90 protein-coding genes are annotated in these 100,334 nt (G+C 39.8%); 69 read left to right on the forward strand and 21 right to left on the reverse strand.

The features are described from left to right. Positions 1-18: 18 nt before the first annotated feature. Positions 19-567 (reverse strand): tyrosine-type DNA invertase, encoded by a 549-nt coding sequence (locus tag PSE72_RS12225; RefSeq protein WP_004907617.1) that lies wholly within the window; start codon positions 565-567, stop codon positions 19-21. Positions 568-997: 430 nt separating this feature from the next. Here PSE72_RS12225 and PSE72_RS12230 point away from each other — a divergent pair, with 430 nt between their 5' ends. From PSE72_RS12230 to PSE72_RS12370, 29 genes are all read left to right on the forward strand, one after another. Beyond that, the gene (locus PSE72_RS12230) at positions 998-1,669 is read left to right on the forward strand and encodes a heavy metal response regulator transcription factor (protein WP_198641707.1); all 672 of its coding nucleotides are present in this window, start codon (positions 998-1,000) and stop codon (positions 1,667-1,669) included. Continuing rightward, complete coding sequence (locus PSE72_RS12235; protein WP_217007825.1) at positions 1,666-3,030, forward strand: heavy metal sensor histidine kinase; 1,365 nt, start codon at positions 1,666-1,668, stop codon at positions 3,028-3,030. Before PSE72_RS12230 ends, PSE72_RS12235 begins: the two co-directional genes overlap by 4 nt. Positions 3,031-3,118: 88 nt before the next feature. Next, the gene (gene msrP / locus PSE72_RS12240; protein ID WP_115168056.1) at positions 3,119-4,126 is read left to right on the forward strand and encodes a protein-methionine-sulfoxide reductase catalytic subunit MsrP; all 1,008 of its coding nucleotides are present in this window, start codon (positions 3,119-3,121) and stop codon (positions 4,124-4,126) included. Then, positions 4,126-4,737 (forward strand): sulfite oxidase heme-binding subunit YedZ, encoded by a 612-nt coding sequence (locus PSE72_RS12245; protein WP_004907628.1) that lies wholly within the window; start codon positions 4,126-4,128, stop codon positions 4,735-4,737. Before msrP ends, PSE72_RS12245 begins: the two co-directional genes overlap by 1 nt. 866 nt (positions 4,738-5,603) lie before the next feature. Further along, on the forward strand, positions 5,604-5,924 hold the full coding sequence (locus PSE72_RS12250) for a helix-turn-helix domain-containing protein (protein WP_004907630.1): 321 nt from the start codon (positions 5,604-5,606) through the stop codon (positions 5,922-5,924). Positions 5,925-6,121: 197 nt separating this feature from the next. Further along, the gene (locus PSE72_RS12255; protein ID WP_004907632.1) at positions 6,122-6,664 is read left to right on the forward strand and encodes a fimbrial protein; all 543 of its coding nucleotides are present in this window, start codon (positions 6,122-6,124) and stop codon (positions 6,662-6,664) included. Between the two features lie 83 nt (positions 6,665-6,747). Beyond that, positions 6,748-7,287 carry a fimbrial protein gene (locus tag PSE72_RS12260; protein WP_004907638.1) on the forward strand — a complete coding sequence of 180 codons (540 nt, stop codon included), beginning with the start codon at positions 6,748-6,750 and terminating at the stop codon, positions 7,285-7,287. Positions 7,288-7,361: 74 nt separating this feature from the next. Beyond that, the gene (locus PSE72_RS12265) at positions 7,362-9,839 is read left to right on the forward strand and encodes a fimbria/pilus outer membrane usher protein (protein WP_110731616.1); all 2,478 of its coding nucleotides are present in this window, start codon (positions 7,362-7,364) and stop codon (positions 9,837-9,839) included. A gap of 41 nt (positions 9,840-9,880) precedes the next feature. After that, on the forward strand, positions 9,881-10,633 hold the full coding sequence (locus PSE72_RS12270) for a fimbrial biogenesis chaperone (protein WP_109912784.1): 753 nt from the start codon (positions 9,881-9,883) through the stop codon (positions 10,631-10,633). A gap of 10 nt (positions 10,634-10,643) precedes the next feature. Then, a complete protein-coding gene (locus tag PSE72_RS12275) occupies positions 10,644-11,258 on the forward strand; it encodes a fimbrial protein (protein ID WP_198641705.1) in 615 nt (204 codons plus the stop codon). Between the two features lie 2 nt (positions 11,259-11,260). Beyond that, the gene (locus PSE72_RS12280; protein ID WP_004907648.1) at positions 11,261-12,382 is read left to right on the forward strand and encodes a fimbrial protein; all 1,122 of its coding nucleotides are present in this window, start codon (positions 11,261-11,263) and stop codon (positions 12,380-12,382) included. 8 nt (positions 12,383-12,390) lie between these two features. Further along, on the forward strand, positions 12,391-12,954 hold the full coding sequence (locus tag PSE72_RS12285; protein WP_004907651.1) for a fimbrial protein: 564 nt from the start codon (positions 12,391-12,393) through the stop codon (positions 12,952-12,954). A gap of 13 nt (positions 12,955-12,967) precedes the next feature. Continuing rightward, positions 12,968-14,635 (forward strand): O-antigen ligase family protein, encoded by a 1,668-nt coding sequence (locus tag PSE72_RS12290; RefSeq protein ID WP_272690972.1) that lies wholly within the window; start codon positions 12,968-12,970, stop codon positions 14,633-14,635. 110 nt (positions 14,636-14,745) lie between these two features. Then, positions 14,746-14,943: a DUF4762 family protein gene (locus PSE72_RS12295; RefSeq protein ID WP_004907658.1), complete on the forward strand. Its 198-nt coding sequence runs from the start codon at positions 14,746-14,748 to the stop codon at positions 14,941-14,943. Between the two features lie 79 nt (positions 14,944-15,022). Continuing rightward, positions 15,023-15,709, forward strand: a complete 687-nt coding sequence (locus tag PSE72_RS12300; protein ID WP_231136532.1) for a thiol:disulfide interchange protein DsbA/DsbL — start codon at positions 15,023-15,025, stop codon at positions 15,707-15,709. Then, positions 15,709-16,662, forward strand: a complete 954-nt coding sequence (locus PSE72_RS12305; RefSeq protein ID WP_371021308.1) for an ABC transporter — start codon at positions 15,709-15,711, stop codon at positions 16,660-16,662. Before PSE72_RS12300 ends, PSE72_RS12305 begins: the two co-directional genes overlap by 1 nt. Positions 16,663-16,668: 6 nt before the next feature. Beyond that, entirely contained in the window at positions 16,669-18,873 is a 2,205-nt protein-coding gene (locus tag PSE72_RS12310) for a peptidase domain-containing ABC transporter (RefSeq protein ID WP_115168052.1), read from the forward strand. Further along, entirely contained in the window at positions 18,870-20,051 is a 1,182-nt protein-coding gene (locus tag PSE72_RS12315; RefSeq protein ID WP_232800920.1) for an efflux RND transporter periplasmic adaptor subunit, read from the forward strand. The genes PSE72_RS12310 and PSE72_RS12315 overlap by 4 nt, the downstream gene beginning before the upstream one ends. Beyond that, the gene (locus PSE72_RS12320; RefSeq protein WP_004907673.1) at positions 20,051-22,024 is read left to right on the forward strand and encodes an ABC transporter permease; all 1,974 of its coding nucleotides are present in this window, start codon (positions 20,051-20,053) and stop codon (positions 22,022-22,024) included. The genes PSE72_RS12315 and PSE72_RS12320 overlap by 1 nt, the downstream gene beginning before the upstream one ends. A 2-nt stretch (positions 22,025-22,026) precedes the next feature. Beyond that, positions 22,027-23,439, forward strand: coding sequence for an efflux transporter outer membrane subunit (locus PSE72_RS12325; RefSeq protein ID WP_115168326.1), 1,413 nt, complete (start codon positions 22,027-22,029; stop codon positions 23,437-23,439). Beyond that, positions 23,436-24,689 (forward strand): beta-ketoacyl-[acyl-carrier-protein] synthase family protein, encoded by a 1,254-nt coding sequence (locus PSE72_RS12330; RefSeq protein WP_109912777.1) that lies wholly within the window; start codon positions 23,436-23,438, stop codon positions 24,687-24,689. Before PSE72_RS12325 ends, PSE72_RS12330 begins: the two co-directional genes overlap by 4 nt. Then, a complete protein-coding gene (locus tag PSE72_RS12335; protein ID WP_217007824.1) occupies positions 24,686-25,495 on the forward strand; it encodes a MaoC family dehydratase in 810 nt (269 codons plus the stop codon). The genes PSE72_RS12330 and PSE72_RS12335 overlap by 4 nt, the downstream gene beginning before the upstream one ends. Positions 25,496-25,514: 19 nt before the next feature. Further along, a complete protein-coding gene (locus tag PSE72_RS12340) occupies positions 25,515-25,766 on the forward strand; it encodes an acyl carrier protein (RefSeq protein WP_004907686.1) in 252 nt (83 codons plus the stop codon). Between the two features lies 1 nt (position 25,767). Further along, positions 25,768-26,508, forward strand: coding sequence for an SDR family NAD(P)-dependent oxidoreductase (locus PSE72_RS12345; protein ID WP_115168050.1), 741 nt, complete (start codon positions 25,768-25,770; stop codon positions 26,506-26,508). A gap of 408 nt (positions 26,509-26,916) precedes the next feature. Further along, positions 26,917-29,361 (forward strand): DMSO/selenate family reductase complex A subunit, encoded by a 2,445-nt coding sequence (locus tag PSE72_RS12350; RefSeq protein WP_115168049.1) that lies wholly within the window; start codon positions 26,917-26,919, stop codon positions 29,359-29,361. Positions 29,362-29,372: 11 nt separating this feature from the next. Continuing rightward, the gene (locus PSE72_RS12355) at positions 29,373-29,990 is read left to right on the forward strand and encodes a DMSO/selenate family reductase complex B subunit (RefSeq protein WP_004907698.1); all 618 of its coding nucleotides are present in this window, start codon (positions 29,373-29,375) and stop codon (positions 29,988-29,990) included. Position 29,991: 1 nt separating this feature from the next. Beyond that, the gene (locus PSE72_RS12360; protein ID WP_115168048.1) at positions 29,992-30,843 is read left to right on the forward strand and encodes a DmsC/YnfH family molybdoenzyme membrane anchor subunit; all 852 of its coding nucleotides are present in this window, start codon (positions 29,992-29,994) and stop codon (positions 30,841-30,843) included. A gap of 61 nt (positions 30,844-30,904) precedes the next feature. Next, positions 30,905-31,543 (forward strand): Tat proofreading chaperone DmsD, encoded by a 639-nt coding sequence (gene dmsD / locus PSE72_RS12365; protein ID WP_115168047.1) that lies wholly within the window; start codon positions 30,905-30,907, stop codon positions 31,541-31,543. A gap of 109 nt (positions 31,544-31,652) precedes the next feature. Then, positions 31,653-32,399 (forward strand): GntR family transcriptional regulator, encoded by a 747-nt coding sequence (locus tag PSE72_RS12370; RefSeq protein ID WP_047757123.1) that lies wholly within the window; start codon positions 31,653-31,655, stop codon positions 32,397-32,399. Positions 32,400-32,432: 33 nt separating this feature from the next. Here PSE72_RS12370 and PSE72_RS12375 read toward each other — a convergent pair whose 3' ends face one another. From PSE72_RS12375 to PSE72_RS12390, 4 genes are all read right to left on the reverse strand, one after another. Further along, on the reverse strand, positions 32,433-33,416 hold the full coding sequence (locus PSE72_RS12375) for a PfkB family carbohydrate kinase (protein ID WP_115168046.1): 984 nt from the start codon (positions 33,414-33,416) through the stop codon (positions 32,433-32,435). After that, positions 33,403-34,422, reverse strand: a complete 1,020-nt coding sequence (locus tag PSE72_RS12380) for an ADP-ribosylglycohydrolase family protein (RefSeq protein WP_272690973.1) — start codon at positions 34,420-34,422, stop codon at positions 33,403-33,405. The genes PSE72_RS12375 and PSE72_RS12380 overlap by 14 nt, the downstream gene beginning before the upstream one ends. 85 nt (positions 34,423-34,507) lie before the next feature. Continuing rightward, complete coding sequence (locus tag PSE72_RS12385; protein ID WP_115168045.1) at positions 34,508-35,779, reverse strand: nucleoside permease; 1,272 nt, start codon at positions 35,777-35,779, stop codon at positions 34,508-34,510. Between the two features lie 309 nt (positions 35,780-36,088). Then, the gene (locus PSE72_RS12390; RefSeq protein ID WP_115168044.1) at positions 36,089-37,495 is read right to left on the reverse strand and encodes a cytochrome-c peroxidase; all 1,407 of its coding nucleotides are present in this window, start codon (positions 37,493-37,495) and stop codon (positions 36,089-36,091) included. Positions 37,496-38,075: 580 nt separating this feature from the next. Between PSE72_RS12390 and PSE72_RS12395 the strand changes: the two genes are divergently transcribed. Further along, a complete protein-coding gene (locus PSE72_RS12395; protein ID WP_115168043.1) occupies positions 38,076-39,818 on the forward strand; it encodes a lysophospholipid acyltransferase family protein in 1,743 nt (580 codons plus the stop codon). A 133-nt stretch (positions 39,819-39,951) separates the two neighbouring features. On the opposite strand, the gene PSE72_RS12400 is transcribed toward PSE72_RS12395, so the two are convergent. The 13 genes from PSE72_RS12400 to yghU form a co-directional block, all read right to left on the reverse strand. After that, positions 39,952-40,797, reverse strand: a complete 846-nt coding sequence (locus tag PSE72_RS12400) for a hypothetical protein (RefSeq protein ID WP_109912767.1) — start codon at positions 40,795-40,797, stop codon at positions 39,952-39,954. A gap of 38 nt (positions 40,798-40,835) precedes the next feature. Continuing rightward, positions 40,836-41,300, reverse strand: coding sequence for a fimbrial protein (locus PSE72_RS12405; RefSeq protein ID WP_227024194.1), 465 nt, complete (start codon positions 41,298-41,300; stop codon positions 40,836-40,838). A 77-nt stretch (positions 41,301-41,377) separates the two neighbouring features. Then, positions 41,378-41,893, reverse strand: a complete 516-nt coding sequence (locus tag PSE72_RS12410) for a fimbrial protein (protein WP_272690974.1) — start codon at positions 41,891-41,893, stop codon at positions 41,378-41,380. After that, positions 41,893-42,375 carry a fimbrial protein gene (locus tag PSE72_RS12415; RefSeq protein WP_227024195.1) on the reverse strand — a complete coding sequence of 161 codons (483 nt, stop codon included), beginning with the start codon at positions 42,373-42,375 and terminating at the stop codon, positions 41,893-41,895. Before PSE72_RS12415 ends, PSE72_RS12410 begins: the two co-directional genes overlap by 1 nt. Before the next feature lie 13 nt (positions 42,376-42,388). After that, positions 42,389-42,904 (reverse strand): fimbrial protein, encoded by a 516-nt coding sequence (locus PSE72_RS12420; RefSeq protein ID WP_228367291.1) that lies wholly within the window; start codon positions 42,902-42,904, stop codon positions 42,389-42,391. 9 nt (positions 42,905-42,913) lie between these two features. After that, positions 42,914-43,516: a fimbrial protein gene (locus PSE72_RS12425; protein ID WP_109912763.1), complete on the reverse strand. Its 603-nt coding sequence runs from the start codon at positions 43,514-43,516 to the stop codon at positions 42,914-42,916. 30 nt (positions 43,517-43,546) lie between these two features. Continuing rightward, on the reverse strand, positions 43,547-44,335 hold the full coding sequence (locus PSE72_RS12430; protein ID WP_109912762.1) for a fimbria/pilus periplasmic chaperone: 789 nt from the start codon (positions 44,333-44,335) through the stop codon (positions 43,547-43,549). Between the two features lie 105 nt (positions 44,336-44,440). Then, on the reverse strand, positions 44,441-46,963 hold the full coding sequence (locus PSE72_RS12435) for an outer membrane usher protein (RefSeq protein WP_272673124.1): 2,523 nt from the start codon (positions 46,961-46,963) through the stop codon (positions 44,441-44,443). Positions 46,964-47,052: 89 nt separating this feature from the next. Continuing rightward, positions 47,053-47,526 (reverse strand): fimbrial protein, encoded by a 474-nt coding sequence (locus PSE72_RS12440; protein WP_228367289.1) that lies wholly within the window; start codon positions 47,524-47,526, stop codon positions 47,053-47,055. A 131-nt stretch (positions 47,527-47,657) separates the two neighbouring features. Next, the gene (locus PSE72_RS12445; RefSeq protein WP_109912761.1) at positions 47,658-48,194 is read right to left on the reverse strand and encodes a fimbrial protein; all 537 of its coding nucleotides are present in this window, start codon (positions 48,192-48,194) and stop codon (positions 47,658-47,660) included. A 136-nt stretch (positions 48,195-48,330) separates the two neighbouring features. Then, positions 48,331-48,594, reverse strand: a complete 264-nt coding sequence (locus tag PSE72_RS12450) for a helix-turn-helix domain-containing protein (RefSeq protein ID WP_109912760.1) — start codon at positions 48,592-48,594, stop codon at positions 48,331-48,333. 38 nt (positions 48,595-48,632) lie between these two features. Continuing rightward, complete coding sequence (locus PSE72_RS12455) at positions 48,633-48,899, reverse strand: helix-turn-helix domain-containing protein (RefSeq protein WP_109912759.1); 267 nt, start codon at positions 48,897-48,899, stop codon at positions 48,633-48,635. Positions 48,900-49,485: 586 nt separating this feature from the next. Next, complete coding sequence (gene yghU, locus PSE72_RS12460; RefSeq protein ID WP_115168041.1) at positions 49,486-50,325, reverse strand: glutathione-dependent disulfide-bond oxidoreductase; 840 nt, start codon at positions 50,323-50,325, stop codon at positions 49,486-49,488. Positions 50,326-50,821: 496 nt separating this feature from the next. Between yghU and PSE72_RS12465 the strand changes: the two genes are divergently transcribed. The 7 genes from PSE72_RS12465 (at position 50,822) to PSE72_RS12495 (ending at position 59,763) form a co-directional block, all read left to right on the forward strand. Next, complete coding sequence (locus PSE72_RS12465) at positions 50,822-52,339, forward strand: class I adenylate-forming enzyme family protein (protein ID WP_115168040.1); 1,518 nt, start codon at positions 50,822-50,824, stop codon at positions 52,337-52,339. Between the two features lie 67 nt (positions 52,340-52,406). Beyond that, complete coding sequence (locus PSE72_RS12470) at positions 52,407-53,975, forward strand: acyl CoA:acetate/3-ketoacid CoA transferase (protein WP_198641699.1); 1,569 nt, start codon at positions 52,407-52,409, stop codon at positions 53,973-53,975. Positions 53,976-54,001: 26 nt separating this feature from the next. After that, on the forward strand, positions 54,002-54,739 hold the full coding sequence (gene fabG, locus PSE72_RS12475; protein ID WP_004907760.1) for a 3-oxoacyl-ACP reductase FabG: 738 nt from the start codon (positions 54,002-54,004) through the stop codon (positions 54,737-54,739). 9 nt (positions 54,740-54,748) lie between these two features. Next, positions 54,749-55,933 (forward strand): thiolase family protein, encoded by a 1,185-nt coding sequence (locus PSE72_RS12480; RefSeq protein ID WP_109912755.1) that lies wholly within the window; start codon positions 54,749-54,751, stop codon positions 55,931-55,933. A gap of 123 nt (positions 55,934-56,056) precedes the next feature. Continuing rightward, entirely contained in the window at positions 56,057-57,397 is a 1,341-nt protein-coding gene (locus tag PSE72_RS12485) for an MFS transporter (RefSeq protein ID WP_115168037.1), read from the forward strand. Positions 57,398-57,430: 33 nt separating this feature from the next. After that, positions 57,431-58,594, forward strand: a complete 1,164-nt coding sequence (locus tag PSE72_RS12490) for a glycerate kinase (RefSeq protein WP_115168036.1) — start codon at positions 57,431-57,433, stop codon at positions 58,592-58,594. 14 nt (positions 58,595-58,608) lie between these two features. After that, the gene (locus tag PSE72_RS12495; protein ID WP_004907773.1) at positions 58,609-59,763 is read left to right on the forward strand and encodes a CdaR family transcriptional regulator; all 1,155 of its coding nucleotides are present in this window, start codon (positions 58,609-58,611) and stop codon (positions 59,761-59,763) included. Positions 59,764-59,775: 12 nt separating this feature from the next. On the opposite strand, the gene narL is transcribed toward PSE72_RS12495, so the two are convergent. Next, entirely contained in the window at positions 59,776-60,432 is a 657-nt protein-coding gene (narL, locus tag PSE72_RS12500; RefSeq protein ID WP_004907776.1) for a two-component system response regulator NarL, read from the reverse strand. Positions 60,433-60,453: 21 nt separating this feature from the next. Beyond that, positions 60,454-62,196: a nitrate/nitrite two-component system sensor histidine kinase NarX gene (gene narX, locus PSE72_RS12505; protein WP_217007823.1), complete on the reverse strand. Its 1,743-nt coding sequence runs from the start codon at positions 62,194-62,196 to the stop codon at positions 60,454-60,456. A 331-nt stretch (positions 62,197-62,527) separates the two neighbouring features. Here narX and PSE72_RS12510 point away from each other — a divergent pair, with 331 nt between their 5' ends. The 5 genes from PSE72_RS12510 (at position 62,528) to narI (ending at position 70,694) form a co-directional block, all read left to right on the forward strand. Beyond that, entirely contained in the window at positions 62,528-63,928 is a 1,401-nt protein-coding gene (locus PSE72_RS12510) for a NarK family nitrate/nitrite MFS transporter (protein ID WP_102138107.1), read from the forward strand. 67 nt (positions 63,929-63,995) lie between these two features. Further along, on the forward strand, positions 63,996-67,757 hold the full coding sequence (locus tag PSE72_RS12515) for a nitrate reductase subunit alpha (protein ID WP_217007822.1): 3,762 nt from the start codon (positions 63,996-63,998) through the stop codon (positions 67,755-67,757). Beyond that, complete coding sequence (gene narH / locus PSE72_RS12520; protein ID WP_109912751.1) at positions 67,757-69,298, forward strand: nitrate reductase subunit beta; 1,542 nt, start codon at positions 67,757-67,759, stop codon at positions 69,296-69,298. The genes PSE72_RS12515 and narH overlap by 1 nt, the downstream gene beginning before the upstream one ends. Beyond that, on the forward strand, positions 69,295-70,020 hold the full coding sequence (gene narJ, locus PSE72_RS12525) for a nitrate reductase molybdenum cofactor assembly chaperone (protein ID WP_115168034.1): 726 nt from the start codon (positions 69,295-69,297) through the stop codon (positions 70,018-70,020). The genes narH and narJ overlap by 4 nt, the downstream gene beginning before the upstream one ends. Then, complete coding sequence (gene narI, locus PSE72_RS12530; RefSeq protein ID WP_004907792.1) at positions 70,017-70,694, forward strand: respiratory nitrate reductase subunit gamma; 678 nt, start codon at positions 70,017-70,019, stop codon at positions 70,692-70,694. The genes narJ and narI overlap by 4 nt, the downstream gene beginning before the upstream one ends. Before the next feature lie 115 nt (positions 70,695-70,809). Here narI and PSE72_RS12535 read toward each other — a convergent pair whose 3' ends face one another. Next, a complete protein-coding gene (locus PSE72_RS12535) occupies positions 70,810-71,592 on the reverse strand; it encodes an IclR family transcriptional regulator (protein ID WP_004907793.1) in 783 nt (260 codons plus the stop codon). A gap of 245 nt (positions 71,593-71,837) precedes the next feature. Between PSE72_RS12535 and PSE72_RS12540 the strand changes: the two genes are divergently transcribed. From PSE72_RS12540 to PSE72_RS12670, 27 genes are all read left to right on the forward strand, one after another. Then, positions 71,838-72,833, forward strand: a complete 996-nt coding sequence (locus PSE72_RS12540; protein WP_042851494.1) for a 2-dehydro-3-deoxygalactonokinase — start codon at positions 71,838-71,840, stop codon at positions 72,831-72,833. Positions 72,834-72,866: 33 nt separating this feature from the next. Continuing rightward, entirely contained in the window at positions 72,867-73,493 is a 627-nt protein-coding gene (locus PSE72_RS12545; RefSeq protein ID WP_115168032.1) for a 2-dehydro-3-deoxy-6-phosphogalactonate aldolase, read from the forward strand. Positions 73,494-73,511: 18 nt separating this feature from the next. After that, positions 73,512-74,948 (forward strand): N-acyl-D-amino-acid deacylase family protein, encoded by a 1,437-nt coding sequence (locus tag PSE72_RS12550; RefSeq protein WP_217007821.1) that lies wholly within the window; start codon positions 73,512-73,514, stop codon positions 74,946-74,948. A 13-nt stretch (positions 74,949-74,961) separates the two neighbouring features. Then, positions 74,962-75,354, forward strand: a complete 393-nt coding sequence (locus PSE72_RS12555) for a RidA family protein (protein WP_004259329.1) — start codon at positions 74,962-74,964, stop codon at positions 75,352-75,354. A gap of 24 nt (positions 75,355-75,378) precedes the next feature. Next, positions 75,379-76,830, forward strand: coding sequence for a sodium:solute symporter family protein (locus PSE72_RS12560; RefSeq protein WP_004907804.1), 1,452 nt, complete (start codon positions 75,379-75,381; stop codon positions 76,828-76,830). A gap of 21 nt (positions 76,831-76,851) precedes the next feature. Continuing rightward, on the forward strand, positions 76,852-78,105 hold the full coding sequence (locus PSE72_RS12565; protein ID WP_217007820.1) for an amino acid deaminase: 1,254 nt from the start codon (positions 76,852-76,854) through the stop codon (positions 78,103-78,105). A 244-nt stretch (positions 78,106-78,349) separates the two neighbouring features. Continuing rightward, on the forward strand, positions 78,350-79,309 hold the full coding sequence (locus PSE72_RS12570; RefSeq protein ID WP_115168031.1) for a D-2-hydroxyacid dehydrogenase: 960 nt from the start codon (positions 78,350-78,352) through the stop codon (positions 79,307-79,309). Between the two features lie 30 nt (positions 79,310-79,339). Next, a complete protein-coding gene (locus PSE72_RS12575) occupies positions 79,340-80,149 on the forward strand; it encodes a class I fructose-bisphosphate aldolase (protein WP_004259316.1) in 810 nt (269 codons plus the stop codon). A 36-nt stretch (positions 80,150-80,185) separates the two neighbouring features. Beyond that, positions 80,186-81,226 carry a zinc-dependent dehydrogenase gene (locus tag PSE72_RS12580; RefSeq protein ID WP_213942773.1) on the forward strand — a complete coding sequence of 347 codons (1,041 nt, stop codon included), beginning with the start codon at positions 80,186-80,188 and terminating at the stop codon, positions 81,224-81,226. A gap of 20 nt (positions 81,227-81,246) precedes the next feature. Next, entirely contained in the window at positions 81,247-82,749 is a 1,503-nt protein-coding gene (locus PSE72_RS12585; protein WP_109912745.1) for a xylulokinase, read from the forward strand. A 135-nt stretch (positions 82,750-82,884) separates the two neighbouring features. After that, positions 82,885-84,207: an MFS transporter gene (locus PSE72_RS12590; RefSeq protein WP_004907815.1), complete on the forward strand. Its 1,323-nt coding sequence runs from the start codon at positions 82,885-82,887 to the stop codon at positions 84,205-84,207. 80 nt (positions 84,208-84,287) lie between these two features. Then, the gene (locus PSE72_RS12595; RefSeq protein WP_004907817.1) at positions 84,288-85,433 is read left to right on the forward strand and encodes a glycerate kinase; all 1,146 of its coding nucleotides are present in this window, start codon (positions 84,288-84,290) and stop codon (positions 85,431-85,433) included. 175 nt (positions 85,434-85,608) lie between these two features. Further along, complete coding sequence (locus PSE72_RS12600; RefSeq protein ID WP_115168029.1) at positions 85,609-86,766, forward strand: sugar diacid recognition domain-containing protein; 1,158 nt, start codon at positions 85,609-85,611, stop codon at positions 86,764-86,766. A 1,485-nt stretch (positions 86,767-88,251) separates the two neighbouring features. Then, a complete protein-coding gene (locus tag PSE72_RS12605) occupies positions 88,252-88,782 on the forward strand; it encodes a fimbrial protein (protein ID WP_004907820.1) in 531 nt (176 codons plus the stop codon). A gap of 79 nt (positions 88,783-88,861) precedes the next feature. Beyond that, positions 88,862-89,413: a fimbrial protein gene (locus tag PSE72_RS12610; protein WP_109912690.1), complete on the forward strand. Its 552-nt coding sequence runs from the start codon at positions 88,862-88,864 to the stop codon at positions 89,411-89,413. A gap of 20 nt (positions 89,414-89,433) precedes the next feature. Next, on the forward strand, positions 89,434-92,124 hold the full coding sequence (locus tag PSE72_RS12615) for an outer membrane usher protein (protein WP_272690975.1): 2,691 nt from the start codon (positions 89,434-89,436) through the stop codon (positions 92,122-92,124). 35 nt (positions 92,125-92,159) lie between these two features. Then, a complete protein-coding gene (locus PSE72_RS12620) occupies positions 92,160-92,912 on the forward strand; it encodes a fimbria/pilus periplasmic chaperone (RefSeq protein WP_004907827.1) in 753 nt (250 codons plus the stop codon). 13 nt (positions 92,913-92,925) lie between these two features. Further along, positions 92,926-93,507, forward strand: a complete 582-nt coding sequence (locus PSE72_RS12625; protein ID WP_004907828.1) for a fimbrial protein — start codon at positions 92,926-92,928, stop codon at positions 93,505-93,507. Next, a complete protein-coding gene (locus PSE72_RS12630) occupies positions 93,500-94,054 on the forward strand; it encodes a fimbrial protein (protein ID WP_004907830.1) in 555 nt (184 codons plus the stop codon). Before PSE72_RS12625 ends, PSE72_RS12630 begins: the two co-directional genes overlap by 8 nt. A 10-nt stretch (positions 94,055-94,064) precedes the next feature. Beyond that, the gene (locus PSE72_RS12635) at positions 94,065-94,550 is read left to right on the forward strand and encodes a fimbrial protein (protein ID WP_232800916.1); all 486 of its coding nucleotides are present in this window, start codon (positions 94,065-94,067) and stop codon (positions 94,548-94,550) included. Then, complete coding sequence (locus tag PSE72_RS12640) at positions 94,550-95,080, forward strand: fimbrial protein (protein ID WP_004907834.1); 531 nt, start codon at positions 94,550-94,552, stop codon at positions 95,078-95,080. The genes PSE72_RS12635 and PSE72_RS12640 overlap by 1 nt, the downstream gene beginning before the upstream one ends. A gap of 17 nt (positions 95,081-95,097) precedes the next feature. Further along, complete coding sequence (locus PSE72_RS12645; RefSeq protein ID WP_004907835.1) at positions 95,098-95,940, forward strand: MrpH family fimbial adhesin; 843 nt, start codon at positions 95,098-95,100, stop codon at positions 95,938-95,940. Between the two features lie 14 nt (positions 95,941-95,954). Continuing rightward, positions 95,955-96,224: a helix-turn-helix domain-containing protein gene (locus tag PSE72_RS12650; protein ID WP_004907837.1), complete on the forward strand. Its 270-nt coding sequence runs from the start codon at positions 95,955-95,957 to the stop codon at positions 96,222-96,224. A gap of 368 nt (positions 96,225-96,592) precedes the next feature. Further along, positions 96,593-97,561 (forward strand): siderophore ABC transporter substrate-binding protein, encoded by a 969-nt coding sequence (locus tag PSE72_RS12655; RefSeq protein ID WP_004907838.1) that lies wholly within the window; start codon positions 96,593-96,595, stop codon positions 97,559-97,561. A 3-nt stretch (positions 97,562-97,564) separates the two neighbouring features. Further along, a complete protein-coding gene (locus tag PSE72_RS12660; protein ID WP_004907840.1) occupies positions 97,565-98,527 on the forward strand; it encodes an ABC transporter permease in 963 nt (320 codons plus the stop codon). Continuing rightward, positions 98,514-99,497, forward strand: coding sequence for an iron chelate uptake ABC transporter family permease subunit (locus PSE72_RS12665; protein WP_042851498.1), 984 nt, complete (start codon positions 98,514-98,516; stop codon positions 99,495-99,497). Before PSE72_RS12660 ends, PSE72_RS12665 begins: the two co-directional genes overlap by 14 nt. Before the next feature lies 1 nt (position 99,498). Then, positions 99,499-100,257, forward strand: coding sequence for an iron ABC transporter ATP-binding protein (locus tag PSE72_RS12670; RefSeq protein ID WP_004907844.1), 759 nt, complete (start codon positions 99,499-99,501; stop codon positions 100,255-100,257). Positions 100,258-100,334 lie beyond the last annotated feature (77 nt).

The raw sequence follows: 100,334 nt of genomic DNA on the forward strand, positions 1-100,334 counted from the left end.
TCTTTTAACGCCTTTATCTCACCATACTCCCCGAAATCTTGCTGGGTTACTTGCTGTGTATCGTACGGTATGTTGTATATTCGTGTGTCCCAAATAATCCTGAATTAGACGTGTATCGGCGCCTCTATCCGCCAATGCATAACCACATGCATGTCGTAACATGTGGGGATGAATACCTAGGGTTAGCTCAGCTAGCTCACCAAGTCGTGAAAAAAGTTGATAAAAGCGCTGACGAGTCATGGCAGTCCCTCTTTCAGATAAAAATAACCACTGACTTTCTTTCCCTTTCCATGTATTTCTAGTTTTTAGCCAAGCTTTAATGAGTGGGATCTCTTCATCAATCAGTGGGTGATTAACTGAAAAACCATTCTTTAAACGATGTACATAAAGCTCATTACTTTCTAAGTTAAGATCAGATAATTTTAGTGATAGGGCCTCGCTTGCCCTTAGACCATGTATAAAGCACATATAAATTAAGCAAGAATTACGTTCGGGATGTCGCGACAAATGACAAGCAGCTAAAAGTCGAGATATTTCCTGTTGAGTTAAATACTTACGAGTGGACATGAACGTTTCCCCATTTAGTCAAAAAAGGTCAATCATATCTAAATTAATCGGCCTAACATATTAGTTTTTTTAGATAAATATAATGCTTTTATTCTATAGGTAAAATAAAGAATTATTTATTATCCGTCAGGTCAGTAATCAAAGATTAATTAACTAAAATTTTATATTTTATTAAGCAGTTTTTATTCTGCTTTATAAATGTGAGAGAAAAGAGATTATTTACTTGTAAAACAATACGTACTCGTCGATGAAAGCAGCTAATTTCCATTTTTCGTACCGAGCTATTAATCATTCTACGAGTTATTTTTAAGGAGCTAGTGTCATGTTTTCTCTGAGTATTTTATGGTTAAATTCCTACCCATATCTTTAAATTGAAAATTTCTTTAAGATGAAATGAAATTAAGTCAAATAAAGTCACTGTTAGGTTCTCATGAGAATACTATTAATTGAAGATCACCTAAAAACCCAAGGGTGGGTCAAAAATGGGTTAGAAGAAGCAGGTTTTCTTGTGGATGTGGCTGATGATGGTCGCGACGGTCTCTATTTTGCTTTAGAAAACAGTTATCAGTTGGTGATCCTCGATATCATGCTGCCCGGTATGAATGGCTGGGAGATTTTAAAAATCTTACGCACAGCTAAAAATATTCCTGTTATCTGCCTCACTGCACGGGATGCCGTTGATGACAGAATTAAAGGCTTAGAGTTGGGTGCTAATGATTATCTCGTTAAGCCGTTTTCATTTTCTGAATTATTAGCTCGGGTTAAAAACCAATTAAAAGTTAACCAGCCAGCCTCAACCACCATGGCTATTGCGGATTTAAAAATTGACTTAACTCGCCATGATGTTGAGCGTGCTGGAAAGAAAATCATCTTAACTCGGCAAGAGTTTTCCTTACTACTGTTTTTCGTTCTACATTGTGATGAAATTTTACCTAGAACCTTAATTGCTAGCGAAGTTTGGGGTATCGATTTTGAAAGTGACACGAATATTATTGATGTGGCAATCCGTCGATTGAGAAAAAAAATCGATGATGAATTTGACGTTAAACTCATTGAAACCATTCGTGGGATGGGATACCGCTTAAATAGGCCGCTAGAATGAAAAAGAAGTCACTTCGTTTTAAACTTATTTCTCTGTTTATCATTCTTATGATTGCTAATGCTGGGGTGGTAACATGGGTTTTGTATCATTCACTCAAAAATGAATTATCTGAACAAGATAATAACTTACTGGTTAACCGTGCGGAGCAACTTGCTAAACTCATTGCTGGTGGCATTGATATCAAAACACTTCCCATGTATTTTCAAAGCATGATGGATATGCGACAAGACTTAATCCAAATTTCTGATGCGGCGGGGCACATATTGGTCACCACCAATCGCGAGTTACTGGGTTCTCAACCTCTTCAGTTAGTCAAACTTGAACAGCTAAATATTAATGCCATCAACCATTGGCAAACCGCTCAAGGTATCCCTATTTCTGCGGTTTATTTCTCGATGAATTCCCCAAAAGGACCGCTCCATGTGGTACTTGGTAAAGTGTCTGTAGACCGTAGTGGCGTGTTGACTCAATATCTCACCCAAAGCGTAGTGATTTCTGTCCTCTCAATTTTGTTGATGGGGCTGCTCAGCTTATGGCTGTTGAAAAAAGGATTATCTGACATTCAAGCATTGAGCCAGATAACGGTCAAAACAGACGTTCATGCGTTAAATGACCCAATCGATATTGACCAGCTACCACAGGAATTGAAAGAGCTGGGCGAATCAATGAACACGATGCGCCAGCGCTTAAAGCATGATTTTGTCAAACTTACTCAATTTGCCGATGATTTGGCGCATGAACTGAGAACCCCAATTAATGCGATTCGGGTACAAAATGAAATTACCCTTCAGCGCTCGCGTAGTGTTAGCGAATATGAAGGGATGATAGTCAGTAATATTGAGGAGCTCGATAAACTGTCACAAATGATCCAAAGTACTTTGTTTATTGCCCGTGCTGAAAATAAAAATATTACCTTAAATCGAGAAAACCTTTCTTTATATACGCTAGTTAACGATGTCTATGAACTTTTTTCTGCCTATGCAGAAGAAAAACAGATTGAACTGTATAGCGAGCCTTCATCCCTGACGCTTGATGCTGACCTTGTATTACTCAGCCGAGTTTTAGTGAATATTGTCTCCAATGCGATTAAATATTCTTACCCGGGCACCCGTGTCGTTACCCAAATTAATACGCTTCCGCAACAACGGGAAATTAAAATCACTAATCAAGGAGAACTTCTACAAAACAGTGATGAAATTTTCACCCGTTTTTGGCGTGGGGATAATGCTCGAACCACAGAAGGGACAGGGCTAGGGCTGGCGATTGTGAAAGCGATAGTGGAATTACATGGCGGGTCAGTGAGTTTTGAACATCATACAGGAACCAGTACTATTACACTGAAATTTCCTACAATTAAGTAAGATGACAAATTTGTCATCTTACTGTCAGCCATTTTTACTGCGCTTTCGGTATAACTGATCTCATTTCCCTTTTGCTATGGAGCGCATGATGAAAAAGTTACCTAAAATTCCCGCATCTCAAATCACGGATGAATCCCTCTTTTTTATGAAACGTCGTCAGTTACTTAAGGCATTAGGCATTGGAGCCGCTGGTTTAACCGTTGCGGCGACGGCCAATGCGGGGCTGTTTTCTTGGTTCAGTGACGATACACCAGCACCTCCGATGACGCCAAGAAAACCGCTGACATTTATTCAACCTGAAGAGTTTCAGCCATCATTAACCCTCACACCTGAAGATAAAGTGATTGGTTATAATAATTTTTATGAATTTGGGTTGGGTAAATCCGATCCTGCCGAGAATGCTCATACTTTAGTGACGGATGAGTGGACGGTAACGATTGATGGAGAAGTAAATCGTCCCCTGACCCTTAATCTAGATGATATAAACACTAAGTTTCCCTTAGAGGAGCGCATTTATCGTATGCGTTGTGTTGAAGCTTGGTCGATGGTCATCCCATGGGTTGGTTTTCCTTTAGCGAAATTATTGGCTTTAGTCGAACCCACTAGCAAAGCCAAATATGTGGCTTTTGAAACACGCTATGCTCCAGAACAAATGCCAGGACAAAAAAGTCGTTATATTGGTGGTGGCTTATCGTACCCCTATGTTGAAGGGCTACGCTTAGATGAAGCCATGAACCCACTGACTTTGCTGGCGACTGGCGTTTATGGCAAAACATTACCCAACCAGAACGGAGCACCGATCCGGTTGGTCGTACCATGGAAATATGGCTTTAAAGGAATTAAATCTATCGTCAAAATTCGCCTTACTGAGCACATGCCTGAGACTACATGGAACCTATCAGCACCGAGCGAATATGGCTTTTTTGCCAATGTGAATCCAGATGTAAGCCATCCTCGTTGGTCACAAGCCACCGAGCGTTTTATTGGTGCAGGAGGCTTAGGCCAAGTGACTCGCCAACCAACATTGTTGTTTAATGGATATGGTGAACAAGTGGCAAGCTTGTATCAAGGAATGAACTTGCGGAGAGATTATTGATGCCCCAAGACAATAAGTTTATTGTTGGATTAACCAAAGGGAGCTTTCATCTTCTTGCTTTGCTCCCTTTGGTATGGCTGATTTTTTTAGTCGATACCCAACAGCTTGGAGCTGACCCCGCCAAAGATATCCAACATTTTACAGGAATAGCGGCTTTACGTTTGCTCGTCGTTATTGTATTGATCCCTCTGGTTGCAAAATTATTGCGATTTACGGCATTGTTTCAAACGCGAAAATTACTGGGATTATGGTGTTTTTTCTGGGCTGTGCTGCATTTAAGTAGCTATCTATTACTGGAAATTGGTGTAAATAATTTAGCGCTATTTTTCGAAGAGATTTTTTCGCGACTCTATTTAGTGATTGGCGCGGTAGCTTGGTTGTGTTTATTGTTGATGGCGGTCAGTTCATTCAACCGTATACGCCTTTATTTGGGCGTATGGTGGAAAAGAATTCATATGCTGCTTTACCCAACGATTTTACTCGCATTTTGCCACTACATGCTGTCATTAAAAACCTTAACACCTGAGCCATTTATCTATTTAGCCGCCGTTGGGAGTGCATTTGCGTATCGCATGTGGAACCAGCAATCACAACGAATAAAACCTTCATAAAGGTTGGCGTGCTTAAATTGTATTCTTACTTGGTATTATAAAATGCCTAATACTGCGGTTTGCTAGGATTAGGCATTTGGTGTGCATTACAATATAGTGTAAAGCAAATCTATGCTTCGTTTTATGATAATACTTTACCACCTTACTCAACCCCTTCTTACGATAACCGTTAAATCGTCACTCTTTGAATTGATCTTAAACTTAGTGTGGCTAGCAGGGCTCTCACCTTTCTATAGATAAAAATATTTAAAAGAAGTTTTCATTAGAATTTCTTTAAAGCTTAAAGTTATACATTGATATATAATTTTTAAATACTCGTTATTTGCGTAATTAATATCCTTATTTTTGGGTAGTATCGGGATTTATTATATGTGGGTGATGATTTTTGTGAGATATAATTTCGTTGATAAACTTTACAATTATTTATAATTAATTTGTTGGTGTTTGTAAATAATGAAGTTAAGATAAATCTTAAAAAAAATATTTAATAATTTACAAACTCAAAATTCGAGTAATACTACTTTTTTAAGTTGTATTTTATGGTTGAAATTTAACCATAAAATACATCTGATTAGTAAAAGATATGTTTTAATATTTTCAAATGTATCAAAATGTAATTTGAAAGGTGATTGGCTGAAGTTTTATGTCTATAACATGCTGTTATTTATATTATAAATTTCAGTGTGGTTATTTTCTGTTACATTTATCCTATGTTAATAGAGCGATAAATGATTTTAATGGTAATCAATTTGCCCTATCGATTATACAAAATAAATAATCAGACATATAATCATCAAAAATTTTAGGACGGTATCTATGGTTCAGATGGTGCCTATAATTAATTTTTAATATAAAGGTTAAATTAAATGACTTATTTTTCTAATGAGATAAATAAAGAAATAGGGCAGTATTTGAGAGGAATTAGAAAAGAGCAAAACTTAACAGGAGAAGATTTGGCAAAAAAGTTGAATATTAGCCAACAGCAGATATCCCGATATGAAACGGGAAAAACAAAGCTGACATTTGAAATGATGGATACAATTTTAGTGATATTCAATAAGTCATGGAGAGACCTTTTTAATCATGTAATAGATAGATACGATAATGAAAGATTACAGTATACCATAAAAAATGAAAATAATTATTTTGCTATCTTAGATAAAGACACTAAAAAAATGTGGCGTTAATTCGGCCAATAAAAAATCAAATCTTTTTGGTGAAGTGTAATTAGTAAATATAATAAATTTAGCCTATTCATATGATAACTTTATTAAAAGTAATCATTAATTTAATTAAAATAATGATTACTTTTATCTAAAGTTGTTATTAACAACTCTTATGGCGAAACATACATTATACAAGTATTATACAGGATTAAATAATCATGAAATTGAATAAATTTGTAATGGGTGCTGTATTTGCATCAGGCTTTGCTTCGTTCGCAGCAATGGCAGCTTATACAGGTACACCTACTAACGGTACTATCGAATTTTCAGGTGAATTAGTGAATTCTGCTTGTGGTTTAAGTGAAGAATCAAGTCCTGTAAAAGTAAACTTTTATCAGATCCCTGTTTCTAATTTAAAAAATGGTGAGCGTGCAGGTAATATCAAGAAAGATATCGTTCTGCAAGGTTGTGATACTACTGTTGCACAAACTGCAACTGTAACTTACACACCATCAACTATTAACCCTAATGATAATACATTAGCGGCATTCACTTCAGGTACTGCAAGTGGTGCTGGTATTGGTTTAAGAGACAATGGAAATAAAGATGTTGTTTGGGGACAAGCTTCTACTGCAGTTAACTTAACTGAAGGTAAAACTGCTATTCCATTCGTTGCTTATTTAAAATCTGATAATGCATCTAATGCAGTGACTCCAGGTAGCTTTGATTCAACTATCAATTTCAAAATTGATTACCAATAATTTGTAATTGGTTTTATATCAATATGCGGAGTATTTAATACTCCGCATTAATAAAATCTACCAATAACTAAATGGTATTGTCCATGATAATTCGGGTTGCAAAAATAGCACTAGGCTCTAGTTTGTTATGGCCTCTATTAAGTTGGGGAATGACCGGCAATAACACCCCTGGTGATATTGTAATGCAAGGCGAATTAATAGAAGCCTCATGCACGATTGATCCTGAAAGCCGAGAGCTTTGGGTTAATTTTGGGGAAATCAGTGCCCGAGAAATCACGCCTGAAGTCAATATGTTGGTGAGTAAGAATTTTGCTATAAAACTTGTTGGATGTACGTTGCCTTCTAATGACAAAGGTAGTGCATCGCGCGCGCAAATAACCATGATGGGAACCTCTGTTAATGATGATCAACTTTTACAAGTGAGTGGTGATTCAGAAGGGTTTGGAATTCAATTTAGGGACTCTCACGGTGAAATACTTAAACTTAATAGAAAAATGCCGGATTACACATTATTAGAAGGGCGTAATAGATTAGATTTTACTGCAATTTTAGTTGCTTATCAAAAGCATATTAAGGCAGGTGATTTCGCAGGAGTTCTACGATTTAGAATGGATTATTTCTAAAACTAATAATAATTACATATAAAAGAGAATTGAGCTAAATCTCTAGCCTAATGAGTGAATACTGAGTAACTAAAATGATTATTTTAAATGGAAATATAAATAATATAAAAAAACTATTTGCAATATATATTGCAGTACTTTGCTATTCACCAAATATGTCTGCAAATGATCTTGTTGAGTTTAATGTTGACGTATTAGATGTTGGTGATCGTAACAATATTGATTTAACTCGATTCTCTAAAGATAACTTCGTATTTCCAGGAACTTATTTATTGGATGTCTATATTAATGGACAATCATTGTCGCAGCAGAAGGTCACTTATATTACCGATCCTCAAGATAGTGAAAAATCATTAGTCTGTTTTACCCCTAAGCAAATTGAAATGTTAGCGCTCAAAGAAGATGCGTTAAAAAAAATCCAAGCCATATCTCCTGAATGTTCAAATATTTTACCTATTTCAGGTGTTAAAATTAATAATCATGAAGGCAAACTGGATATCACTATTCCACAAGCATGGATGAAATATTCCGATCCTAGTTGGGTGCCGCCTGAGCGTTGGGATTCAGGGGTTTCAGGCCTTATATTTGATTATAACCTGACAGGGTCAATTTCACGTTCTTTGACGACACATACGAATAAGCATTCATTGTCAGCATATGGCCAAACCGGGTTTAACTTAGGAGCGTGGCGCTTTAGAGCTGATTATCAAGCTAATTATAACGAGCGTGGCGATAGAAAATTTGATTGGAACCAGTTTTATGCATATCGCCCTCTGATCCACATGGCGGCTAAGCTGACACTGGGTGAAATTTATTTAAATTCTCAAGTTTTTGACACGATTCGTTTCACTGGCTTTAACCTTGCCAGTGATGAGCGTATGTTACCGCCAAATTTGCGAGGATACGCACCACAGATTAATGGTATTGCGAAAAGCAATTCAAAAATTGTTGTAACCCAAGCTGGGCGTGTCGTTTATGAAACGACGGTACCTGCGGGGCCATTCAGTATTCAGGATTTGCAAAGTTCAATTCGTGGAACCCTAGATGTCAAAGTTGAAGGTGATGACGGTGAGGTATCGACTTTTCAAGTTGATACGGCAAATATCCCTTATTTAACGCGTCCGGGCTATGTGCGTTATAACGCTTCGGTCGGTAAACCATCACGATTTAATCATAAGCCTGAGGGGCCAATGTTTGCCACGGGAGATTTCTCTTGGGGTCTGAGCAATAACTGGTCACTCATTGGTGGTCTACTTTTTGCGGGTAGGGATTATACCGCTATATCTGCTGGATTAGGCCGTGATTTATCTGTATTTGGGGCACTTTCTGCGGATGTCACACAATCCATTAGCCGAATGCCAGGTGATAACACGCAAACGGGTTCTTCTTATCGCCTGAGTTATTCAAAGTCATTTGATGAACTTAACAGCACGATTACTTTTGCGGGTTACCGCTTCTCGCAGGATAAGTTTAGAACACTGTCGCAATATTTAGATGAGCGTGAAAACAAATATCTGGGTATTGGCCGCCAAAAAGAGATGTATACCGTAACAGGGAATAAAACTTTTTGGGCTGATGATCCTGATTGGAGAACAACAGTATTCTTAACGTATACCCATCAGACCTTTTGGGACCAGACATCTCAAGATAGATATGGCTTATCTGTGGGTCGGACATTTCGTTTAATGGGCATCAATGGTGTTTCAACCAATATTGCAGCCTACCGTTCTGACTATCGGGGTCGACGTGACGATAGCATTTCACTTTCGGTTTCAGTGCCTGTTGGTGATAGCCGTTGGGCGGGATATGACTTGCAAAATAGTGGCAGTAAGACCAGCCACATGCTGTCTTACAGTGACAATAGGGATATGAATAACTTATGGCGAGTTAGAGCTGGTCGAAGCAGCGATGATCGCGTACGGTTTGATGGATATTATCAAAAACGGACGCAACTTGCTGAAGTTAATACTAATGTCAGCTATCAAGAAAGACAAACGGCATCGATCAACGGGACATTGCGCGGTGGTTTCACTGCTACCAAGCATGGAGCTGCATTACATAACAGTACCGGTACAACGGATACAGCAAGAATTATGGTCGACACCAACGGTGTTGGTGGCGTGCCGTTTAACCATGAAAAAACACGAACTAACTGGGCCGGTATTTCTGTTGTGCCTGATATTGTCAGCTATTACAGCTTCGACACGCGTATTGATGTCGATAAGTTAAAAAATAACGTTGATACCAATAAGGCGATAGCAACATCGACATTAACAGAAGGCGCAATCGGTTATCAACGCTTTGATGTTGCAGAAGGTGAAAAGCTCATCGCCACTATTCGTTATAACGATACGGTACCTCCATTTGGTGCTGATGTGACAAACGCTGATGGCATTAACATTGCCATGCTGATGGAAAATGGATTGGCGTATTTGATGGCAGTAAATCCTAAAGAAACATTAACGGTATCTTGGGGCGGAAAAGCGCAATGTAAAATTCAACTGCCTGAAAAAATTAATTCGGGTATGTCAGTTTTGCTGCCTTGCCAATAATGTAATGACAGTTTGAAAAAGTATTCTATAAGGTAGAGAAAATGGCGATTCGTATAAATAAATGGGTAGGTGGTTTGCTAGTTATGATGGTTGGCGTAGGGCAATCATATGCGGGTATTTCACTGGATAGAACACGACTGATTATTACAGGCGATGAAAATTCTGCGAGTGCTAATTTATCAAACACCAGCTCAAGTATTCCTTTTCTTGCTCAGTCATGGGTTGAAGATGCCAATGGGAAAAAAATCACATCGCCATTAGTTGTATTGCCACCATTACAGCGCATTAATGGTGGGCAAAAAGGGGTTGCCCGTGTTTCAAAAACAGCCGAGATAGATAAGTTACCCCAAGACCGAGAAAGCCTGTTTTATTTAAATGTGCGCGAAGTTCCGCCAAAACCCGATAAACCGAATGTTTTACAGTTAGCGATGCAATCGCGCATTAAATTATTTTATCGGCCGACAGCCATTATTCCTGAGTCTAAAAGTGCAGTTTGGCAAGACCAAGTCATATTTTATAAACAGGGAAATAATTGGCGTGCTGAAAACCCAACCCCTTATTTTGTGACCATTATTAGCCTTAATAATAAACCGGTGGCAGAAGGTGGAAAAAAACTAACTGATTTTCCAGGGGTGATGATTGCACCTAAATCGCATCTCGATATTAAGGTCAATAGTTCAGGCGAGAGTTTCACCATGATGTATGTGAATGATTATGGTGGTCATCCAGAACTTAAATACAGTTGTAGCGGAAATACGTGTAAAGCGTTACCACCAGAGCAACAGATTCGCTAGGAGTATTGATATGAACATTAGGTGCTTAGGGATCGTGTTATTGGGGCTAGGAAGTTTTTCCGCAGTTGCAGAAATTGCGGATGAAAAGCTGTCCCGCCAAACATTGCTAGACGTACATAGTACTGTGCATTTTACAGGGAGCGTCTATGCATCGCCTTGTGTTCTTGAATTAGAAACACAAGAGCAGTATGTCGATTTAGGTGAAATCAATGCCAGAGAGTTTCATCGCATTGGCGATAGAAGTACTCCTGTTGCATTTAATATTCGCCTCAAAGATTGCCAACGCGGAGCATCCAAGTCATTTGTGAATTCTGCCGGAGAAGCAACTCAAAATGCGCAGCGTTATTACTTGACGGGAGAAAGCGCTGTTTCATTGAGCATTGCGGGAGATACGGATTTTTTTAACCCTGATCTGGTGCGAGTGACAGGTGATATTCGAGGTGCCGGGTTGCGTATTTCCAGTAAAGAAAATCAAAACCTAATGGTCAACCAGCCAACAAGTTCATGGGTGATCAAACCTGGCGATAATAACATCACACTTAATGCATCATTGGAATCTACAGCACGGTCTGTTTCGGCGGGAACCTTTAGCGGATTAGTTAGGCTAAAACTGGAGTATTTATAACCATGTTTGTATCCAACAACAAAAAACTAAAAGATATGACTATTGTGGCTGGTTTACTCACAATAGGGGTCTTGCCGTTATCTGCTTTAGGTTATCCTCACGGTTCCGCTATACCGGACGGGGGAACTTATACATTCGAAGCGAGAATGAATAATCAATTACTCGTTAATGAGAAGGATGCAGAAACGGTATTCAATTTTGATGTGGGTAACTGGCCTTACTTTGATATTTACTGCCAAAGCTACATGAATCCAGGAGGGGTTGGGAATACCGGTCCTGATTCAGGAATGACATTTGATTTAATGTCAACTATTCCTACATCAATGCAAAACCCGGGGTACCTGAACCTTAATGAATATTTTGATGTAAAAGTTGAAATTCAAATAGGGGGAAGGGTTGGTCAGAAAGTCACTGTTCCAGTGAAGGATATGTGGAATGGGGGTTCTGACCCAATAGAGTGTAGACCACCGAGTGTTAATAGCCGTGATTATGGTGTCGAGCTACGGACAGGGTCGAGTGGAACAATCACGTTTAGACTGAAAAAACCGATTATTAATGGCATTACCATCAACCAAGCGGAACTGGTGCAGGTTTTTGCTAAAAAAGGCAGTCCAGCGAATGGCAGTACAGCTTATGCGCCAATTCCATCAACTCGAGTCGTTTTAGGGGCAGGAATTATCACGGTTGCTGATGAGTGTACGATTAATGAAGGCAACCCAATAGATATTAATTTTCTTGATGTGGCAAACACGAGTGAACAGTTAAATGGCACTAATTATGCTCAGCCCTTTAAGATCCCAGTTAAATGTACCGGTGGCAGTTTTACGACAGGTGATTTAAATATTAAGCTGTCATTGTTGCCAGGAGCGTCAGGCAGCGCGGATTTTAACCCTGATTATTTCGGTACGTTAAAGAACGGTGTGAAACGCACAAATCTTGGCATTGTGGTGACTGATAATTTGACCGGAACCTTGGTAAGACCGAACCAAGCTTATCAAGTGCCTAATTTTATCAATAACCAAGGCACTTGGAACTTAACGGCTGCGCCAATAGCTGCGCCTGGTAGCAGCGTGGAAGAAGGTGAATTTACAAGTACCGGGACAATTCTTGCTGAATTCCAATGAGGCCGATCATGCGAAATAATAATCAGATAAAGCGTAATAAATATTTATTGTCGATTGGCTTATATTTACTAATCTCAGGGTCGGTGAGTGCAAGTGTGATCCCGAGTAATATGGGAAGCTATTCATTCAGAGGCATGGTTGTTGCTACGCCATGTCAGATAGCGCCGGGAAGTGAGAAGGTCCCTGTTGATTTTCAACAAATTTCGGTTAAAGACCTTTATAAAGAAGGTAAGTCGAAACCTTTAATTTTCTCAATCCATTTAACGAATTGTAATACGACCATATTTAAATCGGTGACAGTGACTTTTAATGGAATTGAAAATAAAAATCTTCCTGACCATCTTGCGATTAGTGACCAAAGTGAGGCAAGCGGAATCGGTATTGGGTTATTAAACTTAAATGAAACACCCATAGAATTGAATACGCCATCATTAGCGCAAAATTTGGCAAAAAATGATACGGAAATTCAATTCAAGGCTTATGTCGAAGCTGAGCCAGAAGCGAGAATTAACGAAACGATTACCTATGGGAATTTTTATAGTACTGCATACTATACATTAAATTATCAATAACGAATGAAACATGATGTTTGCAATCAAAATTAAAGATAATAAAAAAGAAAGTTATCCATGGGTTCTTTTAGGTTTTGTCATTATATTTTTTGGCATTATATCGCATATTTATCTGCCGAATATGGGCGGAACAGGTTTGTCATTGCCATTCAATATAATTAGTGGTTTTTTTATTGCTTTTTTTATTGTGATGATTAGTATTACACAAATTAAAAATTTAACCTTATACTATTCTAAGTCGAGTAATTATATTACGATTGGGTTAGTCTTATTATTAGGCTTGTGTTTTTTTTCGCCAGAAAATTACCAGCTTAATGCGTACTTGACTGCGTATTGGTTATTGGGGGCGTTGTTTTTTTATCAAGCTTTATTGCAAATAAATATTTCAGAAACTGTATTGAAAATAATTGTTTGCAGTGTATTATTTGCTGCTATTATTGAGAGTCTATATTCAATAGCACAGGTTTTTAATTTTTTTCCGATATCAGGGGATAGGCCATATGGTGTATTCCAACAAGTTAATGTTCTTTCTAGTTTTATTTGTGTTGGTATTGCCAGTGCAATAGGCATGTTTATTTTAATGAGAACTGTCACACGGTATGCGTTTGCCATTATCATTGTGAGTCTCATTTTAATGAGCATGGTATTGCCATTGTCCCAATCATTAACTGGATATTTAAATTTATTATTAATTGTTATTGTTTTTTATTTTTTCGCAAAGTATCATCGTCAATATATTGTTTACTCTTTAATAGCGATTGTTATCGGTCTTATTATTGGCTATGGAATAAAAGTTAGTTTTAATATTTCTGACTTTTCTGAAAGTAAATTACAAACATCACATATTAGATGGGTGCTATGGCAACATAGTTTATATTTATTTAGCGAAAATATTTTATTTGGCTCTGGGGTTGGTAGTTTTGAATCTGTATTTTTAGAGCGTTTTGGTGGTGGTTTGCTAGGAACCAGTGAAAAGGTTATTTCACATCCACACAATGAGATATTGCGTTGGATGGTTGAAGGTGGGTTAGTTGGTATTGCGGCAATATTGTTAGTTATTATTGGTGGTGTGCATCTACTTTATTCTTCATTAAAAAATAAAAATAACAATTATGTTTTTTTAGTTATTGCGTTACCAATTGTTTTTCATATGATGACAGAGTTTCCATTGTGGCTATCCATACCTCATGGTGTGGTATTGATATTGTTAATACGTTGTGCCGATGTTCCAACTAAAAAATATTCATTGAATAAGTTTGTAGGGTATTTTTCGAAAACAATTATTGCGTTAGGTGGTTTGTTATCCATGGGGTTATTGTATTTTACTTTGCAAACACAGCAATATTTAACATATATAGAAAAAACAGGACAGCAGTATCTTCTTTCAATGAATGAGCCTGATTATAGTGAATGGAAATACTATTTAATCGATGACCGTTACAAATTAGATCTCAATATGGGGTATTTATTACGCTATAACGAGACACAAAACCCTTATTATTTGAATTTGTTTTCATCTTGGGCAGAAAACTATTCGCGTTCTTGCCCAGATCTTAATGTTTATTTTTCTTGGATCCTTGTTTTAAATGAATTAGGTGAGAAAGAGAAAACAAAAAGCGTCAAAGAAAAAGCGATTTTTTTATTTGATAATAATGAGAAATTAGAAGGATTGAATTTTTAGTTATCCATGCGGTAATTCGTGTGTTAATTAAAAATCTAAAGGATTTATTGGTGTTAATTATCAATAAATAGGGCGTTTTATTAATTAAAATCTATATTAAAGGAAATAACATGAAAAAGTTAAATGCTATCGAAGCTGCTGCTGTAGTTGGTGGAACAAAACAAGTTTGTACTAATTCTTACGAGAGCATCACTGTTGGTGGTGTTAAATCTTGCCAATTAGTGACCACTTGTACTGATAAGCACGGTAATAAAACATACAAAGCAAAAGCTGTTGGTGCATCAAACTGTGATGTAACAGCTCCATAGTATTAAATTTGATTTTTATTAATTGATACATGGGGAGCTATCCCCATGTATTTTTCGTACCGGAATGGAATTAACTGTTATGAATACTCGTTTTAAACCAATAACTATTACACTTTATACTCTATTTGTTATTATCGCTTCTTCGCTCATGACGGTTTTGTTCTATCATATTTTTGTTTTTAACACTTTCTCAAATGATGATGCACAAAGCTCTTCTTTTATTGAATTTAATAGTGAACAAGTTTTATTGAGTCCAATAAAAGAAAATAACAGCATCATAGAAGTCCTTTCTTATGGTTGCCATTATTGTGCCGTAAATCATGATAATGTCAGTCAATTCGAAAAAACACTCCCTGAGAACGTCAACTTTAAAGTCGTGCATTTAGCCATGGATAATAATATGGGGCTTGCTGCTTATGCGCCTATTTTTGCGACATTGGAAGAGATGGGAGTGGAATCTCAATACCGTCAAGATCTTTATACTGCCGTTATCAATGATAAGCTTGATTTAGCTAACAAAGATGTCTTAAACCAATGGTTAAAACAGCACAATGTTGATTCAACCCAATACCTAAAAACCAGTGAAAGCCAAGCGGTTCAAGAACGTCTGAAAAACATGCTTGAAATTAGCAAGTTTTATCAAATTACTGGAACACCTGCATTTATTATCAATAAACGCTATGTCGTCTATCAAGACCGTGATTTTGCAGACTTTACTGCTTATATGCTTGAGTTATTAGACAAAAGCAATAAGGAGTTACGGTGATCCGGTTTTGCATTGTCTGGACGGTATTTACAGCGAAAAACTGTTTGATGCCGTTTAAAAAAGGATATCAAAAACTTAATCATAGTGGACTTGCCTTTTTACGGTTGTTATTGCGCCGAGGCTATATCACATCGGTATTATTTGTCTCCAATTTATTATGTCGCGTCGGCTTATTAGGTCGTCAATATCGTAATCGGAATAAAGTCGCCACGGAAAACTTTCGTAGTTTAATGGAAACGAAAGGGCATATTGATATGAGCTGGATAGCTGTTCGACGCTTCATTTTGGAAGAGGCAGCCACATGGGGACAAAACCAAAAAATCATGGCGCAAGTTCGAGTTTGTACCCTTGAACTTGATAGCGTCGTTGCGCCTTTGCACCAACAAAATAACCCCGTTGTACTTGCTCCATTGCATATGGTTTCTGATGTTTTAGCTACCATGGTTGGCGCGGGGGTGACTCCAGGCAATGCGACGGTGGTGGTTTCGTCGAGTGCAGAACAGCAGAAGTATAACGCCTCGGCACGTGAGTTAGGGCAGGTGAATTTATCGTATTGTTCTATTCATCAAGGGAATAAAGTATTAGCTAGCCAGTTAATGACTGCGATGACAGAAGCGGCGACAGGGCAAAAGAATATAATTATTTTTCCTGATATCACCCCTGATTACACGGTTCAAACAGAAGAAGGGGCGTCGAGCAAATTATCGTGCCATTTATTTAACCGTGCAGCAAAGCTGCACAATGGTGTAGTGCGTTTATCCAGTGCGATTTCGGCACAGGTAGTTTTTTATCATCTGTACTACCAAAACGGTTTAAAAATCAAGGTTTATCCGCCTGTTGCAGCAAAAGATGTTGCAACTCAAATGCCCGCCATCATTGAAAATGCGGTTCGTCATTATCCCAATGATTGGCTTTTATGGCATAGCCATTCACTTTATTTTATTAGCCATTAAATAATAATGAAAAATATTATTCCAAATTTTGTTTCTCAAGAAGAAACCAATGAATGTGGCTTAGCATGTATTGCGATGTTAGCACAAACTCAAGGTCTCAATGTTTCTCTTGAAACGCTGCGAGAGGTGTATCCAGCATCGGATCATGGAACTTCTTTGATTGACCTTTCGTCCATTTTAGCTAATTACGGTGTTGCGACGACACCAGTGCTATTTGAGCACCAAGAGCTCAATAGCTTACCACTTCCCGCTATTTTACATTACGGAGCAAGCCATTTTGTACTGCTTGCTTATCGCAAAGGAAATAACGTGTGCGTGATGAACCCTGCAATTGGGCAGCAGTGGTTACCTTTCTCTGCATTAAAAGCGGAAATCAGCGGTTACGCATTAATTTTAGAACCAGATACTGCGCTGGAAAAAATTGAGTCACTCGCACCAGAAGACAGAAATGATGGGACTACAGGGAAAAAAGCCCCTCATGCAATGAGCCTGAAAGAAACCTCAGAAATTCGTGGTGTTTATTGGTTGATGATATTCGCTTTTTTGGTTTCTTTAACGCTATTTTTAATGCCAGCAATGGTTAGCAATGCGATCAACCAAGCTTTTTCCGACGCTAAAAATGCCATTTTCCCTTACGGCTGGTTCATTGTTGCCTTTGTGGTTGCAACACTGTTAGCACTCGGCGTGAGAATACTAAGCGAGCGTTTCGTAAAACACTTTGTGTTGATTAAAAGCGGGGTGGGTTTTTCCCGTTTATTGAGTAATCCATTGCGCTTTTTTGAAAAACGCGCCCCCGGGGATGTGTTTAGCCGTTTTGTTGCTTGGCAGGGGGCATTAACCGAAAAAATCGAGCTGGATAACGGGCTACGAACGGATTGGGTTATTTGTGCGATAGCATTAGGTACCATGTTTTGGATTGCGCCCGTATTAGCAGTTATTTCAGCTGCGGGTGTTACCGTGATGGGCTTAATTAGTGTATGGGCGATAATTCGTGATCGGTGGTATACCCAACAGTTACAGTTAAAATCAGCAGAATTAAATGACTTTTTTATGGAGACGCTGCAGGGCATTCTGACTATAAAAACAGCAGGGATAGAAAATCAGCGTAAGGCGCAATTTGCATGGTTAAGCCGTGAATTGTTTACCTGTATGCAACGCAGAAATGTGTATCAACAAATTAAAGATGGCATCTATCAATTAACCGGTAGTTTGGAGATGGTCATTTTTATGTTAGTGGTTTTACCCATGGTGGCCAATGAGTTAATTTCTTTGGGGGATTTCTTTGCTTATAGTTTCTTGCGTCAAATTTTCACCAATTATGTGACGCGTATTTTTTATGCGATTATCCATAAGTCGCAACTGCATATTATTGATACACGTGCCCATTCTTTATTCCCTAAGAAAAGTGAGCAGGACACCGCGCCATTCCACGAAAAACAAGCCGCAGTGCTAGGAAAAGCCCCTCACTTATCTTTCAATGGGATTCATTTCAGTTATGACCCTGCGAAACCGATTTTAAATAATGTGTCATTAGACTTACCTTCAGGCACGCAGGTTGCCATTGTTGGGGAGTCAGGAGCAGGAAAAAGCACATTATTACGGACAATCGCGGGTTTATTCAGTCCACAGCAAGGAGTATGCGAGTCCAACGGTGAGGCCGTTAGTGTGCAGCAGCTTACGCAATTGGTTTGCTTGCAAAGCCAAGAAGATATTTTATTTAATGCGACCGTCTTAGATAACATCACGCTATTTGACCCTAACTTCCGCGAAAAAGATAAAAAAAGAGTCGAAGTGTTGCTTGATAAACTGGCTCTCAGTGCAGTGATTAATCAATTACCTGGTGGGGTTAATGCGTTAATAAGAGAAAGCCATGCGGCGCTGTCACTTGGGCAACGTCAACGTTTGTTATTGGCTCGTTCTTTATACAGTGCCCGTCCTATTTTGTTATTGGATGAGCCCACCGCCAATTTGGATGAAGAAACGGCGAAAATAGTCATGGCGACCATTCAGTCACATTGTCAGAAAACAGGTAAGACATTGATTGTTGTCACTCACAGTGAAGAGCTGGCGGCTAATTTCGATGCACTTTACCGAATAGTTGATGGGAAATTAAGTCTTGAGAACAGCCCTAATAAAGCCTCTTGTGTGACAGTAAGCACGCCTCAACCTGAACCTTCTTTGTTAGCGGCAATGGAAGGAACTCCCTCATGACCTCTCGCCACGTAGCACCAAAATTGGGTTTAACGACTCAACGATTACGCATTTTAGGTGGGTTGGTAGCACTACTTGTGCTGATCGTGGTGATCGGCCGTTTTGTTTGGCAATCACCCGCACCAGCGTTGCATGAAAACGCAATTTTATCGGTGGAACGTGGCGATATTGAAAAAGTTGTCATGGTCACGGGGACATTAAAGCCCTCAATGCAAGTTAACGTAGGGGCTCAGGTTAACGGGCAAATCAAAAAACTGTATGTAAAACAAGGCGACAAAGTAGTTAAAGGGGAATTGTTGGCAGAAATCGACCCAACTATCCAGCAGTCTGAGCTCAAAAATGCAACCGCTCGGTTATCCAGTGCTCAGGCGCAAAAACGGGCTGCAGAAGCGACATTAATACAGTATATCAAAGCCTATCGGCGCCAAGTGGTGATGCAGAGAGATGGCTCTGGTATTCGCAGTGAATATGAACAAGCACAAGCCCAATATGAGGCGCAATTACAGCAGGTTAATGTCAATGAGGCGTTAATCACGCAATCAGAAATGGACGTGCAAACTGCACAAGCTAACCTCAATTTTACACGGATCATCGCGCCGATTAGTGGCGAAGTACTAGGTATTGTGGCGAACGAAGGGCAAACCATCGTTTCTTCACAGACAGCACCGACCATTTTAGTGCTGGCGAACCTAGATAAAATGCAGGTTCAGACACGAATTTCGGAAGCGGATATTCAAAAAATTCGCCCAGGCCAACCCCTCACATTCTATGTGATTGCGGACCCTGAAACGCACTACGAAAGTACCATGGGGTATGTTCAACCCATTCCTCCCGAAGCGCTTGATGAAAATAACAATAATTCTGGGGGGCAACAGAACAGTGCAATTTATTACAACGGAACATTTGAGGTTGATAACGCCGATCGTGCATTAAAGACATCAATGACAGCGCAAGTATTTATTCGTGTTGCACAAGCGAAAGATGCGTTACGACTCCCCGTTAGTGCACTGGGGCGAGCGGTAGGTGCAAACCAATATGAAGTGACCGTGATCAACAATGAAAAACCGGAAATTCGCACTATCAAAGTGGGGATTAATGATCGCCATTTCGTCGAAGTACTTGAGGGGATTAGCGAGGGTGAACACGTTGTTATTCAATCAGATAATGTGGCGAGTTAATGATGGCGACGACACGAAATGTATCTTTTACCCGCCCTCTGATTGAACTTCATCATGTTTACCGTGAGTTTTCAGCAGGTACGCAAACTATTCCTGTTTTGAATGATATTTCGCTATCAATTAACCAAGGGGAAATGGTCGCTATCATTGGCGCATCAGGTTCAGGTAAATCGACTCTGATGAATATCATTGGTTGTTTAGATAAGCCTTCTCAAGGAGAAGTGTTTATCAATGGGATTGCGGTTCATGAGGTGAACAGTGACCAACTGGCGGAATTACGTAGCCAATATCTTGGATTTATTTTTCAACGTTATCACCTGATGCCCTACCTGACTGCAGAGGAAAATATTGCTATCCCTGCTTTGTATACGGCAATGCCAGAAGATGAGCGGAGCGCACGAGTTGCTTTATTAGCAGAAAAGTTAGGGTTACAAACACGCTTGGATCACAAACCTTATCAGCTATCTGGTGGGCAACAGCAGCGTGTTAGTGTTTGTCGCGCCTTGGTCAATGGTGCACAAATAATTCTTGCAGATGAACCTACAGGGGCATTAGATAGCGCCAGTGGCCATGCATTGATGGATATTTTACATCAGCTTCATCTCGATGGGCACACTGTTGTGATTGTGACCCACGACCAAAATATCGCTCAGCAAACTCAGCGAATTATTGAAATTAGTGATGGAAAAATTGTTTCTGATAAGCAGAACCAAGCACAGACAGACACAAAACAACGGCACCAGCTTCCTGCTGTTGAAGATAATGGCCGTGCATCGGTGTGGCGCAATATTATTGAGTCCATTCGTATGGCATGGCGGGCCTTACTCGGTCATCGTATGCGTGCATTTTTGTCGATGTTGGGAATTATCATTGGTATTTCTTCTGTGGTGTCATCAATGGCCGTGGGGGAAGGTGCAAGACGCTCCATCATGGATGAAATCGGGAAGCTTGGTAGCACGACACTGGAAATTCGCCCCGGTACTGGGTGGGGGGCAAAGCGGCCTGATATGGAGCGTGCGTTATCGTTAAATGATGTTAAAAGCCTAAAGCAACTGCCATGGATTGAGTCTGTTTCTCCCGTCGCGAGTAGCATGACGATGGTCGTTAATAAAGGCTTGGATAACTCCATCATGCTTAATGGTGTTTCAGAAGAGTATTTTGCGGCACAAGGGTTTCAGCTTTTACATGGCAGTTTATTCAGTACGCTCGATATGGCTGACAGCGAGCCCGTTATTGTATTGGATGAAGGAAGCCGAGAAGTACTTTTTCAGCCAGAAGAAGAACCGTTAGGGCAAATTGTGCAGATTGGCCATTCGCCATGGCGAATTATTGGTATTGCCCGTAAACCGGGGCCCAAAATGTCGAGCGGCTTTGTTATGGGGTGGGTGCCTTACTCATCGTTACAGCAACGTGTGGTCGGGGACAAACCTATTGAGTTTATTTCACTGCGCTTCCCTGAAAGCTTAACCTCTCAGCAAGCTGAATTACAGGTTGAGCGTTTGTTACTACGCGAACATGGTAAAAAGGACTTTTTTATTCAGTCGGATGACCAGCTCGCCAATGCATTACAAAAAACATCCGATTCTATGTCATTACTGATCACTTCGATTGCCGCTATTTCCTTATTGGTTGGCGGCGTTGGGGTGATGAATATCATGTTGGTTTCTGTAACGGAACGAACTCATGAAATCGGGATCCGCCTTTCTGTTGGTGCTCGTCCTCAAGATATTATGAACCAATTTCTGATAGAAGCTGTGATGATTTGCTCGCTTGGCGGCTTAATTGGTATTGTTGGTTCATGGTTAACGGGGTGGATTTTCTCTTATTTCACCACTGAATTTACGATGGTGTTTACTCTGTTCCCTGTTTTATTAGCGTGTGGTTTCTCTGCTTTAATTGGTTTGGTTTTTGGTTATTTTCCTGCTCGTCGGGCTGCCAAACTCAACCCAACGGAGGCATTGGCACGCGAATGAATATCAAATCACTTTATATTATTTCTGCTTTATTTTTGCTTAATGGCTGCGGCAGTTTTACGCGTACCGAATACCAACGCCCTGAACTCACATTGCCTCAGAAGTGGGATGATAAAATACGCCAATCTGGTGCGAATGACGTGATTACGTCAGTGCAGGGGGGAAATGTTGCTGGAAATTGGTGGGATAAGTTTAAAGATCCTCAGCTATCCCAACTGATCAATCAGGTATTAGAAAATAATAATGATTTAGCCACCGCGGCAATTAAATTAAAGCTTGCGCGAAGTACTGCCGGGCTAGCAAATACCAATATAACCCCGGATTTCTCCCTTGGCGGCTCAGCAAGTAATACGAAATCTATTCGCCATGGCACTTCCCCTCAAGAAAGCTATAGCTCAAACCTAACATTAAATTATGAAATCGATTTATGGGGAAAACTGGCACGTATTCGTGAAAAGAATGAGTGGGAAGCAATAGCAACCGAACAGGATTACCATGCAACAGCATTAGTGGTTATTAATACGACAGCACAATTATATTGGAATATTGCACTGTTAAATCAACAGGTTGATAACCTGATAGCGAGCCAAAAGATTGCAGAAAAAAGTCAGCAGCAAATTAAGTCATGGTATTTGGCAGGAAAAGTTAGCCAGCTGGATTTCTTACAATCACAGCAAACGGTGATTAGTCGAAAAAATGAATTGCGACGACTCATTAAAGAGCGTGATAGTTCCCGTAATGCATTAGCACTATTGTTAAACCGCCCTGCAGAGCAACATGTGCGTGAGCTTAGCGCACTTAATCGAAATCAACGGATTGAAATTCTTAACGCGACACCGTTGGCCGTATTAGCACAGCGGCCGGATATTCAAGCCGCCGAGTCACGTTTACGTTCCGCGCTTGCTGATTCTGACGCTGCTAAATTGAGCTTCTACCCGACACTGTCTTTGCAAGGTGCGCTTAATGCGGGTAGCCAGCTGTTTTCTCAATGGTTTAGTGACCCGACACGGGTTGTTGGGGGTTCGATTTCTTTGCCATTTATTCAGTGGAACACAGTGAAATTGACCATTGAACAATCCGACTTACAAGTGCAACAAGCTGCGGTGGCATTTCGTAGTGCAGCTTATACCGCCTTGTCAGAAGTCGATAATGCCATGGAAGCCCGTTTTGCTGCAGATGAAATTCGTCAGCAATTGCAACAGTCATTATCACTTAGCCAGCAGCGACTAAAACTAACCAACAGCCGTTACAGAGCCGGTGCTGTGGATTATCAAACACTGCTTAATGCGCAAGATGACCTTTTAACTATTGAGAACTCATTAGCGCAAAATCAATACGATTATCTTTATGCAACGCTACAACTTTGGCTAGCACAAGGTGGCGGTAGCGCTCGACAGGAGGACAACCCATTATGAACCAAAAATCTCACTTTAAACGCGTTGTTGTCACAGGCTATGGGGCTGTCACTCCTCTGGGTGATACGGCTTCGGCATGTTGGCAAGCAATTATGGATAAAAAGCTCGGTTATCGTTACGTTGATAAAACCGCGCAAAATATCCACAGTCATTTTTTAGGGCTTATTGATAATGAACCTAGCTTAAAAGGGGTTCCCGCGGCTATTCGTCGTCGTTTACCACGCCATACGCGTTTAGCCTTGGGGGCAGCGCGGGAAGCCATGGATATGGCCTTCGCAGGCACGCCATTAACTGATTTTTATGACCCACTGATGTGCGGTGTCATTATGGGAACGGGATGGGCAGGGCTTGATGAAAGTTATATGTCAGTAAGTGAATTTGAAGCGACAGGGATGACCTCGCCTTTCAACTGTTTTTATGCAATGCCAAATGTGACAACGGCGGCTTGCAGCCAGTTTTGGAATTTGCGTGGATATCAAAATACCACCATCGCGGCTTGTGCGACAGGCACTATTGCGATTGGTGATGCTTTTGAAGCGATTCGTCATGGACGAGCCGATATGATGCTCGCAGGTGCAGGGGAGTCCTTGCGGACAGATTGTGCTGTATGGAATATCGATGTTCTTGGTGCTTTAACACGTGAAGCGGAAGACCCGACTCGTGCCAGTTGCCCATTTAGCGCAGATCGCAGTGGTTTTGTCCTTTCTGAAGGTGCGGCCGTGTTGTGCTTAGAAGAGCGTGAGAGCGCTATTTCTCGTGGCGCCACCATTTTGGGCGAGATTACGGGGTATGCGAATTTTTCTGATGCCTTTGATTTTACATCACCAGCAGAAGATTGTGTTGCCCGAGTGAAAACCATTGAAATGGCTTTACAACAAGCGGGAGCTGCTCCTGAATCTCTCGATTATATCAATGCCCATGGAACCTCAACGGCTCTTAATGACTTAAATGAAACAGAATCATTGAAAAAGGCATTAGGTGCGGCAGCTTACCAAGTCCCAATATCCAGTACGAAATCCTATACGGGACATTTAATTGCCGCTGCTGGCAGCTTTGAAACCATTATTTGCTTGCAAGCGATGGCGCATGGTGTGATGCCTGCAACTGCGAATTTGCACCACTCGGACCCGCAATGTGACCTCGATTATATCCCTAATGAACACCGCATTGGTGAAGTTAAGCGTGCATTAAACCTGAGTTTTGGTTTTGGTGGGGCAAATGCGGCACTGATTTTAGAGAAAGCGTCATGAGGACTTTACGCTATACCCTTGAGGATGCAAAACAGTGGGCCTCATTTTCTGGTGATGATAACCCGATTCATTTCGACCTTGAATGGGTCAAAGCAAAGGGTGGAGAACAACTGAGTGTGCATGGCATGCGTGCATTACTCGATGTGAAACAATTCGCGAGTGAATCATTAAATCATCCATTATTGGCTTCAAAAGAGGTTACCGCCCCTGAGTTTATCAAATGTGTTGTGCGACTGCGTAATCCCCTGTGGAACGATAAAGATTATCAATTAGTTGCACGAAATAAAGCAGGGTCTGTAGCTTTACTCTCTTCTGATACACAACAAAATTGCTTAACTTGCCAATTGTCGAACAGTCCTCCACCGGTATTACATGAAATCGCCAATGAGATAACGATTTCGGCCGCAGAGATGGTGAAATTGCAGTCAATATTTTCTCAGTTTTCCAACGAAATGTATGAATGGCAGTTTATTGATGCAGTTTTGTTCTGGTACTTAATTCATGATAGTTCGTTATTTGAACAACAAGAGATCGCACAATGGCTGCCGGTCGGCTCAACATTGAAAGATATTTTTTGCCGTTATCCTATCGTACAAACCCACCAAGAGGTGGTGTTTGACCGTGAACTTCTGACTAAATGGGTTCCTATCACCTCTCCTGAGCCTATTTACCTACGTATTTTGCCGGCCTTAGTGATCGCGGATAGTGAGAGTGGTCGATTAGTGAGTATTAGTATCGCCGCCCGCTACAGAGAAAAAATAATAAATAATTCAATAACATTGAAAGTTAATTCAATAACTCAATAAGAATGCAAGGATAAAACAAATGAGCCAATATCAAGAAATTTATACCAAAATTAGTGACATGATCTGTGACGCAAAAGATTTAGAAGCAGAAGAGCTGAATGCGGAGATGACTTTAGTCCAGTTAGAGTTCGATAGCTTAGATTATGTTGAACTTATGGTGCTGGTTAAACGTGATTTTAATGTTGCTTTAGATGCGGAATTTTTCCTAGAACATCCAGAAATTTCGGTGAAAGCGCTGTGTGAACATATTGATAAGGAGTCGAAATCTTAAAATGGCAAATAATCAATGGATACTCGTGACGGGAGGAAGCCGGGGAATTGGGCTCGCACTAGTTAGTGAATTGCGACGCCACTGGAATGTGGTTTTTACTGGGCGTAGCGTTGATGGCGTTAATGAAACACAAGCGAATCTTGAAAACCCCAATTTAGATACATGGGTGAAAGGATCCCCGTGTGATGGTAAGAATGAAACACAAGTTGACGCGCTTTCTAGCTCGTTATTGGAACAATTTGGAGCGCCTACGGCGATTATTCATAATGCGGGTATCACTAGGGATGCCTTACATATTCATCAAGATGCTGAAATCTGGCGAGATGTGCTAGAGAATAACGTCATTTCCGTGATGAATTGGCACCGTAAATTATTACCTGCCATGTTGATGGCGGGGAGTGGCTCAATCGTATTGATGTCATCAATTACAGGGTTAAAAGGCAATATTGGTCAAACAGCTTATGCGGCGAGCAAATCGGCGATGATGGGGTTGACGCGTTCATTGGCTCATGAGGTTGGGCGTTTTGGATTACGTGTGAATTGTATTGCTCCGGGGCTTATTGATAGTGATATGACCCGTGCAATGCCTGAAGCTAAATTAAAAGCTATGTGCCAAAACATCCCTTTACGTCGCTTAGGGCAACCTCAAGAAGTGGCAGAGCTAGTTGAATTTTTGATTGGTAATAATAGCCAGTACCTAACCGGGCAAACATTGGTCTTAGATGGTGGGTTAACGGCATAATCGACAGTTTAAGTGCTGTTAAAAGAAAAAAGTCACTAGATAAGGTTAGTTTCTATGTTTCCCCTTAAACGCTTTAGTCAATTTTCGTTTAAGGGGATTTTTTATGGATAGAGACTCGGAAATAAATGAAAAACAGTAAACTCAAGTTAAAGAAGAATGGAATTATATTTATTTCAATTTAATTCATAATTAAACATTAAAAATAATTATTTTAATTTTAGTCTGGCTTGAATGACTCGATATAACGTATCAAAACCACACAATTTGTATTGGATTGTTGATCGTGCACAATACCCCACGGTGCCTCGGTTATAGAATGGTAATTGGAAGTTGATAAATAAATTAAAGATAAAAATAAATTTCAGAAAACCATTTTAAAACGCTGAAGCAATGTAAAGTGAGGCAGATATGAGTAAAGCATTATCTGAGGGAGTACTCCAATCGGAGATCAGCCGCAGGAAGCTAATGCAAACCAGTACCGTCGGGGGGCTCGCACTTGCAAGTGGAGCGCTAAGTTTACCTTTTAATAGTGTTGCTAATACCAGTGAAACCGCATCCAAAACAGCCATACCTGAAGAGAAAATAGTTTGGAGCGCATGTACTGTTAACTGTGGGAGTCGCTGCCCACTGCGTATGCATGTGGTTGATGGTGAAATCAAATATGTCGAAACCGATAATACCGGAGATGATGTTTACGGCAATAAGCATCAAGTTAAAGCCTGTTTACGTGGTCGCTCAATGCGCCGTCGTGTCTATAACCCTGACCGCTTGAAATACCCAATGTTGCGCGTTGGGGCGCGTGGTGAAGGTAAATTCAAACAAATCAGTTGGGATGAAGCCTACGATTTAATCAGCGATAACCTAAAACGGATCATTGCCGATTATGGCAATGAAGCGGTGTATTTGAACTATGGAACAGGCACATTAGGTGGCACAGTCGCACGTTCATGGCCGCCAGCGAATTCACCCATCGCCCGTTTGATGAACTGTATGGGCGGCTATTTAAACCATTACGGAACCTACAGTACGGCACAAATCAGCTGTGCAATGCCGTATACCTATGGTAGTGGGGCGGGTAATAGCGTTTCCGATATCGAAAACTCAAAGCTGGTGGTTCTCTTCGGTAACAACCCTGCAGAAACCCGTATGAGCGGTGGTGGGATTACTTATCAATTAGAACAAGCTCGTGAGCGTTCTAATGCAAGAATGATAGTGATCGACCCGCGTTATACTGATACAGCAGCAGGGCGTGAAGATGAGTGGATCCCAATCCGCCCAGGAACAGACGCCGCATTAGTGGCAGGGATCGCCCATGTGTTGATCACTGAAGATATGGTTGATCAACCCTTCTTAGACCAATATTGTGTAGGTTATGATGAGAAAACCCTGCCAGCAGACGCCCCAAAAAACAGTCACTACAAGGCGTATATTTTAGGCCAAGGGGATGATGGCGTAGAAAAAACACCACAATGGGCTGCGCAAATCACAGGTATTCCGGCTGATAAAATCATTAAACTCGCGCGTGAAATCGGTTCTGCAAAACCTGCGTATATTAGCCAAGGTTGGGGGCCGCAACGTCATTCGAATGGTGAACAAACCGCACGTGCGATTGCGATGTTACCGATTTTAACCGGTAATGTTGGCATCAATGGTGGTAATACAGGGGCTCGTGAAGGGAATTATGATATTCCATTTGAGCGGATGCCAACGTTAGAAAACCCAGTTAAAGCAAGCATTTCTGTATTTTTATGGACTGATGCAATAGAGCGTGGCCCAGAAATGACCGCAACTCATGATGGCGTACGCGGTAAAGATAAACTGGATGTTCCGATTAAGTTTATTTGGAACTACGCCAGCAACAGTTTAATAAACCAACACTCTGATATTAATAAAACGCATGACATTCTTCAGGATGATAAAAAATGCGAAATGATAGTAGTGATTGATAACCATATGACCGCCTCAGCGAAATATGCGGATTTAGTCCTACCAGATTGCACGGCCTCTGAACAAATGGATTTTTGCTTGGATGGCGCTGCCAGTAATATGGGGTATGTCATTTTCGCTAGCCAAGCCATCGAACCGCGTTTTGAGAGTAAAACCGTGTATGAAATGTGTACACAAATTGCGCGTCGCATGGGCGTTGAAGAGAAATTTACCGAAGGGCGAACTCAAGAAGAGTGGCTACGCCATTTGTATGAAATCTCACGACAAAAGTTACCTGAGCTACCTGATTTTGAGACATTCCAGCAGCAAGGAATTTATAAAAAAATGGACCCGCAAGGGCATTTTGTGGCGCACAAAGCTTTCCGTGAAGACCCTATTGGTAATCCATTAAATACCCCGTCAGGAAAGATTGAGATCTATTCATCACGCTTAGCGGATATTGCGAAAACATGGACGCTAGCGGAAGGTGATTTGATATCAGCACTCCCAATGTATTCCCCAGGCTTTGAAAGCCATGATGATAAGCTCACCGAAAAATATCCACTGCAATTGAGTGGTTTCCACTATAAATCACGAGTTCACTCCACCTACGGTAACGTTGATGTGATCAAGGCGGCTTGTTTACAAGAGATGTGGATCAACCCTATTGATGCAAAACGTCGCAATATTAAAGATGGCGACATGGTACGAATTTACAACGATAGAGGGGAGGTACAGATCACTGCCAAAGTGACTCCACGCATCATCCCAGGCGTTGTCGCAATGGGGGAAGGGGCTTGGTACGCACCTGATGAAAACAAGGTAGACCATGGTGGTAGCCTAAACGTCCTGACGACTCAACGCCCGTCACCGTTAGCGAAAGGTAATCCGCAACACAGTAATTTGGTTGAAGTGGCAAGGGTATAGGGGGATAAATCATGACAACACAATATGGTTTTTATATTGATTCCGCACGGTGTACGGGATGCAAAACATGTGAGTTAGCGTGTAAGGACTACAAAAATTTATCTCCTGCGGTGAATTTTAGGCGCATTTATGAATATGCAGGGGGAGATTGGCAAGAAGATAACGGTGTGTGGCATCAAAACGTATTTAGTTATTATTTGTCGATTTCATGCAACCACTGCGAAGACCCTGCTTGTGTCAAAGTGTGCCCTAGTGGCGCGATGCACAAACGTGAAGATGGCTTTGTCGTTGTAGATGAAAGCGTGTGTATTGGCTGCCGCTATTGTCATATGGCCTGCCCATATGGTGCACCGCAATTTGATAGCGAAAAAGGACATATGACCAAGTGCGATGGTTGCTATGAACGTGTTGCAGTTGGTAAAAAACCGATTTGTGCCGAGTCTTGCCCATTGCGTGCATTAGACTTTGGCCCCATTGATGAATTACGTGAAAAACATGGCAATTTGGCCGAGATTGCGCCACTACCTGAAGCGCACTATACCAAGCCCAATCTTGTCATTAAACCAAATGCCAATAGTCGCCCTGTCAATGATACGACAGGCCATTTAGCCAATCCTCGGGAGGTATAACATGGGCAATGGATTACATGAATGGCCGCTAATTTTATTTACGGTATTAGGCCAAAGTATTGCAGGTGGTGTGATTGTAACGGGGCTTGCATGGTTATCGACAGACGATAAACCCCAAAAACAGCGTATTGTGAATGCGATGTTGGCATTATGGGTATTGATGGGCTTAGGTTTTCTCGCTTCTATGATGCATATGGGCTCACCGATGCGTGCATTTAACTCGATGAACCGTGTATTTGCCTCGTCACTGAGTAACGAAGTGTTATTCGTCTCTATTTTCTTTGCTTTGGGTGGCTTATGGTGGTTGTTATCCGCAATCAAAAAGATGCCAACAGGACTCGATAAGGTGTGGCTAATCATCACCATGTTGATGGGATTGCTATTTGTTTGGGCAATGACACGAGTTTATATGATAAGCACAGTACCGACATGGAACACGCCGCATACCACTATCGGCTTCTTTATGACTCTGTTTGTTGTGGGGCCAATTTTAGGTACTTTGCTATTACGAGTTGCTAAATTTCCATTTAATAGTGGCAAATTAGCGGCAATTAGTGTCGTTGCTTATATCGTGACTATTGCATCAGTACTACTGCAAAGTGGTGAGATTGCGCTTATCACCACCTCAGTACAAAAAGCCGTGGATTTAGTCCCTGATTTTGGTGTTTTACAAGTGATACGCATCGTGGTGACAAGTCTTGGGTTGTTGTTATGGATTTTGCCTGTTGTGCGACAAAATCAGCCTTCGGTTTTGAGCTTACTTCTTGGTACCGTGCTGGTACTGGTTGGTGAATTTATCGGTCGTGGGCTATTCTATGGTTTACATATGACAGTCGGCATGGCTGTAGCTTAATTAGTAAACTTTCAGCGCAGGGTGTGATTTCCCTGCGCTGATAACTTCAGAGACAATCAATATGCAACAAGCGCACTTTCTTGAACACGTTGCAGTGACAGGGCGGGTTTTGGGATCTTTATTTTATTTCTCCCCAGAGAATGAAAACAATGCAGAAATTATAGCGATTTTACAGGAGCCGACTTGGCATGACGAATGGCCATTTGCTTTACCTTCCTTAGTAAAAATTAGCCAGCTTTTGCAATCCAGTGCTCAGGAGAATGAACCACTGAGTGAAGCATGGCAGCGCTTGTTTATTGGGCCTTATGCTTTACCTGCTCCCCCTTGGGGTTCGGTTTGGCTAGATAAAGAAAAGATTGTTTTTGGTGACTCAACCGTTGAATTGCGTCAGTGGATGCGTATTAAAGGTGTTGAACCCGTAACGACACAAAAAGAGCCTGAAGACCACTTTGGGTTGATTTTGATGTTAGCGGCTTGGCTGGCTGAGCAAAATCGCAGAGCGGATTTAGAAGAGTTGCTCGCTTGGCACTTATTACCTTGGTCAGCACATTTTCTCGAAGTATTGATAGATTCGGCTAACAGCGATTTTTACCGCGCATTGGCGATATTAGCGAAAGAAACACTGGATGGGTATCAACAGCAATTGACTTTACCTATATCAGAGAAAAGCGTGTACCTCACCAGAAATAGTACCCTGTAGCATTCTGTTTTTCATTGGTAATAAATTTATCTAATTCAATTGCCTGCAATAAATCTATGGATAGTGGTACTATTGATTATTGCTGCGATTTTTAGGTGACTAACTCAATATGAATGATGCGCATTTATCTCTGATCCAACAACTTTGCACCCGTCTTGCTGAAATAGACAATACACCTTTATATGTAAAATTTGCTGAAACGGTGAAATTTGCCGTGCGAACAGGAGTTTTGCATCAAGGTGATATGTTACCCAGTGAAAGGGAATTAGGTCAGCAGACAGGGGTGTCACGTATTACCGTTCGAAAAGCGTTAGAGCTACTTGAACAAGAAGGCGTTATCATTCGGTCACAAGGTTATGGCACCCAAATTAGTGATAAGTTTGAGTATTCACTCAAAGAAGCTAAAGGTTTTTCACAACAAGTTGTTTTACTTGGAAAAAAACCAAACACACTTTGGGTCAATAAAAGTATCGTGCCTTGTTCACAGGAGGTGGCAGAGTCACTCGCGCTCCCCATCAATAGTGATGTATTTATGTTAAAACGTATTCGCTATGTGGATGAACAGCCGGTCTCTATTGAGGAGTCATATGTTCCTATTGGGCTGATTGGTGATGTCGATGATATTGGCTTATCTTTGTACGATTATTTTCGCAGCCAAAATATTTATCCCACACGAACAAAGAGCAAGGTGAGTGCTCGAATGCCAGATGAAGACTTCCAAACGCACATTAAATTGGAAAAGACCGTGCCTGTTTTAGTGATTAAGCAGGTGGCTTTCGACCATAAAAATGTGCCCATTGAATACAGTTTTAATCAGTGTCGCAGTGATATGTATGTATTTGTCTCTGAAGAGTAAAAAAAGAGGCTAGGCCTCTTTTTTCTCTGATGATTAATATTGCTGTAAATATGCGGTGAGTTGCTCTGACGAAGGCGCACAATCCCCTCCGCGATGGCTAACTACATAGGATGCGACAGCATTTCCGAGTAACACGGCATCTTGTAGTGCCCAGCCGGACGCCAATGCCGCAATCACGCCTCCTGTATGGCTATCTCCTGCTCCAATGGTATCGACAACGGTGGTTTCAAATGGTGCCACCCAGCCTGATGAACGACCACTTTCTTGAAAGAACGCGCCTTCTTTGTCGACTCTAACAATCACGGGAACTAAAAATTGAGAATGCCAAATATTGGCTAATGCTTCTGTATCCATTCTTTGATGCGCAATATCAGGGAATAATGTGACGATATGTTCGACTTCTTGGCGGTTCAACGAAATGATTGGTTTTAAAGCCATTAATCGTAATAATTGTGTTTTCGAAAGGTCGGCGATCCGAGGGCCAAAATCGATAAATAAAGTGACGTTATCGGAGAGCGACTCCAGCCATGAAAGCAGAGTTTCGCCACATTTTGCGGCTAGTTGGTAGCCAGAAAGATAGATGATAGTGTTAGGTGTAATTGGCAATTCATCTAGGGTATGGCGTTCCCATTGGTTTTCTACTCCGCTAATTGAAAGAAATGTCCTTTCTCCATCGGGTTCAACCAAGGCTAAACACCAGCCATTATCACCTTTATTCGTTTCTATAACGGAACTCACACTTTTTTTATTGAGTTGGTTGCGGATGATATCTGCCCATACACCTTGCCCAATAGGTAATGCATTGAGTGACTGGATACCAAGACGCTGCAAGGCCACCGCAATATTCAGAGCACATCCACCGATATTGACACTCTGCTGGTGCAATTCGATATCACTTCCGCGATAAGGCAGTGAATATGCATCTGCAATCACATCAATAACGGCAGCGCCAATCAGGCAGACAGGACGATGCTCCGCTTGCAATGGAAGATGGGCAATAAGTTCAGCAGTTTTCATAAGCTTTTTCTCTTGCAGTTCTCAATGCCATAAAGGCTTGGCTATACTGTGTAAAATCAAGTTGATTCACATCATCTAATTGTTTTTTTAGCTGTTTATCGATGGCATCAACGCCATGGAGGGCGCCACAAATGGCAGTGGCCATTGCCCCTATGGTATCGGTATCTCCCCCTAAATTAGCACACAGAATGGCACAGCGGTTGGGATCAGTTTCCGCTAATTCAACCATAGCAATGGCGGCAGGAACTGACTCAATAGTGCTCGTACCAGCGCCAACGAGTTGATAAAGCTGTTCCATTGCTTGCTCGGCGCCAATCGTGTTTTTCACCGTGTGTAAAGCAAGTTCAATACGTGCAGCTATTGATGGGCTAAAGGTTGTGACATGCTTTTCTTGTGCTAGCTTCGCAATAGCAGGTAATTGGTCGCGAATTTGCGGCCAATTTTCGCCATCTATCGCTTTAGAAATTGCCCAAGCAATAGCGACCGCCCCCGCAATTGCCACATCCGATTTATGCGTTGGCGATGAGGCGAGTGTAATTTCATCAATAAATTCATCAATAGAATGAGTTGGCAGCAAACAACCGAGTGGGGAAACTCGCATTGCGGCACCATTTGTCATTCCATTGTTTTCTAACTGAGAAATCGGAGTCCCTTGTTTTATTGCCTTTAATGCAATTTTAGAGGTCGGCCCTAAGACATTTTTATTAAAGGCATCAAATTGCTCTGCCCATTTTAAAATATTACGGCCAATAAGTTCAGGACTCACTTTGCCATCACATTCTATAATCGCGTCCGCAAGTGCGAGCGCCATTGAGGTATCATCTGTAAATTCTGCCGTATTGAAGTAGCAAGCTGCATTATTTTCTTTTGGCCCAGGTAAGAAGCGGTCTATCCAACCAAAATGTGCTTTAACACGAAAGCGAGGCCATAATTCAGAAGGCATTCCCATTGCATCACCTAAGGCTTGGCCATAAAACGTGCCTAAAATACGGTTCTCTTTGTTCATTATAATTCCTTCAATTTTGGCTAAAAACAGCGCCCTTATGTGTTGGCAGTCGGTCAATAAAGGCGCTTAATTAATGATTGCTTAACTAATTGGATGTGGGTTTTATGCCACTTTTATTAATATCAATTTCTTGAATATCACGGCTCGACTCTTTAAACATCAACATGAAAACAACCGTGATTACGACGATCATGGCCGCGCCGAAGCCCCACATACCGGCCCAGTTAAAGGTCTGGCCGTTGACAGGTTCACCGTAAGAAAAAAGTTTTTCCATCATTTGCCCACCTAGGCTATAACCCAGTAAGCTACCAAAGCCTTGGCAACAGAGAGTAATTAAGCCTTGAGCCGCTGTTCGCATATGCACAGGCGTTTTTTTGTCGACATAAATATATGCGGTGACATAGTAAAAATCGTAGCTAACTCCGTGCAATAAAATACCGAGGAAGAGTAATCCGTAGGTGAATAGGTGGTCTGCATCGCCATAGATAAAGAAAGCATAGCGAATAGCTGCAGTGATTAAACCAAGAAGTAATACCTTTTTGATACCAAAACGTTTAGTAAAGAAGGGCAAAGCAAGCATGAAGAAGATTTCAGAGAATTGCCCCAAGGTCATCCATCCCGTGGCATTTTTCATCCCAACTTCAGTAAGGTAGCCGTTAGCAAAAATATAGTAAAAAGCTAAAGGCATGGCGAAGAGGAATGAACACACGAAAAATACTAAGAAATTACGGTCTCTTAACAGCACAATGGCATCCAATCCGAGCATGACTTTAATACTCATTTTGCCAGTTCCTTTTGGTGGGGTGTCTGGCAAGAAATAGGTAAAAAAGCCCAGTAAAGCGGAGCTAGCGGCTGTCACTAAGAGCGGGATATTAGTCGCAGAAATATCACCAAAGCCGATCATGGAAGGTAAAAATCCACATGCAATGCCTGATGCAATCCAGCCGATAGTCCCCATTACACGAATACGAGGATAGTCACGTTCCACATCTTCCACATTGGAAAAAGCAATACTATTGGTGAGCGCAATGGTTGGCATATAAGTTAATGCGTACGCCAAGAGTAGAGGGAAAAAGCTAGAAAATTCAGTTTGCTGAGCTGCGAAAAACATAAAGACTGCCCCTGCAAACATCAGTACCGCCAGGACTTTTTGCGCGGCAAAAAATCGGTCAGTAATTGAGCCTACAAGGATGGGAGAGATAATTGCAGCAATGGCTGTACAGGCATAAGACCACGCTATTTGAGAAGGGGTGAAGCCACTTTTATTCAAAAATAGCCATAAGGGAACAAACCAAGCCCCCCATATAAACCATTCAATGAACATCATGAATGAGAGTTTTGCTGTTGTTTTTTTCATCTTTCATTCCTTTATACGGCTAATTATAGGTATTGTAGGGTACAGCAATGACAATACCACTTAATAATACCTTTTAAATACCATTCAATGAAAACTTTGAGCTAGTTAACATTGTTTCGTATAAATTGGGAAACTGGGATCGTTTAAGTAATAACACAGTGGGAAAGAGATACGCGATAACGTGAATTGCTTTGAATATAGATTAAGTCGGGGTTGTAGGTAGCCTATACGGCAGTTTTAAATAAAAAAATAGCACCGCTATTATTTGAGCGGTGCTATTGGTTTTTCATATCAATTAGCTATTGATATTTACTGTTGTGATTCACCTTGTTGTACATACGGTGTATACACACCCGTTAAGCTTTCAAGAAAGGCAACAATGTCGTCGACATCTTTTTGTGGCAGTTCTTTACCGACTTGATAACGCAGCATCAGTTTCACTGCTTCATCTAGGGTAGCCACATCTCCACGGTGGAAGTATGGCGCGGTTAGCTCGACATTACGTAGTGTTGGGACTTTTTGGCGTAACTTATCGCGCTCATCAGAGGTGACATTCATGCGACCAATATCTTGTGCGGTAATTTCACCGAACTCATAGTCTTTTTTCAGGCCCAGAGGTTCGAAGGAACGACCACCTAAGATCACGCCACCATGGCAGGTTGCACATTTGTTCTCTTTAAATAACTGGTAACCATGGAGCTGCTGTGCGGTTAATGCAGTTTTGTCGCCTCTTAACCAATTATCAAACGGAGAGTCTGGGGTGATTAAGGTTTTTTCGAACTCAGCAATCGCATCTGTGATGGTGTCACCCGTAAACCCTTCTGGGTAAACTGCATTAAAATCTTGTTTTAAGACAGGGTCTTTATCCAATTTTTCAATGATTTCATCCCATGATTTTGATGCCATTTCGATAGGATTTAATGGTGGGCCACCGGCTTGCGCTTGTAAATCAGGCGCTCTACCATCCCAAAATTGCTCGACATTAAATACAGAGTTAAACACTGTTGGCGCATTGATTGGGCCTACTGCGCCACCAACACCAATTGATGTTTTACGGCCATCAACACCACCTGCATTGAGTGCGTGGCAGTGCGCACAAGAAATCGTACTATCCCCTGACAGGCGCGCATCATGATACAAGCGGAAACCTAATGCGACTTTTGCATCATCAACATCCAGTGATTTTGGAATTGGTTGAATTGGTTCGTTACGGTGCTCAGCAGCGGTATCTTGGCTGGCATAGTGCTCTTCTCGCTGTTTAGCTATCCAATTCAAAAGGTTATTACGCTCTTCATCACTGACGCTACTAGCCCAATGAAGTGCAACATAACGAGTTGGCGGCATGGTGTGGTTCTGCATAACCCACTCAATTTTATTTAATTCACTTTGTGGTACAGGTTCTCCTGCGATGAGTGCAGCGCGAGCAGCCTCAAGGTTGAATGATTTATAACCTAGCTGAATATCGTATTCCATCAGTTGCTTAGCAATGGGGAACGATGCGTAGGCAGGTAAATCAGTTGACGGCGTGTGACAGTAATCGCATCCCTTTTCAGCGAAGAATTTGAGAACTTGATTATTTTCTGCAATTTTAGATGTCTGAATGTCATTATTTTCTCTTCGTTGATTATCGTGATACCACACATATCCAGATAACCCAAAATAACCGAGTAAAAGCAAAAATATGACAGCGACCGTAATGCGAGTAAGTTTTTTCATTACACTATCCTTGAAAGATTGCGGTCAAATATATTTAAATATTTTTTAATTAATATAATTCTACAGCCGGACTATCATGTATAAATAAGGTCGAGAGGTTCTTGATTTTTATCAATGATGACCATCGGTTTAAGCAATTGCTGAAATAAGATTTGCCTATCAATAAGAAAAAAGTTAAAAATTAAACTTATAATTAATTTTTATTTAATTGATTTTAAAGGATATTATTTGTTTCTAATCTTATTGTAATAAATTTTTAGTTCAATTTAATTGGTGGGTATTTATAAATAATAAATTCTGAATTATTCAAATAAATTAAGTAAAACTAATCAAAAAATTTAGTTTTATACTTTTTTAATTGTTGTGGAATAAATGCATATTATAAAATGAGTAAAATATAAATTATTCAAGAAAGCAATATTCTGAAAAATTATTGATTTTAGATAACTATAATATTAGTAAATGAAAAGTAATGATCTACATCATCATTTTTGTGCTTTCACCATTTTGTCATAAAATAAACATATTGTTGTTATGAATCTGACTTAAGTTCGTCGTAACTCAGTTAGGAGATAGCATTATGTTTAGTGTCGATACCCTGCTGCACGATATTTTTCCTCATCAAACACCAGGCAAATGGAAACGTCGTTTATTAAAAAAGCTGCTGTTTGAACAAGAATTTCACCAATTTGCCCAAGATTATCCGCACTTAAAGGGCTTGGATCTTATTGAACAAATCATGGAGTTCTTTGATATTTCTTGCGAAATGGTTGAGGGTGACTTAGAAAATATTCCAACTCAAGGTCCTGTTGTCTTAGTTGCTAACCACCCGATAGGTTCACTCGATGGTCTTGCATTATTACGTGCAGTTGCTGCCGTTCGTCCTGATGTCAAAATCGTGGCAAATCAGTTCCTCAATTATATAGAACCACTAAAAAGCTTATTTATTTCAGTGGATAATATGAATAACCGAACCAGTCGACAACAAGTTGAAGCCATACAACAGCATTTGGATAAACAAGGGGCATTAATTGTGTTTCCTGCGGGTGAAGTCTCTCGGTTTGGCCGTAAAGGGGTTCGTGATGGCCACTGGCGTACAGGTTTTTTGCGTTTAGCCGCAAAGGCCAGAGCACCTATCGTCCCTATTCATATTCAAGGGCGAAATAGCCATTTATTCTATTTAACCTCGTTGGTTTACAAGCCGTTATCGACTTTAATGTTAGTCAGGGAAATGTTTAAGCAGCGAGGAAAAAGATTAAAAATTCGTATTGGTGGCAGCATCCCATTTATTCATTGGCATGATGGCCATACAGCGGCTCATGAGCTAGCAGGGCGCTTTCGTCGCCATGTCTATTTGTTGGGAAAAGGTAAGGAAGGGCTATTTACCAGCGAATCACCAATTGCTTTACCAGAAGACAGAATTGAATTAAAAAAAGCGTTGGTGGCATGTGAGCGGCTAGGAACATCCCCTGATGGGAAAGCGATTTACCTTTATCACCGAAACCAAGAAGTAAGGTCGCCGATTTTGCGAGAAATAGGGCGATTACGCGAAATTGCATTTCGTGCTGTAGGGGAAGGCTCAGGTAAGCGCCGTGATTTAGACAGCTATGATAACGATTATTATCATCTGGTATTATGGGATGAAAGTGAACTTGATATTGTAGGGGCTTATCGGTTTATACCCACTAAAAAGCAAATTGAGACCAAAGGTTTGCAGGGTATTTACAGCTCTAGCTTATTTCATTATGACCAAGCCATGATGCCAATATTAGCGCAAGGTATTGAGCTTGGTCGGAGCTTTATTCAGCCTAAATATTGGGGAAAACGGGGTTTAGATTATTTATGGTTAGGTATTGGCGCGTATTTGGCGAAATACCCACAATATCGCTATCTTTTTGGTCCTGTATCTATGTCTGGCTCAATGCCGATTGCGGCGCGTGACTTACTGATTACTTTTTATCGGCTCTATTTTTCGGCGCAACACAGCATTGCACAGTCACATCAGCCGTATCCAGCTTCTTTGCCACAGGTATTAGCCCAATTTTCAGGGGGCAATTACCACGAAGATTTAGTTAAATTGAAAAGCTTACTCAATAACATTGGCTGTTCAATTCCGACGCTTTATAAGCAATATACTGAATTATGCGAGCCGGGTGGCGTACAGTTTATGGATTTCGGTACAGACCCCGCATTCAATGATTGTATCGATGGCTTGGTACTGGTGGACTTAACCAAATTAAAACCCGCACGTTATCAGCGATATATAGGGGTACATTTGGTTTCACAAGAAGAACATAAAGGGCAGATGAAAGAGGGGGATTAACCCTCTTTCACTATTGGGCCATTAAGGTACAGGAACGGCTTTGCTTTTATAGGTAACTATCAGTTAATAAAGTTATTATTGGCAGTTCTTGCTGTGCTTTATTTATTTAACATTCATATTAGTAATGTGTTTGCTAATTGAAAGAAAACAAAATAACTGCATTAGCGTTAAACTTACCTGCAGATGTGAACTTACCTGTTGTGGTTGCCTTAAAATTAAGTGGTGCTATTTGCCCTCTAGCAACGCTCTTATTATTGATATCCAGTGAAACTTGATTGACTGAAATATCAACAGGAAGATTACTTAAATAGGGAGTAGCTAATAAGCTAGCCCTTATATCAACAATATTGGTGCAGCTAAAAGCCCCTGTAGCTTCTCCAGACCAAGAGCCATTTTGGCCACTAACTGCGGAACCCAGATCAATACTCGTAGGGAAGCTAAAATTACAAGAAGTGTTTGATGGCGGTACTACCCCACAGGCAGCACTAGGCAATAAAGTGCCATAAGAAGTTCCCCAAGTTGAGATTTGAAAAACTTGGAACCCGTAACAAACCGATGAGAAGTCTGTATTTGGATAATTACCCCACATGCCAGTAACTGTTTGTGTATTGGCGGTGCCGTATTGTAGTTTCCAAGCATTAAAAGCATCCAGTGCCGTCCCATTATTGCGGATGATGACTTTTTGTTGCATGCCATAGGGTAAATTTATACCTCCAAATGTTTTAGGATCAGCGCTAGATCCCCGGTAATCATATGGGCCAACGGTTACAACACAACCTGATGGATTAAAGCAAATTACACTATTGCTATCTTCATTAGGCCATCCCCATTGAATAGTAACATCATTACCATTTCTTTGAGTAAATGCGCCCCAACTTACAGAATAAGCATTTATATTATAAATAAAGATTGATACAGTAATAAAAATTATTTTTATTACTGTAGCTTTATAATCGCGAATTATTGCTGAGATTTTCATTTTTGAATACCTATGATTTAAATGTAGCTTTTATACTTTTAGTTGTATTCTAAAAAGAATGTTAACGTTGATATAAATGTTCCATATGAAATTGTTTTATTTGCTAATGCAGAATGCTCTCCTTGGATAAAGGCTTTAAGTTTTATTTCGTTATTACCTGCTGACAATTTTTGTGTGTGATCTTTTTTGTTTATATCGATTTTTTCTCCAGTATCTGTTTCTAAACCAATAGCAATACCATTAGCTTGGCTTGCTGGGTCTAGTGCAAGATATCCAGGTAAAAAAGAGTTTTCATTGCCATTAAATGAAGCATTAATTTCACGACCTAAAGATAAGTCACAGTTAATTAATCGAATACTAAATGATTCACTTAGCGTGCGGCTATTTAAATAAAGATATTTATCTGCGATTGTTCCGAAATCTAATGTAATTAGTTCATCTCCGGGATATAGGTCACAAGTATCTTCAACAAATATACCATCAAAATTAATTGTTTCGGCCATAGATGGTAAGGAGTAGCATATAAATACTGTTAAAAATAATAAATTATAATATTTTATTGTCGAGAACATCATAATTCCTATTGAAATGTAATGGTTAATGTCGCTGTAGAATTGAATGTGTCTCCAATAAGTTTAGTTCCTGTTTTTTTGACAATAACAGCGGATAAAGCGGGTAATGTCTTTTGATCAATTACAAATGCTTTATTTAAAGTGATAGGTTGTCCATCCTTTTGAATTTGGATACCTACATTATTTCCATTTTGATCAGATTTAACTTGCAGTGTTGCATCATCAAAACCTGCACCTGCTGCTATACCAGATAATGTTAAAGAGATATTCCAAGGTTGTGTTAGATCGCCATCGCAAATAAGTTCATAAGGAATTTTTTCCTTATAGTGTATTCCATCAACCTTATTAACACCGACTTTACCAAATGAAACTTTGATAGGATCGCTATGACTTAATCGACATTTTGGCGGTATAATTAACGAACCATCAAATCCCCAATTAGCATAGGTTATATTTGCTAAGAATATTAAAAGAAAACAACATATCTGATACTGAATTTTATTATTTATTGAGCTGTTTTTCATTATTGATAGTCCACATTAAGAGTTGCTAGTGCAGTGAAATCTCCGCCATCGGAACCATCAAAACTTGTTGCAACATTTTGTACAGGACTAACCTCTAATGATGGTAATTCTAAATAATTAAAATTTATTTTTTTATTAATATCTTGTTTTATACCATTAATATAGAAGCTTAATCCTAGCTTTGGGTTACTGGTCTTGAGTATGCCATTATTAAAATTACTAGGATCACCTTGAATACTTAACGTTAGGTTATTCATGGCTAAATTAGTGCAAGTTAATTCAAAAGGTAATTTATGCTTATAATTTACTCCATCAATCCTGCTTAATAAGATATCTCCAAAATGAATCATTGATTTTTGACTGTTATTTAAAATGCATTCAGGAGGCGTGATAATTAGATTTCCATTAAACTCCACAGTGAGTGAAGATGAATAAGAAAAAGCACTAAAAACTATTAATATATATAAAAATTTAATTTTCATATTGGCTCTTAATTTATTGATATTCAATTGTCATAATCATTTCTGCATTAAAATCCCCAGCGTCACTTAGCATTGAACCACTTGGTTTTATGGGAACAGCATAAATAGAGGGCATAGCACCATAAATAAAATGAATATTTGAATTGTTGGATACTATATTATTATCTTGATAAATGGCGATACCAAGGTTATCTCTATTCGTTTTTATTGCATCAACACCATTAACTCTAAAGTTAGTCCAACTCAATTTCATTTTTAATAGATTAGTAGATAAGTTTGTGCATTGTAAATTGTAGTTAACATTCGTTTTTTTATATGATGACCCATCGATTAAATCTTGCTGGACATCGCCAAAGTCAACATTTAATGTATTTCCTCCTACAAAACTACAATTAGGGGGTTCTATGACTGTAATTGTTAAACCAATAGAAGCCATTGAAGCGCTGGCTGTATTAAAACATATTAATATAGAAATAATGCTAATAAAAACCTGCGATTTAAATAATAGGTATTGATATGATGGTTTCATATTTTTATCCTAGTCATAGACTAATTGGAATCTTATATTTGCTTGATAGTTACCAGCATTAAAATGACTATTAATTCTCACCGGAGTAATGTAATAGGTTAATTTATTATTGCCCATTGATAATAGTTTTGGCCTAGTAAAAACACCTGGTTTAATTTTTTTAAAATTTTCATCATTTAACTCAAGAGCAATGCCTTCAGCACCATTTACTTTTATTAATTTGCTATCTGTATTATCTGATACAGCAAGAAAACGAATTCTTACGGCTGGCATGTCAGAGCTCCAAGTTATATTACCTTGTTGATCATGATTACGACTTTCACTCCTTAAACAATCTTCTAATTGAATATTAAAAGGAACAGGTGTGCCTTTATGCCCTAGAAATTTAAATGCTGAAGAACTATTTGTGCCCAAATCTACTGTTTGAAATGCAGATTGCGTGGCTAATCTACATGCACTTTCGGTAAGCACACCTCTAACCTGTAAAACACCATTGGCACCATCAACATCCCAATTATCAACTTTACCAATATCAGTAGCTAATGTCTGAAAGGCAAGTGTACTGAAAATAATCCCTATTAAAGGAGCGCTATAACTCACTATTTTACTCATACCTTCCTCTATTACTATTCGATAGATAGATTATTTATTACTTGGAGATACCTTGCATTCATTTGCTTGGCAGTTAAAACTAAGATTAGGACGGCCACCATAGTCATTGATATATGTTAGTACTGGGGTATTACCTAATGTTGCAACATCGACACCTAACGGCTGGCTATTTTTGGGAGCGATCATAATTGGCTCGAAGCCTTTTACGGTATCACCTTTAATTTTCTTTGCTGCATCAATAATGGTTATATAATAAGGCGTCGGATTAAATGCAATATATTTGCCGCCTTGCTGTTTTAAAACCAATTTTTCTTGCCATGGGTTATCGATATCATTCTTAGTTGGAATGATAGGTGTTGGCCTATAAAAAAGTTTTATTCGTGTTTGTAATGCAAGTTGCAACGTATTTGCTTTATCACTTCTCGGTGGAATCTCACGTAAATTAAAATAATATACTGACTCAATATCTTGCGGTAATTTTTCTATGCTAGCTAAGGGTTGAATTCTTATTTGACTTTTATCTCCAGGCTCAACACGTTGTACTGGAGGTAATACAGTAAATGGATCATTAATTTTTTCACCCTGTGCATTTTCAATCCAACCTTGAGCAAGATAAGGTAATGTTTTATTTTCATTACTAATATTCAGGCTAATCGATTTCTCATTACCATTAATAATTGCACGAGTGCGATCTAAGGAGATAGCCGCATTTGCTGTCGATATACTCATCAAAAAAATAGCTGCCAATATAACTTTATAACTATTAACTAATTTTTGGTTAGGATGGGTATCCTTTTTATTTATATTTAATTTTTTCATAAACGATATAATCTCTTTAAGTTTAATTTGATAAAATATATTATTGCTTACGTTATTGGTTTAAATAACTAGCATTAATGGTTTTATAATGACATGTGTGAAATGTTATTTTATACATGGTAATAGTAATGTATTTGCTAAATTTATTTCTGATGAAACACTATCCGGTAATGTTATATTGCACTGTATTTCATTATCCCAAGAAATATTCAATTTTTCTTTAGGATTTAAACCTGATAAATAAACGCTACCTTCATCACTAATTATTCCAACTTGCTGTTTACGTGCATTTAATACAATAGCGCCAAATGGAGGAGCACTATTATCCGATAAACGAATAGTCGCCATTGCGCTGTTACCTGTTATAACATCAAACTGGCGATAGCCAATAGCGCCTTCTGTCAATGTCCCTTGTTTTACAGAATGGGTAATTTCTGCCTTATTAGGTAAAAGATTCAAATCCACATTAATATTGCTACGGTAATAGCTATTAACATCAGCAATGACAGCTTTGCCAAAATAATTTGACCGTGTCACAATTCCATTACCACGCAAAGGGATGTTCGGGACACCACTGGTGTCAACAAAAACACGCGAAGCACCCAATTGGTTACTTCTATGGAGTGCTACCCCATGTTGTGTTGCCGTTAATCCACCTTGTATTGATAGCCCGGCGGAACGGTAACGATTCTGTTGGTATGTCGCATTTGCATTAACCTGAGCCATATCACCTTGATATGTATAGTACCCGCCAATAATTGCTCCTGACCGTGCGACCCCAGTATTAATTTGGTAGTTACTACGCTCATTAATGCGGTCATAATAATTTATATTCTGCGTTGTATTACTTTTATCCCAGCTACTGTTAAAACTGACTGTAGAGGTTTCACCCCAAGGCACAGATAACGCAATATAAACGCCATCATCATTTGTGTTTTGGTAGCTAGTACGGAATGCTGTCAAGTTAACGCTTAAATTTTTAAATTTTCCGAGATCAAAATATTTAGCTAATGATAAACTATAGCGGTTATTATCGGGTTGATTCCAATATGTCTGGTGGTAAAAATTTAAGTATGTGCCCAATCCACTGTCGCTAAACTGTTGATTATAAGAAATGGTATACATCTCTTTGCTATTATATTGTCGAACGCCACTCATTTTTGCATTGAGGTATTCAGACATACTCATAAAGTCTTTTTCTGAAAAACGATAACCCGCAAAGGTAACTTGGCTGTTAAAATCTTCAAAACGCTTTGAATAACTCAATCTATAAGAGTTTCCGTTATAACTCGTTTCGTTATTTGAAGTGATTTCTTTAATTTTTGCATGTGTTCTTGTCGCATCAAATGAAAGAGCTCCAAATTGCATGAGATCGCGACCAATTCCCAACGTTGCTGAGATATATTTTTGTGAAGCAATCGTGCCACCATATAAAGACCAACCATTATTAATTCCCCACGAATACTCGCCGCTAGCGAAATTATCACCATTAATTCGATGATTGGAATCACTAGGTCGCCCTGCAGCAATTTTATAACGAACTTGCCCTGGTCGAGTAAGGTAGGGAATACTCGAGGTATTTACTGTAAAAGTTTGCGTTTTACCATTTTGTTCCTCTACTCTTACATCTAATTCACCCGATAAAGCATCATTGAGATCTTGAATGCGAAAGGGGCCAGCAGCAACTTGAGTTTGGTAAATAGTGCGGCCTTGTTGGCTAATAATAACGGTTGCATTACTATTGGCCACTCCTGTAACTTCAGGAGCATATCCCCTTAAATTGGGGGGCAACATATTAATATCAGTAACTAAACTGAGCCCTGTGAATCTAAAACTGTCGAAAATATCGGAATTTAAATAAGATTCACCAAATGTTAGCTTTGCTCCTAATGATTTGATATCCCGAAAAATATAAAAACGATTCCAATCAAAAGAATGTGTTGACTCAGAAGATGGACGCTTCTCAAACCGCGTTTGCCAATCAGCTCTGAATCTCCATGGACCTAAATTTATTCCTGCCACTCCATTACCATTAGTGGTATAGCTTGTACTTTGGTGACTACGTATCTGTTGATTCGCTTGCGCGTTTAGATTGTAATCAAATAAAGCTCCCGATATACCATCTTCCCAACGAGTGGGTGGATCCCAATTATCTGCTGTATATTCTAAATAGGCTTGAGGAATATTAATATATAGCGTTGATGTCGATAAATCGGCCTTTGTAGTTGCACCAGATAAGCTGTTTAAATCTAGGCAGGAGTCATTATGCCACCAGGTCAACGATGATAATATTTTGGGCTTTAGTCCAAACTTATCAACTAAGCTGGGATCTAAACATACTTTACTGTCATCAATATCTTCATCTGAGTTATAATAAAAAATACTTTGCTCAGATAATATATTCTTGTTTACATGAACACTAAAAGTGTATTCTCCTGGCATAAAATAACCAGTTTTAGAGAAACGGCTTAGATCAATATTAGCACGATCATTTATATCTAAAATATCTGTATTAAATTCTATATTAGTAGAGGCGAATCCAGTATTACAGATGATAGTTATCATGCCAGCTAATATATATAATCGATTAGCTGATGATAATTTAATATGAATTTTATGATGCGCCATTATACTTGACCTTATTCAAACTCATTTATAATAAGAGAAGGTGTCTCCTATTTGGAAAAATGTTCATGTGGACAGCGTTATTTTCGATATTACTCATAATCTAATTTATACTTTATTAGACTAAAGTAATTACCTGGTTCTAAAACTTTATTATTTCTTATTAATCGTAGGTTGTAATTTAAATCACGATTGCCATCAGTTAATTCTTGCGATGACATTACCTTTCCTGGATAAACGACTTCACCATCAGCACTACTAATTTCAATGCCAAACCCTTCTGCTTGCCCATTGACAGTAAACAAATTACCATCATGAACTCCATCAAATGTTACTGTAAAATATTGCCAGTTTGGTTTTTTTGTTTCAGTTCTTTCGAGTACACAATTAATTAATTTTATTGAAAATTTTTTTTTGTTACTTTGGCCATCACGAATCATTTGCGATATAGATAAGCTTCCCATTTCAATGGTTTGATCTCTGCTACTTATATCAATAGAACAGGCGGTCTCAATAATACTTCCATTCATTGTAATTAATGATTCAGCCGAACAATATGATGACAAACTAGTTCCTAATAATAGAATGAATGTCAACCATGAAAATTTATATAGCATATTTTCGCTCTATCATTATGCCCAATGAACCTAAAAACCTATCCATGTGTTTTTAGGTTAAAATTAGAAGGTGGCTAATTTTATTCGTAAGATAAAGTGAAGTCTGCTACGGAACTGAATTCACCAGCAGTAATAGTTGAAACATCACCACCATTACCTTTCAGGTATGCAGAGAATTGTAATGTGTTACTACCATCCTGAATTTGTTGGAATGGCGTTGCTGTATTAATCGTAACAACTTCACCGTTACCGCTAGTGATTTGAACGCCTGCACCACTACCTGTACCTACAATACCTAACGTTTTATTATCTTCATCGAATGCAGCAGATGCACCAGTAAAGGTTAATTGAACACCTTTAGTTAAGCTGCTAACGTTACAGTTTTGTAGTGCGATCTCAAATGCCTTAGGTGATGATTTTCCGCCATCGGCTAAAGCCATATTAGAGATTTGGCCTAATTCAATTGTTTGGTCAATACTTTCTGGTGCAATTGAACATGGTGCTTCAATAATCGCACCTTTAAAAGTAACTTTACCGTGGCCTTGGTCAGCCGCATTTGCTGCAGAAGCGCCGCCTAAAACTAATAAGGTTGCCATTGCAATACTTTTGATTTTCATCAATCTTTTCCTTTACTGTTAAATATATAAATATGATTATTGTTAATCTCATTATGTTAATTTCATAGTGAGATTAATTAATAACAATCAGAGTTAATTGCTATTAATTAATAATAATTTCGTTTGTCATTGAATATTACAATAATGCTCTTGAATCATTGATATATAAGATTTCTTTTTCAATTTCTGACTTTAATTTAGATAAATCTAGGTCAATATGGATTGTTAACTCGATTAATTTTTCAAAACTTAGTTTTGTTGCTCCTCGCTCATATCTTGATACTTGTTGTTGACTTACATTTAGTTTTTTTGCTAATTCAGCTCCACTAATTCCTTTTTTCTTTCTCAATCTTTTTATTAAATATCCTAATTTTATATTTACATTTTCTTCATCATTCATTTGCTTTACCTAAATGTGAGGATTGAAAATATGATGAGTTAATCTTTTTTAAAGAAGTAACAGACATCTACCTTAAAATACACGGATATCAACATGATTTTAGATGTTGATATATCACTAAGGCCATTTTCGTAACGTGATAATTGTTGTTGAGATATACCTATAATTCTGGCTAAATCAGATCCACTTAACTGATATTCTGATCTTAGCAATTTAATTTTTTTACCAATATTCTTGGCAACTATATGCGTAATGTTTTTTTTGTTTTCTAAAACAGTTAAGCAAGTAAAAATAGAGTCCTTCATTTTATTAGGATACCAATTTAAATTTCAATTTTTGGATTGCTGTTTAATTTGTGAATATAGATTACTCTTGATAAAGGTATTTTCTAAATATAAATAATCAGTATGCTAAATCGATAAAATCGATTAATTACAATACATGTATCTAATTACAAGCTAAATAAGTGATGCTCTAATAATGACTTGTTTAATAGCTTGAATCTTAAATAAAAATAAAAAACATTATCAATTGAATGGTTATTTTTATAACATATTGTTAATATGATTTTTTTTGAAACAAAATATCAATATAAGATTATTCTTACTAAAATAGTTGTGAATTTTGCATTTATTAAGATATTTCTGTTCATTTTGGAACATTATTTTTGGAGGGATACTAATAGAATTAGTATTAATTGTATAAATAAGACTATCTGAATGTGATTTATTACCTTCATATTTAGATATTTTAATGGGGATATGTTATTTAAACAGTTGTGACTTTAACCAAGGGTATTTGGTTTTAGGGGAATAATACTGTGCTAGTTGGGGAATACTGAGACTTAAAATCGATAAATCTCAGTATTGGTAATGGTAATAAACTTAATAACTAGCTTATATCACTCGCATCGTGGCGTTCGCGTACTTGTTGTGCAGGGTCACCTTGTAGGCGATTAACCCAGCGACCTCGCTGTACTGCTGGGCGTGCATAGATTTCATCAGCCCAACGAATAACATTTTTATATTCATGGACAGATAGAAATTCTGCGGCATCATAAAGCCAACCTTTCACTAATGCACCGTACCATGGCCAGATGGCGATATCAGCGATGCTGTAGTCTTCCCCTGCAACATATTTATGTTCTGCTAAACGCTTGTCTAACACATCTAATTGACGTTTAGTTTCCATGGCAAAGCGGTTAATTGGGTATTCAAACTTTTCAGGTGCGTAGGCATAAAAATGCCCAAAACCGCCACCAACAAAAGGTGCTGAGCCCATTTGCCAAAATAACCAGGATAAGGTTTCAGCTCGTTCCGGCTGAGTTGTGGGTAAAAAAGCAGAAAATTTTTCGGCTAAATAGGTCAGAATCGAGCCTGACTCAAATACTCGGATAGGCTCCTTGCCGCTTCTGTCGACTAAAGCGGGAATTTTTGAGTTAGGGTTAATTTCAACAAAACCAGAACTAAATTGGTCGCCTTCACCAATGTTAATTAGCCAAGCGTCATATTCTGCCTCTTTAATGCCAAGGGCTAATAACTCCTCTAACATGATAGTGACTTTTTGCCCGTTCGGCGTTCCTAAGGAATATAGCTGTAGTGGGTGCTTACCTATAGGTAAAGATTTTTCGTGAGTTGCACCGGAAACTGGACGATTAATATTGGCGAATTTTCCGCCGTTACCTTGCTCCCATTGCCAGACTTTTGGGGGAATATAGGGGGTGTTTGCCATGAGTTATCTCCTTAACCGTTTGCAAAGGTGGCGATTTTTTTCTCATCAATTTTTTCATTATGAAGGTCTTACACTGTAGCAATCTCTAGTGAATTCTCCACTGTTTTTATCGTATTTGGTTTGGTGGGAGGGCTAAATAGCACAGAGTGCAAGAACATATAGAGGATAAGCAGATGAGTTAAGTATTACTGCTGAGCGACTTTTTAGTCTGGGGGTCATTGTTTATACGCACAATCATAGTTGAGTTATTCATCGAAATTAATATGTATTTTGAATGGTTAGATAATAACAAAAGGTAAATATCTTCATGTTCAATAAAAACCAGCGCTTAAAATAAGACGTAAGTAACAAAATTGTTAACAAATTCGTTGTGCAGATCACTAATTCAAATAAAAAAAGGGTGTGAATAATTTGTGAAGATTGGCACTAATTTGTCGGAGTGTATTTTATACATTGATAGCATATCAGTCATATTCAGGTGTATCGGAGTGTGTCCATGCTTGCGCCAAATTCAAACATCTACCAAAGCTTATTACAAAGGGCAAAAGTGCAGCCAGACGCTGTTGCGATTGTATTTGAAGAGCAAAGTTGGAGTTATCACCAATTACTTGAGAAAGTAAACCAAACAATGTTGTGGCTAACTACAGCCGCACAGTTGAAAAAAGGTGATCGGATAGTACTCGGCTGGGGAAATACGATTGAATTTTGCCAATTATTTTATGCCGCTGTAGGGCTAGGCATTCAGGTCATTCCTTTAAGTACTAAAATGAAAGAGTTTGAAGGCAAAGAGCATTTATCTTGTATTAATGCGGATGCTATTTTTTGGGATGACACATATCAACCATGGTTAGCTCAGTTCAGTACAAAAGGGATGAGTCTTTCTCAGTGGCGTAATCTAATACTTACTGAAGAAATTAACTTTACCAACCAAGTTAATGAGGAAGACCCCGCGGTTGTGATATTTACTTCGGGTACAACAGGTGCACCAAAAGGTGCGGTGATCACACACAAGAATATATTGTCTGCAGTATATGCCTATCAGGAAACATTAAAGTTATCTGAACACGATAAAACAATTTTAGCAGTACCGATTTATCATATTACTGGGCTTTCTGCTATTTTAGCTTTATTTATTCATATTGGTGGGACGGTTTATCTTCAAAAGAAATTTAATGCAAAAGATATTATTTCAACAATTGCAAAAGAAAAAATCACATTCTTACATGGTTCTCCAACTGTGTTTATATTATTAATTCAAAAAATAAAAGAAAATAAAAGTATTAATCTGGAAAGATTTAATTCATTAAAAATGATTGCTTGTGGTGCAGGTCATTTGAATGAAGGCACGATTAAAGAGCTTTCTTATATATTCGCTAAAACATCCATTCATTCTATTTATGGTTTGACAGAGACATCATCCCCAGCCACCGTATTTCGTGAAGATATTCGGTACAGTGATAAAAAGGCGAGCTCAGGCACTCCGGTTCCTGGGTTACAGGTGGCCATAAGAGATGATAAAGGTGAAGATAAACCTGCTAACAGTACTGGCAATATCTGGGTTAAGGGGGATGTTGTTATTCAACGTTATTGGCCTGATAGCCCTGCGAATACCACGTCGTTTAATGATGGTTGGTTTTTTACCGGCGATATTGGTTATAGGGATGATGATGGTTTCCTTTATATTCAAGATCGAATTAAAGACATGATTAACCGTGGTGGAGAAAAAATATATTCTATTGAAGTCGAAGATTTGATTTCTAATTACCCAGGCGTTAATGAGGTCGCGGTCATTCCAATTGAAAGTACAATATATGGCGAAGAACCCATTGCATTTATTATTCCTGAGAACCAAGTATGTTTAACCAGTAAAGAAATTATTGAATGGTTAAAAGATAGAGTGCCAACGTATAAAGTTCCAGTAAGAATTATGTTTACACGTAATTTTCCTAGAACTTGGAATGGGAAAATAAGTAAGAAAGATTTGAAATTACGCTATTACTCTTTAAATAACTAAAATATAAATTAGTTTTTAATTAATCAAAAAGGGGCTATGAAATATTAGCCTTCAGGTAGGTTTTATCATGAATAATAAATTTATTTCTAAACAAGATGCCGCTAAATTAATTAATAATGGCGATACAATTTGTACTGTGGGAATGACATTAACCAGTGCTGCTGAATCTATTTTATCGGCAATTGAACAACGTTTTTTATCCGAGGGCGTACCAAATCAATTAACTCTCGTTCATGCGGCTGGGCAATGTAACCGTATTCGCGGGAATCAACACTTTGCCCATGAAGGAATGGTGAAACGGATTATTGGTTCTCATTGGGGGTTAGCGCCTAGATGGATGCAGATGATTAATGACAATCAAGTCGAAGCGTATTGTCTTCCGCAAGGGCAAATGGTGCATTTATATGGCGCAATGGCCGCAGGCTTACCAGGACGCTTATCCAAAGTGGGGTTAGGGACATTTATCGACCCTGATCTTGAAGGCGGGAGGATGAACGTTAAAACGTTGGCGCTTCCTCCTTTAGTTGAAAAAGTGAATTTCAAAGGGGAAGAATGGTTGTGGTATCCAGAAATTCCTTTAGATGTGGTGGTGATCAGAGGAACCCATGCGGATAGTAAAGGTAACCTCACCACCGATGAAGAAGCCATGGCGTTAGAAGTTTTACATGCGGTACTGGCTGCTAAACGCTTTGGTGCCAAAGTGATTGCACAAGTGAAGTATTGTGTTGAAGAAGGGACTTTACATCCTAAGCGTGTCACGGTTCCCGCTAGCTTTATTGACCACATTGTCGTGTGTGATAACCCTGAAGAAGACCATCGCCAATCCTCAAGCTGGTTTTTTGACCCAACGCTATGCGGCGATATTCGCACGCCTATCCAACAAACTACGCCATTACCTTTAGATATTCGCAAATTGATTGGGCGAATTGCATGCCGTTATCTATATGAAAACTGTGTGATTAATTTAGGAACGGGAATTCCAAACGATGTTATTGGTTCAATTATTCAGGAAGAAAATGCAACCAAGCGGGTTGATATTACCGTGGAGTCAGGGATCTGGGGGGGCGTTCAAGCCGGCGGTATTGATTTTGGCATAGGCCGTAACCTGTCAGCGATGATTAGTCACCAAGACCAAATGTTGTACTACAACGGGGCAGGCGTTGATATCACCTATATGGGCGCAGGGGAAATGGATGCCAGTGGTCATGTCAATGCGACATTGTTAGGCAATATTTGCCCTGGTGCAGGTGGGTTTATTGATATTACCCAAAATGCTCGGCACGTAGTGTTTTGCTCAACGTTCACGGCAAAAGGGTTAGATATTCATTGTGAAAATGGGCAATTAACTATTGTGCGGGAAGGGGATATTAGAAAGTTAGTTAACCAAGTACGGCAAATTTCATGGAATGCGGATGTTGCGCGAAATATCAACCAAACCATGCACTTTGTCACGGAGCGTGCGGTGTTCACTTTAGGGGGGAAAACCCCTGTATTGGTTGAAATTGCCCCCGGTATCGACCTAGAGCGTGACATTCTTGCCCATATGGACTTCGTACCTGAAATTTCGCCTGATCTGAAAGTGATGGACTCTTCATTATTTGAAGAGGCGCCTTTTGGTCTGATTTCGTATTTGTAGTTTCAATATTAAAGAGGAATTTATCCATGTTAGTAAAAGATAAAGTTGCCATTGTGACGGGTTCTGCAAGAGGTATTGGTTTTGCGATTGCTCAGGTACTTGCAGAAGAAGGGGCAAAAGTTGTTATTTCTGATTTAGCCATGTCATCAGGTGAAGAAAGTGCAAAACAGCTACAAGAACAAGGCCATCAAGCCATTTTCATTCCTTGCGACATTGCTAAACGTGAAGAGGTGAATGCCTTATTTTCTAACGCATTAGCACATTTTGGGGCGATTGATGTACTGGTGAATAATGCGGGGATCAACCGAGATGGCATGCTGCATAAATTAACGGAAGATGATTGGGACAAAGTGATTGATATCAATCTGAAAGGGACATTTAACTGCATGCAAGAAGCGGCAAAATTAATGCGTGAGCAAGGAAGTGGCCGAATTGTCAATATTTCCTCGGCGAGTTGGCTTGGGAATGTTGGGCAAGCCAACTATGCCGCGTCCAAAGCTGGGGTTATTGGTCTGACTAAAACGGCTTGCCGTGAACTAGCCCGTAAAGGTGTCACAGTAAATGCGATTTGCCCAGGATTTATTGATACAGATATGACTCGTGGTGTACCTGAAAAAGTTTGGGACATCATGATTAGCAAGATCCCTGCGGGTTTTGCTGGCGATCCACGTGATGTCGGCCAATGTGTTGCATTCTTAGCCTCTGATAAAGCGCGTTATATCAATGGGGAAGTGATCAATGTTGGCGGCGGAATGGTGTTATAGGGGGAAATAATGAAACAAGCGAATGATATTGTCATTGTCAGTGGTGTGAGAACAGCAATTGGCACGATGGGAGGAAGCTTTGCAAATACGCATCAGCACGACCTTGGGGCCGCGGTTATCCGTGAAGCCGTGAAAAGAGCTGGAATTGCTCCCGAAGATGTCGATGAAGTCATTGTGGGTAATGTTGGGCAAATTGCAGAAAGTGGTTTTATCGCTCGTATTTGCCAACTGCGAGCAGGGCTACCAAAAGAAACTACAGCATATTCGGTTAACCGCCAATGTGGTTCCGGGTTACAAGCTTTAGCCGATGGCATGATGTTACTGCAGACTGGTCAATCCGATGTTGTGGTGGCATGCGGTACAGAAAATATGACGATGCTGCCGTACTACTTACGTAAAGCGCGTTATGGCTACCGCATGGGGAATGATGTGCTCGAGGATGGATTAACGTCCATCCTAACTTGGCCAGAAGGCCCTTATCACAACGGAATGACTGCAGAAAACGTTGCAGAACAGTTCAATATTACCCGCGAAGAGATGGACGATTTTGCATGGGACAGCCAGCAAAAAGCGTTAAAAGCGATTCAAGCGGGTTATTTTGCTGACCAGATATTGCCAGTAGAAATACCGGAAGGCCGTAAAGGCACACGTATTTTTGATACCGATGAACATCCACGTGATACACCACGTGACAAATTGGCTAAGTTGCGTCCTGCATTTAAAGCCGACGGTGTGATCACGGCGGCAAACTCGTCAGGGATTAATGATGGCGCTGCGGCATTAGTGATGATGCGACGTGAAGAAGCAGAAAAACGTGGCCTGAAACCAAAAATGAAAGTGGTCGATTGGGCAGTTGCGGGTTGTGAAGCTGCCATTATGGGCTTTGGGCCTGCACCAGCGACGCGCCGACTCATGGAAAAGCTCAAGATGAATGTAAAAGACATTGACTTAATTGAGCTAAATGAAGCATTTGCGGCACAAGCTATCGCAGTTATGAATGATTTATCTCTTGATAGCACTAAGGTGAATGTGAATGGTGGCGCAATTGCTTTGGGTCACCCAGTGGGTGCCAGTGGGGCTATTTTGCCCGTGAAGTTAATGTATGAAATGGAACGCCGTCAGGTTGCCACCGGGTTAGTCACGATGTGTATTGGTGGTGGCCAAGGGATTTCAATGTTGTTCGAAAGAGAATAAGAAAAACTGCAAGCAGAAAGCCCGACGTGGGGCGTCGGGCTGTTGCTGAAGTAAAAGCTACAGGTATGGGTCACTTAGAACCAAGAGCCGTACCTGTTTCACTACAACATGAGGATCTTATCTATGTTTTCTACAAATGCAAAGTTAGATTATGCGGCTCAGGGGAAAAAAACCAACGCAAAGATATACCGTAACCTGATGCCGTTGTTGATTTTAGCGTACATTATTAGCTTTATTGACCGAACGAATATTGGCATGGCAAAAAATGCGATGTCGATTGATTTAGGATTATCTGCAACCGCATTTGGTATCGGAGCAGGGCTTTTTTTCCTAACCTACTCAATTCTTGAGATCCCAAGTAATTTGATCATGGAAAAAGTAGGCGCGCGTTTTTGGATCACGCGGATAATGATCACGTGGGGGTTATTATCTGCGGCGATGGCATTTGTGACAGGACCGACTTCTTTTTATATCTTAAGGTTATTACTGGGAGCAGCTGAAGCGGGTTTATATCCCGGGGTTATTTTATATATGACATATTGGTTTAGCCAAGAGGAACGAGCTAAAGCAACGGGGTTATTTTTACTTGGGGTCTGTCTTGCGAATATTATTGGAGCACCGCTAAGTGGCTTATTGCTGAGTATGGATGGCTTATTAGGTTTCCATGGCTGGCAATGGATGTTTGTTATTGAAGGTTTACCTGCGGTGATCCTCGCATTTGTTGTGTGGTTTGTGTTGCCGAATAAACCGGAAGATGCGAAATGGTTAGATGAGGATGATCGGAATTATATTAAATATAAACACGACCAAGATAAAAATAGCATTAGTGTGAGTAATAGTAAATTCTCACTTAAGGCGGCATTTAAAAATAAAGCCTTTATGATGATTGTTGCTATCTATTTTACTCACCAGTTCTCCGTCTATGGTTTAAGTTACTTTTTGCCTACTATTATAGGTGAGTATGGCAAACTGACACCGATTCAAATTGGCTTATTAACGGCGATCCCTTGGATTTCAGCTGCAATTGGTGGCATTTTTGTGGCGAGAAAAGCCAATACACCGCGTCGTTCATCACGTATTTTAATTTCAGGTTATGCCGTGATGGCTGTTGGATTAGTGATAGGTGCACTGGGAGGCCCAGTTGTCGGCTTAATAGGCTTTTGCTTGACTGCATTTATGTTTTTTGTGGTTCAATCGATTATTTTCTCTCTTCCACCCACTTATATGAGTGGCAGTATGCTGGCGGGAAGTTTAGCATTATTGAACTGTTTAGGATTATTTGGCGGTTTCCTCGGCCCGTTTATTCTTGGGTTTTTTGAGGATTACACTGGAACAGCGACTTCTGGATTATGGTTTGGTGTCGGTTTGTTAGTTATCGGAACGATTATTGCTTCACGAGTGAATACTAACGGTATGAGCAAACCTGAACCATTACAAGTATCGGCTTCAGTGGAAAGCAAATAATTCAACATCGCCATTTACAATAGGAAAGTCTGCATGAAAATTGTTATCGCACTTGATTCCTTTAAGGGAAGTTGTTCTGCAAGGTTAGCATGTCAAGCCGTTGCTGAGGGTTTCAAGCGTGTATCCTCTGAATTAGATATGACGTTATTACCCATATCTGATGGCGGAGAAGGTTTGTTGGAGTCACTGGAACATAGCCCAGCGCTATCTGGTGTAACACCTTACATTTTTAGCTGTACTGGACCTTATGGTAGTAAGGTTGATGCAGGGTTATTAGTGCTGGAGGGAAAAACTGCTTTTATTGAAATGGCACAATGCTGTGGGCTGGAATTAGTTGAACGCGAGCATCGTCGCGTTGAAAATGCCTCAACTTATGGCTTGGGTGAAATGGTCAAGCATGCACTAGATATGGGTTGCTCTCGTATTGTCATAGGAATAGGAGGAAGTGCAACTAATGATGGTGGTGCAGGGTTTGCTCAAGCATTAGGTGCTTTGTTTTATGATAAAAATTCTCAGCTTATTGAGGCGCCAATTTGCGGTAAAGACCTCATTAATATTGCAAAGATTAATTTTGATAAATTTGACTCGCGAGCCGCTAAGGTTGAATTTAATGTCTCTTGCGATGTTGAAAACCCTTTATTAGGCAATAACGGCGCGACTTATATTTATGGTCCTCAAAAGGGAGCGGACAAAGCCACACTTGATCAGCTTGAAATGGGAATGGCTCACTATGCGAAATTAATGTCAGCAATAACGGGAAAAGATGTTTCGCTGGAGGCGGGCAGTGGCGCTGCGGGTGGATTAGGTGCTGGGCTTCGTTGGTTTGTTTCGGCAAAGCTCGAAAAAGGAATCGATCTCGTTTTGGGGCTCCTTGGTGCGAAATCCTATATTCAACAAGCGGACTTAGTCATTGTAGGAGAAGGGCGGCTTGATAGCCAAAGTGCGAACGGTAAGGCTCCTGTGGGAGTGGCTCGTATGGCCAGTCATTATGGTGTGCCTGTTATTGCGCTTTGTGGAGGATATAGTGAAGATAGCCGTATCCTATATCAACATGGTATTAGTGCAATGTGGTCATTGTGCCCTGGGCCGATTTCCCTTGAGCAAGCCATGACAAATGGTGAGCGTTACTTGGCAGATACAGCAGAAAATTTGCTGCGAACCGTACTAGCGAATCCGAATAAGCAAATAAAACCCTAAAGTGAGGCGGTAAGATGCTACTGACTGAAAAATTAGCCAATGATATTGTCACGCGTGCAATGGGGATTATCCATCACAACGTCAATGTGATTAATAGTCAGGGCGTGATTATCGCCTCAGGGGAAAAAAAGCGTATTGGTGAAATTCATGAAGCCGCAGTGGAAGTGATTCGCTGCGGCAAACGGATCACTATTTACAATGAAAATGAAGCGCGAGCTTATTCGAATGTAGCTCCGGGGATAAACCATCCGATTGTTGTGGCAGATAAAGTGGAATTAGTCATTGGGGTGAGTGGTGACCCTGTTGTGATCCAGCGTTATGCCGAGCTTGCCATACTGACGGCTGAGCTGCTAATTCAACAAGAAATTGAGCGGCGTAGTATTAACTGGCAGCACCGTTTGCGAGATATGTTATTTGTCCAGTTTATAGAAAGTACAACGCAAGCACAGGGGCGCAGTGCGTTACTCAAACTGCATAACTCTGGTTTTGCATTCACTTTACCGACTATTCCTGTGATTATTAATATTGAAGCTATTCAGTATCGTCCTGAAATACTCGATACGATCATTACTGAATTATCAGCCATGGAAAAAAGTGATGTGTTATTGCTTAATAGCCGCGAAATTTTGATGCTATTTCCATCAACTCATTATCAAAATGAATCATTTATTCCTAATCTTCATTTCATTCTAGATAGCCAGCTTAGCCAATATTATATTGGTGTTGGTGTCCAGGCAGATACGCAGGAACATGTGAGGGATGCCGTTCATTTCGCACGTTCAGTCATTGAAGTTGGCCGGCTAACTGTGCCCGATAAACAAGTTTTTCTATTTAAAGAAATGGCATCTTTATGCCTCTTTAATGAATTGGAAAATAGCTATCTATTTAATTTCTTTTTGGATATTTGCCATAAAATATTGTTGCATGATTCGGGGGATATTTTAATTGAAACTCTTGAGTTATTCCTATCGCAAAATGGGGAAATAGGCAGTACCGCACAGCAATTAGGCATTCACAGAAATACATTAAGTTATCGGTTACAGCAAATTAAAAAGCAAACCAGTTTGGACCCGACAAGGTTTACGGATCTGATTCAATTATCTGTTGCTATGCATGGCTATCGTCGACGTTACCCAAAACAACAGCCATGGCTTGATGCATTAAGTTAAGGTGCAGTGTCATTACTTTTGTTGTAAAACCCAAATAGCCGCTTCAACGCGTGATTTTAAATTGAGTTTCTTTAGTAGGTGTTTGACATGGACTTTGACGGTGCTCTCTGTGATTTGTAATTTATTAGCAATCATCTTATTTGATAGCCCCTGAGAGATTAAATCTAAGATATGGGTTTCTCTTGGGGTTAATGCCGATAAATTATGCTCTGTAGAGGCTCGGTTATCTCTTAAGGATTCAGCTAAAATAGAGGCGAGCGTTGGGCTAACGACCATTTTACCACTTGCTGCTTCTTTTAATGCAATAATTAATTTTTCGGGTTCCATGTCTTTCAGTAAATAGCCATCAGCACCTCGTTTTAATGCATTAATTAAGTCTTCACCGTAATTGGATACTGTAAATAAGATAATACGGCCTGAAAGTTCGCGGCTACGTAAACTATCGAGTACTTCAAAGCCATTCATACCCGGCATATTGAGATCTAATAGGATTAAATCGGGGTCTTGCTCTTCCGCAATTTTAATACCCGTTATTCCATCGTCTGCTTCACCAATTACTTTTAATGTGGGTTCTAAACTAATTAATTGTTTAACTCCGTTACGTAGCATCGGGTGGTCATCAATCAGTAAAATGGTGGATTGCCCAGTTAGTTTATTTTCATTTTTCATTAATGAGTTACTCCAATTCAATTAAGCCACAGTCAGTGGAAATTCGACATTAACAGTAGTGCCTCCTTGAACTCTTGGCGAAATTTGATATTTCCCATTTAGGCTCAGAGCTCTCTCCCTCATAATAATCAATCCGTAATGGTTATTTTTTGTTGGCTGAGGCTGAATCCCTTCCCCATTATCTTCTATCGTCATGGTGATTAATCCGTTATTTTCAATTAATGAGACTTGTGACCAGTTTGCATTAGCATGTTTGAGAATATTGCTTAAAGCTTCTCGGATTATCTGGATAATATGGATAGATTGATGTGGGGAGAGGCTTTTTGCTGGAATTTGGTAATTTAATCCAATTTGAAAACCAAGGCGCTGACTGAATTCTTGGATTGTGCTTTCTAAAGCCGGGAATAAGCCGGGTTCAGTTAATTTTAGCCTGAAGGTTGTTAAAAGTTCACGTAATTGGCTATAAGCGGAATTTATTTCATTACGCATTTCGTTTAATAGTTCTTGGTGCTTAGTTGGCAATGTTTTAGGTTGCATTTGCAGATAACTAATTTGCATTTTGAGACAAGATAATGATTGTGCGATTGAATCATGCAATTCTCTCGCAATCGCCGAGCGTTCATCCATAATCAGTAACTGCTGTTGTTGTTCTAATTGGTGCTCCATCGCTAGCATTCCAGCAATTTGTTTAACTAGCATCAGTACTAAATTATTTTGCTCTTCAGATAATTGCTGATTTATATCTATTTCAGCCAAAATCATGCCATAACGCTGTAAGTTATCGGAAATCTCCCATGATATTACTTTAAGTTGTTCAGTTACCTTGGGTGACTTGAGAGAGTGCTCTTCGTTTTCTGGGCAATGAATTTCATGAAAGTAGGTATCATTATTTTCTTCGTATAGTCTCAAGCTGATATTCTGTAGCGGTATTAAGCTTTTAAGCTCAGATAATACTTTTTCTAACCTGACTGATAATGGCCCAATGGCATGTAAGGTGCGATTAGATTGGTATAAATAGAGTAATACTTTATTTTTATTTTGCAGGTCAGCCGTTTTTTCGATAACTCGGGATTCTAATTGATGGTAACTTTGTGCAAGCTCATCCGACATTTGATTTAACGTTTGGCCCAGTGAATTTAGCTCATCTTGTTTTTTGCCTGCAGGAAAGCGCTGACTAAAATCTTGGTGACTAATCGCATTCACCATATGAAGTAACTTAAGCCAAGGTGTATAAATTTTCTTTCTAAAATGGCAGATAGCAAAAATAAGTAGCAACGAAACGAGGCTAATAAATACCATTTGAGTGATTGCTACATAGGTTATCTTTCGTTCTGTTTTTTCATCAATATTGCGAACTAATGCATCAAGCTTATTAACAAAAGTAACGACCGCAAGCCGTGCATCATTAGGCGAAACTGCACGGTTAAGTGCAGGTTTTAATTCTGTAACCCAATATTGATAAATCTCAGAAAATTGCGGTTTTAAATCTTCTATTTCGACGACTTGGGTCAGTTCATCGCTTAATAAATTTTTCTCAAGTTCACTTACATATACGTCAGAATATTGGTTGAGTGGTACTAATGAAAGTAAATGATAGCTTTGCATCCGCAATGAGCCTGATTTATTAATTGCATGTGCATTTCCTTGCACACTAATGATCATACTATTTGAGATTGTCATGCCAATAATACCGAGTACGGCAATCAATAACATTAAACCAATAACTTGGTTAATGATTGAAAATCGGTGATAAGCAATAGACATAAATAATCCTTTCTACGGTACATGTTTATTCATTATTTTTGATAACGTAGATATTGTTTCTCTATTATATAAAATTGAATATGCCACTTCGGTATTACTCCTTAATATCCCATTAAAATATTCGCTTTAAATTCCAATACATAAAATTACCGATTAATAAATTTTTTTGTTTTAATTCAATTTGTTATTGGCTTGTACTCCTAATACCCCTCTAGTGGTTAACGAAAAAAAACGCGAATATTTCATTTAAGTCTCTCTTGATTTAGATCAGCTTCACGGTGGTCTATTCGCCACACACTGCGAACAGAAATTGTATTTATCGGGGTGATTTATGTCTCAACGAGATAATGTTAATAACGTAGTTGCACCGTCAAATAACGGAGTTATACAGGATTGGCGTCCTGAAGATACTCGGTTTTGGCAGCAAACAGGGCAGCGTATTGCAAATCGTAATTTATGGATTTCTATTCCATGTTTATTGCTCGCATTTTGCGTATGGATGTTATTTAGTGCAGTTGCAGTTAACTTAAATAAAGTGGGTTTTAATTTTACGACAGACCAATTATTTTTATTAACCGCATTACCTTCCGTTTCAGGCGCTTTATTAAGAGTCCCTTATTCATTTGTTATTCCTATTTTTGGTGGGCGTCGCTGGACGGCGATTAGTACACTATTTTTAGTGATCCCATGTATTTGGCTAGGTTATGCGATTCAAAACCCTGCCACGCCTTATCAAGTCTTTGTCATTATTTCCCTACTTTGTGGTTTTGCTGGCGCTAACTTTGCGTCCAGTATGGCCAACATCAGCTTCTTCTTTCCTAAAGCTCGCCAAGGCGGGGCACTTGGTCTAAATGGTGGGTTAGGCAATTTAGGAGTCAGTGTCATGCAATTGGTGGCTCCTTTCATTGTAGGTGTTGGCGTATTTACTTTTGTGGGTGGAGCTGGAGCGGCTCAGCCGGATGGCTCAACGTTGTGGTTAGAAAATGCCGCTTGGATTTGGGTGCCATTTCTGCTGCTTTTTACTGTGATGGCTTGGTTTGGCATGAATGATTTAGCGGCGAATAAGGCATCTCTTAAAGCGCAGTTACCTGTTTTGAAACGGGGTCATCTATGGGTATTAAGCCTGTTATATCTGGCAACATTCGGCTCATTTATCGGTTTTTCTGCCGGTTTTGCTATGTTATCGAAAACGCAGTTCCCAGACGTCATTATTTTGAAGTTTGCCTTTTTTGGCCCTTTTCTCGGAGCTCTAGCTCGCCCAGTCGGCGGCATGTTGTCTGACCGTTTTGGTGGTGTGAAAGTCACATTACTGAACTTTGTGGTCATGGCGGTTTTCTCCGGCTTGCTATTTTTTACGTTACCAGAAAACGGCCAAGGAGGCTCTTTTGGAGCATTTTATGGCGTATTTATGGTGCTGTTTTTAACGGCAGGGCTAGGTAGTGGCTCAACCTTCCAAATGATTGCTGTCGTTTTCCGTAAATTAACTATGGACAAAGCCATCTTAAGAGGAGCTTCAGAGCAAGAAGCCCAAAAAGAGGCGGTAACAGAAAGTGCTGCGGCTCTAGGGTTTATTTCTGCAATTGGGGCAATAGGTGGCTTCTTTATTCCAAAAGCGTTCGGTACATCACTAACACTGACGGGGTCACCGGCAGATGCGATGAAAGTGTTTTTTGTATTTTATCTTTCCTGTGTGTTTATCACATGGCTGGTATATGGCCGTAAACACAAATAATAACAAGTCATAAAAATCAATTTTAGCAATGTACGGCGCCGGTCGCCGTCTCTTTGGAGGCAATCCGATGAGCAAGTTTTTAGACAGATTTCGGTATTTTAAGCAGTTAGGCGAGACCTTTTCAGGTGATCACGGGCAAGAATTAAATGTAAACCGTGATTGGGAAGATGGTTATCGTAGTCGCTGGCAGCATGACAAAGTCGTGCGTTCCACCCATGGTGTTAATTGTACTGGCTCTTGTAGTTGGAAAATTTATGTCAAAAATGGGTTAGTCACTTGGGAGACCCAACAGACGGATTACCCACGCACTCGTCCAGACCTACCTGATCATGAACCGAGAGGATGCCCTCGTGGGGCGAGCTACTCTTGGTATTTATATAGCGCAAACCGTGTTAAATACCCAATGATGCGCAAGCGCTTACTTAAATTGTGGCGCGAAGCAAAAGCAGAGCAGCAAGACCCTGTTGCAGCGTGGCTATCTATTATCAATGACCCACAAAAGGCACAAAGCTATAAACAAGCTCGTGGTCGTGGGGGTTTTGTTCGTTCAAGTTGGCAGGAAGTGAATGAACTGATTGCAGCGGCAAACGTCGCGACGATTAAAGAATTTGGTCCTGACCGCATTGTTGGCTTTTCACCAATTCCTGCGATGTCGATGGTTTCCTATGCCTCGGGCGCGCGCTATTTATCATTAATTGGTGGCTCATGCTTGAGCTTTTATGACTGGTATTGTGACTTACCGCCCGCATCCCCAATGACTTGGGGCGAACAGACTGATGTACCTGAATCAGCGGATTGGTACAACTCATCCTACATTATTGCTTGGGGTTCTAACGTTCCGCAAACCCGTACGCCAGATGCTCACTTCTTTGCAGAAGTCCGCTACAAAGGGACTAAAACAGTCGCGGTGACGCCGGATTACGCGGAAATTGCCAAATTATGTGACCATTGGTTGAACCCGAAACAAGGAACAGATAGCGCCATGGCAATGGCGATGGGGCATGTGATCCTCAATGAGTTCCATGTAAAACGTGAAGCAGAATACTTCCGTGAATATGTGCGGACTTACACTGATATGCCGATGCTTGTCATGCTAGATAAGCGTGAAGATGGCTCTTATGTTGCTGGCCGTATGCTACGCGCATCCGATTTACACAATTCATTAGGCGAAGAGAAAAATGCCGAATGGAAAACCATCGCGATTGATGAAGAGACGGGCGAATTATGTGCTCCACAAGGTTCAATGGGATTCCGTTGGGATGATAGCCAAAAATGGAATTTAGAGCCGCGTGCGGGACAAGATGTACATGACATAAAAATGAAACTCAGCTTGGCAGATAGCCATGATGAATTTGTTGAGGTTGGCTTCCCATACTTTGGTGGTTTAGAAAGTGAGCATTTTCAAAGCGTTGAACTGAAAGACGTCTTACTGCATAAATTACCTGCGAAACGTATTCAGCTTGCCGATGGCAGCGAGTCACTGGTTACTAGTGTGTATGATTTGATGCTTGCTAACTACGGCATTGACCGTGGTTTTGGTGATGAAAACTGTGCGGTTGATTACGATGATATGAAAGCGTATTCACCGGCGTGGGCAGAAAAAGTTACTGGGGTTAGCCGCCAAAATATCATTCGTATCGCCCGTGAATTTGCGGATACCGCAGAGAAAACTCACGGTCGTGCGATGGTGATTGTCGGGGCAGGGATTAACCACTGGTACCACATGGACATGACTTACCGTGCGATTATCAATATGTTGATTTTCTGTGGTTGTGTTGGGCAGAGCGGCGGCGGCTGGTCTCACTATGTTGGGCAGGAAAAATTACGTCCACAAACGGGTTGGTTACCTTTAGCATTCGGTTTGGACTGGCAGCGCCCACCTCGTCATATGAATAGCACCTCTTTTTTCTATAACCATTCAAGCCAATGGCGTTACGAAACGGTGGGAACAGAAGAGTTGCTGTCGCCTCTAGCCGATAAACTCGCCTTTAGCGGCAGTTTAGTTGATATGAATGTACGTGCAGAACGCATGGGGTGGCTGCCGTCAGCGCCACAATTAAATGTAAACCCATTAAATATTGCGAAGAATGCACAAAATGCAGGTATGTCACCCACAGACTATACTGTTAAGCAATTGAAAGAAGGGAATATTCGCTTTGCAGCAGAGCAACCTGATGATCCTCAAAATTTCCCACGTAACCTGTTTATTTGGCGTTCAAATTTATTGGGGTCTGCAGGGAAAGGTCATGAATATTTATTGAAATATTTATTGGGTACTGAAAATGGTATTCAAGGCAAAGACTTAGGCCAACAAGGCGGCGTCAAACCTGAAGAAGTGGAATGGCAAGATAAAGCGGCAGAAGGGAAAGTTGACTTAGTGGTGACTCTCGACTTCAGAATGTCGAGCACCTGCCTGTTCTCGGACGTTATCTTACCGACCGCTACTTGGTATGAAAAAGACGATATGAATACCTCGGATATGCATCCATTTATTCATCCATTGTCAGCTGCGGTCGACCCAGCTTGGGAATCCAAAAGCGACTGGGAAATTTATAAGGGGATTGCCAAAGCATTTTCTGAGGTCAGCGCTGGGCACTTAGGCAAAGAAACGGATGTGGTGACGTTGCCGATTCAACATGATAGTGCAGCCGAGATGGCACAGCCTTTTGATGTTAGAGATTGGAAAAAAGGGCAATGCGAGCTTATTCCAGGGAAAACAGCGCCGCATATTATCTGTGTTGAGCGTGACTATCCAAACACTTATGCACGTTTTACCTCTCTTGGCCCACTCATGGATAAACTGGGTAATGGTGGTAAGGGCATCAGTTGGAATACGCAAGATGAAATTGATTTCCTGAAAAAGCTCAATAAAACTCAACCTGAGGGGGCTAATGCAGGGCGACCAAAAATTGAAACAGCGATTGATGCCGCAGAAGTCATTTTAACACTCGCGCCTGAAACCAATGGACAAGTGGCAGTAAAAGCATGGGATGCGTTAAGCAAAGTAACGGGCCGCGACCACACTCATCTTGCACGTTATAAAGAAGACGAAAAAATCCGTTTTCGCGATATTGTGGCACAACCTCGTAAGATCATTTCCAGCCCGACGTGGTCAGGTTTAGAAGATGAACATGTTTCCTACAACGCTTGTTATACCAACGTACATGAAATGATCCCATGGCGGACGCTTAGTGGTCGTCAGCAATTGTATCAAGATCATGAATGGATGCGCGCCTTTGGGGAAAGCCTTGTGGTATATCGCCCACCGATTGACACTCGAGCGGCTCAGCCTCTTATGGGGAAAAAATCGAATGGATTCCCTGAAAAAGCACTGAACTTTTTAACACCGCACCAAAAATGGGGGATCCACTCTACTTACAGTGACAACTTATTAATGTTGACGTTAGGCCGCGGTGGTCCAGTTGTTTGGCTTAGCGAAGAAGATGCCCGCGAACTGGGTGTTGAGGATAACGATTGGGTTGAAGCTTTTAACAGTAATGGGGCATTAACCGCCAAAGCGATCGTTAGCCAACGTATTCCTGATGGCATGATCATGATGTACCACGCCCAAGAACGGCTGATCAACTTACCCGGCTCTGAAATTACGGCTCAACGTGGCGGAATTCATAACTCGGTCACGCGTGTTTGCCCGAAACCTACCCATATGATTGGGGGTTATGCGCACCTTGCCTATAGCTTCAATTATTACGGGACAGTAGGTTCTAATCGCGATGAATTTGTGGTTGTTCGCAAAATGAAACAGGTTGACTGGCTGGATGGTGAAGGTGATGCCTACCAGCAGACCTTGAGCGGAAAGGAGAAAGCATAATGAAAATTCGTTCTCAAGTCGGCATGGTGCTAAACCTTGATAAATGTATTGGTTGTCACACTTGCTCAGTGACCTGTAAAAACGTGTGGACTAGCCGCGAAGGGGTAGAATACGCATGGTTTAATAACGTCGAAACCAAACCGGGTATTGGTTACCCCCAAAATTGGGAAGACCAAGAGAAATGGAAAGGCGGTTGGATCCGCACCATTAAGGGTAAATTGGTTCCACGGATGGGAAACAAAGTGGGTGTTTTATCGAAAATCTTCGCTAACCCAGATGTACCTGCCTTGGATGATTATTATGAGCCGTTTAATTATGACTACGGCCATTTAAAAAATGCCAAAGAAGGCAAGCACGTACCGACAGCACGTCCTCGTTCATTAATTACGGGTGAGCGAATGAGTAATGTCAAAATGGGACCAAACTGGGAAGATGATTTAGGTGGTGAATTCGCCAAGCGAGCCCAAGATAAAAACTTTGAACATATTCAAAAAGAGATGTATGGGCAGTTTGAAAATACATTCATGATGTATTTACCACGCCTTTGTGAACATTGTTTAAACCCAGCGTGTGTCGCGACCTGCCCAAGTGGGGCAATTTATAAGCGCTCAGAAGACGGTATTGTGTTGATTGACCAAGATAAATGCCGCGGCTGGCGTATGTGTTTAACCGGTTGCCCGTATAAAAAAATCTATTTCAATTGGAAAAGTGGTAAATCAGAAAAATGCATTTTCTGTTATCCACGTATTGAGTCAGGCATGCCAACGGTCTGCTCTGAAACCTGTGTTGGTCGTATCCGTTATTTAGGGGTATTGCTGTATGACGCGGACAAAATTGAGTCAGCGGCCAGTGTAGAAAAGGAAACTGACCTTTACCAGAGCCAACTTGATGTTTTCCTTGATCCTCATGATCCAAAAGTGATTGAAGAAGCGCAAAAACAAGGGATCCCATTAAGTGTGATCGATGCGGCACAGAAATCCCCAGTGTACAAAATGGCGATGGAATGGCGCTTAGCTCTGCCACTGCATCCTGAATATCGCACGTTACCAATGGTGTGGTATGTGCCACCTTTGTCACCGATCCAGTCAGTGGCAGATTCAGGGCTCTTAGCCAATAACGGTGTATTGCCGGATGTAGAAAGCTTACGTATTCCAGTGCAATACCTTGCGAATTTGTTAACGGCGGGGGATACCGAGCCGGTGTTATTGGCGTTAAAACGTATGTTAGCGATGCGCCATTTCAAACGGGCAGAAACCGTGGAAAACCAATGTGATACCAGCGCGTTAGAACAAGTTGGCTTAACACAAGCTCAGGCACAAGAAATGTACCGCTATTTAGCCATTGCTAACTATGAAGACCGTTTTGTCATTCCATCCAGTCATCGAGAATTGGCACGCGAAGCATTCCCTGAAGCCAAAGCTTGTGGCTTTAGTTTTGGTGATGGTTGCCATGGCAGCGATAGCAAAGCGAATTTATTTAATAGCAGGCGAATTGATGCCATTGATATCACACCAAAAAATAATCAGGAGAAAGCACTATGATGACACTAAAAGTGATTTCTCGGTTATTGGAATACCCTTCTGAAGCACTTTGGTTACATCGCGATGAGCTCATTGAAGCACTAGAACAGGCTGATGAGCTGCCTGTCACACGGGCTGTTCAATTGATGGTGTTTGTGCGCGAGTATCTTAACGAAGACTTACTTGATATGCAGGCGCAATATTGTGAGCTGTTTGATAGAGGCCGCGCAACATCATTATTGCTATTTGAGCATGTGCACGGTGAGTCCCGAGACCGAGGACAAGCGATGGTTGATTTAATGGCTCAATATCAGCAACACGGTTTGCAAATCGATTGCCGTGAATTACCCGACCATTTGCCCATTTATTTGGAATATCTAACGGTATTAACGACCAATGAAACTATCGAGGGGTTACAGGATATTGCGCCAATTTTAGCGTTGTTAGGGGAAAGGCTGAAACAGCGAGAAAGCCGTTTCTCTGTTTTATTTGATTTTTTACTTGAGCTTTCTCATAGCGATATTGCGGCGGAGCAATTAAGCAAACAAGTGGCAACCGAAGTACGGGATGACACCCCAGAGGCATTAGATGCGGTTTGGGAAGAGGAGCAAGTGAAATTTTTTGCCGATGAAAAAACATGTGGTAGCGAAGTGGCGGCACATCAACATCGCTTCGCCAATGCGGTGGTACCACAATATTTGGATCTCAGTGTGGGCAGCAGCCATGTAGGAGTTCAAAAATGAATTTTATCAATCAATTTTTCTTCGATATTTACCCCTATATCGCTGGGACGGTATTTATTGTCGGTAGTTGGTTACGTTACGATTATGGGCAATACACGTGGCGAGCGGGTTCCAGCCAAATGTTGGATAAAAAGAACATGCGTTTGGCATCAAACTTATTTCATTTGGGGATTATTGGGATTTTTGTTGGGCACTTTTTAGGCATGCTAACGCCTCACTGGATGTATGAATCTTTCTTGCCAATGCATATTAAGCAGTTAATGGCAATGATTGGTGGGGGCGCAGCAGGTGTGATGATGTTAATTGGTGGCGCGATGCTATTGAAGCGCCGACTAACAAACCCACGAGTGAGAGCAACTTCATCCTTCGGTGACATCATGATTTTAACCTTGCTGGTGGTGCAAGTTTGCTTAGGGTTACTTACCATTCCATTCTCAGCACAACATATGGATGGCAGCGAAATGCTGAAATTAGTGGGATGGGCGCAGTCTATTGTGACATTCCATTGGGGGGCATCCAATTACCTTGAAGGTGTTGGCATCGTTTTTAAACTGCATATTGTGTTGGGGATGACGATATTTTTACTCTTCCCATTCTGCCGTTTAGTGCACATTTGGAGTGCACCTATCGAATACCTGACTCGTCGGTATCAATTGGTGAGAAATCGCCATTAGGTTGGGTTCCACAAGGAGGTGGGCCAGTACATTGCTTTTGTACAACTTGTTCTTGTGTAAACAACAAATATTGCTATTTTGGCACCCCATCTCATATGAGATGGGGTTTTTTGTTTTATTTAGTGCTGGTTGGCTCGATATAGCCAAGGCGGCGGGAAATCAGTAAGCAAACGTGGGCAAGTTCTTCATTAACACGGTCTATTTTGGAAACCATTCTGTGAGTCGGCCCAGCGACACTAATCGCGCCGATCACATTACCGGTATAATTAAATATCGGCCTAGCTACACAGGTAAGCCCTTCTTCATTTTCTTCATCATCTAAAGAAAAACCTTTTATACGGATATCAGCCAAAACTTCATACAGTTTCATGCGGTCGATAACTGTTTTTTCAGTGTATTTGGTTAACGGTTTATCCAGTACTGCATCAATTTCTTCTAACGGTTGGAAGGCTAATAAAGCTTTCCCTATACCAGTACAATAAGCGGGTAGTCGAGCACCCAGTTTTGCGGAAGTTTGAATGGATAGCGTTCCTTCACTTTTATAGAGATAGACCACATGGCCACTGTTATAAACCCCTAAAAAGCAAGTTTCAAACGTTGAACTCGACAACGTTTTTAAATAAGGGATTGAAACTTCGACTAAATTAACATTCATTAAGCCTTTAATGCCTAATTCGAGGCTTTTTAAGTCAAGGTTATAGCGTTCTGTAAGATGGTCTAAGCTGACATATTGGCGTTCTTTTAGTGTTTCTAATACGCGAAAAGCCGTGGTTTTTGGAATTTCCGTATTCTTGACCAATTCGGCCAAAGAAATTCCGTCAGAATGGTTACTAATCTCTTCAAGTATGGTCAGTACTCTGTCGATACTCGACGAGTTTGCTTGACTTTCTTTCGTCATCGTAGGCTCCTCACTCACGCTAAGCTCTTTCATTGTACTCATTATTTAAACGTCGTTCCATTTTTACCTCGATGCAATTTTTTTCTCTGAAAAAACATGCAGTACGTAATGTATTGATCTTCATTGAATTTGATTTTTTGATTGTGATCGCTGTCGTTATTCTTATAAAAACGGAACGATATTCCTATATTTTAATATATGTCCTTAAAAAAGGAACGACGTTCCGTTATTTTAAAGGGATAAACATGTTGATAGTGACCATTGATACAGGGACAACGAATACCCGAGTTAGAGCATGGAAAAATAACGCGGTTGTTCGTGAACAAAGTGTTGAAGTTGGTATTAGGGATTGTGCAAAAAATGGCGATAAAACGCTGTTAATTCAATCAATAAAAATAGTACTAGATAAGCTGTTGTTAGGAGTGAGTGCTGAAGAAAGAGAAAATTATCAGCTCGTTGCATCTGGCATGATTACATCCGAAATTGGGCTGTGTCACTTACCTCACCAAGTGACCCCGGTTTCAATGCAGCAACTTGCTAAAGCCACAATGCCTTGTGTTATCAAGGAGATCAGTGAAAAACCGATTATTTTTATACCAGGCGTTAAAAATAACGTGGCAAATATGACGTTTGATTCAATTGAAAGTATAGATGTAATGCGTGGTGAAGAAGTTGAAGTTTTTGGCATTCTAACACAGCAACCGGATCTTGGCCCTGCCTTAGTCATTTTGCCCGGCTCGCATTCTAAGTTTGTACGTCTTGATGAAAATAATAATGTGGTTGCATTGGCAACAACGATGGCAGGGGAAATCTTCGATACATTAACGCACCAGACTATCTTAGCCAGTTCTTTAGAACACCAATTTGTTCAATGTTTAGATAAAGAATATTTACGCAAAGGTGCTGAGCTTAGTCTGCAAGTAGGGATTGCGAGAAGTTGTTTTTCGGTGAGGTTACTAGACCTTTTCACGGAAGCGACACTTGACCAACGCTCAAGTTTTTTATTGGGAGCTATTTTGGCGTCAGATTTACTCGCAATAAAACATAGCCAAGCTCTTAATATTACTAGCGATATAAAAATTGTTATTAGTGGAAAACCTATTTTAGCGGATGCACTTAAAGAGTTAATTAAAAATGATAGTTACTTCACTGGGGAAATACACCTATTAGACGATAAAAAGGAACAGCCTTTTTCTGGATTGGGTGCAATTTCAATATTAAAAGAAACGCAATGCAAATAAATATTATTAATGGTTTTTTATTAGGTGATTGTTATGAACTCTAAAAATGAAATACCGCTTATTGCAATATTACGGGGAATAAAACCTGACGAAGTTTTAGAACATATCGCTATCCTTGCAGATGAAGGTTTTAATTATATAGAAATTCCTCTTAACTCTCCCGAGTGGGAAAAAAGTATTCCATTAGCGATTGAAAACTACGGCGATAAATTAAAAATCGGTGCCGGTACTGTGCTCAATAAAAGCAATGTTGAAAAGTTGGCAATAATGAACGCTAAAATTATTGTCACACCTAACATTAACGTTTCTGTGATCACGACTGCTCTTGAAAATAAGATGGAAATATTTCCAGGTTGTGCAACAGCAACAGAAGCTTTTACCGCGATTGACGCTGGTGCTGTTAATTTAAAAATCTTTCCTACTGCGCCTTTTGGGGTTAATTATGTGAAATCGCTGATGTCAGTGATCCCAAAAAATATTGCCATTTATGCGGTAGGAGGTATCACGCCGAATAACTTGCATGAATACCTAAGTATTGGCTGCCATGGTGCAGGGTTGGGAAATGATCTTTATCGAATAGGCCAAACACCAGAGAAAACCAGAGAAAAAGCGAAAGCATTTATATCTGCATATATCGCATTTAAAAATCAAACTAATTAATCTTAAAGAGATATTCAAATGAAATACGATTATGTTTTTAAAAATGCCACTGTAATAGATGGTAGTGGTAAAAGTGAGTTTGTCAGTGATATTGCCGTTAAAGATGAATGGATTATTAAAATATCAAAAAATATAAGTGAAGATGCTGAAAAAATAATTGATTGCTCAGGTTTAATTTTATCACCTGGATTTATTGATGTGCATACTCATGACGATTTAATTGTGATTGATAAGCCTGAATATATCGAAAAAACATCACAAGGTGTAACGACAATTATTGTCGGTAATTGTGGTATCAGTGCAGCGTGTGCAACATTAAAGGACGAAGTTCCTGACCCAATTAATTTATTAGGTGAATTAAGCGAATTTCAATTTGCTGATTTAGCCAGTTATAAACAAAAAATTAATAATGTGAAGCCAACTGTTAATGTCGCGACATTAATAGGGCATACAACCTTAAGAAATAATTGTGTGACAGACTTATTAAAGCCCGCGACGCCAGACAATATCGCTCATATGAAGCAAGTATTGGCCTGTGCGTTAGATGAAGGGGCTTTAGGGCTAAGCACTGGTTTATCTTACGGTAACGCGATTAATTCTTCGACCGAAGAAATTTGTGAGTTGGCTGAATTATTAGCAGAGCATCAGGGAATTTATACCACTCATATGCGAACTGAATATGACGGTATCATTGATGCGATGCATGAAGCCTTCCATATTGGTCGTCATGCAAAAGTTCCTGTGCAAATTTCCCACCATAAGTGTGCTGGGGCAAAAAACTGGGGACGCACAAAAGAAACGCTGGCTCTCATTGAAAAATACCAAGCTATGCAGGATATCAATTGCGATTGTTATCCATATCGTGCGGGTTCATCAAACTTAGATATAACACAAGTCACTGAAGATTATGACATTCTAGTCACTTGGTCGACACCATTCCCTGAAGTCGCAGGTAAAACATTAAAAGAAATAGCGGCTATGTGGAGTAGCGATATTTTCCAAGTTGCTGAAAAAATTGTGCCTGCGGGAGCGATTTATTTCCAAATGCACGAAGACGATGTGCGTCGTGTGTTACAGCACCCAAGCAGTATGGTGGGTTCTGATGGCTTACCACGTGACCCTAATCCACATCCTCGTCTTTGGGGAACTTTCCCTCGAGTTATTAGCCACTATAGCCGTGATGAGCAGCTTTTCCCAATGACCACCGCGATTTACAAAATGACAGGCATGTCAGCACAACGTTTTTCTTTAAAGGATAGAGGCCTTATCCAAGAAAATTATTTCGCAGATATCGTTGTATTTGACCCTGAAAAAATTAATGAAACAGCCACATTCCAAGACCCAAAACAAAAAGCGGATGGCATTGAATATGTGTTTGTTAATGGTGTTCTGACCTATACCAAAAAAGAAATGACAGGGAATAGAGCAGGTAAATTCTTAGAAAGAAATAAATAAAAGAGAGAAAAAAATGATTAAAAGATTCGGAATTGAAGGCTCAAAAGGTACTGGCGGGCAATCTTTGCCTTTTGCTAAAGCCGTGTTAGCTGACGGATGGCTGTATGTTTCAGGGCAAACACCCATGATTGACGGGGAAGTGATTGATGGCGGAATTATCGCTCAATCTAAATTAGCTATCGAGAATTGTTTAAACATTATGAAAGATGCGGGATTTGCTACGCAAGATATTGTGCATATGAAAGTGGTATTAAGTGATGCGCGCTATTTCCAATCTTTTAATAAAGTATTTCAGCAATTCTTTGCAGATAACCCACCTGCGCGGGTGTGCTTTGTCGCTGACCTTGTCGTCGATTGTATGGTTGAAGTGGATATCACCTGCTTCAACAGCAAATTCAAATCTTAATTGCTAAGGCGATGAGAGGCTACTATGGAACATAATAATTTCTTAATGTGGTTTTTGTTATATGCATTTGTGATGATGTTTGTGGGTTGGTATGTAACAAGGCATCAAAAAACCGGTGAAGACTTCATTCTTGGGGGCAGAAAGCTCCCTATGCTACTCACTCTCGGTTCAACTGTCGGTACGATGGTGGGAACGGGCTCAAGTATTGGTGCAGTCAGTTTTGGTTATTCCAATGGTTGGGCGGGAATGTTGTATGGGATTGGTGGAGCGACGGGGATCTTACTAACGGCTTGGTTATTTGCGCCAGTAAGAAATTATCGCTTTATGACCATGAGTGAAGAGATCTGCTATTACACTGGCGGCAGCCGTTTAGTGAAAAACTTGGTTGCGTTATTAATATTTTTAGCATCGATAGGCTGGCTGGGCGCTCATATTCTTGGCGGCGGTTTATACCTAGCATGGGCGGCAGATATTGATATTACTGTTGCGAAGATCATTATCGCAGTTGGCTTTGTTTTTTACGTGGGGATTGGTGGCTATAAAGCGGTTTCATGGATTGATACACTGCAATCAATTGTTTTATTCCTCGGGTTTATCATTCTAGCGGTTGCTTCGGTAAGCTATGTCGGTGGTTGGGATGTTGTTGTTAAGAGTACAGACCCTGACGCCTTTACTTTATTCGGTATTGGTAAATTAGGCGTTTTACCTGCGATATCATTGGCTGTGGTCATTGGCATTGGTGTATTAGCGACACCGTCATATCGCCAACGTATTTATTCAGCAGCATCAACTAAAGCTATCCGCCAGTCCTTTATTATTACAGGGTTACTGTATATGGGGTTTTCGTTCCTACCTGCGATTATCGGGATGGCAACGCATGTGATGGAGCCGAATTTAGAAAACAGCAGCTTTGCTTTCTTATATGCAACTAATGCTTTACCGCACGTGTTAGCGATGGTGGTATTGATTGCAGGTATGTCTGCCAATATGTCATCAGGCAGCTCAGATGCTATCGCGGGTGTTTCTATTATCCTACGTGATATCTATACGATGGTAACAGGTAGGATGCCTCCACCTGAGAAAGCGATCAATTTATCTCGTATCTTCTTACTTGGCGTCATCTTGTTAGCACTTGTCTTTGCATTAACTTCGAATGACATTATCGGCTACATTACCAAAATGATATCAATGATTATGTCAGGCCTGTGTGTGACCGTGTTATTGGGTAAATTCTGGCATCGTTTTAACTGGCAAGGCTGTATTGCTGCATTGGTTGCGGGGAGTTCAACATCATTAACGATTATTTTGACGCCAGAGTGGTCTGCAAAATTAGGCAACCCAGTAATCCCTGCATTAGCCATCAGTTTGGTCTGTGCTGTTGTTGTGACATTGATAACCCCAAAAAATAAACTCAGTCGTGAAGAAGTACTAGAAAATATTACTCACGAGAGAGAAAACACAGCCAAAAGCCAGTAACCAGCAAGTTGAGGGAAGAAAATGACGAAACTGAATGTGTTAGCAGGCGTAGGGCATAAATCAGCCACATTAAATCAGGAAGGTATTTCGGTAAACATTCTACATGAGGATGTGTGTTTGCCTGCGGTGGTAGTGAAGCGTAATGAACTGGAAAATAATATTGCATGGATGCAGCATTATTCGAATGTGGCGAATGTTTCGTTGTCTCCACACGGTAAAACCACCATGACGCCTGCCATTTTTAAACGACAAATTGCTCAAGGTGCATGGGGGCTAAGTGTAGGAACAGCGTATCAAGCCAAGGTGGCAGTGGAGTCAGGTGTTCAGAATATCATTATTGCGAATCAAGTCGTGGGTAAAACCAATATTCGATTACTTGCAGAGTTAGTGCAATTAAATCAAGCCAATATTTATTGTTGTGTTGATAGCGTGATTCATGCAAAACAGCTGGCGGCTATTTTTTCATCGTTAGATTTAACCATAAATGTGCTGATTGAGTTAGGGGTTAATGGTGGACGCTGTGGATGTCGAAGTGAAGAAGAAGCCATCATATTGGCAAATGAGTTAACCAAACTCCCTTCTTTAATGATTGCTGGCATTGAATTCTATGAAGGTGTTATTCATAGCGATGATGCCCAACAGGATATTGAAGAGATACAGCAATTTTTACAGCGAGTGTTAACCACCAGTCAAAAACTGGATAGCTTAGGTGTATTTGTACGTTATTCAGGGGAGCTATTAATAACTGGGGCAGGTTCAGTTTGGTATGATCTGGTCAGTAAAAAAATGGCAGAGTTTCATCTTTCTAAACCTATTCGGTTTGTGATCCGCCCTGGATGCTATATTACACATGACCACGGTATTTATGATGAAGCCCAGAGAGCATTGAAAGTTAGGGATAGTATGGCCTGCCAGTTAGATGGCGATTTGATGCCAGCGATGGAAATTGTGGCATTAATTCAGTCAGTACCTGAGAAGGGACGAGCGATTGTTAATTTTGGAAAAAGGGATGTCGCCTTTGATGCTGGTTTGCCTCAGCCTCTAATGCAATATCGAGAGGGAAAGCCAGTCTATTATCAAACGAATAGTGCGAAAACAGTCGGTTTAATGGACCAACATGCCATTTTATCTTTTGATGAAAATTGTGATTTCCAAGTTGGCGATATACTGATCTTTGGGACATCTCATCCCTGTATTACATTTGATAAATGGAAAGTGATTTATCTTGTTGATGATAAATATGATGTTATAGAGGAGATGCCAACCTTTTTCTAATGTTGTATTATTAACCCACTTTATTTTATATCGGTCACTTGTTTTAAGTGGCCGATTTTTTTATCCATCACTTTATTGTGATCGAATTCATAACAAATTGTGCATTTGCACAATTATATTCAATTTTTAACATTGAAAACTAGTCATTCTTACAATGCCTTCCTAATAAGTGAATTATATAATTTTACTAAATCAAAAAGTCTAATTGATATTCATTTTATTGATTAATTGGGTGGTAATGAAAATGACAGTTAAAATCGTATTTCTCGATCATGAAACTTTCCCCGAAGGAATAAATATTAAGAAAATAAATAAAGAATATAGTTTAGAACTGTATGGGAAAACATCGGAAGATGAAGTTATTGAGCGAGTAAAAAATGCAGACATTATTATTACCAATAAAGTAAAAATCACTAAAAAAGTTATTGAAGCTGCAAAGCAACTCAAATTTATTTCTGTCGCTGCAACAGGAACGGATGTGATTGATATTGGTGCTTGTAATGAGCGTAATATATTAGTTTCTAATATCAGAAATTATGCAATAAATACAGTTCCTGAGCATACGTTTACCTTGATTTTAGCCTTACGTCGTAGCTTATTAGCCTATGCACAATCAGTACGAAATGGTCGTTGGCAAGAATCAGGCCAGTTTTGTTACTTTGATTATAAAATTAATAACTTATCTGGTTCGACGCTTGGTATTATTGGTGATGGTGTCTTAGGTAAGGCAGTTGCTGATATCGCAAAAGTTTTTGGTATGAAGGTGTTATTTTCCACATACAAGGGCACGAATAATATGGGCCCACTATATACACCTTTTGAAGATGTTATTGCGAAAAGCGATATTATTTCTATTCATTGTCCATTACTCAAATCCACCAAGGATTTAATTAGCTTTCCAGAATTCGAACAGATGAAACCGTCTTGTATTTTAATTAATACTGCACGAGGTGGGATCGTTAATGAAGAAGCATTATATGGCGCTCTAATAAATAATAAAATATTAGGTGCTGGGTTTGATGTTTGTATTTCAGAACCACCTGAAAAAGAAAGTTATATGATGAAATTAACTCAGTTATCAAATTTTATTCTTACTCCTCATATTTCATGGGCTAGTTTTGAAGCCATACAAACCTTATCAGACATGATGATGGACAATATCGAAGCCTTTTTATCTGGCCATCCTCAAAATTTAGTTAATTAATTCACTCATTGATTTAAAGAGGTCATCAATATGTTTTTAGGAAAAGAAATCCGTTTAAAAAGATTATTAAATAAAAAATCTGGCCGTCTTCTTGCAATTACCATGGATCATCCGATTACACGTGGTGTATTACCGGGAATTGGTGATATTAAATCCGTCATGAAACAGGTTGTTGCGGGTGCACCTGATGCTATTACGATGCATAAAGGTATTATTGAAAAGGTTTATCCTCCATATGTTGCTTCCGATGTTTCTATCATCATGAAAGCGACAAGTTACTCCATACCTTACCATGAAGCTTATGACACACCCGTTGCTGACGTTGAAGAAGCCATTCGTTTAGGAGCAGACGCAATTTCAGTCGGCTGTATTATGGGCGGGCCAGAACAGGCACAGCAATTGACATTTTTAGGCCAAGTATCGAAAGCCGCTGCTTCCGCAGGACTGCCTTTAGTCGCACACATTTATCCAAAAGGCCCAATGATTGAAGACAGTTTTGATGCGAAAAATCTCGCTTACTGTGTTCGCGCAGGCGCTGAGCTAGGTGTCGATATCATCAAAACACTCTGGTCTGGTTCCCCTGAGACATTTAAATCTGTCGTTGATAGTTGCCCAGCTATGGTTGCTTTAGCTGGTGGTGATATGGGGAGCGATCTTGTTAGCTTCCTAACAAATACACGTAAAGCATTAGATATTGGTGTTGGTGGTGTGACATACGGGCGCTTTGTATGGCAGCACGAAAACCCAACAGCAGTCATTAAGGCTCTGAATGCATTAATCAATGATGATTGTTCGGTTGACCAAGCTATCGCGGAATATAAGCAAGCGGGTGGCAAATAACCAACGTTCATAGTTGTTATGCATGGGGAGGAAAAAATGAAAGCAGCGGTATTGTATGCGCCTAATGAACTTAGAGTGGCAGACGTTAAATATCCACAAGTTGGTAAAGGCGATGTGGTTATTAAAGTCAAGGCAGCCGCGATTTGTGGAACTGACGGACGGATTATTTCCGGTAAAAAAACCAAAGGCGTGCGTTACCCTTCTGTAATAGGGCATGAATTTTCAGGGGAAATTGTCGAAGTCGGTGAAAATGTGACTGACCTAAACGTCGGGGACGCAATCGCTGTTGACCCTGTCGTGCCATGCCGTTCTTGTGTTTATTGTCGTATCGGTAAAGAAAATGTCTGTTTAAACCGCCAAGCAATCGGTTATGAATTTGATGGCGCTTTTGCGGAATATGTTCGAATACCAGAGGTTGCTTTGTCATCGGGTAATGTCTTTAAGATACCGAAAGGGATGTCTTTTGAAGCCGCAGCATTAGCTGAGCCGTTAGCTTGCTGTATCAATGGACAAAAAAATGTGGGTATTGAGCTCGGTGATACGGTGGTCATTATTGGTGCGGGGCCTATCGGGTTAATGCATGTGCAACTTGCACGTTTCTCAGGTGCGACAAATATTATTGTTAGTGAACTCAATGAACAACGTCAACAGGCTGCGTTAAATTGCGGTGCTACACATGTCGTCAATAGCCAACAAGAAAATTTACTGGATGTGGTAAAAGGCTTGACGGAAGGGGTGGGCGCAGATGTGGTGATTATTGCTATTGGAATCCCTGGATTAGTTAATCCCGCATTGGAACTCGCTAGAAAAGGAGGACGAGTTAACCTGTTTGCCGGTTTCTCAAAGGATGATATGGCACAAATTGATGTCAATATTATTCACTACAACGAGCTGATTCTTACAGGAGCCAGTGCGTTAAGTCGAGAAGGATACCAGCAAGCCTTGACACTGATTTCTTCGGGCTTAATTGATATCGAGAAATTAGTGACTCACCGATTTGCTTTAGATGAGATCAACGAGGCCATGGCAACCGCTCAAAAAGGTGACGCGATTAAAATTATTATACATAACAATTAAAAGCAGGCGTTGGAGGCAGCATGATGGACAGTGTCTATTTGGGAATTGATGCAGGTAGCAGTAGCGTGAAAGTTTGTGCATTTAATTTCCATGGAGAATTATTGGCAAAGGCTTCACGTGATACCAATATTATTTCCAAATCTCCCAAAAATCATGAAATTGACTTAAATGACTTTTGGAAAAAGACCGCAGATGCAGTTAAAGAAGTGACTTCTCAAGTAAAGAATATCGTATCTGTGAGTTTTTCTGTTGCTTGCCCAACGCTGGTTTTATTGGATAAACATCATAAGCCTGTTGCAAATGGGATTACTTATCTTGATGGGCGTTCCGAAGGTTTCATACAGCAAACACTCGGGGAAAATATAACGCATGTTCGGGCACTTTCTTGTAATAGTCCAAGTCCGTCTGCATGTTGGGTGGGAACGTTAGGATGGCTACAAGAACAACAGCCGGAATTAATGCAAAAAGTTCATAAGGTCGTTCTACTTAATAGCTTTTTATCTTTAAAGTTAGGAAGTCAAAAAGCCGCCATTGACCCGACCCAAGCCGCGTATTCTGGCGCAGTCGTTTTGTCTAAAGCACCTAAGTGGTCAAAAGAACTATTAAGGTATTGGAAGTTTAATCACGATATTTTACCGCCAATTTACCAGTGCACTTCTGTGGTTGGTAAGGTGAGTAAAGAAGCCGCTCAAGAAACGGGGTTAAAAGAAAATACGCCAATTATTTTAGGGTCGGCAGATACTGCTGCTGCTGCATTTGCCGTTGGGTTACTTGACCCTGAAACAGCTTTTGAATCAACAGGAACATCGGGAGTCATAACGTTTTGCTTAGAAGAGCCGAACTTTGACCCTCGTTTTATGAACCGGTACCACATAGTCCCCAATCAATGGTTGGCCCATGGAGCGATGTCGACAACTGGGGGGACATTCAGTTGGCTAAATCAGGCTGTTTGGCCGGAAGTCAATGACCATGAACAGTTGGAGATATTTTCAAAATCATCAGTACCTGGTGCTAATGGCTTAATTTATCTGCCTTATTTAGCTGGAGAACGTAGCCCTATTTGGGATGTTAATGCATCGGGAGCATGGATAGGCTTACGGCTAAATCATACTCGCGATGATATGGTCAGGGCGGCATTTGAAGGTACAGCATATGGTTTAAAACAGATTTTGAATATTGCTAATGAAAAATGGGGAGTGATATTAGATGAATTACTCAGCGTAGGGGGAGGATCACGTAATACGTTATGGACTCAAATTAAAGCGGATATTCTTCAGGTTGAATATAATATTGCCCAAACAGCAGATGCAGCGGCTTTTGGCGCGGCAATGGTTGGTGCGACAGGAGCCGGTTTTTTCTGTGGTATTAATGACCCTGATTTACCGATTATAAAAACAGAAGATATCACATTCACACCAAATCAAGATAAAAAAACACAAGATACTTATAACAAGCAGTTTAATATTTACAATGGGCTGTATCCTTTATTAAAAGAAACAATGCATAGCTTGTCGAGTAAATAAAATTAGTTGAAGTAAGTTTAAATTAAATAACGTTCCTAAATGTTAATTTTAATGAATTAGCAGGGATCGTTTCATTCTTAAAAAAGCAGGTAATAAAACGTGTATTAAATAATAAACTGCTCTGGAGCGAAAATAATGATAAATTCAAATCCGATTAGGCCAAAGACGAATTATCGTTGGGTGGTATTAGCCCTGATTTTTATCGTCTATGCTGTAAATTATGCAGACAGAAGTAATATTGGTGCGGTTCTACCTTTTATTACTGATGAGTTTAAATTAACTAATTTAGAAGCGGGTTCTCTCGCGAGTATGTTTTTCCTCGGTTATGCTTTATGTCAAATACCCGCAGGCTTTTGGATGGCGAAACGTGGAATAAGAGGTATGGTGTCATTATCCATTCTCGGTTTTTCTGCCATGACTTGGTTTATTGGCTTAGCCCAATCTGCCTTTGCAATTAAGTGGTTGCGTCTTGGCCTAGGTATGGCCGAAGCACCAACTCCTGTCGGGCTAACGTCGACAATTAATAACTGGTTTCCAGCAAAAGAAAAAGCAACCGCCACTGGCGTTTATATTGCTTCAACGATGTTTGCTCCGATTATTGTTCCACCATTAGTTGTTTGGATTGCATTAACTTATGGATGGCGTTGGGTCTTTATTCTGTTCGCTATTCCCGGTATTTTCCTTGCAATTATTTGGTATTTATTTGTTAGAACAAAACCAGAGGAAAGTCGTTTTGTTTCGCAAAGTGAATTAGATTATATTCGTGCCGATAATTCAGAAATTGCAGAAAAGAAAATAGAAGGCAATATTGTTCTGAGTCCTAAATTTAATACGCTAGATAAATTTATTCGTGTTAAATCAGTCACTCCATTAAGTTCAGCTTCCCAAATATTTAAATCTAAAAATATTTGGTGTAATACTATTTCTTATTTCATGATGGTCAGTATTTTATATGGAATATTAACCTGGATACCTTCTTATCTGGTAAATGAAAAAGGCTTTTCATTTATGAAAATGGGCTTTGTTGCATCAATGCCATTTGTTGGTGGGTTTATCGGCTCGATTTTTGGTGGCTGGATCTCTGATAAAGTTTTTGGTCGTCGTCGCAAACCCACCATGCTTTTTACCGCAGTAGCGACGATTGCGATGATGTTAGTGATGTTGAATGTACCCGAAAGCACGAGCGCAGTTGCACTTGCCCTTTTCTCGGTTGGTTTGTTCTTGAATATTGGCTGGCCTGCATTTACTGCTTATCCAATGGGAGTCGCTGATAATAATAACTATCCAATTGCGATATCTGTTGTAAATAGTGGAGGAAACTTAGGTGGCTTCGTTTCACCTATGATGGCAGGGTTATTGTTAGATATGACCGGTAAGTTTGATGCTGTTTTCTCTTATTTTGGTATCTGTGCGGTGATTGGCTTAATTATGATCCTCTTACTCGATGAACCGAAATAATAAAAAGTCGTATCAGGTGGGCGAGTACCCACCTGAATTTTTAACTTATTGATAATAAAAATTTCTAAAGGATTATTTTTATGAAAATAGTCATTGCACCTGACTCATTTAAAGAGAGTTTATCTGCATTGAAAGTCGCAACGGTTATTGAAAACGGGTTCAAAGAGGTTTTTCCGCATGCAACTTATGTTAAGTGCCCTATTGCGGATGGTGGTGAGGGTACAGTTGTCACGATGGTTGAGGCTACCAATGGGGAAATCTATCATCTTGATGTTATTGGTCCTTTAGGTACGAGTGTTCAGGCATTCTATGGTTTATCTCAAAATAAACAGCAAGCATTTATTGAAATGGCTGCGGCAAGTGGGCTAGAGCTAGTCCCTATTGAATTAAGAAATCCATTACTAACGACATCATATGGTACAGGAGAGTTGATAAAGGCCTGCCTAGATACTGGGGTAAAGCAGATTATTATTGGTATAGGTGGAAGTGCAACCAATGATGGCGGAGCAGGAATGTTGCAAGCACTTGGGGCCAAATTATTAGATTCTCATGGGCAACAAATCAAATTAGGAGGGCAAGCACTTGCCGATTTAGCGAGTATTGATGTCAGCACAATGGACCCGAGGATAAAAGCGTGCCAATTTAGTATTGCTTGTGATGTTTCGAACCCATTAATAGGGAGAAATGGCGCATCTGTGATATTTGGCCCTCAAAAGGGGGCGACAAATGAACATGTTGAAATGTTAGACAAAAATTTAGAACATTTTGCAGATATCATTAAGCGAGATTTGCATGTTGAAGTTCATTATATTGCAGGAGCCGGTGCTGCAGGAGGAATGGGAGCAGCCTTACTTGCTTTTCTCAAAGCGGAACTCAAGCCTGGCTTCGATATTATTGCACAAACCTTGAACCTTGAATCACACATGGTAGGAGCAAATTTAGTTATTACAGGTGAAGGGCGGTTAGATAGCCAAAGTTTAAATGGCAAAGTGCCTTTTGGCGTCGCTCAGTTAGCGAGAAAACATAAAATACCCGTTATTGCCATTGTTGGAAGCCTTGGTGATGATCTCAGTCATTTACAACAATATGGTATTGATTCAGCGTTTAGTATTTTGCATAAAATTAGTTCACTAAAAGAAGCTTTAAATAATGCTGAAAGTAATTTATTTAATTGTACTAAAAATATTGCGAATACGCTGAATATTAAAATAGATAATAAAAATTGAAATAATAGTTTTAAAATTTAGCTTTGTTTGCTGTATTTTAAATGAAATTTATTTTTCTTGATTTTTTCAAGGAATATTGAATACTGGAGTTAATTAAATTAATAATAAACATTATTGAAATTTATGATTGGAAAGTTTGTTTCTATTTTACAGCACCAGTAAAAGAGGTTGAAATATGTATGATTATTGTCTTACCTCCAAATTAGCGCAAGAAATTGTTGATAGAACCATGAAAATTATTGATTGTAATATTAATGTTATGGATGAAACTGGATGTATTATAGGAAGTGGAGATAGTAATAGATTGGGTGAATTCCATGAAGGTGCATTACTCGCAATAAAGCAAAAGCGAACAGTTGTTATTGATGACGCCACTGCGAATCATTTACATGGGGTTAAACCAGGTGTTAATTTACCTCTTTATTTGAATAGTAAAATTATTGGTGTAATAGGATTAACCGGAGAGCCAACCCAAATTAAACAATTTGGGGAGCTGGTTTCCATGACGGCAGTAATGATGTTAGAGCAGGCAGAGATTTATAACCATTTGAATTTAAACGATCGTTTTAAAGAAGAAATTATTCTAGCGTATATTGAAAATGGAACCATTCCTGATAACATAACTGAATGGTCTAAAAAGCTTAATATTAATTTTTCTATTCCACGAGTCGCTATTATTATTGAAGTAGATAGCGGACAATTAGGTGTAAATAGTGCATTTAGTGAATTACAAGAAATTAAAAAATTAATAGAGTATAATAATCCTGATAACTTAGTCGCTATTCAATCTTTGACGGAAATTGTCTGCTTAACTCCTGCATTAAATAAGTTCAATCGCTGGGATATTGACACTGCAAAAAAGAAAATTTTAAAATTAGAATCGGATATTCTTAAATTATTTAAATTACAAGTGAAAATATCATTAGGTAATTTCTTTTTAGATCCTGCAGAGGAATCAATTAAAAAATCATATGAGACAGCTAAAATTACCATGCAAGTAGGGAAAGCTAAAAAACCCCAATTAAAAGTTTATTGTTACCAAGATATCATGCTACCAGTATTATTATATGGGTTAAATTTTAAATGGTCTTCAGAAGAACTATTAAAACCATTGAATACATTATTACATGAAGATTCTAATGGTGTATTGATTAAAACATTAACAGTCTGGTTTAAAAATAATTTATTATCTCGTGAAACAGCTAAAGAGTTGTTTATTCATAGAAATACACTAGATTATCGTTTAAAAAGAATATCTGAGATAACAAAATTAGATCTACTAACGATTGAAAGCAAGGTTCTATTGTATGTTGCTCTACAGCTGAAAAATTAATCCGATAACACTATTGAGGGTCAGCTCTCATGGGGTAAGAGAAGAAGATATGAGCCTTGTTGGCAATCGCCTCAAACTCTGACGCCACGAAGTGGCAGTAAAATTTCTACTTCTTATCTTATATTTTGACTAGTTAGAGACTATCTGCCGACCCACCGATGCTTAGAGCATGATATGGCTTCTTGCCTACTCACATGTACCATCTCAATGAATACCCTATCAAGAAAATAAAGACGTATTGACATCAAACTAAGCTAGCATAGATTGTTCTTAACCTGATTGAGATCAATCTATTTTATATTTGATTCAATAATATTTACTTTCATCATATTTTAGTTCCTTTGTTCTTTATTAGTAAATTAAGTTTTTAGCTACCTACAAATGCGAAAATAAATATGTCGATAATGTTAAAAATAAAGATGAACTATGTTTTGCTTGATTGGTGTTTTTACTTAAATGTAGGGTCTCTATATTTAATGTCACTATTATGTCAGTGATGTAATTATCGATAACAATTTAAGATATCATACTTACTCATTGTGGGTTTTCTAACAAATGATTTTATCTAACTTATCTTAATTAAATGGGTTAATTTCATTATGAAATAATTCAATTGTTATTGAAAATATTTTTTTTGAATTTTTTAGGTCTTAAGATAAGATTTTTGTATTTATAAATTAATTAAAAATTACCTTTAATTACCTTTTGAAATATTTCGTAATGCCAAGGTTTTTCTCGAGCATGCCTTTTTTTAAATTTTCACTTAATTGTTTCTATTTTTATTTTAATTTAAAAAAATGTTTTATGATATTGTTCTTTTTTCGCTGATTTCTATATTTTTATGTATGTTAATTGTTGGCTATATATTTGATATTGCTATCATTATTTTTATTTTTTAATTTTCAAGATAAATGTAACAATTAATGAATTAAGAAATATTATGAAATTATTTAATTCTTTTTTTTGGGATATTTCTGATTAATTATCCACCGATAAAAATTTCGTTTTAATAATTTAGGCTTGTTTTAATGTTAGCGTTATTTTCCGAACCATTTTTTTTCACTAATAAGAACCCGTTTTATGAGTATAAAAAACTTTATTAATATTGAATGGGTTTATTTTGTGGTTTTTTATTAAGAAAAAATCAATTTAATTAGGTATGCATCACTTGTTTATCCTGTAATGGTGTATTCAAAATAGAGTATGTTGTGGATATTATATATATATCACTAACTTACAGTGAAGGTTGTTAATTAATTGGTGGATTTGACATAATTAAAATGAGATATAATAATGGCAACGCATTGATGCATTGTTTAATTGTCTTATTTATTAATGGAGTTTGATAAATAGGAATGGTTATTAGTGTCAATCCTTAATGTTTACTAACCGAATATATTTTAAGAAAAAAATTAAAATAATCAGATTAATAATAACTTGTTATTTTAATTTGTGTTGTCTTTTTATCTAATGGAAATGTATAAAATGAAATTAAATAAACTTGCTTTAGTATTAGGTTTAGGTCTGGCAGTGGTTGCTGGTTCTGCTTCTGCAAACCAAGGTGGCGGCCAAGTCACTTTTAAAGGTTCAATCATTGATGCTCCTTGCTCAATTCCACCAGGTTCTCAAGCATTTGAAGTACCAATGGGTGCTATCGCAACATCTGCATTAAACGGTGGCGGTAAAAGTATTGCTCGCGATTTCAACATCCAATTAGAGCAGTGTGATATCACGACTCTGAAAACTGTTCAAACTACATTTACTGGTACGCCAAGTGCTTCTGTAACTGATGGTTTAGCTATCGCTGGTACTGCAAAAAACGCAGGTATCGTGATCACTGATTTCAACGGTACTAAAATTGCTTTAGGTGCTAAATCTCCATCTCAAGCTTTATTCACTGGTGCAAACACACTGCGCTTCCAAGCGTATTTGCAAGGTGATGCTGATGCAACAAATAAACCAGCTGTACCAGGTGAATTTGACGCAATCGCAACATTTGCTCTGAGCTACCAGTAATTGGTACCGCCCGTACAAGGATGTATGGGCACTAATTTTAATGCGTTGAAATTGGTTATTAAGTTGAAATGGAGTCGCTATGAATCACTTTGGCATCATTGTCATGGTGCTTTCAGGAATGATATTTGCCCCGATAGCTAGTGCGCAAAATCAAAATTCTCGGGCACAAAGTCAGTTCAAAGGAACTGTTACTATGGGCGGTTCAATTATTGAGAGCCCTTGTGCAATTGATGCAGATAGCCGAGATCAATCAGTTAACATAACAACTGTACCGGTTAGCCAGATAATTAACGATAGAGAAAGCCCTGCAAGTAATTTCTCTATACGCCTTATCAATTGTGTTCTAACACCGGTAACTCCTGGAACTCCTAATTGGCAAACTTTCAATATTACATTTGATGGCCCGACAGATGGCCGCAGCTTCGATGTTTTCGGGCATGCAAACGGATTGTCAGTAAAAATTTCTGACACAGCTGGAAATGTTGCAATACCTGGTAAGGCAATGCCGGATTTACCCATCAGAGCAGGGGAGACAACTCTGCACTATAAGGTGCAGGTAGTACCTAATAATAAACGCTTAAAACCAGGAAATTATCAGACAACTATCCGTTTTAAAATGGATTATTACTGAGTTATTACTAAGGGACTATTATGGCTCTGCGATTAAAAAGTAAAAATAAAGTATTTAATAACTCAGTAAGTTATTTTTTAACGCCTGTTGCTACCATGGTGTTTATAGCTATTGCTCATATAAATTTAGCTAATGCGAATAATGATAATATTGAGTTTAATACGGATGTTTTAGACCTTCAGGATAAAAGCAATATTTCCTTAAATGAGTTCTCTCGAGCAGGCTATGTCATGCCAGGGAAATATCCATTTAAAATTAATTTAAATAGTCGCGACTTAGCTGACACTTTTGATATTGAATATATCGCGGATCCTAATGATCCAAGTATGACAGAGCCTTGTTTAACGCCAGATGTTGTCGACCATATCGCTTTGCGCGATGAATGGAAACAGAAGGTTGAGTTTTCTAACAATGGCCAATGTTTAATTCCAGAAACGATTCCAGGAATGACAATAAATGGCTCTTTAGCTAAAGAAACTATCACAATTACGGTACCTCAGGCTTATATCGAGTTTACTTCTGATAACTGGGATCCACCATCTCGTTGGGATGAAGGGGTGCCCGCTCTAGTTTTTGACTATAACTTGAATGCTAACGTGACAAGGCCTGCAGATTCAGCCAATACCCAGTCGGTTACTGGTAATGGTACAACAGGTTTTAACCTCGGCGCGTGGCGTTTTAGGGCTGATTGGCAAGCTAGTTATAATCGGACTAATGGGCAGTCAACCGATCGTAAATGGGATTGGAGCCAGTATTATGCTTATCGAGCAATCAAAGAGTTAAATGCAAAGCTAACGATGGGTGAGCAATTTTTACGCTCAGGTTTGTTTGACTCATTCCGTTATATGGGGGTGAGCCTGATCTCAGATGAGAGAATGCTACCACCAAATCTACGTGGTTATGCACCTGAGGTAACAGGTGTTGCAAGAACCAACGCAAAAGTGATTGTAACTCAGCAAGGGCGCGTTATTTATGAAACGCAAGTCGCTCCGGGACCTTTCCGTATTCAAGATTTAAGTGATGCGGTTAGCGGTAAGTTAGATGTACGAGTAGAAGAGCAAGATGGCTCTGTACAAGAGTTTCAAATGAATACCGCCTCTATTCCTTATTTAACACGTCCAGGCTCAGTGCTATTTAAGATAGCGGGTGGTCGACCGAATAATATGGAACATGAAACCGAAGGGCAAGGGTTTGTTACGGGGGAGTTTAGTTGGGGGGTTTCTAACGGTTGGTCATTATTTGGTGGTGGTATAGCAGCGGGTGATTATAACGCGTTATCACTGGGTGTTGGTCGAGATTTACTTGCCTTCGGTGCAATTTCATTCGATATCACCGAGTCACGAGCAAAACTGAAAACAGATAACAAAATCTATACGGGTGCATCGTATCGCTTAAGTTATTCAAAACGTTTTGAAGAATATGATAGCCAAGTAACCTTTGCTGGATACCGATTCTCTGAACGTGACTTTATGAGTATGAACCAATACCTCGATCGTCGTTATAGAGGTGTGGAGTTCGATAATAGTAAAGAGCTATATACGATTACATTTAATAAGTATTTCACGAATGCAGACCTAACCGCGTATCTGAACTATAACCACGAAACCTATTGGAATAAGCCAGCGGCAAAACGCTATAACGTTTCTATTGCGAAATATTTCAATATCGGTCGTTTTAAAAATATCAATTTAAGTTTAACGGCATTCCGCAACAAATTTGATAATAGAAATAATGACGATGGGCTATACATGAACCTCTCTTTGCCATGGGCAGATAGAGCATCAATTAGCTACAACAATATGATAACGAGAGATGGTAACTCACACACTGTCAGCTATTTCGACTCCGTTGATGATAAGACCAACTATCGTGTTGGTACTGGGGTGAGTAGCCGAGGTCGTGGAACTATTGATGGCTTCTATACGCGTTACGCAGATTTAGCAACAGTAACTGCAAGTACCAGCTATATCAATGGTGATACTTCTTCAGCCGCCTTTTCTCTACAAGGTGGTGCAACAGTCACAGGGCATGGTGCTGCACTGCACCGTATTAATACCCCAGGTGGTAGCCGTGTGATGGTGGGTACTGAAGGTGTGAAAAATGTGCCTATTCAAGGTTTCGGGCCGACCACGGAAACCAATATTTTTGGTAAAGCGGTAGTTGCTGATATCAGTGATTATTACCGTACTAATACACATATTGATGTGACTCAATTGCCTGACAATGTGGAAGCTATTCGGACATCTCAGCCAATTACGCTGACCGAAGGGGCGGTTGCTTATCGTGAGTTTGAAGTGTTATCGGGTATTAAAACTATGGTGAGATTGGCATTGGCCGATGGAAGTTATCCGCCATTTGGCGCCACAGTGAGAAATGAAAAAAATAGAGAGCTCGGTATCGTGACTGATAATGGCTCTGTGTATATCTCCGGTGTCAATCCAAATGAAGTTTTAGATGTGCATTGGGATGGAAGCACGCAGTGCAAAATTCAGGTTCCAGAAAATATTACAACGGCTGAATTTAACTCACTGTTATTACCGTGTACAAGCAGCCCCAGTGTTGAACCTAGGTATATGCCAGCAAAAGCCGTTCCTGTTGGGCAGCCAGCACCAGTTTACAAGCCTGCACCGATTAAACAGGGCGTAGCACCCAGTCAGCGTTGGTTATTGAAACCACCGGATATTGCTTACAGCGTAGATTATACCGAGTAACCCAAATTACTTGATTTTATAACTAGTTGGTACATATGAACATTAAGAAAATTGCATTTTTTACTACAACAATCACGTTATCCGCGGTGCTATGTGGGCAGGCTTTGGCCGCGATTGCCCTCGATAGAACACGCGTCATTTATAATGGGGCTGAAAAGACCATTAGCTTGAATATTAAGAATGAAAACACAGAGTTACCATACCTTGCACAGGGGTGGATTGAAGATGCAAATGGTAACAAAATTGAAAGCCCACTCACAGTTTTACCCCCGGTTCAACGTGTAGAAGCGGGTGAAGGTAGCCAAGTTAAAATTCAAGCTCTTCCTGATATCGCGGCATTGCCTCAGGACAGAGAGAGTGTTTATTACTTTAATTTACGTGAAATTCCACCACGTAGTAAAGAAGCGAACGTATTACAAATTGCATTACAGACGCGAATTAAATTGTTTTATCGACCAAAAGCGTTATATGCCACACGCACGGATTTAGAGAATCCATGGCAAGAGAAAATTACGCTAACACGTAAAGGTGATGCCTACGAAGTCACGAATCCAACCCCTTATTTCGTCACCATTGTAGACGCAAGTACAAAAGTGGGCGGAGACACGGTGAAACAGTTTGAGCCTGTCATGATCTCACCAAAAAGTAATGGAATGCTTAAAGGTAGTGCAAGTGCGATGGGGGCAAAACCCGTTCTAACTTATATCAACGATTATGGTGGAAGGCCTAAACTGACGTTTGGTTGCGCTGGTACAACTTGCAAAGTTGAATCTTCGACGGACAGATAACGGGGAATAACGTATGAAAAGGACTCTCCTGTTCAGCACTATCTTATTCGGTTTAGTTCCAGTGTTCACCTTTGGAGCAGACAGTTGGGATATTGATGGATTACATGGAACATTGACAGTCAATGGCATGATGACCGAAGCACCTTGTACGATGGATGTGACTAATTCAATGCGCCAAGAAGTGTCTCTAGGGGAGATTCCTTCTTATTCACTGCGTAAACCTGGTGATAGAGCTGAGCCAGTTTCATTTGAATTAGAATTTAGGCATTGCATTCGCACGGAAAGCCGAATGAAAGACACAAGAACGGGAAGATCGCTTTGGGATGCAATGCAACCGGTGATAACTGTCTCTTTTGTTGCCGTATCGGATCAACATTTTCCAGAAATGTTAAGTGTAAAAGGCGTCTCTGGCTTGGCGTTAGAAGTGACAGATGCACAACGAGAAGACATCAGGCTAGGAAGCCGAGGTCGTCCTCAATTTCTCGATGCACCGCAGGGTACTCTTCAATACTTTGTAACGCCAGTGAGAACCCCTGAAAAATTGACTGAAGGAAGTTTCAGCGCCGTAATGGACTTTAAGGTGGATTATGAGTGATTTAAACAAGCAGCGGTACCTGCTGGCATCTTGTCTCGCTGGACTATTTTTTACATCGGTTTCTTATGCAGGATTACCTGATTCGCGTATTAGCCCATCGGGAAATACACGGGCAACAGTTACACCCGGTATGATAACTGTACCGATTAAAGGGGTTGTTTTGGCTCCACCGCCTTGCAAAATTAATGGTGGAAATATAATCAAAGTTAATTTTGATGAGATCATGAGTACCCGAATTGACGGTAACGCCTATTCGAAGCCCATAAATTACAATATTAATTGTGAAAAAAGGCCAACATCACAAATGAAAATGACGTTGATTGGAATTCCTGCATCTTTTGATAGTGGGGCAATTGAAACAGATCTTCCGGGTTTAGGGATTGCTTTTCGTTATAACGGAAGCAAGCTTCGATTGAACCAAGAGGTCAAGTTTGTGTACCCAAATGCGCCTCAATTTGAAGCCATACCTGTTCGTGATTTATCCACAACTCTGACAAAGGGTGGGGTTTTTCATGCAGGCGTCACTATCAAACTTGATTATCAGTGAGGGGAAAATAATGCAAAAAATAATGAGAAGACTTCCTCTGATAATGGGTTTGTTAGTTATACCTGCTAGCACTGTGATGGCAAACGATGTTGAATTTACGGGAACCTTGCTAATTCCACCGCCTTGCACTGTTTTTGAAGATAAAGTCCACGTTATTGAATACAAAGATATTGGTTTACATAAGATTGATGGTATCAGATTTACGAAACCTATTAATTACGCTTTGAAGTGTGAAGACAATTTAAAAGGTTGGGACTTAATGCTAACTATCAAAGGGACAGCAACAGATTTTGATAAGTCGGCACTGGAAACCAATATTCGAGATCTTGGCATGCGTATTACCCAAAATGGTTTAGGTTTTGAAATCAATAAACCATTGAAAATTACTTATGGGCAACCGCCTGTTTTAGAGGTTGTTCCTGTCAAGCGATTGGGAGTGACGTTGCCTGAAGGGGGCTTTACTGCAACAGGCACATTGCTAGCGGAGTACCAATAATGAACAAAGTAATCCAATGTGCAGTAGCAGGCGCCTTACTTATTAACTTTAATGCTGCTTTTGCTGTGCCTGATAATTTAAGAGTTATCGGTAATTTAGTGGAGGAGCCTTGCACTATTTTACCGGGTGATGAAAACATTCCGATGGATTTTTTTGATACACCGGAGAAAAACTTTTATGCCTATGGTGAAACTCCGCCTAAAGAGTTTGTGATTAAGTTGTCTGACTGTGACACGACAATAGGCAAATTTGTGGAAGTGACTTTTTCAGGGACACCTAATCTTGCACTTCCTGGTTTTTTAGCATTATCAACAAGTAGTGTTGCATCGGGTTTCGCGGTGGGGCTGCAAAATTCAGATAAAACACCACTGGCTATTGAACAGAAAGGCTCGAAGCTAACGCTACAAGATGGCGCTAACCAATTGCGGTTCTATGCCTATTTAAAAGGTGAACCGGATGCTATTGCTGATAAGACAATAAAAGTAGGGCCTTACAGTGCTGTAGCAACATTTAAATTAGATTATGAATAATAAGGCTGTGAACTAATATGAAAGTATTTTTATCGCTATTAATTGGTGCAGTCATGTTTTCGCCTTCTGCATCAGCTTATATTTTTTCCTATATCACTGAATCAAGACCCGGTAATAATCCAAATAACGGAGATGCAGATTATAAATATGTGATTGCTCGTTGGGATCCTGAATCGCCGAGTACGCCTAATCCTTGTTATGGGTGGTCGACATGCTATCTCACCATAAGTCATAAGCATACCGCTGATGGAACACCGGGGGCTGCAACAGTCAATTTGGCCGAAATTTCTAAGTATCGATATATGATAGATGTTCAGAATATCCCCGGGGTTTTGGCAAGAGCGACAGCTCCAGCAACACAGTGGGCTGTTCATACCGGAGTTAGGTTACAGAATAATCAAGAGTGTGTGGGGCTGTTTTACCAAGATCGCACTGGTGTTACAAGCAGAGGAGGTCTACTTCCTGGTTCTCAATGTGGTATAGCTCCGCCACCAATAGGAGCTTGTAAGATCAACAATAACATCCCGGATATTAACTTTGGCCCAATTAGCGAAGCTGATCTCGCTGGCCAATCAAAACAAGTGAACGTTAGTGTGACATGTAACTTAGCGATGGATGTTTTGGTGATTGCCACTGGTGTGAACGTAACAAATGGACGTGTAAATTTACGAGCAGATAATAGCTTATATGCGAATTTGTATTTAGGTGGGAATGATACTCCAGGGGAAAATGGTTACAAAATCCATGTGCCTGCAGGTGGAACAAACTCGGTATCCCTAAAAGCCGTATTAGGTACCAATGGCCGAGTTCAAGCTGGTCAGTTTGAAGGTGCCGCAGCCCTTATTTTAACTGTGCCTTAATAAATGGTGATAATATGTATTCAGAAAATGGCAGCGAAAAAATCCATTATATGGTAGGTCAGAGGATCTTAGAAAAACGTAGAGAACTGGGATATACAGGGTTTCAGTTAGCTCAGTTGTTAGGTGTTAGTCAACAGCAAATCTCACGCTATGAAAGAGGTAAAATCAAGATTGATTTGTTTCATTTATTTAAACTTGCATTTTTGATGAAAACGCCAATTGATTGGTTTCTTGAAGATATTAGTTCTCAGCTCAATGAAAATGGGCAATTAGATGACATGTAATCATGCGCATTTAAATGGGAATTAATGGTATATAGGTTGAGATTACGGATTTATATCGTCTGCTGTCATAAAAATAGTTAAGCAAACAAATACAGTCGCAGGCTCAACCTATTTATTTTACCCAATGAAGTGCAGTCAAATCACATTTTACTCTATTTTCCTGATTTTCTATATCTATCCTCTTTGTTTAAACATTAAAACCTACGTGGTCAATTCATTGAATTGATGTTTTTGTGCGTTAAGACAACTTTTTAGTGAATGCAAATGCAAACTAATATCATTTGCGCTTGTTTGCGTGTAATATACGCCAAATTGTGAATCACAAAATTTAATCATCAGTACTTTTATCGATGGACGGAGGAAATTAGATGTTTGCAAAATCATTAGTTTCGGGTATTGCTTTGTTATCTGCGTTAGTATTAGCCGGTTGTGATAACGCGAAAGACACGACAGAAACAACACAAGTTGCAGAAAAACAAACTATCACGATAGAACATGCCCAAGGCAAAACTGAAATTCCTCGTCATCCTCAAAAAGTCATTGTGATGAACATGGAAACATTGGACATCATGGATGCACTTGGCGCCCCAGTTGCGGGTGTTCCACAAACCAACGTTCGCTTCCCTGAATTCTTAACGAAATATAGTGGTTCTGAATACGTCAATGGCGGAACATTATTTGAACCCGCTTATGAAACATTAAGTAATGCTAAACCTGACCTGATTTTAGGTGGAAGCCGTGCCCGTGATGCCTATGACAAACTCAGTGGCGTTGCTCCAACTATCTCATTAGACATTGATAACAAAAACTTTATTGGTAGCTTAACTGAGCGTACTAATGAACTTGGTGCATTGTTTGGTAAAGAAGAACAAGCCAAAAAATTGATTGCTGACTTCAATACTAAAATTGAAGGTATCAAAACTAAAGCACCTACCGCGGGTAAAGCGATGGTGATCTTAGTCAGTGGCGGTAAAATTTCCGCATACGGCCCGGGTTCTCGTTTCGGCTTTATCTTTGATGTATTAGGTTTTGAACCTGCTTATGTATTTGAAGAAAACACGGGTCGCCACGGTAACATCGTAAATGCAGAGTTACTGGTGAAATTAAACCCAGATTGGTTATTTGTTATCGACCGTGATAGCGCGATTGGTAAAACAGATGCACAGCCAGCAGCAGAAGTATTAGATAACGCATTAGTGAGAAAAACCGCAGCGTGGGAAAAAGGCCAAATTACATACCTTGACCCAACTGCCGTATATATTGCAGGTGGTATTCAAACTTACTCTAAGTTAATGGACGATATCAATACAGCATTAGAGAAGAGCCAAGCAAAATAACCGATGAAAACGCTTTATCTTTTTTGTGGAATTATCGCGTTATTGGTTTTAGCGGTATTAAGCTTGTTTATTGGAGCGGGTGACGTGTCACCCGTTTCGCTTTTCACCGACCCAGAGATGCAAGACATCTTTTTTATTAGCCGAATTCCCCGAACCGTCTCTTTGATTTTAGCAGGTAGCGCCATGAGCGTTGCTGGGCTAATCATGCAATTATTAACACAAAACCGCTTTGTTGAACCTTCTCTTGCAGGGACAACCCAGTCAGCCAGTTTAGGTTTATTGGTCGTTATGGTGCTTTTCCCTGCAGCAAGTATTATGACTAAGATGGTGGTCGCTAGCGGTTTTGCGCTTCTTGGCACCATGTTGTTTATGGTGCTATTGCGTCGTGTCATTTTAAAATCCGCCCTGATAGTCCCATTGGTAGGGATTATGTTGGGTGCAGTGATTAGCGCATTGACCATTTTTACTGCTTATTATTTCGACTTATTACAATCACTTGGTGCATGGATGAGCGGTGACTTTTCTAGCATCATTCAAGGCCGATATGAACTATTGTGGTTAGTAGGAATATTAACGTTAATTGCTTGCTGGATTGCCGATAGCTTTACGGTTGCCGGTATGGGGCGTGAATTTTCAATTAATGTTGGCCTAAATTATCGCAAAGTAATGACCATCGGTTTATCGATTATCGCTTTAATTAGCGGCGTAGTGGTCGTGGTGGTCGGAGCGTTACCTTTCCTAGGCTTAATTATTCCAAATCTCGTGAGCTTAGTGATGGGGGATAACATACGTAAAACCATCCCTTGGATTTGTATTGCTGGTGGTGGTTTAGTTTTACTGTGTGACATTATTGGGCGTTTAATTCGCTATCCATTTGAAATCCCTGCAAGTGTGATTTTAGGTGTTGTTGGCGCGGTGATTTTTTTATATTTATTGTTGAAGCAACAACGTTATGCAAAAAGTTAATACATCAATAGCGTTACCGAAGAAAAGGGTAACGCCGTTGCAAAGAATATGGATACTACTGGCTTTGTCATTGTTATCCATTATTCTTTATATGACGGTCAATTTGGGCAGTAACCTTGCCTATATTTTGCCGCATCGAGGCTATATTGTTCTCACGATGATCGTGGTGGCTTTCGCTGCTGGGGTTTCAACAGTTCTCTTTCAAACTATTGCTAATAATAAGATACTGACCCCATCTATCATGGGGTTAGAAGCATTATTTATATTATTACAAACCATTTTTGTCTTCTATACCGATAGCTTTCCATCCTCTTGGTTATTGAATATTGGTAAATTTTTATTAGAGTCCACATTACTTGTGTTGTTCTCTGTTCTGCTTTATCGCTGGTTATTTGTGTCAGTTAAAATGAATATCAACCTAGTATTGATGGTTGGTATCATTCTCGGCACATTATTTCGCAGTGTAGCGACATTACTACAGCGTTTAATGGACCCCAATGAATTTTCCATTTTACAAAGCCGGATGTTTGCCACCTTCACGAAGGGGACTCCCGAACTGATTATATTTACACTGCTGATTACAGCAGTGGTGGGGGTCTTATTATGGCGTATGCGCTATTGTTTTGATGTTATCGCGTTAGGGCAAGCCAATGCGGTGAACTTAGGGATTAATTATCGCCAGCAAGTCACGGTTATTTTGTTACTTATTTCAATCTTGGTTGCTGTTTCTACAGCACTGGTTGGCCCTTTAACATTCTTAGGCTTGATGGTCGCGAACTTAGCTTATTTAGTGGCTGGCAGTAGCCAACACCGCTATTTGCTCCCCGTTTCCTTTCTACTTGGTGTCATTGCGCTGATTGGTGGCCAGTTGATTCTTGAGTACGGTTTAAATATGGCGGGAACATTATCAGTCGTTATCGAATTTGTCGGCGGAATTTTCTTTATTTATATGGTGTTAAGAAGGTTTTAGTATGATTGAAATTAGTCAGATATCGAAAAGTTATCAGGATACTAAAGTCTTAGATAACGTGACAACAACAATTAAAAATAGCGGTATTACCTCAATCATCGGGCCTAATGGTGCAGGTAAATCAACACTGCTGTCGATTATTGGGCGTTTGTTACAGCCCGATGATGGCGGTTATGTCAAAGTGAATGAGCTTGATGTTTCAACAACACCCAGTGATAAATTAGCAAAATGCTTATCGGTTTTGCGCCAAGAGAACCAATTTGCGAGTCGATTAACCGTCGAGGAGCTGGTTGGTTTTGGGCGTTATCCGTACACGAAAGGCCGTTTAACTATTGATGATAAAAAGAAAATTGATGAATCACTCTCTTTTCTCAATTTGTCAGATTTGCGCCACCGCTATTTAGATGAGTTATCGGGTGGCCAGCGCCAACGAGCTTATGTTGCAATGGTTTTATGCCAAGATACAGAATATGTTTTACTGGATGAACCACTCAATAATCTCGATATGAAGCATGCGGTGATTATGATGAAATTACTGCGTAAAGCGGCTGATGAGCTGGGTAAAACAATTATTTTAGTCATCCATGATATTAACTTTGCATCAGTTTATTCTGACTACATTGTTGCACTGAGAAACGGGCGTCTGTCTTATCATGGCAAACCAGAAGATATCATGAAATCTGAAATTATTGAGGATATTTTTGATACGCCAGTGGATATTAAGCGGGTGGATGATCAGTATATTGCTCTCTACTACTAAATTTGCGTCATCTTTCGCACTGTAGTTGTGTTGGCTACGTTTAGCTACTCCGGGTCACATACCTTTGTATGCTCTCC

This window comes from Providencia sp. PROV116 (assembly GCF_028482485.1).
In the GTDB taxonomy this organism is placed as follows: Bacteria; Pseudomonadota; Gammaproteobacteria; order Enterobacterales; family Enterobacteriaceae; genus Providencia; species Providencia rettgeri.

Coding starts and splice junctions, on each gene's coding strand:
- PSE72_RS12340 (WP_004907686.1), top strand. CDS start 25,515: ATGAGCCAATATCAAGAAATTTATACCAAAATTAGTGACATGATCTGT.
- PSE72_RS12495 (WP_004907773.1), top strand. CDS start 58,609: ATGCTACTGACTGAAAAATTAGCCAATGATATTGTCACGCGTGCAATG.
- PSE72_RS12545 (WP_115168032.1), top strand. CDS start 72,867: ATGAACTCTAAAAATGAAATACCGCTTATTGCAATATTACGGGGAATA.
- PSE72_RS12335 (WP_217007824.1), top strand. CDS start 24,686: ATGAGGACTTTACGCTATACCCTTGAGGATGCAAAACAGTGGGCCTCA.
- PSE72_RS12245 (WP_004907628.1), top strand. CDS start 4,126: ATGCCCCAAGACAATAAGTTTATTGTTGGATTAACCAAAGGGAGCTTT.
- PSE72_RS12255 (WP_004907632.1), top strand. CDS start 6,122: ATGAAATTGAATAAATTTGTAATGGGTGCTGTATTTGCATCAGGCTTT.
- PSE72_RS12225 (WP_004907617.1), bottom strand. CDS start 567: ATGTCCACTCGTAAGTATTTAACTCAACAGGAAATATCTCGACTTTTA.
- PSE72_RS12280 (WP_004907648.1), top strand. CDS start 11,261: ATGTTTGTATCCAACAACAAAAAACTAAAAGATATGACTATTGTGGCT.
- PSE72_RS12360 (WP_115168048.1), top strand. CDS start 29,992: ATGGGCAATGGATTACATGAATGGCCGCTAATTTTATTTACGGTATTA.
- PSE72_RS12275 (WP_198641705.1), top strand. CDS start 10,644: ATGAACATTAGGTGCTTAGGGATCGTGTTATTGGGGCTAGGAAGTTTT.
- PSE72_RS12510 (WP_102138107.1), top strand. CDS start 62,528: ATGTCTCAACGAGATAATGTTAATAACGTAGTTGCACCGTCAAATAAC.
- PSE72_RS12595 (WP_004907817.1), top strand. CDS start 84,288: ATGAAAATAGTCATTGCACCTGACTCATTTAAAGAGAGTTTATCTGCA.
- PSE72_RS12250 (WP_004907630.1), top strand. CDS start 5,604: ATGACTTATTTTTCTAATGAGATAAATAAAGAAATAGGGCAGTATTTG.
- PSE72_RS12260 (WP_004907638.1), top strand. CDS start 6,748: ATGATAATTCGGGTTGCAAAAATAGCACTAGGCTCTAGTTTGTTATGG.
- PSE72_RS12540 (WP_042851494.1), top strand. CDS start 71,838: ATGTTGATAGTGACCATTGATACAGGGACAACGAATACCCGAGTTAGA.
- PSE72_RS12635 (WP_232800916.1), top strand. CDS start 94,065: ATGCAAAAAATAATGAGAAGACTTCCTCTGATAATGGGTTTGTTAGTT.
- PSE72_RS12320 (WP_004907673.1), top strand. CDS start 20,051: ATGATGGCGACGACACGAAATGTATCTTTTACCCGCCCTCTGATTGAA.
- PSE72_RS12410 (WP_272690974.1), bottom strand. CDS start 41,893: ATGAAAAACAGCTCAATAAATAATAAAATTCAGTATCAGATATGTTGT.
- PSE72_RS12640 (WP_004907834.1), top strand. CDS start 94,550: ATGAACAAAGTAATCCAATGTGCAGTAGCAGGCGCCTTACTTATTAAC.
- PSE72_RS12420 (WP_228367291.1), bottom strand. CDS start 42,904: ATGAAACCATCATATCAATACCTATTATTTAAATCGCAGGTTTTTATT.
- PSE72_RS12405 (WP_227024194.1), bottom strand. CDS start 41,300: ATGGCCGAAACAATTAATTTTGATGGTATATTTGTTGAAGATACTTGT.
- PSE72_RS12600 (WP_115168029.1), top strand. CDS start 85,609: ATGTATGATTATTGTCTTACCTCCAAATTAGCGCAAGAAATTGTTGAT.
- PSE72_RS12570 (WP_115168031.1), top strand. CDS start 78,350: ATGACAGTTAAAATCGTATTTCTCGATCATGAAACTTTCCCCGAAGGA.
- PSE72_RS12445 (WP_109912761.1), bottom strand. CDS start 48,194: ATGAAAATCAAAAGTATTGCAATGGCAACCTTATTAGTTTTAGGCGGC.
- PSE72_RS12515 (WP_217007822.1), top strand. CDS start 63,996: ATGAGCAAGTTTTTAGACAGATTTCGGTATTTTAAGCAGTTAGGCGAG.
- PSE72_RS12355 (WP_004907698.1), top strand. CDS start 29,373: ATGACAACACAATATGGTTTTTATATTGATTCCGCACGGTGTACGGGA.
- msrP (WP_115168056.1), top strand. CDS start 3,119: ATGAAAAAGTTACCTAAAATTCCCGCATCTCAAATCACGGATGAATCC.
- narX (WP_217007823.1), bottom strand. CDS start 62,196: ATGTCTATTGCTTATCACCGATTTTCAATCATTAACCAAGTTATTGGT.
- PSE72_RS12620 (WP_004907827.1), top strand. CDS start 92,160: ATGAACATTAAGAAAATTGCATTTTTTACTACAACAATCACGTTATCC.
- PSE72_RS12390 (WP_115168044.1), bottom strand. CDS start 37,495: ATGAAAAAACTTACTCGCATTACGGTCGCTGTCATATTTTTGCTTTTA.
- PSE72_RS12330 (WP_109912777.1), top strand. CDS start 23,436: ATGAACCAAAAATCTCACTTTAAACGCGTTGTTGTCACAGGCTATGGG.
- PSE72_RS12670 (WP_004907844.1), top strand. CDS start 99,499: ATGATTGAAATTAGTCAGATATCGAAAAGTTATCAGGATACTAAAGTC.
- PSE72_RS12415 (WP_227024195.1), bottom strand. CDS start 42,375: ATGAAAATTAAATTTTTATATATATTAATAGTTTTTAGTGCTTTTTCT.
- PSE72_RS12385 (WP_115168045.1), bottom strand. CDS start 35,779: ATGAAAAAAACAACAGCAAAACTCTCATTCATGATGTTCATTGAATGG.
- narL (WP_004907776.1), bottom strand. CDS start 60,432: ATGAAAAATGAAAATAAACTAACTGGGCAATCCACCATTTTACTGATT.
- PSE72_RS12290 (WP_272690972.1), top strand. CDS start 12,968: ATGTTTGCAATCAAAATTAAAGATAATAAAAAAGAAAGTTATCCATGG.
- narJ (WP_115168034.1), top strand. CDS start 69,295: ATGATGACACTAAAAGTGATTTCTCGGTTATTGGAATACCCTTCTGAA.
- PSE72_RS12560 (WP_004907804.1), top strand. CDS start 75,379: ATGGAACATAATAATTTCTTAATGTGGTTTTTGTTATATGCATTTGTG.
- PSE72_RS12295 (WP_004907658.1), top strand. CDS start 14,746: ATGAAAAAGTTAAATGCTATCGAAGCTGCTGCTGTAGTTGGTGGAACA.
- PSE72_RS12660 (WP_004907840.1), top strand. CDS start 97,565: ATGAAAACGCTTTATCTTTTTTGTGGAATTATCGCGTTATTGGTTTTA.
- PSE72_RS12605 (WP_004907820.1), top strand. CDS start 88,252: ATGAAATTAAATAAACTTGCTTTAGTATTAGGTTTAGGTCTGGCAGTG.
- PSE72_RS12470 (WP_198641699.1), top strand. CDS start 52,407: ATGAATAATAAATTTATTTCTAAACAAGATGCCGCTAAATTAATTAAT.
- PSE72_RS12590 (WP_004907815.1), top strand. CDS start 82,885: ATGATAAATTCAAATCCGATTAGGCCAAAGACGAATTATCGTTGGGTG.
- PSE72_RS12580 (WP_213942773.1), top strand. CDS start 80,186: ATGAAAGCAGCGGTATTGTATGCGCCTAATGAACTTAGAGTGGCAGAC.
- PSE72_RS12655 (WP_004907838.1), top strand. CDS start 96,593: ATGTTTGCAAAATCATTAGTTTCGGGTATTGCTTTGTTATCTGCGTTA.
- PSE72_RS12485 (WP_115168037.1), top strand. CDS start 56,057: ATGTTTTCTACAAATGCAAAGTTAGATTATGCGGCTCAGGGGAAAAAA.
- fabG (WP_004907760.1), top strand. CDS start 54,002: ATGTTAGTAAAAGATAAAGTTGCCATTGTGACGGGTTCTGCAAGAGGT.
- PSE72_RS12400 (WP_109912767.1), bottom strand. CDS start 40,797: ATGAAAATCTCAGCAATAATTCGCGATTATAAAGCTACAGTAATAAAA.
- PSE72_RS12370 (WP_047757123.1), top strand. CDS start 31,653: ATGAATGATGCGCATTTATCTCTGATCCAACAACTTTGCACCCGTCTT.
- PSE72_RS12625 (WP_004907828.1), top strand. CDS start 92,926: ATGAAAAGGACTCTCCTGTTCAGCACTATCTTATTCGGTTTAGTTCCA.
- narH (WP_109912751.1), top strand. CDS start 67,757: ATGAAAATTCGTTCTCAAGTCGGCATGGTGCTAAACCTTGATAAATGT.
- PSE72_RS12235 (WP_217007825.1), top strand. CDS start 1,666: ATGAAAAAGAAGTCACTTCGTTTTAAACTTATTTCTCTGTTTATCATT.
- PSE72_RS12575 (WP_004259316.1), top strand. CDS start 79,340: ATGTTTTTAGGAAAAGAAATCCGTTTAAAAAGATTATTAAATAAAAAA.
- dmsD (WP_115168047.1), top strand. CDS start 30,905: ATGCAACAAGCGCACTTTCTTGAACACGTTGCAGTGACAGGGCGGGTT.
- PSE72_RS12425 (WP_109912763.1), bottom strand. CDS start 43,516: ATGAGTAAAATAGTGAGTTATAGCGCTCCTTTAATAGGGATTATTTTC.
- PSE72_RS12285 (WP_004907651.1), top strand. CDS start 12,391: ATGCGAAATAATAATCAGATAAAGCGTAATAAATATTTATTGTCGATT.
- PSE72_RS12345 (WP_115168050.1), top strand. CDS start 25,768: ATGGCAAATAATCAATGGATACTCGTGACGGGAGGAAGCCGGGGAATT.
- yghU (WP_115168041.1), bottom strand. CDS start 50,325: ATGGCAAACACCCCCTATATTCCCCCAAAAGTCTGGCAATGGGAGCAA.
- narI (WP_004907792.1), top strand. CDS start 70,017: ATGAATTTTATCAATCAATTTTTCTTCGATATTTACCCCTATATCGCT.
- PSE72_RS12430 (WP_109912762.1), bottom strand. CDS start 44,335: ATGAAAAAATTAAATATAAATAAAAAGGATACCCATCCTAACCAAAAA.
- PSE72_RS12300 (WP_231136532.1), top strand. CDS start 15,023: ATGAATACTCGTTTTAAACCAATAACTATTACACTTTATACTCTATTT.
- PSE72_RS12395 (WP_115168043.1), top strand. CDS start 38,076: ATGTTTAGTGTCGATACCCTGCTGCACGATATTTTTCCTCATCAAACA.
- PSE72_RS12350 (WP_115168049.1), top strand. CDS start 26,917: ATGAGTAAAGCATTATCTGAGGGAGTACTCCAATCGGAGATCAGCCGC.
- PSE72_RS12315 (WP_232800920.1), top strand. CDS start 18,870: ATGACCTCTCGCCACGTAGCACCAAAATTGGGTTTAACGACTCAACGA.
- PSE72_RS12585 (WP_109912745.1), top strand. CDS start 81,247: ATGATGGACAGTGTCTATTTGGGAATTGATGCAGGTAGCAGTAGCGTG.
- PSE72_RS12455 (WP_109912759.1), bottom strand. CDS start 48,899: ATGAAGGACTCTATTTTTACTTGCTTAACTGTTTTAGAAAACAAAAAA.
- PSE72_RS12615 (WP_272690975.1), top strand. CDS start 89,434: ATGGCTCTGCGATTAAAAAGTAAAAATAAAGTATTTAATAACTCAGTA.
- PSE72_RS12645 (WP_004907835.1), top strand. CDS start 95,098: ATGAAAGTATTTTTATCGCTATTAATTGGTGCAGTCATGTTTTCGCCT.
- PSE72_RS12630 (WP_004907830.1), top strand. CDS start 93,500: ATGAGTGATTTAAACAAGCAGCGGTACCTGCTGGCATCTTGTCTCGCT.
- PSE72_RS12535 (WP_004907793.1), bottom strand. CDS start 71,592: ATGACGAAAGAAAGTCAAGCAAACTCGTCGAGTATCGACAGAGTACTG.
- PSE72_RS12610 (WP_109912690.1), top strand. CDS start 88,862: ATGAATCACTTTGGCATCATTGTCATGGTGCTTTCAGGAATGATATTT.
- PSE72_RS12270 (WP_109912784.1), top strand. CDS start 9,881: ATGGCGATTCGTATAAATAAATGGGTAGGTGGTTTGCTAGTTATGATG.
- PSE72_RS12450 (WP_109912760.1), bottom strand. CDS start 48,594: ATGAATGATGAAGAAAATGTAAATATAAAATTAGGATATTTAATAAAA.
- PSE72_RS12310 (WP_115168052.1), top strand. CDS start 16,669: ATGAAAAATATTATTCCAAATTTTGTTTCTCAAGAAGAAACCAATGAA.
- PSE72_RS12265 (WP_110731616.1), top strand. CDS start 7,362: ATGATTATTTTAAATGGAAATATAAATAATATAAAAAAACTATTTGCA.
- PSE72_RS12565 (WP_217007820.1), top strand. CDS start 76,852: ATGACGAAACTGAATGTGTTAGCAGGCGTAGGGCATAAATCAGCCACA.
- PSE72_RS12550 (WP_217007821.1), top strand. CDS start 73,512: ATGAAATACGATTATGTTTTTAAAAATGCCACTGTAATAGATGGTAGT.
- PSE72_RS12665 (WP_042851498.1), top strand. CDS start 98,514: ATGCAAAAAGTTAATACATCAATAGCGTTACCGAAGAAAAGGGTAACG.
- PSE72_RS12650 (WP_004907837.1), top strand. CDS start 95,955: ATGTATTCAGAAAATGGCAGCGAAAAAATCCATTATATGGTAGGTCAG.
- PSE72_RS12465 (WP_115168040.1), top strand. CDS start 50,822: ATGCTTGCGCCAAATTCAAACATCTACCAAAGCTTATTACAAAGGGCA.
- PSE72_RS12480 (WP_109912755.1), top strand. CDS start 54,749: ATGAAACAAGCGAATGATATTGTCATTGTCAGTGGTGTGAGAACAGCA.
- PSE72_RS12380 (WP_272690973.1), bottom strand. CDS start 34,422: ATGAACAAAGAGAACCGTATTTTAGGCACGTTTTATGGCCAAGCCTTA.
- PSE72_RS12230 (WP_198641707.1), top strand. CDS start 998: ATGAGAATACTATTAATTGAAGATCACCTAAAAACCCAAGGGTGGGTC.
- PSE72_RS12435 (WP_272673124.1), bottom strand. CDS start 46,963: ATGGCGCATCATAAAATTCATATTAAATTATCATCAGCTAATCGATTA.
- PSE72_RS12490 (WP_115168036.1), top strand. CDS start 57,431: ATGAAAATTGTTATCGCACTTGATTCCTTTAAGGGAAGTTGTTCTGCA.
- PSE72_RS12555 (WP_004259329.1), top strand. CDS start 74,962: ATGATTAAAAGATTCGGAATTGAAGGCTCAAAAGGTACTGGCGGGCAA.
- PSE72_RS12375 (WP_115168046.1), bottom strand. CDS start 33,416: ATGAAAACTGCTGAACTTATTGCCCATCTTCCATTGCAAGCGGAGCAT.